Raw genomic sequence first — 113,244 nt, forward strand, 5'->3', positions numbered from 1 at the left:
CCGTTGAGCGACAGATTGACCGCTTCACCCGTGGCCGTGTCGGTCAGCCCGGAAGCGCCGGCCACCACGCCCAGTGCATAGGTCAACGTACCGGCACCGTCGGCGCCGTAGGCGGAGGTGAAGTTGGCGGCGAAGTTCTGCGTAGCGTTGGTGCCCAGTAGCGTCTCGTCCACCGTCAGGGTTGGCTCGGTGCCGGTGGTGCTGATGCTCGGTCCGTCGTCTTCGAAAATCATCTTGGAGCCGATCTCGGTCTTCGCAGTGGACGCCTGGACCAAGGTGAAACCACCGATGTCAAAGTCGGCGTGGTCGGTGCCCTTGGCATCGAGGGCCGCGCCGTTTTCGATGAGCACACGGTTGTGATCTGACGTGGTGGTGTATTCGATCTGGTAGCCGGCCTTGACGCCGGTGATGGTGGCAACGCCGGAAGCGAAGCTGATGACGATGCCCGCATCATTGGCCGAGCCGTCCGAGTTCTCGATGACGGCGCCGGTGCTGATGTTGGTGACCCGCACGTTGCTGATCGCAACCGGGGTGTCACCGGTATAGCCGTTGATGAAATTCACCCCGGATTCAGCCGCGGTGCTGAACGCGCTGATTTTTACCACGGCGGTCTTGCCGGCCTGCAACTGCACGACATCGAAGTTGGCCATCTTCGTATTGAAGACGTCGGTAAAGTCGATGTTGGATTCCAGGTCCGCTTCGGTCTGGTCCAGATTGGGAATGGTCACATCCTGCCTGGCACCGGTGACAAAGGTGAAACGGATGCCTTCCTGTTCCACGATCATCTGGTTATTGGTACCGAAGGTCGTGGGCCCACCGGCCTGGCTGGTGTTGATCGTATCGCCCGTGGTGATATTGGCGCCGCTGGATTGGTCGGCCGGGTCCTTGCCGGTGGCGATGATGGTGGGCTCGTTGATCCGCAGGACACCGTCGACCAGCGTCGTCGTCGGGTTCGCCGTGGTGAACATCAGGAAAAGGTTCTGGCCGGAGGGGGCGTTGGCCAGGCTGAACTCAAGGTCCTGGCTCGCGCCGATGAAGACTTTGTCCAGCAGGTTGACGGCATCGTCGGGGTTGGTATTGACGGGTTGCTGGAGCGGTTCGTAGAGCACGGTCCAGATCTTGCCGCCGGTGGCGGTTTCTTCAATGTAGGCGGCAAAGACGATTGCACCGGCTGGGCCGCCGGCCCGGCCGAGGACGATATTGTCGTTGGTGTCCGTGTAGAGCAGGATGCTGGTGCCATTGAGCGTATCCAGCCCGCTGTCCACCCCGTCGAGCGGCGCACCGGTGCTGCCGACGAAGCTGATATTGGTAATGCTTGCTCCAGGCGCGGCGTTGACCGTGAACGCATCGCTGCCGGTGTCGCCCACGGCGCCGGTATACCCGCTCAAGGCGGCTCCCGTCGCGGTCCCTGTGCCAAGCGCGGTCAGGCGGCTGGCGAAGGTCGTGGGGAGGGAGGCAACCAGAATGTCGTTATCATCCGCATCTGTTGCAGGGCTCGGCGTGGCGGTGCCGTTCTGCAAATTGGCGGTTTCATCCAGCGTTACGTCGACGCCGGTTGCCACGACCCCCAGATCGGTGCTGGCGGTTGCAGTGAATAGCGAGGCCGGATCGCTCAGCAGTGCTGAGTCTTGCTCGCGAATAGTCATGACTTTCTCCAGAGCATGCGGTCATCGAGGTCTGACCGTTGACCTTATGACCGCAACTATGGGCAAGCCCGGCGTTATTGCGTATCGGCTGATACTCCCAGGCGGGGTGGGAGTTTCGGCCTATGCCACCGGCAATGGGATTGAGCCTGCGTGGGCAGATTCGCGCAAAACCCCGACAGTTCCAGCAAGCCTGCGAACGCCCGGCAGTCGCCGTTGCGAGAAAGTGAAGCCGTCGATAACGACAGCGCCCACGGGCGCCGGGCCGGCGAATGTCTCGTCGGCCCGCTCACGCAGGAGAGCGATCATGACCGATATCCAACACAGCATTCCCCAGGAAGTCGAAGGCAAGGTGGCACTGGTCACCGGAGCCGCCAGTGGCATCGGCAAGGCCATCGCGTTGTTGCTGCACGCCCGCGGCGCCAAGGTGGTCGCGGAAGACATCAACCCCGCCGTCCATGAGCTGGCCCGTCCCGGGCTGGTGCCGCTGGAGGCCGACATCACCGAGGATGGCGCTGCCGAGCGCGCCGTCGGCATGGCCGTCGAGCAGTTCGGTTGGCTGGACATCCTGGTCAACAATGCCGGGATCATCATCAACAAGCGGGTAATCGACATGACGCGCCAGGACTGGGAGCGCATCCAGGCGGTCAACGCCACCGCGGCCTTCCTGCATTCACGCGAAGCGGTCAAGGCGATGACGCCCAACAAGTCGGGGGCCATCGTCAACATAGCGTCCTACGCGTCCTATTTTGCCTTCCCGACCATTGCCGCCTATACCGCCTCCAAGGGTGCCCTGGCACAACTGACGCGGACCCTGGCGCTGGAAGTCATCGAGGATGGTATTCGCGTCAATGCGGTCGGCGTTGGCGATGTGGTCACCAACATCCTTAATGACGTGGTCGAGGACGGCCCGGCGTTCCTTGCCCAGCATGGTGAAGCCGCGCCTATTGGCCGAGCCGCACAGCCGGAAGAAATTGCCGAGGTGGTTGCGTTCCTTGCGTCGGACCGTGCCAGCTTTATCGTCGGTTCGGTGGTCATGGCGGATGGTGGCATGACGGTCACTGCTGGCTGAGTCAAGAAAAACGGCGCTTATCCCATGAAAGGGTAAGCGCTAACGCCGATCAGTTAAGCCTCAACCCCGTGGGAGCAAGCTTTGCTCCCACAGGTTTTGTGTCATGTGATCCTTAACTGACTGGCATTAGCCCGGGTGCCTCATTTATCTGAATGAACCAACCCGGATACAAACACTTGGTAGCGGCTGGGAAAAAATCAGTTGCAGCGCCACAGCCCCTGTGGCGAGGGAGCTTGCTCCCGCTGGGGCGCGAAGCGGCCCTAAACCTGAATCCCGGTTATGCCAGATTCAATGGTGTCGCCAGCCTTGGGCCTGCTGCGCAGTCCAGCGGGAGCAAGCTCCCTCGCCACAAAAGCGGCCCTTGCTCCCACAGGTTTTGTGTCGTGTGATCCTTGACTGACTGGCATTAGCCCGGGTGCCTCATTTATCTGAATGAATCAACCCGGATACAAACACTTGGTAGCGGCTGGGAAAAATCAGTTGCAGCGCCACAGCTCCCTGTGGCGAGGGAGCTTGCTCCCGCTGGGGCGCGAAGCGGCCCTAAAACCTGAATCCCGGTTATGCCAGATTCAATGGTGTCGCCAGCCTTGGGCCTGCTGCGCAGTCCAGCGGGAGCGAGCTCCCTCGCCACAAAAGCGGCCCTGGCGCCTGATGCCGATCAGTTAAGCCTCAAACCCGTGTGATCCTTAACTGACTGGCATTAGGGTAAGCGCCGTTTTTTTTGCCTTTGTCTTGAGTGCTTGTTCAGAGTTGCACCCGACGAAGCCTGCCGTTTAACGGCACCACGCTTCCATCTGGTGTAGGCAGTGGTCGCCCGAGCAGCCCCATGCCTTCGCTGACCAGTACCGCGTCCGGTAACAGGCACAGGTTGGAAGGGGTGTCCAGGTCGCGGGCGAGCACCGTGACCTGGGCGGTTTGCAAGTCGCAGCTCAGCAGCCGCCCACTGAACCGGGTAAAGCCGCCATGCAGGGGTTCGCCGTTCCAGTCGGGAAGCAGCGGTTGTTGCAGGCGCTCGCAGAGTTCCAGCACCAGCAGTTGGCCGTTGGGGCGCAGCGCCAGCCCGGTGGGCAGTTGCAGGCCGCGAATCAGGATGTCGATCCTGGCGCTGTCCGGCCAGACCCGGATCACCTGGCCGGCCTTCTCGGCAAAGTCGATGCCCTTGCGGCTCGGGTCGCCGTGCAGTTCGCCCGAGAACAGGCTGATCAGCACGGCGTCTGTCGCCGGTTCGTACACCAGGGTCACGGGAACGGCTTCCTGGCCTTGATCCAGTTCGGGCAGTTGAGCCAACACGCGCTCTTGCTGGCCGGTGACGAACTCCACCAACTGATTGGTATCGGGCTTGACGGCCAGCCAACTGCGGCGGGTCGGGTAGTAGCACAGCGCATTCAGGTTGCCACGGCTATGGAACACCGGCTCGGGCGGTGTGAATTGCAGGTCCAGCAGTTTGGAACCGGCGACATAATCCGTCTGGCTGACCAGGCAGCGTCCGTCACCGCAGGCGATGTCCGACACCCCCATGATTTCATCACGCAGCATGCGCGCCTGCATGTTCATGGCGCGAAAGCCATGCGCCAATGTTTCGCGGGGCAGGTAGGTGCCGGGCCGCTGCGGATCCGGTCGCAGTCGACTGATACGGCCGCTGAAGAGTTGGTCGGGCAACCCCGAGCCTGCTTCGGTCAGCAGCAGGCTTCCATCGGCTTGCAGGCAGAAGCCGCGAGGGTTCAGCAGGTCCTCGGCGACCAGGGTGCTGGGACGCAGGTTTTCCCGGGGGTGCGCGGGGATCTGAAGGGGAACGGGCATAGGCTTTCTCCGTGAATGAGCAGGGGATACGGTCATTGCGGCGGCTGCCACGGTTCACCGGTGAGATAGGCCCGCAGCAACGCCCGTTGGCAGGGCGACATCGAGCGCACCACGGGCATGAACAGCGTGGTGCCTTTGTAGGCGTCCGAGGTGCGGGCGAGGATGGGGTTCTTGGCGCCCATGACGGCGTCGGGCTGATTCAGCGGGATATAGCGCGACATGGCGGGGAAGGCCAGGTAGTGAAAGCGCAGCACGTTGGGGTACATCAGCGGCCAGGTGATGGTGGTGCCCTGGGGAATGCCGAAGTCGGTCTGGGCGTATTTGCGAAAGTTGGTGAAGTAGGCACTGCTGTCGAGGCCATTGGCCGTGCAGGTCAGGGCGACGAAACCCGCTTGAGCGGCGCTGCCCGGCTTGAGGGTGACCGGGAAACTGACGGAAAGCTGGCCACTGTCGACGGTCAACGAATCAGGGAAGTCGAGGAAGTCCCAGTATTGCGGTTGATCATAGACCGCGGGGGCCGCCGCCTGCAGGCCAATTTCGGTGGTGCTGGGGACCGCTCCGCCCAGGTACCTGACCTGAAGGGTGATCGACAGGCCGTTGGGGTAGTCCTCCAGGTAGACGTTGCGTTGCTCGGCATAGATCCGATAGGTCGACTCGGTGGCCTGCAATGTGGTGCCGGCGACCTTGCCCGGTGCGTTGATCGCCAAGGCAGAGGTCCGTACTGCCTGTAGCTGGTCGGCGGTCAGGGGCAGGTCGACGATGCCGCCATACACGTAGTAATCGAATAAAAAGCGGCTGGTCGGCTCCAGGGTCGTCAGGGTGGTGGAGCCGGCGCTGATGGTCACGGTCCCGTAATTGGCGTTGGGGCCGATCGGGCTGGTGATATCGTCCCTGACGGCCCGGAAGGTTTCCTTCGGAATGACGTTCACCATGTCGATGCTCAGGTAACCGGTGTTGTCCAGGTCGGCATAGCCGGCATTGCCGGTACTCTGGTTGACTAGTTGCCGGCCCGGCTGGCAGTTCAGCGGCTCGTCGGCGAAGGCCGGGGCCAGTGTGCCGATGACCCGGCCGATGCTCGGGTTGGGCGTGTACCGGCCGGCGGCATAGTCGGCGTCCAGTTGTTCGGTGGTCATCGTGGGGCACATTTCGAACATGACGAAACGCAGGACGATGCCCGTCGCCCCCGGTGCCTGGATGATCGAGCGCAGGCCGCTGCTGTTCTGGTTCCAACTGACAATGCTGCTCAAGGGGAAGGTCAGTTGAAACGTGCCGCTGGCGTGGAAAGAGCCCGGCGCATCCATTTTCGCCGGCAGCAGCACACGTCCCGCCACGTCGAAACTGCTGCACACGGTGTCGCTGCGGATCAGCAATTGGATGTTGTCGTTGCCACCGATTTGCAGGCCGCCGACGAAGATTTGGGTGGTCGTCGAGGAGGTGGGGTCCAGGTCCACCATCATCGGTCCGGAAACGGGCCCCTGGCCGGTCACCGGGTCCACCGAACCGAGCAGGTAGACGGGCTGGCCCACCAGGTCGCCGGTGGTGTTGATGCTGCCGGGGATGCCCTGGGAGCTGATCAGGGCGTTCTGCATGTCGACGACATGCTGCCCATAGTGATTCCAGCCCCCGGCGGTGTAGTAGTTGCCGGTGGGGGCATTGATCATGTTGTTCAACTGGTCGTCGGTGTAGGACTCGGCGCTCGGTGCCAGGGTCGAAGTGGTCAGGTCGAAGAGCGGCCAGTCGTCGTTGCCACCGTAAGGAATGGTCGGGGAGTTGTTCGGCAGGCTGACGTCCGTGCGGATGCCGCCCCAGAAATTCAGCCGTGGTCCGTTCAGGATGCTCATGATTTATTCCTCGTCCTTGATGGTTTTGCCGACAGGCGAATTGGCGAATTTGAACAGGTAGGAGTAGTCGGATTTGTAGGGGCTCTTGACCGGAGTCGCCATGGAGTGGCAATTCATGCAGCTGCTGTTGGGCTGGATGTAGCTTTCCATGGTCACGTTGGCCGAAAGGGCGGGGGTCGGCTGGCCCAGTGGATTACTGGGGTTGTCCGGCATCAGCGGGCGCTGGGTGGTGATGAGTTGGTAGTACTTCAGCACGCTGCGTTGCAGGTCCGGGTCGCTGCGGTAACGGGCGTTGACCTCGTTGGTGATCTCGGCGATCGGGGTGTACCGGTTCAACGGGTTCGGGGTCTGGAAGGTGGTGCCAGGCTTGGGCACGCAGACCAGGTGCGCGCCCTGGGTCTGCCAGTCGCAGGGCGACTGGTTGAGCGTGGCTGCCGGGGCGCTGGGGTTGAAGTAGGAATAGGCCGTGCCGGAGGTCGGCTGGTCGACCCATACACCGTTCACCAGTGTTTTGGGCGGAACGTTGTCGATCTGCTCGAAGGTCGACCAGATCCACTGCGGATAGCCGTTCACCTTGGTGATGACGTGCAGCCCCACCAGGCCCAGGTAGGCCTCGGTGACGCCGGTGCGCTGGCCTTGGTCGTCGAACGTGGCCACGCGCGCAAGCATGGTCAGGTAGCGGCTGGCATTGTCATGGGGGGTGAGGATGCGCCAGCTCGATTTGACCTCGATGACCCCATAGGGAAAGTTGATGTTGTTGGCTTTGGAAACCACATCGGCGTTATAGAACTGGTTGGCGACGATGTAGTTGTAGGAGGTCTCGTTGGCCGAGATGTCGTAGTAGGTCGGGTTGCCGGCCTGGTCGATCAGCCAGCCGCCGACGGCCTGGTCGACGGCATTCACCTGGGAGCTGTTCTTCAGCGCGGCGATGTTGATAATGCCCAGGCTCTTGGCAAGCTGCGGGGTGTTCCAGGGGCCTGGATCGGCCCCCCGTGGCAGGAAGGTTTCTTCCACGGTCTTGTAGGTCTGCCAGACGGTGTAGCCAGGGTCTCCCGGTTGTTTGCTGCAGTCGGGATCACCGCGCTGCCCCGCCTGGGCGGGCCAGTTCACGGCGATGAACAGCTGCCAGCTGTATTGATCGAACAGGTCCTGGCTGGCGTTGGCCGCCGGCGCCGTGCTGGGGGGCTGGCAATTCAGGTTCGAGGCCTGCGTCCGTGGCATGGCTTGTTCCTGGGATTGTTCCAGGGCCAGGGCCGGAAGACTGGCCAGACCCAATAGTACCAGGTTGAAACGGAGTGAAGTGTTCATGGCGATCCTTCGTCATTGGTCAGGGTTTGCGCTGCATGAGCTTGTTCCACTGCGCCTTTTGCCCGTTGCTCTGTGAAGCCGGTGGTTCGAACAACTGGCAGGGCGGTGGATTCGCCGGGCACATCGCGGCGACTTGCGCCCAGGTCTGGGCAGGGTCCGGTTTGGCGATGCGGAAGTTGGTGTAGTTCTGGCTGACAATGGGGGCATTGGCGACACTGGCGTCACCGGAGAAAAAGAATGATTGGGGCTGCCGGTAGGGTGGTTGCCCCGACATCTTTTTGTAGAAGGCATAACCGAACAGGATCGGACCCTGCGGCGATTGAAGGTCCAGCGCGTAGGCTTGCACGCTGCCGTCCAGGTTCTTGCTGCGCTCGGCGCTGTAGGGCAGGTGCTGGATGAAGTCCTGGCGCGGCGGATGATTCATCGGCGAGAACATGCAGCAGGCCGGCATGTCCTTGGGGCGATCCTGCGGGTAGGTCAGGAAGTATGCCTTGTTGCCCAGGGACACGAAGGAGCAGGTGTAGTTGTTGTTCTTGATCGGGAAGATCGGTAGGCAGTACTTCTCATAGTGCTCCATCATCGCCCCGAAGCCGTCGCCATCGGCCGGGATATAGGCCGTGTCGTAATAGCTGGTCCCGCGAGAGACGGTGTAGTCCGCCGGGGTCAGGGTGGAAGGGGGATTGCTGTAGGGCGGCGGGTTCTTTTCGTAGTTGTGCATCACCCGGTACATGGTCCAATCGCTGATCCAGAACGCCGGGAAAAACGGATCGGAAGGGTCGCCCGGGGCACGTTTGGCGATGCAGTTGCCGTTCTGTTCGTTGCAGCCCTCGGTGTTGTGCACGCCCATGGTGAAGTAGACGGCGCCGCTGTCCTGTTGGGCAAAAAGCCCCGGACTGAACAACAGGATCAGTAACAACAGTCGGCTCAAAATGCAGGCTTTCATATCGACACTCCTGTGCAGTGCCGGGCGGCGGGCTCGCCACCCGGTGATCCTGGGTGAAATCGTCAAAGGCCGTTGTAGTCACTCATGCTGAGTTTCTTGGGCGGATAGTTGAACTTCACCAGGCGCTTGGCCCACAGCTCCAGGACGGCGCGGCGGCTTTGGGACATGTCCCGGGTGATGGGCATCGCAAGGGTGCTCTGGTCCTGGTAATCCTTGCTGATCAGCAAGATCAATTGGTCGATTGCGCCCTCCACGCGCGTCCGGGAATTGAGCGGCATGAACTTGTTCATGATGGGGTACAGGTAATAGAAGGTCTGCAGGATCCTTGGATAAATGAACTTGTCCCACAGCAGCTCTGGAGCGTTTGTTTTCTCGTAGATGGCGTTCCAGGTGTCGATGAAGTCCTGTTGCAACTGCATGTCCAGTGGCAGCACCCGTATCGGTGCGAGGAAGTCGACGTAGGCCTGGGTGATCGGGAAGCTGAACGGAATGGCCGGTTTTTTGCCGTTCTCCTGCACGAAGAAGCGCAAGGTAGGGAAGCCTGGCGCCACTGCCCGGCAGCTTATCTGGGCGATGCCTTGGGCGTTGGTGGTGATGACGGCGTAGGAGTAATTGACGCTGCTGGCCTTCTTGTCCTCCAGTGTACCGGTGCCATTGAGGCCTTTGTCGAAGACCAGGCAGGGGCGCAGGTCGACGGCGACCGGCGTACCGGTCGCTCTGAGGAAGTCTTGATACCCGATCGGGTTGCCCACGGGTTCGGGTACGTCCTGCAGGTCGGTCAGCCGGCGACCGCTGCCGGTGCTGCGATAGAGGGCGACCTTGGGGGCGTCGATGAACTGCGGCAGATTGGCTGTATTGTTGATACGGGCCGACGGGTTGTCGTAGAACAGCGTGAAATCGGCGGCATTACTGAAAGCCAGGTAGTAATTGCTGCTGGTCACCATGTAGGGGTTGCCGTACTCCGCGACATACAGCGTGGTGTTGGCGGCTGGCAGACCATTTTTCTGCACCATGATGCTCAGCGTCTTGCGGTCACCGACATCGATGAAACTGCCGCTCTCGATGACTTCGGCGGTCCACGGTTGCTGGCCGGCGGCGATCCTCGGAGGGGTGGCCGGGAGGCGCTGTTGCAGCAGCAGAGGACCGGACTGCAGCAGTGCCTTGGCTTCGGGGTTGAGCGTGAGATCGAGGATGCCTGAGCGTAGCTCGAAAGCCGATTGCTGGTATTTATCGAAGCCGAAGCCGATCCCCGCCATGAACCGTCCCTTCTGGCGCACGCCCAACAGGTAGTCTCCGGCGTTGAATTTCTCAGGGACCAGGATGTCGGCTGCGGGGTCCACGGGATAACACGGGAACGTGTTGCTCAGGTCCAGCGACAGGGTATTACCGTTGATCTGCGCCGAGATCACCCCCAATGGGACACTATGATTTCCAGCGGGACCCGGTTGAACGACCGAGACTGGCTGGGTGGGTACCAGGCGGACCCCGGCGGGAGCGGTGGGGTATTCGTTGGCGAGCCACAGACCCAGCACCGCCGAGGTGCGGCTGTAGGCGGGGTTGAAGAAAATCTGGTTGACGTTGTTCAAGCCTTCCCTGTACAGATCACGCACTTTCGCCATGATGTCCGGGTGGTTGGAACGGGTGTTGGGGCGCTGCGTGTAATCGTTGAATACACCGTTCTTGTCGTAGCAGGTCAGGTAGGTTGAAAATCGGAACATGAGGCCCTGAGCCCCTTGCTGCGTCATCTGCTGCTGGAGGTTGGCCAGAAGACGCGAGTTGCCAATCGCCCATTCCAGGTTCTCCTTGGGAAAGCAGGTCTGCCAGGTGGTGCTGACGTTCACCAGGCCACCCAGGGCTCCCCAATTGAAGTTCAGGAAACGGTCCATCATCCGATACTTGCGGTTGAGGGTCAGGCCGCAGGACGTATCCCCCAGCACCAGTTTGTCGAAATACAATGCCGTGAACGTGTTCTGCCATGGGCTGATATCCACGAAGCGCGCCGGGGTCGGGGCGGAACTGCCCAGAGGGCTGCCGAGTAAGTGGTATTGCGCGCCGATCAGCGAATCCTGAGCGATGTAGGTATTGGCCTGCAGCTCGCCACCGATGACGGTCGAGGTGGTTTTCCCGTAGTTCACCAGACCGCAACCGTTGTCACCGAACAGGTCCCATTCGGCGGGCATGTACGGGTCATGCTTCGGATTGATATTGCCTGGCACTTGTTGCACATAGGTCGGCATGCCGGCCATGTACTGCGTCGAGAGAGCCCATGGCATCAGCCTGTCGGGGGCATTGTGGGGGGTGATGCCGAAGTGCTTCACGAACGGCCAGTTGATGTCCATGTTGACCGCGTCGTACAGCGGGAACATGTCATTGTTGTTGGCCGTCGGCGGGTTCCAGAACATCTCGCCGTTGAGGTAGATGCGGGGGAAATTCAATATGCTCATGTCGTGCTCTCCTTAGCGTTGCCACTGGGCGTGTTTCAGCGACCAGACAAAATCCAGTTTTTTGTAGCCGACGAAGGCCTTTTCCGGCAGCGGCGTAGTCGGGTAGGTGAGACCGCCTGAGGTCGGGATGGCGAAACTGAACCAACCGTTGCTCTTCGAGTAGGCGGCGGTGCCGTGGCAGGCCAGGCAGGACGATGTGTCCTGGAATGCCGACTCCAACTGTGAGTTCGCCAGGACCTGGGTAATGGGCTGGTATTCCACGCCGATCAACTGGTACTTCGACAGCGTCGGGTTATTGGCCTGGAACTGGGCGTTGACCGGTATGGCACCCGCTGTCGGCCCGGTGCTGTTTGTCATCGGCGTAGGCGGGTAGTCCTTGTTCACGGTGTATTTGGGGTTGTTGAGGTTTTCGAAGGTGGTCCAGACCCAGTCGGGGTTCAGTTTGTTGACCACATGCAAACCGCTCAACGCCGCATAGCCGACCTTGTACCCGGTGCCCACGGCGTAGTAGGCCTGGGCCACGTAGTAGCCATCCTTTTCCAACTGCTTCTTGTAGTTCGCGTCCGTGCCGATCCATAGCCAGGCGGCTTTCAACTCCCAGGCCGTGGCCGGAAAGTTCAGGTTGCTCGTCAGGGCCTCTTGACCATCCACGTTGTAGACATTGGTTTTTACGATGTAGTCGTAGGTGTCCTGGCCCATCAGCAGTTGAAAGCGCACGACGTGACCTTGTTGTGTGGCAGGCACGGCGGCACCGCCCATGGCCAGGCTCAGGCCGTCGACCTGCTGTACGGCGTTGATGTTATGCAGGAGACGGTTCGGGTCCAGCCCCAGGGCTTTGGCTTGCCTGAGCACCTCGCCCGGTGGCTTCATGCGGCTGTCATACGAACCGGGGTTGGCGCCATTGGCCAGATAGACCTGATCGGAAGGCTTGAACAGCTCCCACTGACGGTTGTAACCCTTGGCGTCGGACTGGTTCAAACAGACGAACCAGTTCCAGGCCATGGTCTCGGGACTATTGTTGAACGCGGTCCGGGTCTGGTCGGCGTTGTATCCAAATTGCAGGAAGTTACCGCAATTGAAGTTGGTGGCGTTCTCGGCCTGGGCCAAACCGGCCAGGGCACTTAGAACAGTGATGGAAATGGCTCGCCGCATGGAAGCTCCTTGGCATTCGCCGTATCGGCATGAGGGTGCCCCCGGAAGTGTTCCAGGAGCAGTTGCTTCACCGCCGTGGCCGCAAGGTGCTGCGGCAACGACAGATCACAATTGGTGATGAGCAGCGGGCCGGTCTTCTCGCTCGTGGGCAGCCGTCCGTGGCTGCCGCGGACCAGGCGGGTGTCCAGCGGAATCAGGTCCATGTAGTAGCGAAAGCCGAGCTTTTTCTGGAGCAGGCGGCGCGCCACTTTCAATGTCGGGAAGCGAATGGCCGGGTCGATGAACAGCTCGAGCGGGTCATAGCCTGGCTTGCGATGGATGTCCACGGTGCGGGCAAAGTCGGGAGCCTTGCGCTCGTCGAACCAGTAGTAATAATCGAACCAGTAACCGGGCGCGGCCACGGCCACCAGTTCGCCGCTGCGGGGATGATCCAGTTGCCAGGCCTGTTGTTCGGTTTTATCCAGCACCTGCTCGATGCCGGCCTGGCGTTGCAACAGCGCTTTGACGCGGGGGATGTCGCGCGCCTGCTTCACGTAGATGTGCGCGACCTGATGATCGGCCACGGCAAACGCTGCACTGGCACCGGGATCGAGCAACTCCCAGGTCAGCGATTGGCGGACCTGCAACAAGCCCTCGGCACGTAACAACCGGTTGATGGAAACGGATTGGGTGACGGCTTCGATCCCGTATTCGGACAGCAGCATCACTGCCGCGCCTTGTGCTTGGGCAAAGTCCAGCAGACGCCCGACTTCACCGTCGATGGCCCTTACGTCGTCGGCAATCGACGGGTGATCGGGGCCCAGGCGTTGCAGGCTGTAGTCGAGGTGGGGCAGGTAGATCAATTGCAGGTCGGGGCGGTTGAGCTGGAATTCGGCGATGGCGCAGTCGACGATCCAGCGGCTCGACGCGATGCCGGCCGCCGGTCCCCAGAAACTCGGAAAGGGAAACTCGCCGATCTGCTGTTCGATACGCTCATGCAACGAGGCCGGCGCCGAATACAGGCCGAACAGCTTGCGACCATCGGCCGGGTAGTGGGGCCGAGGGGTAATGGCGGCGTCCACGTCGGCATACATGTTGTACCACCAGAACAACTGGCTGCAGCGAAACCCGGGGTACTGGCGCTTGAGTGTCTGCCAGACCTTTTCCCCCTGGATCAGAGCATTGGGTTGCAGCCAGAAACGCACTTCGGCCTGATCGCGAAGATACCAGCCGTTGCCGACGATGCCGTGTTCCGACGGTGGTTGTCCGGTGAGGATCGAGGCCTGCACGGTCGAGGTGACCGCCGGGAACACTGGCTGCAGCGTGGCCATCTTGGCCGTTTTCAACAGGGCATTGATGCAGGGCGTCGCGGCACCCAACAGCGCGGGCGTCAGGCCGACCACGTTGATCAGCAGCAGCGGCTGGCGCGCAGGATCAGAGCGCATGGGCGTGGGCCTCCAGTGCCTGAGGTTGCAGCAAGCGGCGCTGTTGCAATTGATCCTCGACCCAATGCAACTCCGCCGCGATGCCCTGGAGTTGGGCATGCTCGGTCGTGGGCCGCAATTGGCTGGGCAGGACGCCCCAGCTGTAGGTTTCCACTTCCAGTACGGGGCGAAAATCCCCATGGTCGGCCAAAAAGTCGAAAGTCTGCGACAGGGCAAGCTGGCTGCCGCTGAGTTCGGGCAGCAGCAACTGCTCGCTGAACAGCGGAATGTGAAAGTGAATCCTCAGTTCGGGATGAGAGGCGCGGTTCTGCTCACAATCGTCCAGGGCCGCGGGGAGGTCGGCCCAGGCCGATAGCCGATCGTGCCCATCGCGAGCCTTCACTTGATGCAGGTAGGTGGGCTCGGCAAAACCGCTCAATGTCTTGAGCACCTGTTCGCGCCGGTGCTCGTCCTCAGGCAGGCGACAAATCAGTGCATTGGATAACTGGATCTTGCCGATGGGGACCCGGGCCCGACGCAATCGGTCCAGTGATTGATAGCAGTCTTCGAACATCACGGCCTGGTGGCAAACGTCAAAGCACAGCGCCAGGTGTTCATGGTGCGGGTCCGTGGCTTGCCAGTGGCGGAAGAAGGTGATGGCCTGGTCGGTGTTTTCCAGCACGCAATCGGGCTCCATCTCCAGGCAGACCACGATCTTCTTGCCCGTCTCCCGTTGCAGCCGGGCCAGCCCGGCAGTGAGCTCGCGCAGTTGCTGCTCGGCACGTTGTTGTAGCGTCGGGCTCCAGTGGGCGGCATAGCCCAGGGGCAGGCTGGAGATCACTCCCTGGGCACAGTCCGCTGGCAGGGCCTGGGCGAGAAATCGAGCCAGGTCCAGGCTGTACGCCAGCCGCTGCGGATCGGCCCAGCTGGGCAGGTAGACGTCGGCTTTCACCGCGCCCTGGTGAAATTGGCCGTAGGGAAACCCATTGAGTGAGGTCAGGCGTAGTCCGCTGCGTTGCAGCAGGTCGAGGAAATCCGCACGGGTCGACGCTTGTTGGAGTTCGGCGGCGGCGAGGGCGCTGATCCACAATCCACTGTCCTGCGTATCGAGCCCGCGCAGTGTGCGTACGGTCTGGAAATGCCGTTCGACGCAAGCGCATAGCCCGCCCAGGTCATGGGTCGGGTGAACGTTGCTGCAATAGCCGATCTGCGTGGCCGTCCAACCCGTGCGGGCGCTCATTTGATCACCGGTTCCTGGCCCCGCAGGGCGGAGTTGTCCTGCCATTGCCGCCGCTGATCGATGGGCAGGGGCGTGCTGACCAGGGCTTTGTCCAACTGGCCGCTCTGGGCGAAAAAGTCCACCGGGTTGTGGAACAGCACTTGTTCGACCTGGGCTTCACTGAAGCCTGCGGCTAACATTGCCTGGCCGGTCTTGGGCACCTTGAGCGGGTCGCTGATGCCCCAGTCGGCGGCGCTGTTGACCACCATTTTCTCCGTGCCGTACTGCTGCAGCAGCGCGACCATGCGTTGTTCCGACATCTTGGTGTTGGGGTAGATGGAGTGGCCGCGCCAGCAGTCGCTGTCCAGCACCAGGGGCAGGGTCAGTTCGTTGAGGTGGTCAATGATCACCAGATGTTCGGCAATGCCGACCTCGCGAATGACGGCGAGCGTGCGTTTGGTGCCACCAATCTTGTCGCGGTGCGGCGTGTGCACCAGCACCGGCAGATTGAATTGCTTGGCCAGCTCCAATTGCGCGGCGAGGAAGCGATCTTCTTCCGGGGTAATGTCGTCGTAGCCGATTTCACCCACCGCCACCACGCCGTCTTTCACCAGGTAGCGCGGGAGAATCTCCAGCACCTCATTGGCCACCGACAGGTCATTGGCCTCCTTGGGATTCAGGCCAATGGTGCAGAAGTGATGGATACCAAACATGCTGGCGCGAAAACGCTCCCAGCCCAACAGTGTGTCGAAGTAGTCGATGAAGCTGCCGACGCTGGTCCTGGCCTGGCCCTGCCAGAAGGCCGGCTCGATTACCCCGGTGATGCCGGCGGCCGCCATGTTCTGGTAATCGTCGGTGGTGCGGCTGACCATGTGGATATGCGGGTCAAAGTACTTGGGCATGGTGAATCCTCGTCAAAAAAAGCGGGGGGCGGTGGGGCATCAGTTCGGCGAAACGCCGCCCAGGTGCTCGTGCCATTGCGTCGGCAAGCGTTGTTGCTGGCCCAGGCCGGCCAGGCGCTGACGTTGCGCCGGGCTCAGCAGGTCGAAGGCAATGACGTGGGGCAGCCCGGCGGACACCGTTCGTTCGGCGGCGAGTTGTTCGTCCAGCAGGTCGAGGGCCAACTGGTTGAGGGTGACGCTTTGTCGTTGCGCCAGGCCGACCAGGCGTCGTACGTCGAGGCCCATGCCCAGCGCTTTCAGCACCAATTGGTTGAAGGCTTGTTCGTTGTAGTGACGCGATGGGTAGGCGGTGTCCAGGGCGAGGGCGGCGAACACCTGGCTGTTGCTGGTGCGCCCGGCCTGGCGTGCAAGCTCCACGCACGCTCCGCGACTATCGAGCCAATCGAGGGCTTTCAAGGTGGCGACCTTTTCCTGGTCGTCGCCCCACAGGAACAATTGGTGCAGCAGGGGGACTTGCCCGGCGGCGGGCTGCTGTTCCAGCACCTGGGCCAGCAGCAACGCCCGCGCCAGCTGGACGTTGCTCCAGCCATCGCCACCGGGTTGCGCACGCTCCTTGAGGTTGCGCTTGCATTGGCTGCTCATGAGCGCCGCGGTGTTGGCGTCCGGGCTTAGGGCAAGCTGTTCCTCTGCCTGATGCCACCATCGCCGTTCGCTTTCATCCAGATGGCGGATGAAAGGCTGGCGTTGTTCGTTCAGGCAATCGTGGCGCATGTCGAGGGCCGCCGATGCCGCTGCAGTAACGTCCGTGTTCATGTTGGTTTGATCCAGCGCTGGAAATGGGGAAGCAGGAAAAACACCACGACACATAACAGGCTACCCAAGGGCTGGTTAGCCACGGCCAGCACCAGGGCATCGAACAGCGGCAGGGCTGCCAGGCCAGCGCCGATAAAGGCGCGGACCTGCCGTTGCCGAGGGTTGGCCAGGTTGTGCCAGTAATGCCAGCCCAACCAGCCAAGCCATAACAGCAGCACCGGCCAAAACCAGGCGCTGCCTGCATAGACTGCCAAGGCCAGTGGGCTCAGCATCAGCAGCAGGGGGAGGCGGCTGATCAATTGGTTGCGGTGTTCCTGGCGAGCCAAGTAGGTCAGGCCGCTGATGTAGACACCGAGCAAAATGGCGCAGAGCCAGATCGGCCCCGCCGGCATCGCCAGGCTGGCCGCCGCGGTGAGGTAGAGCGCCGAGCGGCAGGCCCCCATCAGCCAGACGCTGTGGGCGTATCTCTTGTGCAGCAGGTTGTAACCGAGAATGCAGCCCACCAACAGCGTCGCGCTGCCCAGCAGCCAGTGCGGCTGCTCGATGAACTGGCTCAGGCCCAGCAGCGAGGCGGCAGCCAGCACCAGCAACAACGCAGTGGCCAGCCGCACGTGCTGGCGGCTCACCAGGCCCAGGGTTATGGGACGGGGGTTGTGGTGTTGTTGGTCCCAGTCGGCGTCCAACAGGTCGTTCAACAGCATGCCGGCGAGGTACAGCAGCGACAGTGCCACCAGCAGCAGGATCCACACCAGGGAAGACGGCGGTGCCAGGGCCCCGGCGCTGCTGGCGAGCAGGGCGGCGGCCAAGGTGTTGGTCCACACCGTGGGCAGGTTGGAGACACGGCCGAGGGTCAGCCAGGTCTTGAGGTTCGGCGCCGTCTGGTTCATTGCGCACAGCGCTCGTTCAGGATCGGCGCAAGCTCGACCTGGGTGGACAGCCGCTGCAATGCCTGCTCCATTCGCGCGGTATCGATTTCATGCAAGTCCACCGACTCGCCGATCCGGCTCAACATGGGGATGGAGAGTTGCCCGCCCAGATGCTGGCGGAACTCCTCCAATCCCAGCAAGACCTGCGAGCGCCCCAGTGCATCTTTCAAGGTCAGTTCTGGCGGGTTCAGGCAGAAGCCAAGCTTGAGCAGCAGGTTCAGCACCCGTTCGGTGTCGCCGTCGCTCAACAATCCCAGGGCATTGGCATAAAGCCCATCCAGGGCCATGCCCACCGCGACGGCTTCACCATGGCGCAGTCGGTGCTGACTGAGATTTTCCAGTTTGTGAGCGGCCCAGTGTCCGTAGTCCAAGGGCCGTCCGTTACCGCGTTCGAAGGGGTCGCCGGCACCGGTGATGTGCGCCAGGTGCAATTCGGCGCAGCGGCGGATCGCATAGCGGCTGGCCCCATGTTCGAAGTGGGCGAGGGCGTCGGCCTGTTGCTCCATCCATTGGAAAAACGCCTGGTCCTTGATCAGCGCCACTTTGACCGCCTCGGCCAGGCCTGCGATCTGGTCGCGCCGGGTCAGGCTGGTCAGCAATTGAAAGTCGTTGATGACTGCGATGGCGGGATAGAAGGCACCCAGCAAGTTCTTCTGGCCGAAGGCGTTGATGCCGTTTTTTACACCGATGCCGGCGTCGTTCTGGGCGAGCACGGTGCTGGGGATGCGAATCAGGCGAATGCCACGGTGGAAGGTGGCGCAGGCGTAGCCCACCGCATCCAGCACCGCGCCGCCACCGAGGGCCAGCACATGGCAATGCCGGTCCAAGCCATGTTTCAGCATGTCGGTGTACAGCCGCTGCAACACCTGTGAATCCTTGCTCGACTCGCCGGCCGGGACCGCAATCGGCGGCGCCTGCAGGTGCAGGTCTGGAAAGTGGCTGGCGAAGTAGGCGTTGATCTGTTCCTGCAGGTGCGGGGCGCTGTGCAGCAGTTGTTCATCGGCGAATATCAACACCGTGACCGGGCCCCTGTGGCCGGCCATGAGCTGGCGGTGCAGGCAGGGATTGAGCGGATCGAATACATGGTCGGTGAACACCACCGGGTAGTCGTAGCTGACCTTGAAGCGCCCGTGCAACGGTTGCTCCGCGTCGTGCCGGCGAAGGCTCTTGAACAGGCTGTACCCGGCGATGAACAGCCCGGGCAATACCATGCTGGCGAGCAAGGTCACCAACAGCGCGTTCTGCTCGACGAGAAAGGTGCCAATGGCGCTGTAGGCCAGCGCGAGGCCAGCGTTGGCCAGGGTGGTGACCAGGATGAAAGCGCGCAGAGGGTAGCCTTGCATACCGGCGGCGACGACTGAAGTTTCCGCCAATACCGGGACCCCGCGCAGGCAGATCAACGACAGTGTGCCCAACCGGTACGCCAGTTGCCCCGGCTGGCGCTGATGCAGGCCCAGGCGGCCGGACAACAAACGCAAATAGCCGGCGCCCAGGGCATAGCCCAACCCGGCGCCCAGGCACAGCCCCACGAAAATCGCCAGGTAACCCCCCACGCTGCCGAGCATGGCCACGGCCAGCAGCGCAACCATGCTCGACGGCACCGGCAGCACCACGTCCAGTGCCAGCAGGGCGACCAGCAACAACGCGAGGTAGAGTTTCTGCGCGGGCGTCGAGGGTTGGTACAGGTCGAGATGGGTCAGGAAGTCCTGGATCTGTTGTTCGAACAGCAAGAAGCTGGCGATCACCAGGGCGGAAAAGCAAACCAGCGACAGCCAGAAATGTCCGGCTGCGCCTTTTTGCGAGAGCAAACGATACCCACGGCCATGCTTCATCAAGCATCCCTCTTGTTGTTATTGACTGATTCCGTGTCAGTAATTGAAAGCAACGCCAAGTGTGTGTTTTAGGCCAATAGACGCTCTCGCCCGAAGGGCTGTCAGGTGTGGTTGACGATGTGGTTGGAGACAGATTTGAATCTAGACGGCCCGGGTGTTTTTGCAAGGCTATCTGATGGCGATTTGATTTGGGGCGCCACTCGCGTTTCAGGTGACCCGAATTAGCTGCTTGCCCGGCCCGTTCAGGGCCTCGAATAGCCGCGCAACTGCGCCGGGCTGACGCCAAGGCGTTGCTTGAACAGCGTGGTCATGTGCGCCTGGGAGTTGAAACCGCAAGTGTGGGCGATATCGGTCAGTCGGGCGGTTGAGTCGCGCATCAGCGCCCGTGCCTTGGCCAGGCGCCGGTCGATCAGGTAGCTGTGCGGGCTTTTGCCGGTGGCATTCTTGAATGCCCGCATGAAATACCCTTCGGACAAGCCAAGCAGCCCGGCCATTTCCTTGACCCCCAGCGGACCGTCGAGACCGGCGTCGATGAACTCGTCGAGCAGGCGCATTCGCCCGCCGGTGATGGACCCTTGTACGGGGGCCGAAAACGTCTTGGGGTCCTTCACCCGTTCAGCCAATCCGAGTGTCCAGGCTTCCCAGTCATCCTCTGCGCAGGCACGCAGCAGTGCGCTGCGCATTCTCAGGGCGAGGGTGATGGCCTGCGGGTCCATACGGTTGTTGAACGCATGTTCCCCCGGCAACGCCATACCGTCGGTGCGCACGACCCGCAGGTATTCTCCGCCCCTGGGAGATTCGGAGAACACGTCGCATTCGGCGGGGACAAATGCCAGGCCGTTGGGGATCGCCTCGAAGGGCTGCACGCGGTCGCTGCCGATGGCGTGCAGGCCACGCTGGCTGTCGAAGGCAAAGCCGATCGCCGACTGGGTGGCGACATAGCGGGTGGCGTAGGCGCAGCCGGGCAGCAATTCGATCGCCCACGGCCCTGCTTCGATACGACGGACCGGTTCGGACTGGGGCGGCTGTTGGCGGTTTCGAGGGTTCATGAACAGCATAGTAGTGAAGAGAGGAGCAGAAAGTCAGGTCAGTTTTCTGAAAGCCCGCCGATGGAGCCCTGATTAGACTGGGCAAAAACCCGGAGGCCCATCATGCACACACTGACTCGCGACGATATCGAACAAGCTGCCCGCCACTTATACGAAGTCATGCCCGCCACCGCCCAGTACGCCTGGCCCTTGTTGGCTGAACGGCTGGGTTGCACGGTGTGGGTCAAGCACGAGAATCACACCCCGACGGGGGCCTTCAAGGTACGCGGCGGCCTGACCTTCGTGCGCTGGCTCAAGCGCGAGCACCCAGAGGCAAAAGGCATCGTCACGGCGACTCGCGGCAACCACGGCCAGAGCCTGGCGCTGGCGGCCAGCGCATTGGGTTTGAAAGCGTTGATCGTCGTGCCGCAAGGTAACTCGGTGGAGAAGAACAACGCCATGCGCGGTTTTGGCGGCGAGGTGATCGAGTATGGCCGCGATTTCGATGAGGCCCGTGAGGAGGCCGTACGCCTGGCCCAATCGCATGGCCTCTACCTGGTGCCGCCGTTCCATCCCGAGTTGGTCAAGGGCGTGGCGACCTATGGGCTTGAGCTGTTCAACGCGGTGCCGGACCTGGACACCGTCTATGTGCCGATAGGCTGCGGCTCGGGGATCTGCGCGGTCATCGCCGCCCGCGATGCCTTGGGCCTGAAGACCCAGGTGGTGGGCGTGGTGTCCACCGAGGCCCTCGCGGCGAAGTTGTCGTTTGAAGCGGGCAGGCTATGCGAGACCGCGTCGGCAAATACCTTTGCCGACGGCCTGGCCGTGCGCAGGCCCGTTCCCGAGGCCTTTGCCATCTATGGGGCCGGGGCGGCGAGAATCGTAGCGGTCAGCGATGCTGAAATTGCCGGGGCCATGCGGGCGTATTACACCGACACCCACAACCTCGCCGAAGGTGCCGGCGCGGCCGCCTTGGCAGCGCTGATGCAGGAGCGTGAAACGATGCGGGGGAAAAGGGTGGCGGTGATTCTCTCCGGTGGCAATATCGACCGGCCGGTGTATGCGAATCTGATTGGCTGAGGTCGGGCTTGCCGCCGTCATCGCGAGCAAGCTCCCACAGGAGGGCCGAGGTGTATCTCGAATCTTACAATCACCCCGGACAACTGTGAGCGAGCTTGCTCGCGATAGCCGCAGGTCAGGTTGCACCTGAGGTTGAATGTGCCGCCAATGACTACGCCGCTTCCGCAGCCATGGCTGCCCGGACGCTGGGGCGTGTTGCGATTCGCGCCATGAACGCCGCCAGTGCCGGCCAATCCCTGATCTGGATATTGAACAACGGCAGCCAGTTCAGGATGGTAAACAAATAGCTGTCGGCCAGGCCAAAGGTGCCCATCAGGTAATCCTGTCGTTCAAGGGTCTGGCTGAGGTAATCCAGGCGCCTGAACAGTTTTGCCCTGAAGATGGCCTTGGTCGACTCTGCAATATCGGCGTTGAACAGCGGCGCACATCCGCTGTGAAGCTCGGAGGTAATGAAGTTCAACCATTCCTGCAAGCGAACCCGCTCCCAAGTGCCATTGGCCGGCGCCAGCGTGTTTGCGGGGACCAGGTCGGCCAGGTACTGGACGATGGCGGGCCCCTCGGTCAGGACATTACCGTTATCCAGCACCAAGGCTGCCACGTAGCCCTTGGGGTTGATGCTCAGGAAATCGAGCCCATCGGCAGTTCGCTTGGTTTTGTTGTCGACCCGAATCAATTCAAATGGCAGGCCCAATTCCCGCAGCACGATGTGCGGGGACAATGAGCAGGTCATGGGGGCGAAGTACAGTTTCATGGTTTCCTCAAGGACGGGGGGCGTGCTGTCAGAATCCGCGAGGGCCGGAACATTTTCAAACGACATCTTCAGTGCTAGCGTATGACAAAATCTCATGAGCAAGCCAAACCCAATGGCCATCAAAATCCCTTCCCTCAATGGCCTTAAAGCATTCGAGTCGGCCGCTCGGCATATGAGCTTTACCAAGGCTGCGCAAGAGCTGAACGTCACGCAGACAGCCATCAGCCATCAAATTCGCCGGCTCGAAGAGGAACTGGGCGTGCGCCTGTTCTTGCGGCTCAAGGATGGCCTGGCCCTGACAGACGAAGGACATGCCTATTTCCCAGGCGTTCGCGCGGCGTTCCATGAGTTGCGCTATTGCACGCAGACGTTGCTGCAGAGCCGCAGCAACAGCATCTTGACGATCAGTACCCTGGTTTCATTTGCTTCCAAATGGTTGTTGCCGCGACTGGCGTCATTCCAGCAGGCGTTTCCCAACATTGACGTGCGCGTTACGGCATCTACCGAACGAGTGAATTTCCGTGAGGGCGGCGTCGATGCGGCCATTCGTTACGGTTCCGGGGACTGGAAGGGGTTGCGGGCGGACTGGCTGATGGCCGATGAGATCTTTCCGGTGTGCAGCCCCAGGCTGCTGCAAGGTCCGAAAGTCCTGGAGAATCCACGCGATCTGGCCCGGCACACCTTGTTGCAGGTCAGTGGGGTGACCCGCGACGACTGGAGTGCCTGGTTGAGCGCCGCTGGCCAGCCGAAAAAACTGGCCGAAGGCAGCCGGCTGACATTCGACCTTGCCATGATGGCCGTTCAGGCTGCGGTTGACGGTCTGGGGGTCTGCATTGGGCGTTCGACCTATGTCGAGGATGACCTGAAGGCCGGGCGATTGGTTGCACCCTTTGATCTGCGATTGAAATCTGACCTTGGCTTTTATTTCGTGAGCCCGCATGAAACAGCCGAAACCCCCAAAGTGCAGGCCTTTAGAACCTGGCTGATGGATTCGTTGGGTTTTGGCGCCGAAACATGATTACCGCGTACCGTTCAGCCTTCAGTCAGCGAGCCGATATGAATAGAAGGTCCGGTTACTTTCAGGGTTCACCGAGGGTACGTCATGTTTAATACAACACTAAAAAACGAACTGACGGCTAGGACGGCCGAATTGGCAACATACAAAGGATTGGTAGGCTCCCTGGAGCGGTCGATGGCTGTTATCGAGTTCAGCCCCGACGGCAAGGTCCTTCGGGCGAACGAAAATTTTCTTGGCACGATGGGCTACCGTGCTGATCAATTGGCCGGCCTGTCCCATCGGGATTTTTGCACCCCGGCGCTGGTGGGCAGCGCCGAGTACCGTGAATTCTGGAACCAGTTGCGCGCCGGTCAGTTTGTTTCCGGCACGTTTCAGCGCCGTAGTGCGCAAGGGCAGAACGTGTGGCTGGAAGCCAGCTATAACCCGATAGTGGACGAGCAGGGCCGCGTCGTGAAGGTGGTCAAGTACGCACTCGATGTCACCGCCAAGGTTGCCAGCGAGGCAGAAACACGTGGCCGGCTGGCGGCACTCGACCGGGCCATGGCCGTGATCGAGTTCGACCTGGGCGGCCACATCCTGACCGCCAACGACAACTTCATGAATGTCATGAATTACACGTTGGCAGAGCTCAAGGGCAAGCATCACCGGATGTTCTGCGAACCGAGCCTGGTTGGCAGTTCGGAGTACAGTGATTTCTGGCGCCGTCTCAACGCCGGCGAGTTTTTCAGCGGCCAATTCAAGCGCCTCGGCAAAAACGGCAAAGTCGTCTGGCTGGAAGCCAGCTACAACCCGGTCTATGACGCCGAAGGCAAGTTGTGCAAGATCGTGAAGTTCGCCAGTGACATCAGCGAGCGGGTGGAGAAATTCGAAGAGGATTCGCGTGGCGCTTCCCGTGCGTACCATATCTCCGCCGAGACCGAGCGAGTGGCCGAACAGGGTGCCCAGGTGATCCACCAGACTGCCAAGGAGATGCGCGAGATTGCCGATAACATTGGCTCTTCCGCGCGTCTGGTTGGGCAGTTGGGCGCGCGTTCGGAAGAGATCACTGCCATCGTCAACACCATTCGCGGCATTGCCGACCAGACCAACCTGCTGGCCCTCAACGCGGCCATCGAGGCGGCACGGGCCGGGGACCAGGGGAGGGGGTTCGCGGTCGTGGCCGACGAGGTCCGGCAACTGGCCGGGCGCACCAGTCGCTCCACCTCTGAAATTGCCGAAATGATCGGCATGATCCTCTCCGAAACCCGCGATGCCGTCGCCAGCATGAACGTGACCCATGAAGGCGCATTGCGCGGCGTAACCCTGGCAGATCGGGCCGGTTCGGTCATCGTGCAAATCAGGAACGGGACCACGGACGCACTTGAGGCCGTGAGCATGTTTGCGTCCAAGCTCGACGAGTCCGAGGTGATACCCAAGACGGCTATCGGCTGGGTGGGTTGAGGTGAGCTGAGGCCTCGCCCTTGCGATTCATGCGCTTGACCAATTCAAGCAATACCGCTCGCAGTTCCGGCGGTCGCACGGGCTTGGCCAGCACCGAGATACTCAGGCTTTGCAGCGATTGGCGTATCCGCTCGATCTCATGCCCGGTGATGACCAGCGCCGGAATTTGCCAGCCGCGCTGCTCGCGTAGCGCGGCAATGCATTCGGCGCCCGAGACTTTTGTGCCCAGGTCGAAGTCGGCGATGACGATGTCGCAATCGCTGGTCAACCCTTCGCCGTCGCTGTGGGCCTCGACCTCGCAGCCCCATTTTTCCAGCAGCGCCGAGGTCGCCATCAGTACGTTGGCGTCGTCTTCAACCAAGCACACCCGTAACCCGTCCAGGCGATTCTGGACGGGCACTACCTTGGGCGCCATGACACGTGGTGCTGCCGGCTCCAGGCCGCTGATCGCCACCCGGGTGCCTTGTCCGACCTTGGAGCGGATGTGTATATCGACGTCGAGCATCTGGCTGATGCGCTTGACGATGGACAGGCCAAGGCCAAGGCCCTCGACATCCTTGTCGCGCATATGGCGCACGCGGTAGAACTCCTTGAACACTTCGGGCAAATGTTCGGCGGCGATGCCGCGCCCCTTGTCGTAGATCACCACGGCCAGGCGCTTGCCCTGGCGCCGCACGCCGATCAGCACGGGTTGGCCGGGTGCGTATTTGAGCGCGTTGGACAGCAGGTTCTGGACCATCGTAGTCAGCAAGCCGGGATTGACGCTGACCCAGTAAGGACAATCGCGCAGACGCAGCTCGACGCCGGCCCAGCGGGCCGCTTCGGTGTTCTGCTTGACGACGTCCTGCAGCAATTGGCCCAGGTGTACGGTGTCGGCCTTCGGCATCAGTTGGCCGTGATCGAGGGTGTAGATATCGAGGATCGAGCGGAATAGCTGCGACACGGTGTGCAGCGAACGGTCGATGTTGTCCACCAGTCGCAACTCTTCCTGGCCCAACCGGGCATCGCGCAGGCAGGCCGTGAACAGGCCGATGGAGTGGATTGGCTGGCGCAGGTCATGACTGGCCTGGGCCAGGAATCGCGATTTCTCCTGATTGGCCAAAATGGCTTCTTCGGAGGCAATGCGTGTGCGCTTGAGCAAAATGTGCGCGTAGGCGGGCACCACAATGGTGGTGACGATCAACATCAGGAACATGTAGGGCTGCGTATGCCAGAACGGGGTCAGCCAGAAAACCAATACCAGGCTCGACAATGCGATAACGGTCGCCAACGCCAGGTAGCGCGAGCCGAAGCGCATGCCATTGCCCAGCGTGACCCAGAGTAATGCAGCGTACACCGGGAGCGTGCCCTCTCCACCGACGATCATGGCAAATGCGATGCCGGCATAGTCATGCAGCATTGTGAAAAGGCGCCGCCAGAAGAAGTGTCCGGGCCAGCGCTTGATGATCATGCGCAGGAACACCGAGACGACGATGAAGGTACAGATGTAGATAATGATGGGTACGTAGCTCGCGGCGTCTTCTGGATAGAGGCCGGCCAGGATGACGATATACAGCAGCGCGCAGGCGCTGACGGTCAGGCGTAATGTGGCCTGGTCGAGTTCACTGTTCTTTTCCACCGGTTTTCGAACCTCATGGGCTTCTGGTGCCTTGAGATAGCGTAGCGGCTGGCCCATCAATGCGACTCAGAATAGTTGCCCGGGCCGGGATACTTCAGGAGGGGACTACCACGCAGGGCGTCGGGAGAGCACGTGAACGAAGTCGTTCGTTATCTGCAAGGCTTGCGTCTTGAGCGCAGGTACTTGGAAGAAATGAGGTGAGGGTTGGGGACAGGCTTGATGCTGTCCCCAAAGGCAATGCCATTGCGTCAGTAGACCCTGTAGTACTTCACGACGTCATCGACGAAATAGATGGTCAATACCGAACCCTGGGTCTGGCTTTGGCCCGCTTTCGTGCCGGTCACACTGCTGAGGTCGTTGGCCACGGTTTGTGCCTTGGACAGTTGTGCCGAGGTGTCGTACATCTTCAGGCGCGTCTCGGGCGACACGTACTTGTGGGCCAGCTTCATGTACTTATCCAGGCCCTCATCACTCTTTTCATAGGTCCAGTTCGACTCGTTGCTGGTACTGGTCGAATTGAGCTCTTCATTCGTCGGCGCGCCGAACATTTGAGTGATCTGGCCTTTTGTCGTCTTGCCCGGAATGATCGTTTGCTTGAGGTAAGAGACGTCGTATTTTTGGGCACCCTGATTCAAGGCGCCCATCAAGTTACCCAAGTCGCCGGTGTTTGCACAACCGTTCAGTACGCCCGCCAGCATGCACAGCGTCATTCCATTTCTAAGTGTTTTTCCATATTTGAAGGACATGATGACTTACCTTGAGTTGATGTCAGGACCATTCCATTTCAACCGTGCAACGGTGAAGTTGACCCAGCATTGCGCCGCCTATCGATTTATTAAATCCATAGGCTTCGCATGTCATGACGTTTCAATAGGTACAGTGATACTGCACGGCGCATGGCATGTTGGCTTTCTTTATATTTGGCTGTTCGAACAGCCTTTTTATGGAGCGTCCACAGCTTAGGGGGAGCGTACTGGGCGAAGCTATAGTACAAGTGTGCTATGGCCCCGGAGATGGGCCGGCACGGAGGGTGATGCTCAATTAATATTCGCCGCCGTTATACATTCAATTGTCTTGTTTTCCCGGCCATCCACCATTGCTTGGGAAGTTGGAAAACTGCGCCGCAGCCGCCGCGCGCGTGGGCACACCCAGGGATTTGAGCAGGCTTGAGACATGGATGCGCACCGTGAACGGGGAGATACCCAGGTCCCGGGCTATCTCCTTGTTGGTCTTGCCGGCGGCGATCAAGCCAAGCACTTGCCGTTGGCGCGCGGTCAGTTGGGAAAGTGCATCGTCCAGGATCGCGTTTTCGGCTTGATACTTCACCACCACTTCGCCTTCGCGTATTGCCATGATGGCGTCGGCAATTGCGGCGGGGTCGATATTCTTGCCGATGAATCCGTCGGCACCCAGCGCTATCACCTGGGAAATAACATCGACATCATCCACCATTGAAACCACAATGATCGAGGTGCGTTTGAACTCACCGCGCAACTGGCCGATGACTTGCAACGATTTGATCCCGGGAAAGCGCAAGTCGAGTATCAGGGAGTCCACTTCCACTCCGGAGCGTGCCAGCGCCAATACTTCGTCCAGATTTCCAGCCTGTTCTATGGATGCTGTCGGTATGAGTCGTTCAATGGTTCTCAGCATACCTTCGCGAAACAAAGGGTGGTCATCTGCCACAATTACTCTGCACGTCATGCTTCAGATCCTTCTGATCTTCCAGTTCACGAATCGTAACCTAAACTGCCCCCTTGGGTTTCAAGTTTGAAACAACCTTTCATGTTGGAATAATCCAGTGACCATGACGGAAAAGAATAGCGAGCTTGATCAGGCTACCTTGAGATTGACGGTCGGGGCCTGTGCAGCGCTCTACATCATTGTGGTGGCCTTTCTGGCCAGCGACTTCGAAACCTATGTACCGATCCTGTGGTACATGACCTTTTTCTTCGGCACCGCTATCCCTCTGCGCATGGCGGTCAAGCGCTGGCCCGGGCACTTCTTCCTGCGTCGTCTTTTTGCCATGACACTGGATTATGCCAGTCTTGCCTTTGCCTTGATCGTGGGTGGGGAGGGTACGCTACCGGTGTACGCTGCATTGCTCTGGGTCACGTTGGGCAATGGCATGCGCTTCGGCTCGCGCTACCTGGCGCTGGCAACCGTTATCGCGTTGTCGACCCTGGTGGTGATTTTCCTGCTCACGCCGTTCTGGCGTGGTCAACCCTATCTGTTCCTGACGCTGATCGTCACCACCATCGTGGTGCCCGCCTACGCGCATATCCTGCTGACCCGAACCCGCATCGCTTCGGAAGAGGCGATTGCCGCGAACCAGGAGAAGTCCCGCTTCCTGGCCCAGGCCAGCCATGACTTGCGCCAACCGATTCACTCGATCGGCTTGTTCACCGCCTGCCTGCGCGATGCCCGGTTGGGCCAGGAAGAGTTGCGACTGGTGGACAACATCGACCGTTCGTTGCACATCGTCTCGCAACTGTTTCGCTCGATCCTCGATATCTACACCCTCGATAACGGGCAGCTTGAACCGCAGGCCGAACCCGTACACCTGGGCACACTGCTTCAAGATGTGGTCAAGCAGAACACCGAAGCGGCCCGCTGGGCCGGCGTCGAGTTGCGCCTGCGGCCTTGCCGGCATTGGGTCAATGTCAACGCCGGCCTGTTGGCGACCATGGTGCAGAACCTGGTCTCCAACACGCTCAAATATGCCTCCGGCCAACCGGTGTTGATCGGCGTGCGTCCGAAAGGCAGTGGCCTGGCCATCGTCATCTATGACAAGGGCCGGGGCATTGCCGCCGAACACCTGCCCGAGGTGTTCAAGGAGTTCTATCGGGTGCGTCACGTTCGTGACAAGGACGTCGAGGGGCTGGGCCTGGGGTTGTCCATCGTCAAGCGAATCAGCCACCTGATCAATCTGGACATCCAACTGGACTCCCGGCTCGGCAGGGGCACTCGCGCCATGATCCAGGGGCTGGAAACGGTCGCGCCAAGGGCGATGGTGGACAGGCCGGTGTCCACGCACAGCCGTTTGCAAGGCTTGCGGGTGTGCCTGGTAGAGGATGACGCCAACGTGCTGATGGCGACATCCGCGCTATTGGAGAGGTGGGGGTGCGAAGTGGAAACCCACAGTGACGGAGTGGGCGTGACCAGTGACTGCGACATCATCATTGCCGACTTCGACCTGGGCACGAAGGTCTCCGGTTCCGAATGCATCGCCGCGATTCGCGAACAACGGGGCTGGGAAGTCCCCGCCATGATCATGACCGGCCATGAAATCGAGAGAATCCGCCATGCGCTGCACCACATGAACATTTCGATCCTGGCCAAGCCCGTGCGACCGCCGGAGTTGCGGGCGACCTTGCTCGAGCTGACCAAGAACTTTTCCAGCATCAGGACGTGATCGCCGTCCGGGCCATTGCTCGTTCTTCCACCATTCCATTTTATGAAACGGTGGATTGCAGTTTGTGCGTATTCCTGCGCCGTCGCTTTGGGCAGAAGATGACTCCAGCCACTTGCACAGCCGTGCAAACGAAGGCGGAGAATCCCCAACCGTAGCGCACTGGCGCAGGCGTTCATGCTGCGAGCGCGAGGAGTAGCTGATGGACGTAGCCTTGCAAGCAAAAACCTCGCCCTGGCACGAAGGAGAGCTGGCCTTGCAGCGCTCCGTCGGGGCAGTCGACATGATGGCCAGTGTCGGTCAACGGCAACTGGCGCGTACCTGGATGCCGGACCAGCATCGGGAGTTCTACGCCCAACTGCCTTTCGTGGTGCTGGGGGCGGTGGATCGGCAAGGCGACGTCTGGGCGACCCTGCGCTCGGGACAACCGGGCTTCATGAGCTCACCCGATCCGCAGACCCTGCACATCCAACTCGAACCTGAGCCGAACGACCCGGCCCAGGAGGGCTTGGGCGAGGGCGATGCCATCGGGATGCTGGGGATCGAGTTGCACACCCGCAGACGCAACCGCATGAACGGTGTCGTACGTCGCCAGATCGACCCGGGGCTCGAGATTTCAGTGAGCCAGGCGTATGGCAACTGCCCTCGCTACATCAACTTGCGCCAGTACCACTTCGTCGATGCGCAGGCCGTTGCGCCGCGTCAACTGACCCTGTCCGACCCGCTGGTGCGGCGCCTGGTGACGGCGGCCGATTCGTTCTATATCGCCACCTACGTGGTACGCGATGGCGAGCGGCAGGTCGATGCTTCCCACCGTGGTGGCAAGCCAGGGTTTGTGCGCATGGATGAAGATGGATCGCTGACCATCCCGGACTTTTCCGGCAACCTGTTTTTCAACACGCTGGGCAACATCCTGCTCAATCCACGGGCAGGGCTGGTGTTCGTCGATTTTCGGACGGGCGATCTGCTGCAAATGAGTGGCTCGGCGCAAGTCCTGCTGGACGACCCCGAGATCAGCGCGTTCCAGGGCGCCGAGCGGCTGCTGCGCTTTATCCCGCAACGCATCGTGTATCGCCCAGCAGCCATTGCGCTGCGCTGGAAGGATCAGGACGAAGGCGACTCGCCCAATTCAATGATGACAGGCAGTTGGGAGCAGGCCGCCGAGCGCTTGCAGGCCGAGGCGCTGCGTAGCCGCTGGCGGGCGTTGCGTGTTGCGCGGGTGGTGGATGAAAGCCACAACATTCGCTCGTTCTACTTGCAGGCGAGCGATGGCTTGGGTTTGCCCCGGTTTGAAGCCGGGCAACATTTGCCGGTGAGGATCTTGTTGGAGGGGCAGAGCGCTCCATCGATCCGGACCTACAGCGTATCCAGTGCGCCGTCGGATGATTTCCTGCGTATCAGCGTCAAGCGCGATGGCTCGGTGTCGTCCCACCTGCATGATCAGGTGCAGGCGCTGCACGAGATTGAGGCGCGGGCGCCTCAGGGCCATTTCACCGTCCAGGCCACCGAGCGGCGTCCGTTGGTCTTGCTGGCAGCGGGGGTAGGTATCACGCCGTTGTTGTCGATGTTGCGCGAGGTGGTGTACCAGGGCCTACGCATCAGCCGCATGCGCCCGGTCTGGCTGGTGCAAAGCGCTCGTTCGGTGGCCGATCTGGCTTTCCGTGACGAGATCGACGAACTGGCCGCCCGTGCCGGCGACAAGCTACAGGTTCTGCGCCTGGTCAGCCAGCCACCCACTGATGGAGGGAGCGCTGAGGGCTATGACCTGGCCGGCAGGATCGATGTGGAACTGCTCAAGAAGCTGCTGCCGCTCAACGACTACGACTTCTATTTGTGCGGGCCGGGCAGCTTTACCCAGGCGTTGTACGACGGGCTGCGCAAACTGCGCATCCCTGACGATCGCATCCACGCGGAAACCTTCGGGCCCTCGACGCTTGTGCGAGATCTCGAAGTGAGCATGCCGGCGCCGGAGCAAGTGCCGGCCGCGAATGAAGCGGTGAAGGTCTTGTTCGCCAGTTCCGGCAAGGAGGCACGTTGGGAGCCAGGCAGTGGGACGCTGCTGGAGCTGGCCGAAGCGCGCGGCCTTAACCCGGAATTCAGTTGCCGCGGCGGTTCCTGCGGCACCTGCAAAACCCGCTTGAGCCGCGGCCAGGTGCATTACCTGAGCCAGCCGGCCGAACCGGTCGGCGAAGGTGAAGTGCTGATCTGTTGCGCCGTACCGGCCCAGGGGAGCGAGCCGTTGGTGCTGGAGGTCTAGTGGCCTGTGTGGCTGATTCGTGTACGCGAATTAACCGTACAGGCCACTAGGCTGACCGCCCGACTGTTTCACTGGATGAAATGCTGGATTGTAGAAGCTGGTTATTCCGCTGTCCGGGACAGGAGCAGAGGATAGCGCCATCGACGCGATCACCGCTTCGAGCCCAAAACAACATGGAGTACGTCATGTCTGAGAAAGCGATCAAACTTTATCGCCACCCGCTGTCGGGGCACGCCCATCGTGTCGAGCTGATGCTCTCGCTGCTTGGCTTGCCAACCGAGTTGATATTCGTGGACTTGATGAAAGGTGAGCACAAGACTCCGGAGTTTCTCGCCATCAACAGCTTTGGCCAGGTGCCGGTGATTGACGATAACGGCACCGTCCTGGCCGACTCGAACGCGATCCTGGTCTACCTTGCGACCAAGTATGGCAAGGGGCAATGGCTGCCCAGTGATTCGCTTGCCCAGGCGCGGGTGCAGCGCTGGCTGTCGGTGGCGGCGGGCCAGATCAACCAGGGGCCGGCCAACGCCCGGTTGATCACCGTGTTCGGCGCCGGCTATGACGCCGAAGACGCCATCAAGCGCTCCCATGCCCTGTTGAAGGTGATGGAGACGGAGTTGGGCCAAAGCCGGTTCCTGGCCGGTGAGCAACCAACCATCGCTGATGTGGCCGCGTACACTTACGTGTCCCATGCGCCGGAAGGCAACGTCGCGCTGACCGACTACCCGAATGTCCGGGCCTGGCTGGGCAGCATCGAAGCCTTGCCGAATTTCGTCGGCATGCAACGTACCGCCAAGGGCTTGCAGCAAGCCTGATTCAAACCGCGGGTGCTTGTCGGGGGGCATCTTCCGGCAAGTCCATTCAAGCCACGTGCCCTCAAGACTGGACCACCCATGGATCGCTTTCAGGAAATGCAGGTTTTCATGGCGGTGGCCGAGGAGGAAGGGTTCGCCGCTGCTGCCCGCCGACTGCGTATCTCCCCGCCAAGCGTGACGCGCGCCATTGCGGCGATGGAGGAGCGGATCGGCACCCAGCTGTTGTCGCGCACCACCCGCAAGGTGTACTTGACCGAAGCGGGGCAACGCTACCTGGAAGATTGCCGACGGATCCTGAGTGAGCTCGATGAAGCCGAGGAGGCTGCTGCCGGCAGTTATTCGATCCCCTGCGGGTATCTGACGGTCACCGCTCCGGTGCTGTTTGGCGAGCTGTACATCGCGCCTTTGCTGACGGATTACCTGGATCAATTTCCCTCGGTACACCTCAACGCCTTGTTGGTCGACCGCGTGGTGAACATCGCCGACGAAGGCATCGACGTGGCGATCCGCATCGGTCATTTGCAGGAAAACAATCAGCACGCCATCAAGGTTGGTGAAGTGCGCCAGGTGATTTGTGGCGCCCCGGCCTATTTCCAGCGACACGGACGGCCAACTCATCCTGGTGAGTTGAGCAAGGCCAACATCGTGATGTCTTCGGCCAGTCATTTGCTGAGCCACTGGCAGTTCATGGACGAGGCCAGTTCACTGAGCTTGCGCTTTGATCCACGCCTGGTGGTGACCGCGAATCAGGCGGCGATCAATATTGCCTGCCAGGGTTGGGGCGTCACCCGGGTCTTGTCCTATCAAGTAGCCCGGCAGGTCGCCGATGGGGAACTTGAGGTGGTGCTCAAGGCGTTCGAACCGCCAGCGTTGCCGATTCACGTGGTGTATCAGAAGAGCAATCGAGTGCCGGCCAAGGTGCGCACGTTCGTCGACTTTCTCGCTGATCGGTTGGGGGACGACGTCACGCTCAAGCCTGTCGTAAAAGGCCTCGCCTGATGGCTCGCCACCATGAAATGCTGATGTTCCATGGGCTGTCGCAGTGCCCCAGTCTCGCTTCGGCAGCCCAGCGCCTCAACGTTTCCGGACCGACCGTGATGCGTGCCATCGCTCGGTTGGAGGCGCGACTGGGTGTGCAGTTACTGTTGCGCAGCACGCGCGGGGTCGTGCTGACTGAGGCCGGGATCGGCTTCATGGCCGACTGTTCACGGATCCTCAGGGCGATTGACGAGGCCGAGGCATCGGCCAAGGGCTGGCATGTCCAGGCCCAAGGCAACCTGACGATCCTGTTGCCCTTGCTGTTCAGCCGCTATGTCATGGCCCCGGTGCTGGCCGGCTACATGGATCAGTACCCCGAGATCAGGATATTCGCCCACTACCACGATCGTTTTCCGAACATGCACGAGGAAGGGCTGGATGTGGCGGTGCTGGTGGGGCATTTGCCCAACTGCTCATTGATCGCACGACCGGTCGGCAGCGTTCGTTCACTCGTCTGCGCCAGTCCTGGCTACCTGGCGCTTCATGGTGAACCGGTTGTGCCGCAGGATCTGCACAATCATCGACTGATCGCCACGCAGGCCAACCAGGATTGGGTCCAGTGGCCTTTTCATCAGCCGGCCAGCGGCCTCAAGGCACGCACGCGGCTCAGCTGCGCCACGCTACAGACGGCCATCGATGCGGCGGCTCATGGGGCTGGGTTGATGCGCTGCTTGAACTATCCACTACACGACTATCTGAACAGCGGACGCTTGCGCCGGGTCTTGCAACCTTATGAGCCGCCATCGATACCGGTTCATGTGGTCTACCGCGAAAGAAGCAAGGCGCCGATGCGCGTGCGCAGCTTCGTGGATTACATCGTCGAGCGCCTGCGCGAGCACCCGGCCCTGCGAGCGGATGTTTCTTGAGTATCAGCTCGCGCTTGGGCTCAGGATCCCGCGGCGCACGCGTCCTGGCGCCTCGCCGAAGACTTCCTTGAATTTCTTGCTGAACGCGGCCTGGGATTGGTAGCCGACCTGTACGGCGATATCGCTTAGTCCCAAGTGTGAATGGCTGAGCAGGCTGAAGGCCAACTCCATGCGTACTTGCGTCAACAGCACCCACGGCGAGACGCCGGCCACCTTGACGAATGCGCGCATGAAATTGGCCCGGGACATGCTCGCGATGTCCGCCAGGCCTTGGATGGTCCATGCGTGCGCAGGGTCTGCCAACATGGCCTGCCAGGACCGGCCCAGACGTTTATCGCCGAGCAGGGCCAGCGAGCCGCTGTCCTGTCCCTGGCTGGCCAGATGCGCACGCAGAATCAGGGTGAACAGTGCCTGTGACAGGGCATCGAGCAGGAAGCGCGCGCCGACCTTATCCCCATCCGCTTCTGCGCGCATGACCTCCACCAGCGCCGGCAACGGCCCATTGGCTGGTAATGCGCCGCTGGGAATCACCAGGTATTCGGGCAAGACACCGAACAGCAACGAAGCCCGGTTGAAGTGAAAGCCCCCACAAAGCATGTCCAGCTCCGCGCTGGCGCCGCCAATGCGATGAATCGGCAAGGTGCCCCCGGTCACGATCCGGGGTGAGGTCGGCGTCACCGTTTTGCCAGGGCTGTGCATGACGTGAGGGGCACCGCGCGGCAACAGCAGGATGTCACCGGCGCGCATGGGCAAGCGCTGCCCATCGGCAAACTCGACGCGGCATTCGCCGGCCAGCACGATGTGATAGGGGGCTGTGCCCAGGGCTTGCTGCCCGTGATCCAGGGCCCAGTCGCCCTGGAACTGACAGCGCAGGTCCAGGCTGCCGCGCACGTTGGCCAGGCTGATGAGTTTATCGATCGCATTCATTTGAGCGTTTCGCCAAAAAACCTGAGCGCATTGAGCAAACCCGAGTGGCGCCAGGGTGAAAAACTGAGGGCGTCAAAACAGTACACCCAACCCACTCAGGAGTTAATGCCATGTTCAATAACTGGTCCGAATTGTTGCCCACCATTCAGAAAGCCTTTGGCGCGCTGGGCCGCAGCAACCCGAAAATGGTCAAGGCCTATATGGCGCTAGGGGAAGCCGCCAGCGAAAACAATGTACTCGATGCCAAGACTCGCGAACTGATCTCGATCGCCATCGCCGTCACCACTCGCTGCGACGGCTGCATCGCCGCCCACACGGACGCGGCGATCAAGGCCGGCGCGAGTCGCGAGGAGGTCGCAGCGGCCCTGGCAACTGCGATTTCGTTGAATGCGGGTGCGGCCTACATCTACTCGCTGCGGTCGCTTGAAGCGTATGACATGCTGAAAGCGCCGGTGTGATTTTCATCCGCTCCCACAGGGTTTTTGTGTGGTGTTCAGATGTTGTGAACACCCGAAGTCCCCTGTGGGAGCGGGCTTGCTCGCGAAGACGGTGTGTCAGTTTACGGTGATGTTGGATGTGCCGGCCTCATCGCGAGCAAGCTCGCTCACAGGATCAGGCTGACACTGCGCCGCCAGGCAATGAAACGTTGGATCGTCGTACCGATCGTCACAGGCCATGCATTACGTCTTGGCCGGCGAGTCGATCAGCCGACAAGTTCCCAGGAAATAAAACACACCACCGGCAACGATGAACAGGGCGAGCATGTAGAAGATGTAGTGAGGTGGCTGCGTTGCCAATACGACGCCACACAGCACCGGCCCGGAGGCGGCGCCGAGGTTGCCGAGATTCTGCGCAGCGTAGTACATGCCGCGCAGGTGGTCGGGCGCGATGTTGTCGATGAACATGTATTCGGTGGGGAAGACGATGATCTCTCCGACTGTGAACACCGCCATGGCGATCACCCAGAGCAGGAGGGTATCGGCCACGGCGAAGCCGGCCAAGCCGAGGATGAACAGACTCAGCCCCGCTGCCAGCCACAGGTTCAGATGCCGGTGGGAAATCTTTCGGCCAATGACGTATTGCAGGCTGATCACCATCAGCGCGTTGGTCGTCACAAGGGCGCTGATGATGCGGTAGGTGGACTGAGCTGTTGTAGTGACCACCAGGTACTGGGAGAGATAGGCCGTGAACTGGCCGAAGACCACCGCGCTGAGCAGGCCGCCGAGGGTGAAGCACACTAAGCGGTAATCGCGCAGCAGAAGCTTGCCCACGGCCAGGAAGGGAACGGGTTTAGCGCTTTCGCGAGCCAGCTCGCTCCTACAGTGGCTCGCATCGACGACCGCCAGGTCCCTGTCGCCCCAGACAAAATAAATCAGGCAGAACCCGGCACCCAGCATGCAGGACAATAGAAATGGCAAGCTGATGTCCAGATCGGCTATTCCCGCCCCGAGAAATGGCCCAACGGCATAGCCGATGTTGGTCAGGGTGTATTTGATCGAGAACGCTTCGCTGCGCTCGGCCACCGCGAGCAAGCTGCCGAATCCCGCCTTGACCGCGATATCGATCACGGCATAGGCCAGGTTGATCAGCACCAGGCAGCTGTAGAACAGCCAGAGATCGCGAGCCAGAAACGTTCCGAGAAACCCCGCCGTGAATAATCCGCTGAACCCCAGAATGAGTCGGTAGCTGGACACGTTGTCCACCAGGAATCCACCGTAGAGGCTCAACAGGGAACCGATGATCAATGTGCTGCCGATCACCAGGCCGATGTCGGCAACGTTCAATCCAAAGTTGCCCGACAGGTAGATGACCAGGTAGGGCAGTGTGATTGCCCGGGCCAGCGTCAGGATGAGTGACGCCCAGAGCAGCAGGTTGACTGACGCGGGGTAGTTTTTAAGGGTGGCGAGCATCCTTGCCTCATACGACCGGAGATGTTTATAGGGAGCAGCGTCGTCGCGCGGACGGATACGCGGCAGCCAAGCTTACTGAGGAAGCCAGTTCTGATTTATGATGCTTTTTCTTCAGTTGATTGAATTCAGTTCATGAATAAGGATGTCCATGTTTTCCTCGGAGCGATTGAAAGGGATCGATGTATTTGTCTGTGTCGCCGAGTCCGGCAGTTTCAAGGCTGCCGCTGAGCGGATGAGCCTGACCAGTTCTGCGATCAGCAAAAGCGTTGCTCGCCTGGAGAGCCGACTTGGGGTTCGACTGTTCGAACGTACGACTCGACGTGTTTCGCTGACGGATGCAGGACGCGCCTTTCTTCGCACCTGCACAGGCGTGCTCGCCGACCTGGAAGAGGCTGAGTGGTCGCTGCACGCTGAAAACACCGAGCCACGTGGCAGGGTTCGGATCGACCTACCGGGCGCCTTCGGCCGATCCCAGGTGCTGCCTATCGTCTTGCGATGCCTGCAGGACTTCCCGCAACTGGTGCCACACCTTTCCTTCTCCGACGGTTTTATCGATCCTGTGCAGGAAGGCGTGGACATCGTGATCCGTTTGGGAGGCGCGGACATTTGGCCGGCCACGTGGGGGCATCGCCACCTTGGCAGCGAATGGCATATTTTCTGTGCGTCCCCTGCGTATCTGGCCAGGCATGGCACGCCCCTGATCGACCTCGATCTGGAACATCACCAGTGCATCGCCTACGGTTGGCCGGATGGAAACGTCAGCCCCTGGAATTTTGCCGGGCGTCGGGGCGAAACGCTCAGGAAACAGGTCTCGCCAACGCTGGTGGTGGGCGATGGCGAGGGCCTGGTGATTGCGGTATTGGCGGGTTGCGGTATTGCCCAATTACCGTCCTGGTTGGTCCAGCGGCAACTGGATGAGGGGACGTTGGTTGAAGTGCTGCCGCAGTGGGCAACCGATGGAATGGCGATCAATCTTGCCTGGCAGAAAAACCGTGGGACGCTTCCCAAGGTCGCGGCTTTATTGGACGTGCTGACGGCCAGTTTGGCTCGGACGGCAGCAGGGCGGGGGCAACGACTCTAGAAGTTCTGCCTGTGGTGCCACGACTAAGTCGACACCGAATCATGGCAACAGACACAAAGCTTGTTGCCATCGAGATCTCGAAAGTAGGCGCCGTAATAGTCGGGGTGGTAGTGGGGTCTCAAGCCGGGTTCTCCCTCACACGTCCCACCCAGTGCCAGCGCTGTCGCGTAGCTGTTCCTCACGGCTTCCCGGTTGGGGGCAAGCAGAGCCACCATTTGTCCGTTGCCGGGTTCGTGCATCTTGCCGTCAAAGGGTTTTCCAATCACGAAAATCGGACGAGGTGAATGCTCGGCAATCCAGCCCGCCCAGCCTTTGTGGGCGTCGCTAAATTTCAATGTCAGGCCCAGCCCGGTCATGATTTTTGAATAGAACACGAAGGCGCGATCAAAATCGCCGATACCTAGAAACACGTGCGAGATCATAATGGCTACCGTTTTGCCTGTGGGCGTGAGGGTTGTTTGAAATTCCAGCCTACGCTGCCACAGGCATCATCCCGCTGCCAAGTCCGGGCGGTTAGTGCTTCGGCTCAGACGCCGGACGCCTGGCCTGCCGGGCTTCGGTGCCGACGACCAGCCAGATGCCAATCCCGGACACCGCCATCCCCGACACCATCTGCCATGAAAGCGGTTCGTCGAACATGACCCAGGCCCAGAGCATCGTAATGGGCGGGCTGAGGTACAGGACGCTGGCGACCCGGGTGGCGCTCGCGCGGCGCAGACACAGCCAGTAGAGCCCATAGCCGCCCATCGTCGACAGGCCCGCAGTCCACAAGACGCTCAGTGCAAAGCCGGTGCTGGGTATCGGGGCTAGGCTGCCATGGGCGGCTTCGACCAGGGCGAAGGCCAGGCCCGAAACGCAGCATTGCAGCCACAGGTTAGGCAACAGGCCCAGTGATTGCGCGCAGGGTAGGTATTTCTGCCACAGAGTCGCGACGGCGAGCGAGAGCATGCCAAGCAGCGGCAGGCCATAGGCCCACCAGGGCGCGTTGCCCCACGCCAGCGCGCCTTGGGTCACCAGCATGACGCCGAGCAGGCCGATAAGTAGGCCGGCCCAGACCTGCCAGGCCAGTCGTTGCTTGAGTACGCTCGCAGCCAACAGCGCCAGGCCCATCGGCAGCAGATCAGCGACTAGCGCGGCCAGGCCCGCCGGCACACCCAGCGCAATGCCTTGGGTGATACCGGCCAGGTAGCCCGCCATCGCCAGCAGGCCGATGCCGGCATTTTTCAACAGCACGACGGGCGAGGTTCGGCGCAGCGCTCTGGCGACGAAGGGCAACAGGACGAGTGTGACCACGACGCAACGCCAGAACACCACCAGCAATGCTGGCGCATAATCAATGGAAAAACGCGCGCCAACGAAGCCGGAGCTCCACGTCAGCAGCAACGCGGCTTCGAGCAGTGGCAATGGAATCAGCCAGTGCCAGTCGGGCTTGGGCAGTGAAGGGCAGCTCATCGATTTAGTCGGGTTCATGACCACAGGCTACGAAACCGACGTAATCTAATAAATCAAAATGTAATGCATCAGTACTTCACGAAGATTGAATCATGACGGCCATACTCGATATCGACTTGATCCGTACCTTTCATGCGGTGGCGCGAATCGGCAAATTCAGTGCGGCGGCAGAACAACTGCACAAAAGCCCGGCGGCGGTCAGCGTGCATATTCAGCGCCTGGAGGCGGTCGCTGGCGGGCGTTTGCTCAACCGGGACAATCAATCGGTATCCCTCACGGCGTTGGGCAAGCGTCTGCTCGTGGCGACGACGGAACTGCTGAGCACCCATGACCGGGTGCTGGCCGATCTGCACGGAGCCCGGCTGGCGGGACGCATTACGTTGGGGGTGCCGGATGAATACGCCGAGCATGTCATCCGCGACATCCTCCCGGCCTTCGCCGCCGCGTGGCCCAACGTGGTGCTGGAACTCAAGACCGCGCCAAGCTACGCGTTACGTGACCTGGTGCAGCGTGGCCAGCTCCAGGCAGCGGTCGTTGTGCAGCCGAAGGGTCAGGCCAGTGCTGGAGGGCAAGTGCTGGTTTCCACCACGCCGGTCTGGGTTGGTCCGGTCCACACGACGATGGCCCCGATGGCGCCACTGCCGTTGGCGGTGCATGCGGCGCAATGCCCTTATCGGCAAGCGATGATGGAGGCCCTCAGGCAAAGCGGCCGCAGGACCCGAGTCGTTCTGGAAAGCCCCTCCAACCAGGCCGTCAAGGCGTGTGTGGAGGCGGGGTTGGCGGTCAGCCTGATAGACCGTGCGCGCGTAACAGATGCCATGCAGATCCTCGAAGACCTTCCGGTCATCAAGGAGCACGAGGTGGTGTTCATGCGAGCCCAGGCGTCACACGGCGATGAGGCGGTGAACCTGCTTTCCCGTGCGATGCAACAGTATTTCCGGCTGTAGAAGCGGTCTAGGGACTGCTGCGCAGCCCAGCGGGAGCAAGCTCCCTCGCCACGGGGTTGCGCTCGTACTCAAAAATGAAGTCGAACGCTGCTTTTTGTGGCGAGGGAGCTTGCTCCCGCTGGGCTGCGCAGCAGCCCCAAGACAAGACCGAGCCTACTAAACGATCAAGCCGACAGCGGCGGCGTCCGCGGCGGGATCAGGCGTTTTGAACCGATCGATTCGAACGCCGAAGCCAGTCGCAATAACGTCGAATCGTCATAGGCGCGGCCAGCGAATGTCAGCCCGACGGGCATGCCGATATCCGCCATGATGCCCATCGGCACGGTGACCGTAGGCACGCCCAGATGGCGGATGGCAAGGTTGCCGTTGGCGACCCAGACCCCATTGCTCCAGGCGATATCGGCAGATGCCGGGTTGACGTCCGCATCCGCCGGCCCGACGTCGGCGACGGTCGGGAAGATCACCGCGTCCAGGCCCAGCCGCTCCATCCAGTCCTCCAGATCGATTCGACGTGTCTGTTCAAGCCCACGCAGGCCGTCGGGCAGGGTCGGGATCTGGTCCCACGGCGTGATACCCCGCTGGGCCATCTTCACGTACTCATCCATGCCGGCCGCCAGATCATCCTCCCGGTTGGGCAGGGTGCCCGGGTCGTGGGGGAAGATCTTCGGTCCGTCGACGTCGGCCAGGCGATTCAACTTCGGATCGCCGTTGGCCCGCAGGAAGTCATCGAATGCCCAGGCCGACAGGTCCCACAATTCATGGTGCAGGAACTCTTTGGAAACCAGGCCGCGGGTGAATACCGTAGGTGCGCCAGGACGATCGCCCTCGCAGTTGGACACCAGGGGGAAATCCACCTCGACCACTTCGGCGCCACAGGCCTCAAGCGCCTTGCGCGCTTGCTCCCAGAGCTCGATCACCGAGGCGCGGGTGATGATTCGCTGCCCCGTCGGGCCGCCGATGCCGGGGGCTTGGGCCGTGCCCGCCTCAGGGTCGGCGTTGATGTACATCCGAGGAACGCCGAACCGAACGCCTGCCAGCGCACTTGGGTTGCTGGCAAGGCTCGGATACGAGGCCGGACGAACTGAATCAACGCTCGGAATCGGTACCCAGGGTTGCAGGCGCCACAGGTCGCCACGGGTGTCCGGGTCCTCGGCGACCACCACGTCCAGCACTTCGAGCAGGTCGGCCATGGTCCTGGCGAAGGGCACGACGACGTCCATCGTCGGCGTCAACGGCCAGTTGCCACGCACCGAGATCACCCCGCGCGACGGCGTATACGCGCACAAGCCATTGTTCGACGCTGGACCGCGCCCGCTCGACCAGGTTTCTTCGGCAAGGCCGAACGCCGCGAAACTGGCGGCGGTTGCCGTGCCCGCACCGTTCGAAGAGCCGGAGGCAAACGGCGCGGTGAGGTAGTCGCCGTTGTACGGGCTCTCGGCACGGCCATACACCCCGCGCTGCATGCCGCCGTTGGCCATGGGCGGCATGTTGGTCTTGCCCAGGCAGATCGCCCCGGCGGCGCGAAGCCGTTCGATGGTGAACGCATCGCGATAAGCAACCAGGTCCTTGAACGCCGGGCTGCCGGAAGCGGCAGTGAGCCCCTTGACCAGGTAACTGTCCTTGGCCGTATAGGGAATGCCGTCAAGCGGCCCCAGGGTCTGGCCGCTGGCCCGACGGGCATCGCAGGCCTGGGCCTCTTTCAATGCATCGGGGTTGCGCACCACCACCGCGTTGAGGGCTGTGGGCGTGTCGGGGCCGTCGTAGGCATCAATCCTGGCGAGGTAGGCCTGGACAAGCGCCACCGCGGTCGTCTGGCCCGACTCCAGCGCAGCGCGCAATTGGCCAATGGAGGCTTCGGTGATTTCGATCATGCTGTTAGCGCCGCGGCAGAGGGATTGCGGGGTGTTCGGTTCCATTGAAGCTGCTCCTGAGACTTCAGGTCATCTCAAAGTGGATATTTATCGGACTTGCGCACTGTACTACGGAATAGCGATCAGGGGCAGTCGGGTTTTGACCGCACTGTCTCTCGAACGAGCGAAAATTTGCCACCTTCAGACTTCGTTAAGAAACGGCCTCGATACTTTCTCCCAATAGCCCGAGGGAGAACGTTGACCCATGCCCGATTTCGACTGGAACATCCGCCTGCCGCTGGCCTTCGGTGATGCCGGCCCGCCGGTTCGGCACTTGCACCGGGCCTTGCCGGGACAAGCCCGGCGAGCTGAGTTCGAGGCGTTCATCCAGCAGCGTTTTCGCCAGGTCCACGGTGCCGATATTCGTCACTTCATGCCGGAGCTGTTCGGGCTCGACGATGTCCATGGCACGCTCTGCGCAGCCGCTGGCGTGCGCCGGGCCGCCCAGGGGCCGCTGTTCCTCGAACATTATCTGGATAGCCTCATCGAGCCCTTGATCAGCGCCGCCGCCGATCGCGCGGTGGACCGCGCTGGCATCGTCGAGGTTGGCAACCTGGCCGCCAGCGACACGGGCAGCGCTCGGCTGAGCATCATAGCCATCACTTATCTGTTGGCCATGGGCGGCCTGGAGTGGGTTGCGTTCACTGGCAACATCGGCCTGGTCAACAGCTTCCATCGCCTGGGCCTCAAGCCTGTGACGCTGTGCCCGGCAGACCCGCAGCGCCTCGGCGAGGACCGTCATCTCTGGGGCCGCTACTACGAGAGCCAGCCGTGGGTTCACGTTGGAAACATCCGCGCCGGTTTCATTCATTTGCGCAATACCGGCGTGTTCAATCGCCTGGGACTGCCGACGGACCTCGGAGAAACCAGCCATGTCGCCTGAAATGGAACGCTTCAAGCGCACTCTGCGTGGTCATGCCGAGCGCAGGGGCCATGCCGTGGCACTGTGGGGCGACGGCTCGCAGCTCGACTACGCGACACTTTATTCCGAAGTGGTGTACCGCCAGCAACGCTTGCGCGATGAACACATCAGTGTTGTCGCCCTGGCTCTGGATAACGGCATCGAAGCGATGCTCTGGGACCTTGCCGCCCTGTTCGAAGGGCTGACCTGCGTCATCCTGCCCGGGTTTTTCAGCCAGGCTCAACGTCGGCACTGCCTGGAGCAGAGCCAGGCCGAGCGAGTGATTGCCGAGCCCGCATTCGAAGCGCAACTGCAAGCTGCCGGATACCAGCACAGTGGCGAGTTCTGGCGACGGCACTTCGACGGACCGAGCCGTCTGCCGGCAGGCACCGCCAAGCTGACGTTCACCTCTGGCACCACCGGCACGCCGAAGGGCGTCTGCCTGAGCGCCGACAGCCTGTTGCGGGTGGCCCGCGAACTGGAGCAGGCCAGCCAACCGGTCGAGGCCAGGCATCACCTGGCGTTACTGCCCCTGGCGATTTTGCTGGAAAACCTTGGCTGCTACGCGGCGTTGTATGCCGGCGCCATGCTGAGCCTGCCCAGCCAGAAAACCCTCGGCATCCAGGGCGCCAGTGGGGTCGACCCGACCCGGCTGCTGGGATGCCTGGCCGAGCGTCGGGCGCAGAGCCTGATCCTGGTTCCGCAGCTGCTGCTGATGTTGGTCATGGCTGCCGAACAAAAGATGTTCAACCCGCACATCGTGCGATTCGCCGCCGTTGGCGGGGCACGGGTGTCCCACGATTTGTTGCAGCGGGCCCAGCGTGTTGGCCTGCCGGTGTTTGAAGGCTATGGGCTGTCGGAATGCGCCTCGGTGGTCTGCCTCAATCGGCCACAGGCTCATCGCGCCGGCAGTGTCGGCCAGCCGCTGCCCCATGTGGAGATCCGCTTGGCCGATGATGGCGAAGTCCTGATCAAGGGTTCGATGCTGCTCGGTTACCTGGGTGAGCCACCGCATGCCAGCGAGTGGTGGCCCAGCGGCGACCTGGGTGAGTTCGACGAAGACGGTTTCCTTTACCTGCGCGGTCGCAAGAAGCATCAGTTCGTGACCAGTTTCGGTCGCAACGTGAACCCCGAATGGGTTGAAGCCGAACTCACCCAGGGCGGTGACATTGCCCAGGCCTTTGTCTATGGCGAAGCCATGCCGCACAACCATGCACTGCTCTGGCCCGCCCGGGCCGACTGCACGGATCAAACGCTGGAGCTGGCCGTGGCCAAGGCCAACGACACGCTGCCCGACTACGCGCGGGTCCATCGCTGGACGCGCCTGGACCAACCCTTCAGCGCTGCCAACGGCATGCTCACCGCCAATGGCCGGCCACGCCGGGAGGCCATCGTCGAGCATTACCGCGCGCAGCTCACTTCATCTGTCTTGTCCGAGGAATCCCCACATGAGTTTTTTTGACACGTTGCAAGAAGCCACCCAGCAAGAGCGCCAGGCGCTGTTCAATCTGCCGATCATCCGCGACGCCCTCGACGGCCAGGTCAGCCTCGCCAGTTACCGGGGTTTCCTGATCCAGGCGTATTACCACGTGCGCCACACCGTACCGCTGATGATGGCTTGCGGGGCGCGCCTGCCAGCGCATTTGGAATGGCTGCGCAAGGCCGTGTGCGAATACATCGACGAAGAGTACGGCCACGAGCAATGGGTGCTGGATGACATTGCCGTGTGCGGTGGCGATAAGGAAGCGGTGCGCAACGGTCAGCCGTCGTTGCCCATTGAGCTGATGGTCAGTTACCTCTACGACTTGATCGCCCGAGGCAACCCGGTGGGCCTGTTCGGCATGGTCAATGTGCTGGAAGGCACCAGTATCGCTCTGGCGACCCATGCCGCTGACAGCATCCGGCAGCGCCTGGAGTTGCCACCCACGGCGTTCAGCTACCTCAGCTCCCATGGTTCGCTCGACATCGAGCATATGCAGACCTATCGCGGCTTGATGAACCGGCTGGAGGATCCGGCGGACCAGGCTGCGGTAATCCGTGCTTCCAAGGTGGTGTACCGGTTGTACACCGACATGTTCCGCGGCCTGCCGCGTGACGGGGAGCATGAACATGCGCTTGTGTGATGCGCGTGTCGTGCTGACCGGCGCCAGTGGCGGAATCGGCCAGGCCATCGCCGCCGCCTTGTGCGCCAGTGGTGCGCGGGTGCTGGCCGTGGCCAGGCATCACGAAGCCTTGCAGCCGTTGCTGGAGCGTTATCCGCAGCACTTGAGCTGGGTCGAAGCCGACCTGACCTTCCTCGTCGACCGGCGCAAAGTACTGGTCGCCGCCGAGGCTCTGGGCGGTATCAACCTGCTGATCAATGCCGCCGGCGTGAACCACTTCGCCATGCTCGAACAACTCGACGACAGCGAGATCAACGCCATGCTGGCGCTGAACATCAGCGCGCCGATTTGCCTGACCAAACTGCTCTTGCCACTGCTCAAGCAGGCTGACAGTGCGATGGTGGTCAACGTTGGCTCGACCTATGGATCAATCGGCTACCCGGGCTATGCCAGCTACTGCGCCAGCAAGTTTGCCTTGCGCGGTTTTTCCGAAGCCTTGCGCCGGGAGTTGGCCGATACCCGTGTCGGGGTGCTCTACGTAGCGCCCCGGGCCACCCGTACCTCAATGAACAGCCCGGCGGTCGATGCGCTCAACCAAGCGCTCAAGGCCAACGTCGACGACCCGAAAACCGTGGCGGCGGCGGTGATCCACGCGATTATCGGCGACCGACGCGAGTTGTATCTGGGCTGGCCCGAACGCTTTTTCGTCGGCCTCAACAGCCTGCTGCCCAACCTGGTGGACCGTGGCCTGCGCAAGCAATTGCCACTGGTGCGCCGTCTCAGTCACAAACCCGAAAACGAGCATCTCAAGCCATGAAAAAAATCCTCGCTTGCCTGTTGATCGGCACCCTGAGCCAAAGCGTCTGGGCGTTGGAGGCGGCCGACCAGCAACGTCTCAGCGACATCCAGCAGAGTTGGGCCCATATTCAATATGAAGTGCCCGAAGGCCAACGTGCCGATGCGTTTGAAAAACTCGCCGTCCAGGCCTCGGCGTTCAAGCAGGAGCGCCAATCGGTGGCCGAAGCGTGGATCTGGTCTGGCATCGTCAACAGCAGTTGGGCCGGTGCCAAGGGGGGGATCGGTGCACTGGGCAAGGTCAAGGATGCCAAGGGCGACCTGGAAAAAGCCCTGACCCTGGACCCCAAGGCCCTGCAAGGCTCGGCCTATACCAGCCTCGGCGCACTCTACGACCGGGTGCCGGGCTGGCCCCTGGGTTTCGGCGACTCGGACAAGGCCGGGCAATTGCTCCAGCAGGCGTTGCAACTCAACCCGAACGGCATCGACAGCCTGTACTTTTGGGGCGATCACCTCTACCGTCAGAAGCGCTATAGCGAAGCCAAGGCAGCGTTGCAAAAAGCCTTGCAGGCAGCACCGCGGCCGGGTCGGGAAACGGCTGATGCCGGGCGTCGCAAGGAGATCGACGCCTTACTGGTGGATGTGAACAAGCAACTGAACTGACAGGAGCGGATGTGCGTTTATTACTGATCGAGGATGACGTGGCCCTGGGCGAGGGCATCCATCAGGCCCTGAGTCGCGAAGGTTATACCGTCGACTGGGTGCAGGACGGCAGCAGCGCCTTGCATTCGTTGCTCAGTGAAGCATTCGACCTGGCGGTGCTCGACCTGGGCCTGCCACGCATGGACGGCCTGCAAGTGTTGCGGCGCTTGCGTGACAGTGGCTCCAACCTGCCGGTACTGATCCTCACTGCCCGCGATGCCACCGAGGATCGTATCGCCGGGTTGGACGCAGGGGCCGACGATTATCTGGTCAAGCCCTTCGATCTGGCGGAACTCAAGGCCCGGCTACGGGCCTTGTTGCGTCGTAGCGCCGGCCGCGCCCAAGCGTTGATCGAACATGCCGGCATCAGCCTGAACCCAGGTACCCAGCAAGTCAGTTACCAAGGCAAGCCGGTGGCCCTGACGCCCAAGGAGTATCAGTTGCTCCATGAGCTGCTCTCGCCGCCGGGTCGCGTCATGACTCGCGATCATCTGATGCAACTGCTCTACGGCTGGAGCGAGGAGGCCGAGAGCAACACGCTGGAAGTGCACATCCATCACCTGCGCAAGAAATTCTCCACCGACCTGATCCGCACCATTCGCGGGGTCGGATACCTGGTGGAGGAGCGTCGATGAGTTCGATCCGGCGTCGCACCCTCACGTTGATTCTTGGCCTGCTGTTCCTTGGTTTGTTGATCATCACCGTATTCAACCTGCATGACAGCAACCACGAAATCGCCGAGGTCTACGATGCCCAGTTGGCGCAGAATGCCCGGCTATTGCAGGGCGTGATGCGCATGCCGATGGCGAGCAAGGAGCACGCCGAACTGTATCAGGCGTTCAATTCGGCGTTGGGGCAGGCAGCGCCCAAAGTCGACGGTCATCCCTATGAAAGCAAGATCGCTTTCCAGGTCTGGAACTCACAGGGTTCGGTGTTGGTGCATACGTCCAGCGCGCCGTCGTTCACCTCACCGCCGAGCGCGCCTGGCTTCAGTGAGGTCGTGGACCAGAAAAACCGTAAGTGGCGGGCGTTCGTCCTCGACGACGCGCAATACGGCTTGAAGATCTGGGTGGGCGAGCGTGACGACGTGCGTGCCGACCTGGTCGACCGCATTGTTCGTCACACCGTCGTCCCCAACCTGATCGGCAGCGTGGTGCTTGCGGCCGTGATCTGGCTGGCCATCGGCTGGGGGCTCAAACCCCTGGTCGATATGGCGGCGAAGTTGCGGGCCAGGCATCCCGGCTCACTGGAGCCCCTGCAAATGATGCCGCTCCCTACGGAGCTTGAGCCCATGCAGGCGGCCCTCAACCGCGTCTTGGCGCAGATCCAGGAGGTGATGGGCCGTGAGCGGCGTTTCATTGCCGACGCCGCCCATGAAATGCGTACGCCGTTGGCCGTGCTGCGGGTGCATGCACAGAACCTGATGGAGGCGGGGAGCGAGCAAAGCCGTCGCGAGTCCCTGGAACACCTGATCGCTGGCGTCGATCGCACCACGCGTTTGGTCAATCAGCTGCTCACCATGGCGCGACTCGAACCGCAGGCAGGTGTGCCGACGCCTGCGGTCATCGACCTGGCCGCCACGGTTCGTGCGAGCCTGGTTCAGCTGACGCCCTGGTTGTTGAGCAAGGGGCTCGAGCCGGTGCTGGATGTCAGCGATGACATCGGCCCGGTTCGAATCGACCCAGTGGCCATCGACATCGCCTTGAACAACCTGGTGACCAATGCGGCCAATTTTTCGCCGGCCAACGGCACGATCACCGTACGCCTGGCCAGGAAGGGCGATCACTACGAGCTGTCAGTCGAAGACCAGGGGCCGGGTATCGACGAGGCTGAGCGTGAGCGGCTCTTCGAGCGGTTCTACAGCCGCGGCAATGACCAAGGGGCGGGCTTGGGGCTGACGATCGTACGCACCATCGCGGATCGTCTGGGAGGGCACATACGCCTGGAGAATCGCACCGAGGGTGGGCTGTGCGCGACCTTGGAAATAGGGCGCTTCTAAGCGATTTTCCGCTGCCATGACAGGTGGCCGGTCCCGTGCGTTGCTTCAAGCAGGCGAATCGGCCATGGATTGCCGGGCGAGAAAGTCGACTATCTCGCCAACCGTGCTGCGTGCCGTGCGTGTAACGCCGATCAGGGTGGCGGAAGCCGACCCCGTCCACTCGCCGTAGCCGACCAGCCACAGCCTGGGCTCTTGTATCGAGCGGGTGCCCTCGACCTCCACACGGCCGTCGTTGTTGAGCACCCCCAGCGCATCCAGATGCTGTAGGGCGGGCCTGAATCCGGTGCACCAGATCACCACGTCCACGGCTGATTCGCGGCCGTCGGCCCAGATCACGCCGTTGCGGGTAAAGCGCTCGAAAGGCCTGACGGCCTGAAGGACGTTGCGTTCACGGGCCTCGACCACCGGCGGCACCATGACGATGTCACCCAACCCTCCCACGGGTTGGTCGATGACGCGACCTTCCTGCTGGGCCTTCCAGCGCTCGGTGGCGCGCTCGAACAACACGCGCCCATCGACCTCGTCAGGAAGGAACAGTGGTTCGATGGGGGTGACCCAAGTGGTCTCGGCGATTTTCGACACCTCGGCCAGAATCTGTGCCCCTGAATTGCCGCCGCCCACCACCAGGACTTTCTTGCCGGCGAACGGGGCCGCCTCGACATAGTCCGCCGAATGCAGTTGCTGGCCGGCGAACAAGGCCGCATCAAGATAGCGAGGGATGTAGGGGTTGCTCCAGGTGCCCGTTGCGCTGACCACGACCCGGGCATCCCAGTGCTTGTCCGTGGCATATACGCGCAAGCCCGTTTCGGTGGGTTCCACACGGGTGACCTGTACCGGTCGCACCACGGGGAATCCATAGCGCTGTTCATACTGCGTGAGGTAGTCGACCACATGGTCTCGCGACGGATAGCCATCCTGTGAGGGGGGCATCATCCAGCCGGGGATCGAACTCCAGGTCGCCGGGGAAAAGAGTCGCAGCGAGTTCCAGCCATGCCGCCAGGCACCACCGGGTCCCTCCTGGGCATCGAGGATGACGAACGACAGAGGCGTGCGCCGCAGGAAATAGGCCACCGCCAAGGCTGCTTGGCCCCCGCCGATGATGACTACGTCAAATGTCTCGGGCTGTGAGCAGGGCATGGCGGTGAATCCTTTGGTTGAGGGAGCCCGTTGCAAGGCTCCAAGAGGGGCTTGCAACGTCAATGGCCGCTCCAGGAGAAAGGCCGTTGTACGCTTCAGCAACGTTTGCAGGTCTTGATGCCCAATAACGAATAGAGCGGACAGAAGCGAAAGATACCCGTGGCCAGTGGCACCAGGCCAATCCAGCCCCAGGCGCCGATCGAGCCCGTCAGGGCCAGAATTATAAGGACAAGCCCCACGGCAATACGTGCGCCCCGGTCAATGGTTCCAATGTTGGCTTTCATGACAATCTCCCGATCAATTGATCGCGCCGGGTTTCCAGCACGGTGAACAGCAACATGCCCGCCAACATGGCCAGCATGAACACAATGGCCTGCCAGTGTCCGGTCAGCAGGATGGCCACGGCGGGGCCAGGACAGATGCCGGCAATGCCCCAGCCGATGCCGAACACCAGGCTGCCACCGATCAGGCGTGGGTCCAGTTCTCGCTTGACCGGCAACTGCATGGGGCTGCCCAGCAGCGAATGAGTCTGTTGGCGTGCCCAAGCCAGGGGGACGATGGCGGTGCCAATCGCTCCGATCATCACCAGCGCCAGGGACGGATCCCAGGTGCCGGCCAGGTCCAGGAAACCCAACACCTTTTTCGGGTTGGCCATGCCCGCCAGGAGCAGCCCGAAACCAAAGAGCAGGCCGGCGATGAATGCCGTCAGTTTGCGCATGTTCAAACCCCCATCACGTGACGCAGGATAAATACCGTGGCGAAACCGCTGAGCATGAAACACGCCGTGGCGACCATCGAACGCGGTGAAAGGCGCGACAGGCCACACACGCCATGGCCACTGGTGCAGCCCGAACCGTAACGAGTGCCGACACCCACCAACAGGCCCGCGACAGTGAGGCCGAACCAGCCGTTCTGGAACTCGATCGGCGGCAAGGTGGCAAACACGCCCCATACCAGCGGCGCGACGAGCAGGCCCAGGAGAAACAGGGCCTTTTCGCCCCCCCCTTCGCTGCCTCGCTGCAGCAGGCTGCCGATCAGCCCGCTGATGCCGGCGATCCGGCCGTTGGCGACCACGAACAGGCCGGCCGCCAGGCCAATCAGCATGCCGCCGGCCAGGGATGACCACGGCGTGAAGTTGAGCCAGTCGAGATTCATCAGCGTTCTCCGATGCACAATCGTTGATATTCCACTAGGCGATTCAACCCAGGGCTTTTACCAGCAGCGCGACCGCTACCAGCGTGGACACCAGGGCGAAGCCTCTTTGCAGATGGGGTTCCGGCAACCTCGCGGCGACCAGGCGCCCGCCGAGCATGCCGACGATGGCCCCCATGGAAAAGGGTAGCGCTATTGGCCATTGCAGGTGCCCCATCGCCGAACTCGCCAGCACCCCCGACATGGAGACCAAAGCGATGACGGTCAGCGATGTGGCGAGCACCGACTGCGTGGTCAAATTGGTGTACCGCTGGAGCGCCGGAACCATGACGAAACCACCGCCCACGCCGAGCAGTCCGGAAAGCACCCCGGCGACCATGCCCGACGCTGTGAGCGCCCATGCGCAAGGGCCGGTCCAGTTCAGCTTGCCGCGGTTTTCGTCCAGGACACAGGGGGGCGGTTTGCGCGCGGCGGATGCCTTTGCCCCGGCACGAGCGGGCAGTGATTTTTGCAAGGCCCGAAACGCCACGTACATCAGCAACAAGGCAAACAGGATCGTCAACGGACGGTTGGGCGTGCGCTGCGCCAGCCAAAGGCCCAGCGGCGAGCAGATGACCCCCGCACTGGCCGTCAACAGCGCCGCCTTGTAGCGTACGATGCCATTGCGCAGGCCCATCACGGCGCCCAGGGTGGCAGCCAGGCCCACCGCCAGCAAACCAATGGGCCCGGCTTCGGCCATGCTCAAGCCCACGCCAAAAACCAGGAACGGGACGGCGAGTATGCCGCCGCCGGCTCCGGTCAGCGCCAGGATCACGCCCACCGCAAAGCCCAGTACCAGGACTGCAATCATCTCGGTCTCCTGGAGCAGAGGTTCGATTTCATAGGTCCGCCAGTTCAGGTTTCGCCAGCCACTCACGGCCCTTGAGCATGGCTTTCCAATACAGCGGCGGAAGAATTCGCTCTTTAAGTAGCCAGGCGAGTCTCGAAGGCCGAGTGCCGTCGATCAGCCAGGACGGGAAGCTGGGGGCAAGCTTGCCGCCGTAGGTGAATTCAGCGAGCACGACCTTGCCTCGTTCCACGGTCAGCGGGCAAGAACCGTAGCCGTCGTAATGGGCGCTGCCCTTGGCCTTGCCCATGGCCGCCAGCACATTATGGGCGACCACGGGCGCCTGCTTGCGCGCCGCCGCTGCGGTTTTTGCGTTGCTGGTATTGGTGGCATCGCCCAGTGCGTGAATATTCGCCCAGGTTTTATGCCGCAAGCTGTCGGGATCGACATCGATCCAGCCCGCCCCATCAGCCAGAGGGCTTACGCGGATAAAATCCGGCGCGACCTGAGGGGGCACCACATGCAGCAGATCGAAGTCGTGCGTCACCCGGTGAGTACTACCATCGGCCTTGACGCAGCTGAAGGTCGCCGTTTGTGCCGGTCCATCGACAGAGGTCAGCGTACTGCCGAAATTCAGGTCGATCTCATAGGCGCGGACGTACTCCATCAAGGCCGGCACGTAGTCGGGAACACCGAACAGGACAGCCCCGGCGCTGCAGAAGTCGATCTCGATATCGCCGAGTACGCCTTGGCGTTTCCAGTGGTCGGCGCACAGGTACATCGCTTTTTGAGGGGCCCCGGCGCATTTGATCGGCATGGGGGGCTGCGTGAAAATGGCCCGGCCGCTGCGCAGTTGCTGCACCTGTTCCCAGGTGTAGGGGGCCAGGTGGTACAGATAGTTCGAGGTGACGCCGTTGCGCCCCAGTGTCTGCGGTAAGCCTTCAATGGCATGCCAGTCCAGTTTCAGGCCCGGGCATACGATCAACTGCTCGTAGCGGACCACGCGGCACCCATCGAGAATAATGGCGTCGTTTTCAGGTTCGAAGGCCGCGACAGCCGCTTTGATCCAATGCACGCCCCGGGGAATGGTCGCACCCATCGTATGGGCGGTTTGTTGTGCCTCGAACACGCCACCGCCGACGAGGGTCCAACCGGGCTGGTAATAATGCACATCCGCCGGATCGATGACGGCAATATCCAGGCCTGGCTCGCGGGCCAACAGGCTCGAGGCTGTGGCGATGCCCGCCGCGCCGCCGCCGACAATCACCACGGCATGTCGGGCCTCGGCCACGCCAACAGGCGTGCGTCCCTCATTGGCAATTCTACGAATGACGCCTTTCATGTCGAAGCCGGCTTTCCTGGCGGCTTCGACAATCTGTGGCAAGGGCTGCTGGCCGGCCTGGGACAGCGCCCACATCGTCGTCGAGCGCATGCCGGAGCGGCAGTACGCCAACACTGGCTTGGGCAAGGACTCGAACAATTTGCCGAAGGCAACGCCTTGCTCATCGGTCACCTTGCCGGACTCTGCGGCAAGGTAGTGCGCCTCGATGCCCATCGCTTGTGCCGCGCGCTGGATGTCGGCAAACAAAGGTTGATCGCTGCCTTCACCATCAGGGCGGTTGCAGATGATGGCGCGAAAGCCGCTGGTTTTGATCTCACTCATTTGGTCGGGTTGAATCTGCCCCGAGATCGAGAGGCCGGACGCAAGGTGGCGGATGTCCATGACTGTCTCCGTGATGACGGTTTTTCTTATAAGGGGGGCCGGTCTTCAGAGCCGATTGAGTGGGATTTTCAGGTAGCACGTGCCGTTCGATTCCGGCTCCGGGAAATGCCCGGCCCGCATGTTGACCTGGACCGATGGCAGGATGAGCATCGGCATGTCCAGCGAGGCATCGCGCTGGGTGCGCATTGCCACGAATGCTTCTTCGCTGACGCCGTTTCGGACATGGACATTGTCGGCGCGTTGCTCGGCGACGGTACTGGAAAACTGCACCTCGCGGCCACCGGGTTGGTAATCGTGACAGGTGTAGAGCAGGGTGTTGGCCGGCAGGCTCAAGACCTTGTTGATGGACCGGAACAACGTATGCGCGTTGCCACCGGGGAAGTCACACCGTGCGGTGCCGTAGTCGGGCATGAACAAGGTGTCGCCAACGAATGCAGCCGTTTCCTGGCCGTCGCTGATGACATACGTCATGCAGGCGGGGGTGTGGCCCGGCGTGTGAAGCGCATGGCATTGCAGCGTTCCAATAGTGAACGACTCGTCATTGACGAACAGGTGGTCGAACTGGCTGCCATCGCGGGGCATCTCCCCACCGGTGTTGAACAGCGTGCCAAAGACTTCTTGTACAGTCGCAATCTGGCTGCCGATCCCTATCGTGCCGCCGAGCTTTTCCTTCAGGTACGGGGCGGCGGTGAGGTGGTCGGCATGGACGTGGGTTTCAAGAATCCATTGGACCTTCGCCTCCAGCTCGATCACCCTGGCCATCAGCTTGTCGGCCGAAGTGGTTGTGGTACGGCCGGATTTGGGATCGAAATCTAGGACGCTGTCGATCAAGGCGCACTGGCGCGTCGTTTTGTCCAGCACCAGATAGCTGACAGTGTGGGTCTCCGGATCGAAAAATCCTTCGACGTACGGTTTTACGGTCATGAACGGTCTCCTTTGGGCTCTCATCGAACCGCTTGAAGAACAGACAGAGCAATAATGCTGCCAGGTGGATGCTGGGTCGTTTTAAAAGGCTAACCTAATGATTTTATTGATTTAACTTCATGAGTCCGCGAGGGTGCGGGCCGATGCCCAGACAATTTAACTGCCATTGGCAGTGTTTGTTGGCATAGTGGCAGTGCCACCTGTGCTGGATGAATTCACTGGAGCCGCGATGACACACCGCCTGCCGCCCACCCAAGACCCGCTTCCACGTGCAGACCAGGTGCAGTCCCTGGTCTCGTTTCTGGAGCATGAGCCCCAGCCGATGATCGTCCTCGATCCTGATTACAACATCCTGGCGGCGAACACGGCTTACCTGCGTCAGTTCGGCAGCGCCGACAAGCCGTTCATTGGCCATAAGTGTTATCGGGTTTCCCACCACTACGATGTGCCTTGTGACCAGGCCGGCGAGAACTGCCCGATGAAAAAGGCCAGGGAGATGCGCAGTCCGGATCGGGTCTTGCACATTCATCACACACCGCGCGGGCCGGAACACGTCGATGTGGAACTGCGCCCGATCCTCAATGAGCACGGCGTTATCACTGCTTATGTGGAGCGCCTTACCCAGGTGCGGAGCGCCTCGGCACGGCCCAGTAATGAGGGGCTGGTGGGCAGTTCACCGGCCTTTAATCAGGCGCTGTTGGAACTGCAGCGGGTAGCGCCCTCGATGTTACCGGTGCTGTTGCTGGGAGAGTCCGGCACAGGCAAGGAGCTGTTTGCCCGCGCCGTCCATGAAACCAGTGAGCGGGCCGCGGGGCCTTTTGTCGTGGTGGATTGCTCCGGCTTGACCGAAACGTTGTTCGAGAGCGAGCTGTTCGGCCACGAAAAGGGGGCATTTACCGGAGCGACCACGCGCAAGGTGGGCCTGGTGGAGACGGCCCAGGGCGGTACGCTGTTTCTCGATGAGATAGGCGACGTTCCCCTGGCCATGCAGGTGAAATTGTTGCGACTGATCGAGTCTGGAACCTATCGCCGTGTTGGCAGTGTAGAAACCCAGCACGCCGATTTCAGGCTGGTGGCCGCGACCCATAAGCCCTTGGAAAAGATGGTGGAGAGGGGCGAGTTCAGGCAGGACTTGTACTACCGCATCAGCGTTTTCCCTATCCATTTACCGCCCTTGCGGCATCGCCTTGAAGACATCGGCTTGCTGGTGGATTCATTCCTGCAACGTTCCGGGATCGGTAAGCGTCGGCTGACCATCGATCCCGAGGCGCTGATGCAATTGCAGCGGTTTGCCTGGCCGGGCAATATCCGCGAGCTACGCAATGTCCTGGAAAGAGCCGCACTGTTTGCCGACGACGGCGTCATTCACGCCTTGCATCTGCCCGCGCCCCCCTTGGCGTTGTCCGCCCCAGCCTTGACGCCTGCCCGCAATAGCAGGGACCTGGAACAGTTGGTGGCCACTTTCAAAGGCACCCGCAGCGAACTGGCCAGGCACCTGGGCGTGAGTGAGCGCACGTTATACAGGCGGTTGAAAGAACAAGGCCTGGCCTGAACGTCATCGAGCCTGGACTGCCAATGACTGCCAGCCCCTGGCAGTTTGGCAGGTTTTATTCTCGCCAAACCAGGTAGTGAGCTTCGGCTCTCTCAATAACTAATTGTTTTATAAAGATAAAAAATATATCCAGGCGTTGGCATGCGCCGTGCTAAAGCATGTCCCATGACTATTTCCGATAAACGATTGCGTCGCCATCTGCTCACAGCCGTGCTGATCAAACTGGTCGTGCTGACGGTGCTGTGGTGGCTGTTCATCAAGGATTCGCGCGTCAGCGTCGACTCGAACACCATCAGTGACAGGTTCGGCGTACCCACCTCGGCTCAAGGGGCAAGCAAGTGATCTCAGAACAACTGGTGGATCTGTCACGGCTGCAATTCGCAGCCACAGCGCTGTACCACTTTCTATTTGTACCGCTCACCGTGGGGATGGTGTGGCTGCTGGTCATCATGGAAAGCGTCTACGTGATGACAGGCAATGTCATCTGGAAAGACATGACTCGCTTCTGGGGCAAATTGTTCGGCATCAACTTCGCCTTGGGCGTGACCACCGGCATCACCTTGGAGTTTCAGTTCGGCACTAACTGGGCCTACTACTCGCACTACGTCGGGGACATCTTCGGGGCCCCGCTGGCCATCGAGGGTCTGATGGCGTTCTTCCTTGAGTCGACCATGATCGGCTTATTCTTCTTCGGTTGGGATCGCCTGAAGAAAGAACATCATTTGCTGGTCACGTTGTTGATGGCCATCGGTACCAACCTGTCGGCGCTATGGATTCTGATCGCCAATGGTTGGATGCAGAACCCGGTGGGCTCGCAATTCAGTTACATCACCATGCGCATGGAGATGGTGGATTTCTGGGCCGTGGTCTTCAACCCGGTGGCGCAGGCCAAGTTTGTCCACACGGTGTCTGCCGGTTATGTCACCGGCTCGATGTTTGTGTTGTCGATTTCCAGTTGGTACTTGCTCAAGGGGCGTGATGTCGAGTTCGCCAAGCGCAGCTTTCGGGTGGCGGCCGCCTTCGGCCTGGCCTCTGTGCTGAGCGTCATCGTACTGGGGGATGAGTCGGGTTATACGGTGGGCGAGGCGCAGCAAACCAAGCTGGCGGCCATGGAGGCCATGTGGGAAACCAAACCCGCACCGGCGGGCCTGACGCTGGTGGCCAGCATTAATGAAGCCGAGTCCAGGAATAACTGGGAGTTCGATGTGCCGTGGGTGATGGGCTTGATCGGCACGCGCTCGGTCAGCAAGCAGATCCCAGGGATTCATGACATCAAAGCGAAAAACCGCGCGCGCATTCTGCGGGGCATTACCGCCGTCAATGCGCTTGAAGCGCTGCGCGCCGATCGCACCGATAAGGCCGCGTTCGATACCTTCGAAGCGTACAAGGCCGATCTGGGCTTTGGCCTGCTGCTTAAAAAGTACGTCGAGGATGTCAACCAGGCCACGCCGGCCATCATCGACAAGGCTGTGAACGATACCGTACCGCGGGTGACCCCGATGTTCTGGGGGTTCCGGATCATGGTCGGCCTGGGCTTTGCCATGCTCGTGCTTTTCGGGCTGGCATTCTGGAGCACCTTGAAATCCAGCGGCGCACATCATCGCGGGCTGCTGCGCTGGGCGCTCTGGATGCTGCCTGCGCCATGGCTTGCCTGCGAATTGGGCTGGTTCGTCGCCGAGTACGGCCGCCAACCCTGGACCATCTACGGTGTGTTGCCGACCCACATGAGCGTTTCCACCCTCAGCGTCGATAACCTGTATGGCTCTTTGGCTGGGTTCGTCGTTTTCTACACGGTGCTGCTGGCGGTGGAAATGTTCCTGATGGTCAAGTTCGCCCGCCAGGGCCCCGGCAGCCTCGGTACAGGTCGTTATGTCCACGACGCCAAGTTGAAGGAGCTTCACCATGCTTGATTACTTCACGCTCAAGATCATCTGGTGGGCGCTGGTCGGCGTCCTGCTCATAGGTTTCGCCATCATGGACGGCCACGACATGGGCGTCGGCTCACTGCTGCCGTTTGTCGGTCGCAATGACATGGAACGTCGCATCGTGATCAACACCGTGGGCCCGCACTGGGATGGCAATCAGGTCTGGTTCATTACGGCCGGCGGCGCCTTGTTCGCCGCATGGCCGGTGGTCTATGCCACGGCGTTCAGCGGGTTCTATTGGGCGATGATCCTGGTGCTCTGGGCGTTGTTCTTCCGCCCGGTGGGTTTCGACTACCGCAGCAAGATCCATAACCCGGTGTGGCGCAGTACCTGGGATTGGGGGCTTTTCGTGGGTGGGGCCGTGCCGCCGCTGGTGTTCGGCATCGCGTTTGGCAACTTGTTGCAGGGCGTACCGTTTCACTTCAATCAATACCTGGTGTCAACCTATACCGGCAGCTTCTGGCAATTGCTCAACCCTTTCGCGCTGCTGACCGGCCTGGTCAGCAGCGCCATGATTACGCTGCAGGGGGGCACCTACCTGGCCCATCGCACGGAGGGCAGCATCCAGTCCCGGGCGATAAAAGGCGCGCTAGGCGCTGCGATCGTACTGGTGTGTTCGTTCATCGCAGCGGGTATCTGGTTGCAATGGATCGAGGGCTATCGCATCACGTCGCTCGTCGATACCGCCGGGTTGCCTGACATTCTCGGCAAGTCGGTCGTGAGGGAGGCGGGGGCCTGGATGGCCAACTATGGTCGCTATCCTTGGCTGTGGCTGCTGCCCGCGCTTGGACTGGCCGGCGCAGCCGGTGCGGCGCTGTTGCTGATGAGGCGCCGTACCCTTTGCGCGTTCGTTGCGTCATCGCTTGCGGTGGTCGGTGTCATCGGTACGGCAGGGGTATCGATGTTCCCCTTTGTCATGCCGTCGTCATCGATGCCAGCGGCCAGTCTGACCGTGTGGGACAGTGTTTCCAGTCACCTGAGCCTGGCCATCATGTTCTGGGCCACGTTGTTCTTCATGCCGTTGATCGTGATCTATACCGGTTGGGCGTATCGCGTCATGCGCGGCAAGGTCACGGCCACCCAGATCAACGCCAACGAACACTCGGCGTACTAGTGTCGACAGAGGAGTGAAGCAATATGTGGTATTTCGCCTGGATGCTGGGAGTCGGTTTCGCACTGCTGCTGGCGATACTCAATGCGATGTGGGGCGAGAACGAGACCGGTCGAGCCATGAGCGACCATGACGAGGCGCAGCCATGACGCTGAATGTCGCGGGTGTCCAGCCCACGTCACGGCTGCATCGGCTGAGCCTCGTCGTTGCGGTGACGATCATGTTGGCCTGCTCGCTCTACCCGCCACTGATGACGGCGCCGGACGGGAAAGCCGACCATGTCTTGGCAACGGCCTTGTTTATCGCCATGAGCGTGGCGTTTGTCAGGGGCGTGGGGTTCATTCCCCGCAGGCCTGTCTGGCGAAGGATGTTTTCAGGTTGGACCTGCCTGGTGGCTCTTGCGCTTGCCGGTGGGTTGAAGTTGTTGCACTGAAGCCTGATGAGAAGCCCGGCGATGGCTGGACGGTGATCAAGAAAACTCACCTGCCGACGCGGCAGGTGAGTAGGGCAGTCCTGGGGGCCGGCCTAGCGAGCTGGTGGGCTCATTTGCTGTTGTTGCATCATCTGCTCCATCATCATCTGTTGCATGCCCATGTACCTGTCCATCATGTACTGGTGCTGCTTCATCTGCTCAGGCGTCATCCGGGAATAGTGGCTGCCCATTTGTTTCCAGCCCATCATCGGGCCGTTCCCCTTCATGTGGCCGCCCATCATGCCTGCCCCGCAACACCCCATCATCCCATTCATCGTCTGCATGCTTTGCCGCATCGTGGCCTGGTGATCCTGCATGAGCTTCTGGCGTTGCGCCGGATCGCTGGTGTTCTGGATCTGGGTCATCTGTTCCTGCATTTTTTTCAGGTTTTCCTGGGCCGTCGCCATCTGCTGGTCGAATTGCTCAACGCTCATTGACGGCGGGGGCGCCTTGGCGGCGTCGGTGGCTTGCTGGGCAAAGCTCAGCGTGGGGAAAAGCACCGCGGTCAGGGCGAGGGCGGCGAGTCTGGATGCGTTCATGATTCAGTTCCTTGCAGGCTGGTGGCGCGGGGAGTGGGATCGTCACGGTTGACGATCGGACTCGGTTAAACGCAGTCGAAGCTGTTTTTCAATTTCGATGATGGCGAACAGCGCAATGCCCACCGCGATGATCAGCAGTCCATCCATGAAGGGCACCGCTTGGGTCGCGAACACGGTTTGCAGCGGCGGCGCGTAGGTGATGGCGAATTGAGCGACGGTCACTACCGCGACGGTCGCCCACACAACCTTCGTACCCCGAAGGCCCTTCCAGGTCAGTGACGTGCCGTAGAGATTGCGGATAAAGAACAGGTGGAAAATTTCCATCACGACCAAGGTGTTCACTGCCAGGGTGCGGGCCAGTTCGACGGAGTAGCCTCGGTCCAGGGCATAGGTAAAGATGCCGTAGACACCGCACAGGAACAGAATGGAAACGAGCACCATATGCCAGACCAATGCGCCGCTGATCAACGGCTCCTGTCGTGAGCGCGGTGGCCTGCGCATGGTGTTGTCTTCGGTTGGTTCGAACGCCAGCGCGATACCCAGCGTGATGGCGGTAATCAGGTTGATCCACAGGATCTGTATCGCTGTGACTGGCAATGTAAGGCCAAACAGCAGCGCGACAATCAGGGTCATTGTCTCGCCCGCGTTGGTGGGTAACGTCCAGCTCAGCACTTTCTTGATGTTGTCGTAGACCGTCCGGCCTTCACGCACAGCGGCCACGATGGAGGCGAAGTTATCGTCCGCCAGTACCAGGTCCGCGGCTTCCTTGGCTGCTTCACTGCCTTTGCAACCCATGGCGATGCCGGCATCTGCGCGTTTGAGCGCTGGCGCGTCGTTGACGCCGTCGCCGGTCATCGCCACGGTCATGCCGTTGAGTTGCAGCAACGTCACCAGCCGCAGCTTATGTTCGGGGCTGGTACGCGCGAAGATGTTCACTTGCTTGAGTGATTTCCTGAGGGTGGCATCGTTCATGGCGTCCAGGTCGCTGCCGGTCAGTACCTTGTCGGGGTTGTCCAGGCCGATCTGATCACCGATGGCGCAGGCGGTGCCGGCGTGATCCCCTGTGATCATCTTCACGACAATGCCGGCCGCCTGGCATTGCTTGATCGCCTGGATCGTTTCCGGGCGGGGCGGGTCGATCATCCCGACCAGGCCAAGCAAGGTCAGTGTCCCTTGCACATCGGCAAACTCCAGGATGGCGTGTTCGGGCGGGACGGATCTGACGGCGAGCGCCAACACGCGTTGGCCCTTGCGGGCGATGGCATTGGCCTGCGCGTGCCAATAGTCGGCATCGAGCGGGGCCGTTGCCCCCGTGTTGCTGCGCTGGTGCGTGCACATGGTCAGAATCTGCTCCGGCGCACCTTTGACATAAATGGCGGCTTGCCGGTCATGGTTGTGATGCAGCGTTGCCATGAAACGGTGTTTGGCGTCGAACGGAATGGCATCGGTGCGGGCCCAAGTGCCGCGTTCCTCTTCGCCGTTGATGCCGGCCTTGGCGCAAAACACCAGCAATGCACCCTCCATGGGGTCCCCTTCGACTTTCCAGGTGTCTTCGTGCTGCCTCAAGCGTGCGTCATTGCAAAGGCTCGTCGCGCGCCCCAGTTCGGCCAGCACCGGGTGGTGGGAGGTGTCGATCAATTGATCGGCAAGGTTCATGTTGCCCGAAGGCTGGTAGCCGACACCGTCGACGGTGAAGGTCAGGTCACGGGTGACGACGGATGCCACCATCATCTCGTTACGGGTGAGGGTGCCGGTCTTGTCCGTGCAGATGACCGATACCGAGCCCAGGGTTTCGATGGCCGGCAGGCGCCGAACGATGGCGTTGCGCTGGGCCATCGCCCGCACGCCCACCGCCAGGGTGATGGTGAGTACGGCGGGCAATCCCTCGGGTATGGCTGCGACCGACATGCCCACCACGACCATGAATATCTCGGTGAAGACGTAATGCCCGACAAAGTGGCCATAAGCGAGTAGCAGACCGGCGATCAGCAAAATCAATAGCGTCAGCCAGCGGGCGAAGGCATCCATTTGCTTTATCAGGGGCGTCGTCAGCGGCTCCACTGCTGACAGCAGGTTGCTGATGCGCCCGATTTCAGTCGATGTCGCGGTGGCGACAACGACCCCTGTCGCTTGTCCGCAGGTCACCAGGGTGCCACTGAAGGCCATGCAGGCACGATCACCCAGGGCCGCTTCGATGCGCACCGGTTCGGTATTTTTTTCGGCCGGTGCGGATTCTCCGGTCAGGATGGCTTCCTGGACCTGGAGCCGGTTGGCATGCAGCAGGCGCAGATCCGCCGGGACCTTGTCGCCGGCCTCCAGCAAGACGATATCGCCGGGCACCAGTTCCTCGCCTGCGATGCCCAGGCGTTCGCCGGCACGTATCACCGTTGCCCGGGGCGCGAGCATGTTGCGGATGGCGTCCATGGCCTGCTCGGCCTTGCCTTCCTGGACATAGCCAATGATCGCATTGGCCACCACGACAGCGAGAATGACCACCGTGTCCCACAGGTGTTGCAGCGCAGCGGTGATTGCAGCGCAACCCAGCAGCACATAAATCAGGATGTTATGAAATTGCAGCAGAAATCGCCGCCACGCTGGCCGTCGGGCTGACGCCGACAACCGGTTGAAACCCGTACGCTCAAGCCGGGCCTGGACTTCGGCGATGTCCAGCCCGGCTTGCTCATCGACATCAAGGTGTTTGAGCGCCTGTTCGGCGGGCAACGTGTACCAGGCCAGGCCCTGCGAGGGCGTTGTCGGGTGCGCCGCTGGTATGTTGCTCGGTCGGTTCATCAGCCGCGTTCCTGTGGATACGGAGCGGTTGTTCTACAGGCCATCGGCACAGGACTGCCTTCAGCCCATCTGCTGCGGCGCAATCACCCACAAGCTGCAGGGCATCTTGTACAGCAGGCCTTCGACGGTGCTGCCGATCAGCTTGTCCAGGCTGCCGTAGCGCACGCGCCCCATGACGATGACATCAATGTCATGGGACGCGGCGTAGCTCGCCAGCACCTTGGCCGGGTCACCCATGATCATGCGTCGCTGGTCCGCGGCGATGCCATTGCGTTCGGCCAGTGCATCGAAGGCGGCGCCCTGGGACTCGTAGAGCTGGCGGGCCAGGGTCGAGGAGAAGAACATCGAACCGTTGCCAAAACCGTATTCAGCGGCGGTAATGGACGAAAGGTCATAGGCGTAGATGACTTCCAGCGTCGCGTCGCAGCGGGTGGCCAGCTTGTTGGCTTCGCTCAGGATCCGATCATTGAGGCCTTCGTAGCGTCCGTCCTGATGGAACGGGTCAATGGCGGCCAGGATCTTGCGCGGGCGGGCGTGGGCGACCTTGTTGACGAAGTGCAGCGGGACCTCGCATTCGCGCAGCAGATGCACGTCCAGCGGCGTGAACATCAGTCGGGAAAACCACGACTCAGGGTCCACCGACTTGATCAGCGCAGCCATCGGCGCTTCCTTGAGGTGGACCAGGATTTCCTGCAAGGGGCGCTCGACCCACGTCACTTCTGTCGTGACTTCGATGCCGAGGTTGCGCAGGGGCCTGGCCTGTTCCTCCAGCCACTGCCGATGGCGCTCGATGTAGCCCAAGCGCATCTGCTCCAGCGCCTGCTCGTTGACCAGGCCCGCCGTGGCCAGGCCTTCGAGGTAGTCAAACGCGACAATATGCAGCGCCGCGCCTTCGGCCCTGGCCAGTGCGGCGGCCCGGTCGAACGCCGGGCTGTGTTCCATCAGTGGCGAGACGACCAGCATCAATCGTGATTGCGTAGACATGACAAACCTCCCGGGCAAGGACCTGTTGGCGCCGGGCGACGTTTCGCGCGGCGTGGTGTCTGTCATCGATCATGAGCGTCATGGAGGCCGGTAACTTGATTTGCATCAAACACGCTTCAAAGCGTTGCATCGGAGGCGGCAACGGCGCGGCAATCGCGCTATGTTTGAGCATGATCAGTCGCCCCAGGGCACGAGCGCAGCCGGCTCGGACCTCTGGATTGAGTGACAACCGCAGACAGTGCCAGAGAGCCGAACCATGACTGAAACCCTGGCCTTCGCCAATGCCGCCGCCGCGCTGGGAATCGGCCTGTTGGTGGGGCTTGAGCGCGAACGACGCAAAGGCGAGGGCGACCGGCGCGACTTCGCCGGCCTGCGTACCTTCGCCATCACGTCCGTGCTCGGCTACCTGGCGGTCCAGGCGGGCGGTCCCTTGTTGCTGGGGGGCATGACGCTCGCCCTGGGCGCATTGGTCACCGTGGCCTATTGGCGAAACCTCGACAAGGATCCGGGGATCACCAGCGAGGTGGCCTTGTTCGCAGTATTGGCACTGGGCGCGCTCTGTGCGAGCGCCCCAGGCCTGGCGACCTCGATTGGGGTGGTGATGGCCGGGCTGCTCGCCAGCCGCCAGGCGTTGCACCACTTTGCCCGCAACCAATTGACGGCCACCGAGATGCGCGATGGCCTGGTGCTGTTGATCGCCGCGCTGGTCGTGCTCCCGCTGGCACCGGATCGATTCCTCGGGCCTTATGACGCAATCAACCTGCGCAACCTGTGCACCCTCACCGTCATGCTGATGGCGGTGGGTGCGCTGGGGCATGTCGCGGTTCGAACCCTGGGGACCCGCTATGGCTACGCCCTCAGTGCGATTGCCTCGGGGTTTGCTTCTGCCACGGCGACTGTCGCGACCATGGGCGGTATCGCGGCCAAAGAGCCGATCAATCTCAAGATGGTGAGCGCTGCGGCGATGTTATCCAATCTGGCGACGGTGACTCAAATGGGCCTGATTCTCGCAGCCGTGGACCCCGCGCTGCTGCGTTGGATGTGGGGGCCGTTGGTGTGCGGGATGCTGATGGTATTGCTCTACGCCGGCGTGCTGATGTTTCCCCGGCCAAGGGCGCGGGCCGATGAAACCATCAAGCACAGCGGCGCCTTCAGCCTCAAACTGGCGATGACGATGGTCCTGGCGATGGCCGCTATCACTGTCCTCTCGTCGGCGATGCTCGATGTGTTTGGCCAGGCCGGGGTGACCGTCACCGCGATTTTCAGCGGGTTGCTCGACGCCCATGCTTCGACAGCCTCCATCGCTTCCCTGGCCAAGGGCGGGTTGTTGCCCTTCGACGGCGTCGCCGTACCGGTCCTGATGGCGCTGAGCAGCAACTCTCTGAGCAAATGCGTCGTCGCCTGGCTCAGTGGCGGGCGAAGGTTCGCCGGGTATGTGATTCCCGGCCAGGTGCTGGTCACGCTGGCGATGTGGGCAGGGCTGTTGCTCCCGAGTTTGTCAGCCTGAATGATGGCTGTTTGATGAAGATCAAGTCCTGTCTCGGGCAGGCGTCCATTCTGGAAACCTCAATCCTTTAAGTGGCTGTCGCCACGTGCCGAGGTGTTCCATGTCCCAGACTCAACGTTTATTGCTAGTGGCGCCTGACGCCATGATCCGTACGCCGGCGTTCGACCGCGCCACCGAGTTGGCCCTGGCGCTGGACCTGCCCCTGCATATCGTGGCGTTCGACTACCTGGAGTTGCTCTCGGTGGCCGGTCTGTTCGCCCCGGAACAGGTCAAGCAAGCGCGTGAGGGTTATCTGGAAACCCATCGGCATTGGCTGTGGCAACAGGCCGAACTGGCACGTCGGCACGGCGTCGAGGTGACCTGCGAGGTGGTGTGGAGCAAGGATGCGTTCCAAGCCTTGCAGCAATACGTCAAGGAGATGCCGATGGCGTTGATCATCAAGGACGCGCAGCCGGAACCGGCAATGAAGCGGGTGTTTTTCACGCCCCTGGACTGGCGCTTGCTGCGTGACTGTCCGGTGCCAGTGCATCTGGTCACGGACGCTCGTAACCCGCGGCCTCGGCGGGTCCTGGCGATTGTCGATGTGCTGCGCAGCGAGGAGCAGGACCTGGTGTTCAACGACCGGATCGTCGACGCCGCGGTCAAACTGGCGGAACAATGCAACGCCCAGGTCGAGTTGCTGCACGCCTTCGATTGGACGGCTGTCTACGCCTCGGATATGGGCATTGGTGCGCTGCCCCTGGCCACGGGGCTCTATGAAGCGTTGGGCCAGGCACAGCACGAGGTGTTCGAGTCCCTGGCCGAGCGGCACGGGGTCGCACCGCAGCAGTGCCACTTCATCGAAGGGGCGCCGCTGAACAGCATTTGCACGTTCGCCATCGATCACCAGATCGATGTCATCGTCATGGGCACCACGGCGCATCGTGGCCTGGACAAGCGCCTGGGCACCACCGCTGAGCTCCTGCTGCAACGGGCGCCCTGCAGCGTATTGGCGATCAAGCCGCAAGCGTGATTGGCGCAACGCGGCGCGAGGCCATGCCAAGGCCTCGCGCAGCGTCCGGGATCAAAGGTAGAGCCGGTGGATGACCTGCCGGGTGTCGTCGGGATCGCTGTGGGTTTCAAAACCCAGGCTATGGGCCAAGTCCCGCATCGGCGCATTGCTGGCCGCATCGACGGAGTACATCTGGCGATAGCCGTTTTTACGCGCGGTGTCGATCAGGTGCTCCATCAACAACGTCCCCAGTCCCAGGTGTTGCCAAGGGTCGGCGACCGTCACCGCACACTCGCATTCGTGTTCCTGGGTCGCGCAATAGCGGCTGACACCGATCTCGATCAACTCGCCGTTGTCATGGACCAGGGCGATGTAGGCCATGCGCGTCTTGCAGTCGACGTCCATCAAGTTATCGAGCAGCGCCGCGCCCGGCTCATTGATCTGCGCCAGGAAGCGCATGTGCCGGGACTCCGGTGACAGGCGCATGATGAAGTCGTATTCGCGCTGGCGATCCTGCTCCCTGAGCGGGCGGATCAAGACATGCCGGCCGTCCTTGAGTGCCTGGATCCAGTGTTTGCCACTGATGCTGGCATACAGGGCAGCGGCGCGTTCGTTGTGGTCTTTGACAGTGAGCATGGTGCGATCCTCCCTCGGATGTGCACGTGCGGTGCGATAAAAAGCTACGCATTCGGTACTGTTCTACGCCCGCCACGGCGATCGATTCTGATCTGGATCAGTGCCTGCGTATCCGCCCGTCGATTGCCCGGCCTTTGATTCAGATCAAACCGTCCGGGGCCTTGATGGGCGCACGCTGAAGATCGCTCCGGAAAAGGCCGGTGCAAGGTTCTGGATTTCGTGTGGGCAATCCGATGGAGGTGTGCGATGGGGCAATACCAGCGTCTGCTATTGATCGTCGAACCTGATCTGCACCCCTCTGCAGCGATGCGCAGGGCCTGTGCCCTGGCCCGGGCCAGCGGCGCCGCACTGCACTTGTGCGCGTTCGTCCAACCGCCGGCGCGCACCCACTTATGGGGTGAAAAAATCGATGAAGCGAGTGTGCAGCGCTATCTGCACCGCTACCGTCGCTGGATGGTGGAGGAGGCGGCGCTGCTCAAGGAGGAAGGCCTGGACGTGACGACTCACGTGGTATGGACGCTCCATCCGTTGCTGGACATCCTGCGCTATGTCGAGCAGTTCCAGCCTGACCTGCTGATCAAGGACGTTACCCTCGAACCTTTGCTCAAGCGCGTGTTCGCAACGCCGCTGGACTGTCATCTGTTGCGCGACTGTCCGGTGCCGGTGCATCTGGTCAACCAGGCGGTGCACGGCTTGCCGCGCCGGGTCGTGGCGGCGGTGGACCCTTCGGACCCCGAGGCCAATGCCTTGAACGAGCACATCGTCCAGACTGCTGCCGCGATGGCCCGGCAATGCGATGCCTCGCTTCATCTGTTGTTCGCCTGCGACCTGTCGCCGGCCTTCAACGGCGAAGCCTCGTTGCTGGCCGGGGCTTGGGATGACGACTTTGCCGACGCCCTGCGCGAATCGCTGCATGCGGCGTTTATCAGCCTGGCCGGGCGCTGTGGCGTACCGGCGGAGCGTCGGCACTTCGTCGTTGGCCTGCCAGTGCCGGTGATCCAGGAATTCATCGACGAATTCGAGGCCGACGTGGTGGTGATGGGCACTGTGCACCGCGCCGGTCTTGAGCGTTTGATTGGCAGCACGACAGAACGTGCCTTGTACTCGGTGCCGGGCAGTGTGCTGGCGGTCAAGGGATGAGTACGATGGCCCCGTTGAGCTGTCCGCTCCTCAGGTGTTCCAGCGCTTGGTTGGCTTGGACCAATGGGTAGCAGGTCACGTTGCAATGCACGGGTGTGCGCTGGATCTGTTCGAAAAACGCCAGGCCGTCCGCGCGGGTCAGATTGGCCACTGAGCGCACGCTGCGCTCCTGCCACAACAGGCGATAGGGGAAGGCAGGGATGTCGCTCATGTGAATGCCGGCGCACACCACGCAACCGCCTTTGGCGGTGGCTTGCAAGGCCAGTGGCACCAGTTCGCCGACGGGGGCGAAGATCAGGCTGGCGTCCAGCAGATGGGGCGGGAGCTGATCCGATGCCCCGGCCCAGGTCGCGCCCAGCGAACGGGCATAGGCCTGGCCGAGGTCGTCACCGGGCCGAGTGAAGGCATAGACTTGCTGGCCCCGGCCCACGGCGACCTGGATCGCCAGGTGCGCAGCGGCGCCGAAGCCATAAAGGCCCAAGTGAGGGGCGTTTTGCGCCATCTGCAAGGCCCGGAAACCGATCAGCCCTGCACACAGCAGAGGCGCGGCTTCGGCGGCCTCAAGCGTATCGGGGAGGGGGAAGCAGAATCGCGCATCGGCGACGGTGTAGTCGGCATAGCCGCCGTCCAACTGGCAGCCAGTGAACAGTGCCTGGTCGCAGAGGTTCTCCCGGCCCGAGCGGCAGAACTCACACACCCCACACGTCCACCCCAGCCAGGGTACGCCCACCCGTCGGCCGATCCAGTCCGGGGCCACCTGCGCGCCGACGGCGGTGACCTCACCGACGATCTCGTGGCCCGGCACCCGAGGCAATCGAGCCTGGGGCAATTCACCGTCGAACAGATGCAAGTCGGTGCGGCACACACCGCAGGCTTGCACCTTGATCAGCAGTTGCCCGGCGGCCGGCGTCGGTTGAGGGCGTTCTTCCAGTTGCAAGGGCTGGCCAATCGTGTGCAAGACCATGGCGCGCATGAGCATTCTCCTGTGTGAGCGGGCGCTGGCCATGCCAGTGAGCGGCGCCAGGGCATCAAGCAATCACCTTGTATGACCTTAGCGTCCCTGGTTCTGATGTAAATCAAGTCACCCTTATTCCCGCGTTCCAGAATCAGGCATGGCAACCCTGTGTTTTTGCGGAGGACGTGATGAGCGATTTTCTCAGCCCCGACCAACTGGAAGGTATTGACGCCTACTGGCGTGCGTCCAATTACCTGGCCGTAGGACAGATCTACCTCAAGGACAACCCGTTGTTGCGCAAACCACTGCAACAGGAGCACGTCAAACCTCGCTTGCTGGGCCACTGGGGCACGACGCCTGGGCTGAATCTGATTTACGTGCACCTCAATCACCTGATCAAGACCCGTGACCTGAACATGATCCTGATCACCGGGCCCGGTCATGGCGGCCCGGCCATCGTCGCCCAGAGCTACCTGGAGGGTAGCTTCACCCAGTGTTATCCCTCGGTGGAGCAGAACGAAAACGGAATGTTGCGCCTGTTCCGGCAGTTTTCCTGGCCTTATGGCTTATCCAGCCATGTCTCGGCGCAGATTCCCGGCTCCATCCATGAAGGTGGGGAGTTGGGTTATTCCCTGGCCCATGCCTATGGCGCGGCGTTCGACAACCCTGACCTGATCGTGGCCTGCGTCATCGGCGACGGTGAGGCGGAAACCGGGACGTTGGCGGCGAGCTGGCATTCCAATAAATTCCTCAACCCCAGGCGTGACGGCGCCGTACTGCCCATTCTTCATCTCAACGGTTTCAAGATCGCCAACCCCACGCTGCTTTCGCGCATCAGTGAAGACGAGCTGTCGGCCCTGATGTATGGCTACGGCTACGATCCTTATTTTGTCGAAGGCGACGACCCGCAAGCGGTGCACCAACAGCTGGCCAGGACCCTGGACGGCATGTTGCTCAAGATTCGCGAAATCCAGCGCATGGCCCGCGCGGATTCGTCGGGACGTACCCTGGAACGCCAGCTCTGGCCGATGCTGGTGCTGCGCACGCCCAAGGGTTGGACCGGTCCGAAATTCGTCGATGGCCAGCAGGTCGAAGGCACCTGGCGCGCCCACCAGGTGCCGCTGAGCCACTTCGAGCTGCCCGTGCATTTGACGCAACTGGAACAATGGCTCCAGAGCTACCGTCCGCAGGAGTTGTTCGACGACAACGGTGCGTTGCTGCCGGACGTTGCCGCGTTGGCGCCGACGGGACATCGGCGCCTGGGCGCCAATCCTCATGCCAATGGCGGCGTGCTGCTCAAACCCTTGGAACTGCCCAGGTTCACCGATTACGCCATGCAATTCAACGCGCCCGGCAGCGTGCAGGCAGAGGCCACCCGGGTGTTGGGTGGTTTTGTGCGCGATGTGATGAAGCACAACCTGGGGGCAGTCAATTTCCGCCTGTTCGGCCCCGACGAAACCGCCTCCAATCGCCTTGATGCGGTGTACGAGGTCAGTGGCAAAGCCTGGATGGCGGCCCTGGAGACGGGCGATACGAACCTGGCGTGCGACGGCCGGGTGATGGAAATCCTCAGCGAGCAAGTGTGTGAAGGCTGGCTGGAGGGGTATCTGCTGACGGGTCGGCATGGGCTGTTTTCCTGCTATGAGGCGTTCATCCACATCGTCGATTCGATGTTCAATCAGCACGCCAAATGGCTCAAGACCGCTGCCCAGATCCCGTGGCGCGCCTCGATTGCTTCGCTCAATTACCTGCTCACGTCCCATGTCTGGCGACAGGACCACAATGGCTTTTCCCATCAGGACCCGGGCTTCATCGACCTGGTGGCGAACAAGAGCGCCGACGTGGTGCGCATCTACCTGCCAGCGGACGCCAATTGCCTGTTGTCCGTGGCCGATCACTGCCTCAAGAGCCGCGATTACATCAATGTGATCGTGGCCGGCAAACAGCCGGAATGGCAGTGGCTGGACATCGATTCGGCCGTTCGGCACTGCTCGGTCGGGATCGGTCGCTGGGCCTTTGCCTGCAACAACGACGAAGACCCGGACGTGGTGATGGCGTGTGCCGGTGACGTGCCAACGTTGGAAACCCTGGCCGCTGTCACGCTGCTGCGTGAATACGTGCCAGACCTGCGGGTGCGGGTGGTGAATGTCGTCGACCTGCTGGCCCTGCAACCGCCGCAACAGCATGCCCACGGGTTGCCGGACGCCGAGTTCGATGGGTTGTTTACCGTGGACAAGCCAGTGATTTTCGCCTTCCACGGCTATCCGTCGCTGATTCATCGACTGATCTACAAGCGTCACAACCACGATAACTTCCATGTCCGCGGTTTCATGGAGGAGGGCGCCACCACTACGCCGTTCGACATGGCGGTCATCAACCACCTGGATCGCTACCAACTGGCGCTCGATGTCATCCAGCGCGTGCCACGGTTGCAGCCGCTGGTGGACAGCGCTCGGGATCGCTACTGGGCAACCATGGAAAAGCATCAGCTGTACCTCATCGAGCATGGGCAGGACATGCCCGAAGTCTTGAATTGGCGCTGGACGCCGACGCCGCAATGACGGCCAACATGCCTCATGGCATCGACGCTGCGCCGTGGCGTTCGAGCCCGACTTTGGAGACCCATCATGAGCCAGTACCAACGCCTGTTGCTGATCCTCAACCCGGCACAACGCCATTCACCCGCCCTGCATCACGCCGCGGCCCTGGCGGCGGCCAGTGGCGCGCACTTGCATGTCACCGCCTTGATTCCCTCGCTGGACATTCTTTCGCTGCTTGAAGAGGGGCCTCGTGAGGAAGCGCGGCAGAACTATCTCCAGGACCATCGTCATTGGTTGGAAGATGAGGCGGACAAGTTGCGCCGCCGTGGCCTGCGGGTCACCACTGAGGTGGAATGGGCCCAGAAGATGGGCAAGCAGATCCTGCAACACGTTACGCAGATCCAGCCGGACTTGCTGATCAAGCAGGTACAACACGAGCCCATGCTCAAGCGGGCATTTTTCACCCCGCTGGACTGGCAACTGCTGCGCAACTGTCCTGTTCCGATGTACCTGGTGGGGGCCACCGGTCATGCGCTGCCGCGCACAGTGGTCGCGGCGGTGGACCCTTCCAGTGCGTTTGCCCAGAACAGCGGGCTGAATGACCGGATCATCCGCCAGGCCATGGGGCTGGCCTTGCAGTGCGACGCCGAGCTGCATCTGGTTCACGCCTATGAGGTGTCGTCAGTCTATCTGGGGGATGCGGGCGGTGGCGGCCTGTCGCTGTCGCAGCTCAGCAAGGAACTGCGCAGGAGCCTGGAAAAAACCTTCCTGGAACTGGCGAACCTGTTTGGTGTGCCGGCCGAGCGCAGGCATTTCCTACTGGGGCATCCGGTCTCGGCCCTGAGTGAATTTGCCCTGGAGCATGAAGTGGACGTGATCGTCATGGGGCGATTCCAGCACGACGATCTGTATGGGCTACTGGGCAGCACGACCGAGCACATCCTGTACCAGGTGTCGTGCAGTGTTCTGGCGGTGTGATGAATCGGACTTGACCGCTGGGTTGTTGACAAAGATCAACGGCAACGAGGTCAAACAATGTGACCAATAGGCTTACGATCGATTGTCCAGGAGCACCGCCATGCGCATGACATTTCTCGGGGCCGCCGGTACGGTCACCGGTAGCAAGTACCTGCTGGAACACGACGATCAGCGCATCCTGATCGATTGCGGTCTGTTCCAGGGCTACAAGCAGTTGCGCCTGCACAACTGGGACCCCTTCGAGCTGCCGATGCGTGACCTGGATGCGATCGTACTGACCCACGCCCACCTGGACCACAGCGGCTACCTGCCGGTGCTGGTGCGTAATGGCTATCGCGGCCCCGTCTATGCAACGCCGGCGACCTGCGAGCTGGTGAAGATCCTGCTGCGCGACAGCGCTCGCTTGCAGGAAGAAGAAGCCGAATACGCTAACCGCAAGGGGTTTTCCAAACACGCGCCGGCCTTCCCGCTGTACACCCGTGAACACGCTGAACGAGCGCTGAAACTGCTGCGCCCGATTGCATTCGAACACCCGGTGGAGATCGCCCGGGGGATCACCATCTTGCTGCGTCGCGCCGGGCACATCCTTGGTGCCGCGACGGTACAGGTCCAGGCTGGTGGGGTGACGCTGGTGTGTTCTGGGGACTTGGGGCGACCCGAGGATCCGGTGATGTTCGCGCCGAAAGTCATTGAGCAGGCGGATGTCCTGCTGGTGGAGTCGACCTACGGCGACCGTCGACACCCACACGAGTCGCCGGAAGATCAATTGGCTGAGGTGATCACTCGCACCGCGCTGCGCCGTGGCATCACGTTGGTGCCCTCGTTCACGGTTGGCCGTGCCCAGTTGCTGATGTACCACCTGTATCGCCTGAAACAACGCCGGGCGATCCCCGATATCCCGATCTACCTCAACAGCCCCATGGCCATCGACGTCACCCGGTTGTACCAGCGCTTTGGTGACGAGCATCGTCTCTCCAGGGAAGAGTGCGAAGGCATGTGCCACATCGCCCATCCGGTGCGCTCGGTCAAGGACTCCATGGCCCTGGACCTGCAACGCACCCCGGCGGTAATCATCGCCGCCAGTGGCATGGCCACCGGCGGGCGCGTGCTGCACCACCTCAAGAGCCTGGCGCCCAACCCCATCAACACCTTGCTGATGCCCGGTTTCCAGGCAGGCGGTACGCGAGGTGCGAGGATTGTGGCGGGTGAGCCTGCGGTGCGCATCCATGGCAAGGACGTGCCGATCAATGCCGAAGTGGTGCCCATGCAAACGCTCTCGGCCCATGCCGATGCCGACGAAATCATGCAATGGCTGCGCGGCTTCAAGACACCCCCCCGGCACACCTATGTGGTGCATGGCGAACCCAATGCGTCCGACGTCTTGCGCCATCGCATTAGCGACGAACTGGGGTGGTCGGTGTCGGTGCCGGAGTACCGCGATAGCGTCGAACTCTGAGCCACCGCCTTCGCGAGCAAGGGGATTTTCTGTACCCGCCGGATTTGTGCGCGCCACGCTCCAGAGTGGGAGCTAGCCTGCTCGCGAAGGGGCCGGCCGCTTCAACGACGCATTCGGCCTGAAATAAGCACAGGCATGAAAAAGCCCCTCGTCGTTGGCCGGCGAGGGGCAGGGTTCAAAGCGATCAATCGGCCTTGATCGGCACGACCTTTTCCGCTTTCAGTGCTTCCGGTTTTTTTGGCAGTGTCAGCGTCAGCACGCCTTTGCTGAACTGGGCTTCGATCTTGTCGCTGTCGACGCCTTTTGGCAGGTTGAACACCCGTTCGAAGGAGCCGTAATGGCGCTCGGACAGGTGATAACCTTTTTTCTTTTCTTCCTTGGTTTCTTTTTTCTCCCCCTTGATGATCAGGTTGCCGTTGGCCAGGCGGATTTCGATGTCTTTCTGATCCATGCCGGGCAACTCGGCGGTGATTTCAAAGCTCTTTTCCTTCTCGGTGATGTCAACGGCCGGCAGGCTGCTCATGGAAAACTCGCGACGCCAGAAGGGTTCGACATCGAACAACCCGCGACTGAAGGGCGAAATCCCCGTGCCCCGGTTGAAGTCATCGAACAGGCGATCTACCTGCTGGCGGAGCTTTTCAAATGGATGCCTGAGGTCAGTCTTGGCGGGATGCGGAGCGTTGTCTTCGGTTTTGACCGGCATCTTTTTCACTGAATTGGACATTTGATTTTCCTCTTGGGTGATGTTCGGGCGGGTACCTGAACAGATGACCAGATACCGTTGCCGAACAGGTCAATGCATGCTTGCGAACTTACAAGGACAGTTGGCCGGACCAGAGCATCCAGCCGGCGAAGATCGCCGCCGCCCAGATCACCAGCAGCAGGCCCCAGCCAAAACCAGTGAGGGCCTGGCCCGTCCTGGCCCGTTGAGCGCTCAGGTAGATCAGCGAGCCGGGGGCATAGAGCAGGGCACTGAGCAGCATGTACCGGGGGCCGGCGGCGTAGAGCAGCCAGACGCAATAGCCCGTCGCGACCACAGCGATGGCCATGTCGCGCAGTTGCAGGCCGCGATGGCCGGCGTAGGTCTGGCCTTGCCAGGTCATTTTCAGTGCATACAGGCCACTGAACAGGTAGGGCAGCAGGATCATCGAGGTGGCGAGTGAAATCAGCGCCAGGTAGCTGGCGCTCGAATACAGGGTCAGCAATAGGAACAATTGGATGCAGCCGTTGGTGATCCATAGCGCGTTGGCCGGTGCGCCGTGTTGGTTTTCCGTGGCCAGCAGGCGCGGCATGACCTTTTCCTTGGCCGGGGTGAACACCGATTCGGCTGCCAACAGCGTCCAGGCCAGCAGCGCGCCGCCCACCGACACAATCAGGCCAATACTGATCAGCACCGCGCCCCAAGGCCCGGCCACCGCTTCCAGTACACCGGCCATGGAAGGGTTCTTCAGCGCGGCCAGTTCGGGCTGTCTGAGGATGCCCAAGGACAATAGGGAAACGGCGATCAGCAGCATCAATGTCAGGATGAAGCCAATCACCGTGGCGCGGCCGACGTCGGCCCGTTCGGCGGCCCGGGCGGAGAATACGTTGGCGCCTTCAATACCGATGAACACCCAGACCGTCACCAACATGGTGCTCTTGACCTGGTCCAGCGTACTGCCCAGCGCCGGCGTGCCCCAGAAATCCACCATGAAGGTGTCCTTGGAGAACGCGGCAATGACCAGTCCGATGAACAACAGCAACGGCACCACCTTGGCGATCGTCGTCAGGGCGTTGGCCTTGGCGGCGGTGCGCATCCCGCGCAGGATCATCCAGTGCAATGCCCACAGCACCACGGACGCGCCAACGATCGCGGCTTTGTTATTGCCTTCGCCAAACACGGGGAAAAAGTAGCTGAGCGCAGCGAACAGAATCACCAGGTAGCTGACATTGCCGATCCAGGCGCTGATCCAATAGCCCCACGCCGAATTGAAACCGAGGAATTCGCCACCCAGGGCACGGGCGTAGGCAAACACACCGTTGTCCAGTTCCGGTTGGCGGTTGGAGAGAGTCTGGTAGACCAGGGCCAGCGAGAGCATGCCCACGCCGGTGATGAGCCAGCCGATCAGGATCGCTCCGGCACCGGCGCTGGCTGCCATGTTCTGGGGCAGGCTGAAGATGCCGCTGCCGATCATCGAACCGACGACGAGAGCGATCAGCAAACTCAGCGACAGGCGTCTGGGCTCGACCTTTCGCAAACTGCCGGCCAAAGGGTGAGGTGTGACGGTCGGGATGACCGGTTCTGTACCTTGCAGGTGCGTTGCCATGATCAAAGCCTCCATGAGACGGGAGGTTCGGTAACCTTCGTCGATGCAAAGGTTCGAACGCTGAGTCTTAATCTCGGCTTGAAGGCGTGGAGGGGTATTGACGTAGATCAGATGTCATGCAGAGCAGGCATCACAGTTCCGCATGACGATGACAACCGGCGACTTTTTGCTTGAGGCCGGGCAAGTCCAGAATCGTGACGTTGCGCCCATGCATGTCCACCAGTTCCTCCTGGCGCAGGTGGGCGATGCCCCGGCAGATGGTTTCCAGGCGCAGGCCCAGGTAGGAGCCGATGGCTTCGCGGCTCATGCGCAGCACGAATTCCCTGGAGGAATAACCTCGCATGTTAAGCCGCTGGGACAGGTTCAATAGAAACGCCGCCAGGCGTTCGTCGGCGTTCATGTTGCCGAGCATCAACAGCATGCCGTGGTCGCGCACGATTTCCTGGCTCAGGAGTTTATTCAGGTTGTGCTGCAACGACGGTAAGTCGTGGGCCAGTTTTTCCAGGAGGTTGAAGGGGAGCGGGCAGACTTCGCTGTCTTCCAGGGCAATGGCATTACAGGCGTAGCGATCGGTGCTGATGGCGTCCAGGCCAAGCATTTCGCCTTGCATCTGGAAACCGGTGACCTGTTCGCGACCGTCTACCGAAAGGACGCTGGTCTTGAAGAAACCCAATCTCACCGCATACAACGAGCGCAGCGGGTCGCCGGTGCGATACAGCGCCGCGCCTTTCTTGACCTTCACTCGCTGGGCGATCAGGGTGTCGAGGCGCTCGACTTCACCGCCCGTCAGGCCAATGGGCAGGCACAGCTCAAGCACGCTGCAGTTCGAGCAAGCGGTCTTGAGGGCATGCACCCGCAGAAGTCGCGGTTCGGACTCGGCCATGAGGAAATTTCCTATAGTTGGAGCAAGCATAGAACAACAACTCAGCCATGCCTGTTTTTTGTCGCCTAAAGCCATACCGGCTATCGATAGACGCAGAACGGGTACAAAGGATGGGGGGACAAACCTTCACTATGGGACTTGCAGATGACGCTATTGTGTCGTGGGTGGGCGTACAGGGGGGCGTTGGATTCGTTCACGCCGTGACAGATCGATCAACGGCCAGGCGCTGTCAAACCAGTCGCAAAGGCAGCGCAGCGCGTTTGAGCGGCAGGAGCGGGGCAAACTCTTCAGGTGTCAGGGTTTCCTTTTCCACCAGCAGATGGGCCCCGGCGTCGAGGTCTTCCCGATGGCTTTCCAGCAGTGTCCTGGCGCGTTGATAGGCTTCAGCGAGCAAGGCGCGGATACCCAGGTCGACTTCCCTGGCGGTTTGTTCCGAGTAGTCCTTGTCACCCATTTCCGTGCGCCCGCCCAGGTAACTGGCACTTTTGCGTTCCAGCACCGCCAGGCCAAGCTCTGTGCTCATGCCAAAGCGGGTGATCAACTGTCGGGCGATGTCCGTGGCGTGGGCCAGGTCATCGGCGGCCCCGGTCGAGACTTGGCCGTAGGCAAGGCATTCGGCGGCACGTCCCGCCATCAGCACGACCATGCGGTCCTTGAGCATCTGGCAACTGACGAGAAAATGATCTTCCGTCGGTCGTTGCAGGGTATAGCCCAGCGAGCCAATGGCGCGCGGCACGATCGATACCTTATGGACCGGGTCCATGTCCGGGAGGTTGCTGGCCGCCAACGCATGCCCCATTTCGTGGTAGGCCACCACTTGGCGTTCATCGGGATGTAACAGGCTGCTCTTGCGTTCGATCCCGGCAACGATGCGCTCCACGGCCGCGGTGAAATCGTCGAGGCTGACCGTTTCGGCACCGCGTCGAGTGGCGATGATGGCGGCCTCGTTGACCAGGTTGGCCAGGTCTGCGCCAGTAAAACCCGTGGTGATGTCGGCGATACGCTCGCTATCGAGGTCCGGGCCAGTGACGATCTTCTGCAGGTGAACCTTGAGGATCGCCTGCCGGCCTTTACGGTCGGGGCGATCGATCAGGATCTGTCGATCGATCCGGCCGGCTCGCAACAGCGCCGGGTCCAATACCTCGGGGCGGTTGGTCGCCGCCAGCAGCACGACCCCTTCACGCGGGTCGAACCCATCCAGTTCTGCCAACAGCTGGTTGAGGGTCTGCTCTTTTTCGTCATTGCCGCCCAGGACGCCGACGCCGCGCATTTTGCCCAGCGCATCGAGCTCGTCGATAAAAATGATGCAGGGCGCGGCCTGTCGGGCCTGTTCGAACAAGTCATGCACGCGAGCGGCGCCGACACCAACGAACATCTCGACGAATTCTGACCCTGATATCGAGAAGAAGGGCACGCCGGCCTCTCCAGCGATGGCTTTGGCAACCAGGGTCTTGCCGGTGCCTGGCGGACCGACCAGCAATGTACCTTTGGGAATGTGCGCCCCCAAGCGTGCGTATTTCGCCTTGTCCTTGAGGAAAGAAACAATCTCCACCAGCTCGACCTTGGCTTCGTCGATGCCGGCAACGTCGGCAAAGGTCACGCCGGTATCGCGTTCGACGAACACCTTGGCGCGGGACTTGCCGATGTTCATCAAACCACCCATGCCCTGTTTTTCCGCCAGCCCACGAAACAGGAAATGCCAGATCACCATGATCAGCACGAAGGGCAGCAACCAGCCCAGCAGGCCACTCAGGAAGGTGTTTTCGTTGATGCCGGTGAACCCGACCCCCGAGTGGGCGAGATCTGCCGCCAGTGCCGGTTCCACCCTCACGGTCGCGAACTGGGTGTGGCCGTCGATGGGTTCCTGCAACTGGCCGCGGATCTGGTCCTTCTCTACCCGTAGATCGCTGACCTGCCGATTGTTCAGCAATTGCAGAAACTGGCTATAGGGGATGACCTGCACCGCAGGGCGTTCGAAAAACACGAACTGCACCAGGCTGAACACGGCCAGCGCAATGAAGAAGTAGGACAGGTTCCATTGGTGGTTTTTTTTCATGGCCTCGACTCGATAAAAGGCCTCGGATGAACAGGCCGCGCATAAATGGTCGGGGAGATCGCCGGCTCCCTGGTTTGCTTTTTCTACGCCTGAGGGCTGCAAAGACATTGAGCTAAATCAACTCGGTTCAAGTGAGTCACGGTGTGGGCGTCGGACGAGCCAAGCAGTTGACAAGGATCAGAGTGGGCAGGGGGTGTTGCCAGATACTCGAGCCAGTTGCTAGCCGTTTTTCCTGCTGTGCTTAACCGAGGAAATAACCATGGCCTTGAATAGATACTTACCTGTCGTATTAATGAGCATTTTTCTGGCAACCACTGCCGGGTGCTGTAACAAGCTCGCCCAAGAAGTGGATGCCCGACTGGAATCGGCGGAAAATAACGCTGCAACGGCAAGGCTCAGGGCGGATGAGGCCTACAGGAAGGCTGAGCAGGCCGAGACAATGTCTGAGCAGGCCCAACGTACCGCCGAGGAGGCGAGCATCCGAGCCACTCGGATGACCGACGATAAGGCCTCGCGCAAGTAATCAGCGGATATATGGGGCATGGGCAACAGGCGGGCGCTGCGCGTGTTCGTCCACCTTCGGTTTCCTGACGCGCGAGGGTCAGAACGGCCCCAGCTTGAGCGGGTACTGGATGACGATATACAGCCGGTCGATGTCATCGCCGCCCTGGCTGCTGTTGGCCCGATGGGTGACATGGGACAGTTGCAACGACAGGTCCTTGGCCGGGCCTGACTGCACGATGTAGTGCAGGTCCAGGTCGCGCTCCCAATGGCGTCCGCCAGCGCCTTGTTGCGGACTGTAAGTGCCGGTGTCGCTATCGAACGGGTTGTAGGCACCGTCTTGGGGGGCATGGCTGCCGTCGATCCCGCGTCCAGTCACATAGCGGGCCATGAAGCTCAGGCCGGGGATGCCCAAGGTGCCCAGGTCGAGGTCGTAGCGCGCTTGCCACGAGCGCTCGCCGGGGCCGTTGAAGTCGGCATATTTGATTGAGTTGGCCAGGTAGATGGAGTCGCCGCCGACGAAATCGAAGGGCGTGTCGCCGTTGATTTTCTGATAGGCCAGGGTGAACGCCTGGGCATTGAACCGGTACTTGCCGCTCAGGCTATAGGCTGTGGTGTCGATGGCCCCGGCAATGGCCTTGCCATCGTCGCGGGTGTGATACAGGTTGCCGTCGAGGAACAGTTCGCCAACGGTGGCATGCAGGTTGGCATAGTACTGGCGCCAGGTATCGCTCAGTTCGGAGGCGTAGAGCGCGCCGCCCAGGGCTTGGCCGGTGAGCAGGTCGGCGCCGATGAAGTCGATGACGCCGTGGCGCGTCGTCGCCCCATACCCGGAAAAATCACCCTTGCTGGTCGAGGCGTCCTGATTCTTGAACGCACTGAAGTGGCCTGCCTGCAGGGCTACCCCTTCGAACTCGCGGCTGGAGAGTAGCAGGCCGCTGGCGTATTCGGGTTGCAGGCGCTTGTCTGCGGTATCGAATACCGGGCTCTGCACCGTCATTTCGCCGACCGCCAGTGTGGTGCGTGAGGCGTTGAATTTCAGCGCACCGCCGGCACTGGAGTAGTGGTCCTCGCTTCGCCCGTTCTCATCCAGCGGCAATAATCCCGTTCCGGAGTGCCCCTTGCCGCCGTCCAGTTTCAACCCCAGGAACCCGTGGGCATCGATACCTACGCCGATTGTGCCGGGGGTGAAACCGGACTCGAACGAGGCGATGAAGCCCTGGGCCCATTCCTGTTTGTAGCTTTTGCCTGCCGGGGTAGGGGCGCGATAGTCATTGTTGAGATAGAAGTTACGGCTGAGGACTTGCAGCGTCGCCCCGTCGAGAAAGCCAGGCGTGCTTTGCGCGAGTTCCGCTGCCATCGCCGGTGCGGTGCCGCTTGTGAGCAGGGCAAGCAGCCAGAGCGGCTTCAGGGCGGCGGTTGAGTGGTGTGGTGCAGGCAACATGCTTCATTTCCATGTGAAATTGGGCGGGCGAAGGGGCGGTACTACGCGCAGTCAGGTGGGAAGCGTCCGGCGCGGCGCAGGGTTACCGAGCAGCTTGGCGCTTGAGAAACCAGGTCTGGGCAGAGGGCTTCATTCTTGGGCGTGGGGCGCGAGCGTGCGAGTTAAACGTTGTTAATTGCGGGCCGCTGCATCATTGGCTTTACCATTCATCAACGGGCCACCCTGGCATTTCTTGACAGCCATCGCGCCTGGGTAAATACTCGCCACTCATATTCATATATATGACTAGATAACAAGGTGAATAAGGTCAATGAACGCTCTCTCCAGTGATGCCCGCCTGCCGCTTTATCAACGTTTACGCGACCAATTGGCTGAGCAGATCGCCAATAACCGCTGGCGCCCGGGGGAGGCGATTCCTACTGAGGCGGCACTTTCAGCCGAATACCAGTTGTCTACCGGTACGGTGCGCAAGGCCATCGATGCGCTGGTCAGCGAGGGCGTCCTGGAGCGCCAGCAAGGGCGCGGCACCTTCATTCGCCGGCCGCAATTTCAATCGTCGCTGTTCCGTTTTTTCCGCTTTCAAAGCGCTTCAGGCGAACGCCGGGTTCCCGAGAGCCGGATCCTGTCCGTGGAGCCGGTGGCCGCGCCTTCGGCGGTGGCCCAGGCGCTGGGGCTACCGGCCGACGCTCCGGTGATTCGTATCGTGCGAGTGCGTCTGCTGGAAGTGGAGCCGGTGCTCGCCGAAGAAATATGGCTGCCCCGTAGCCGCTTCCAAACCTTGCTCGAAATCGACCTGAGTCAAAAGGGCCCGTTGCTTTACCCCATTTATGAAGAGGTTTGCGGCCAGGTTGTCGCCTATGCCGAAGAAACCCTCACCGCCGAATCGGTGAATGAGGTGTACGCGCGATTGCTGCAAGTGCCGGTCAACAGCCCGGTGGTGGTGATCGAGCGTCTGGCGCGGGATTACGCCGGCAATCCCCTGGAGTGGCGACGCTCTCGCGGGCATGCCGAGCACTTCCGCTACAGCGTGGAAATTCGCTGACCCGACCCGGCTAGCGGCGAGTCGGTCGCCGCTGTCCCTACCGTTTTGTTTGTCATGACTGGCCCTGTAGCGGCGCGGTTCGCTCTCGGCTGCCTTTCGTTCCACCCATAAGGATAACAATCATGTTCAGTTGGTATCGCCAAGTCACCGCGCGGGAGCGCAAAACGTTTTGGGCCTGTTTCGGCGGATGGTCGCTCGACGCCTTGGAAGTACAGATGTTCGGCCTGGCGATCCCGGCGTTGATCGCCGCGTTCGCCTTGAGCAAGGGCGATGCCGGGCTGGTCAGCGGCGTGACCTTGGTCACTTCGGCCATTGGCGGTTGGGTCGGCGGGACGTTGTCGGACCGTTACGGTCGGGTGCGCACGCTGCAGTGGATGATCTTGTGGTTTTCGTTCTTCACCTTCCTGTCGGCGTTCGTCACAGGCTTCCACCAGCTGTTGATCGTCAAGGCGCTGCAGGGCTTCGGGATTGGCGGGGAATGGGCCGCCGGCGCAGTATTGATGGCCGAGACCATCAACCCCAAGTATCGCGGCAAGGTCATGGGCACGGTACAAAGCGCCTGGGCGGTGGGTTGGGGGCTGGCGGTCGGCGTCTTCACGCTGATCTACTCCCTCGTGCCCCAAGACATGGCCTGGCGGGTGATGTTCGTCGTGGGCCTGCTGCCGTCGTTCCTGATCATCTGGGTGCGGCGCAACGTTGAAGAGCCCGACAGTTTCCAGCGCCTGAAAAAAGACAACGTCATCCCGCAAAGTTTCTTCAAATCCCTGGCCGGTATCTTTCGCCCCGAGTTGATCCGCGTGACCTTGTTTGGCGGGTTGCTGGGGCTCGGGGCGCACGGTGGTTACCACGCCGTGATGACCTGGTTGCCGACCTTCCTCAAAACCGAGCGCAACCTGTCGGTGCTCAACTCCGGCGGCTATCTGGCGGTGATCATCTTCGCCTTCTGGTGCGGCTGCGTAGTCAGTGGCCTGTTGATCGATCGCATTGGACGTCGGAAGAACATCGTGCTGTTCGCGCTGTGCTGCGTGGTCACCGTGCAGTGTTATGTGTTCCTGCCGTTGACCAACACCCAGATGCTGTTCCTGGGGTTCCCGCTCGGCTTCTTCGCGGCCGGTATTCCGGCGAGCCTCGGAGCGTTTTTCAACGAGTTGTATCCGGCGGATGTGCGCGGTGCCGGTGTGGGGTTCTGCTACAACTTCGGCCGGGTGCTCTCGTCGGTGTTCCCGTTCCTGGTCGGCCACATGAGCGACTCCATGTCCTTGGGCTCGGCCATTGGCATCGACGCCGGGATTGCCTACGGCGTGGCGGTGATCGCGGCGCTGTGCCTGCCGGAAACCCGCGGCCGCAGCCTGGAAGCCGCTGTGGCATCGGCGCCTGTGGTGGAGAGTGACGGCCAGGGCGCCCGAGCCTGATTTTCCTTATTGTCGATAGATGAAACCCATGGTTGATATCCGTACTACGCCGATCGCCGGCATTGACTGCCACGCCCACGTATTCAGCCGCGGGCTGGAACTGGCGGCTGTCCGGCGCTACACACCTGACTATGACGCTACGCTCGCTCAATACCTGGGCCACTTGCACGCCCATGGCTTGAGTCATGGGGTGTTGGTGCAGCCGAGCTTTCTTGGCACCGATAACCGCTACCTGTTGGCTGCATTGCGGCAAGCACCGCAGCAGTTGCGCGGGGTCGTGGTGGTGGAGCGAGACGTCAGCCGGGCCGAGCTGGACGACATGGCCCGGCTGGGGGTGGCCGGTGTGCGCTTGAACCTGATGGGCAAGGCGTTGCCTGATTTTCGTGACGTTGCCTGGAACGGTTTTTTGCGTCATCTCGCGGAACTGGATTGGCATATCGAACTGCATGCCAACCTGGTGGACTTGCCGGGGTTGATCGGTCAACTGTTGCCGTTTGGTGTCCGATTGGTGGTCGATCATTTCGGTCGCCCGGATGCGCGTCAGGGGTTGGATCAACCTGGCTTTGCCCAATTGATGGAGTTGGGGCAGGGTGGGCAGGTGTGGATGAAGGTGTCCGGTATCTATCGATTGGGTGCAACGGCCCCGCGAAACCTTGAATTCGCCCGCGCTTCGTTGGCGGTGCTGGAACGCAGTTTTGGCCCCGAACGCCTGGTGTGGGGCAGCGATTGGCCGCACACTCAGCATGAAGCGCATGTCGGCTTCGAGACGGTCATGGCGCAGTTGCGCGCATTGGAATGTTCGGCGTCGCTGATGCATGCGTTAATGGTCCAGGCACCCCAGGCGCTCTTCAAGTTTTGAGGCGCGAGGTTGTGAGATTGAGTTTTCCTGAACTCGCCCGGTGAATAGGGATCTAGACATCCATTGATGCCCTGTGAAAGGTTTCAGCCAGGCGGTTTGAGGATGACTGATGTCGAACATTGAAGAGCTACCCAGGGAAACGCGTACACCAAGCGAGTACGAAAGCTTGATCGCGATGGGGACGAGCGCACTTGATGCCATTCCTGGTGCGGTGTACCTCTGTGATCGCAAGGGGTGGCTCGTCAGGTACAACGGTGAGGCGGCCGAGCTATGGGGAAGGGCGCCGGCACTTGGGGAGAACGGTGACCGTTTCTGCGGTGCCCATCGACTGTTCCTGACCGACGGTAGACCGCTGGCATTCGAACACTGCCCGACAGCTTTGGCGCTCACTACCGGCATTGCCTCGCGCAATCAGGAAGTGCTCATCGAGCGCCCGGATGGCTCGCGGTTCGTGGCGCTGATGAACATTCGCGCGCTCAAGGATTGCCGAGGCGTCATTCAAGGGGTGATCAACTGCTTCCAGGACGTTTCGGCGCACCACGCCATGGCCGAGGAGCTTCGGCGCAAGAGCGCCGACCTGGAAGACTTTTTCGAAAACAGCGCGGTGGGCCTGCATATCGTCAGCAGCGAAGGCATTATCCTGCGCGCCAACAAGGCAGAGCTGGCGCTGTTGGGCTATTCGGCCGACGAGTACATCGGCCGCCACATCACCGAGTTTCATGTCGACGAACCGGTTATCGGCGACATCCTCACCAAGCTGGGCAGCGGCGACTGCCTGCAAAGCTACCCGGCGCGACTGAGGGCAAAGGACGGCTCGATCAAGCATGTCATGATCACTTCCAATGGCCGGTTCGAAGACGGGAAACTCTTCAATACGCGCTGCTTCACCATAGATCGGAGCGGTGTCCATGCCGCCGAGGCGGCGCGCCAGGACAGCGATGACCGACTTTCGGCGACCTATGAAGCGGCGACCATCGGTATTGCCGAGGCCGACGTCGACGGTCGCTTGCTCCGCGTCAACGACGCCCTGTGCAACATGCTGGGCCGCTCGCGGGAACAGCTCCTGTCGATGACATTCCTGGACTATACCCACCCGGATTGCATCCCGCAGGACGCCGGATTGTACGCCCGCCAAGTGGCCGGTGAACTTGATAACTACGTGCTTCGCAAGCGCGCCGTGAAGCCCGATGGCGAGGTCGTTTACCTCGACATCCACAGTTCCTCGGTGAGAGACGCCAACGGTGCGTTTCGTTATGGCGTGCGAGTGCTGCAGGACGTCACGCTGGCGCGGCGGATGGAAAACCAGCTCCGCGAAAGCGAACGGCACATGCGCAATCTTCTCGAGGCGTTGCCTGCTGCGGTGTACACCACTGACGCCGACGGTCGTATCACCTTCTACAATCGCGCCGCCGTGGAACTGTCGGGACGAACACCGCAGTTGGGCGACATGTGGTGTGTGACCTGGAAGCTGTTCAATACGGACGGAACCGCGCTGCCTCACGATCAATGCCCGATGGCAGTGGCCCTGAAGGAAAACCGGCCGATACGCGGCGTCGAGGCCATTGCAGAACGGCCGGACGGTAGCCGCGTTCCGTTCACGCCTTATCCCACGCCTTTGCATGATGCCGATGGAAACCTGGTGGGCGCCATCAACATGCTGGTCGACATCTCCGAGCGAAAGCAGGCGGAAAATCGGCAGAAGACGCTGATCGATGAGCTCAATCACCGGGTCAAGAACACCCTGGCCACGGTGCAATCGCTGGCAGCCCAGACGGCACGCAACGCAGAGGATGCGAAAGACGGCTACAGGCGTTTCGAGGCAAGGCTCTTGGCCTTGTCACGGGCACACGATCTCTTGACGAAACGGCATTGGGGGCAGACGCCGCTCGACACCCTGGCCCACGAAGTGCTGATGCCGGTGTTTGGGCATGAGCCTGGCCGCATCGTGATCGAAGGCCCTTCTGCAGACGTCGGCACTCGCGTGGCGCTCAACCTTACGATGACCCTCAATGAATTGGCGATCAACGCGCTGAAATATGGTGCGATGTCGGTCGAGAGCGGGACGCTTGCCGTCACCTGGCACCTGCAAGCCCGGGCGGGCGGAACATTGCTGACCTTCGACTGGCGCGAACAAGGAGGACCACCCGTGTCACCGCCGGAACGGGAAGGGCTGGGTTCTCGCTTGATGCAGCGTTGCATCGAGCGCGACTTGGCCGGCAAGTTCGACCTTACCTACGCTCCGCAAGGCGTTTGCTGCCGCTTTTCGTTCCTGATTGGGGTAACCGGGGCATGACCCCATTTGTAGGCGTCAGGGTGCTGGTCGTCGAGGACGAAGGCGCGGTTGCCCTGTTGATCGAGGACATGCTGGAGGAGTTCGGATGCGAAGTGGTGGCCTCGGTCGCCCGGCTCGCGGCAGCACGTGACATGGCCGGCTCGGTGCAGGTCGATCTGGCGATCCTCGACGTCAACCTGGCTGGCGAGCGCGTTTTTCCGGTGGCCGAAATCCTTCGCGGTCGCCATATTCCCTTCCTGTTCAGCACCGGATACGGCGCCAGCGGACTGCCAGCCGAATACGCCGGCTACCCGGTCTTGCACAAGCCGTTTTCGCAAACTGAGCTGCAGCAAAAAATTGCCGTTACGCTGGCGGGGGCTCGTGAAAGCGGCTTGGCTGCCAGCACCGATGGCGACTGAGCCGCGGCCATCGCGAGCAAGCTCGCACACAGGGGGCTGGGCCAGACACGACTTTTGCGCACCGCTCGAAAAAACTGTGCGAGCGCGCCCAGCCCTTGGCTTCCAGGCAGGCCTCTACGAGACGTTGCCTCAGGACTGTGCTAAATCTCTTACCGGCAACCAACCTTCCCAAACTCCAAGGAGTGATCATGAGTCTCCACGGTCATTACGATCCGCAGAACATCTTTGCGCTGATCCTTCGCGGCGATGCGCCGTGCTACAAGATTTACGAAGATGCCGATGTGCTGGCCTTCCTGGATATCTTTCCTCAATCGCGCGGCCATGTCCTGGTCATCCCCAAAGCCTCCCAGGCGCGAAATATCCTCGAGGTCGAGCCCGCCGTCCTGGGCGCGATGATGTCTGCCGTGCAGCGCCTGACGCGGATCATCGTGGACGAATTGCAGCCGGACGGGGTTCAGGTCGCGCAGTTCAATGGTGCTGTGGCCGGGCAAACGGTCTATCACATTCACATGCACATCATTCCTCGTTGGGACGGTGAGGCGCCCGGTGTGCATGGCAGGGGCAAGGCCGATCCGCAGGAGCTTGAAGCACTCCAGGCGCGTCTGGTCGAGCGGATTCGCTCGCAAGCCTGACGCTGGGCAAGCACTCAAAAGGGGTATCGGCGCATCAGTTCCCGTGCCCCTGGCTGTTGCGGATCAACTCATATGCCCGGCGCACTAATGGGTTGACGGTATTCGGCCGAATCCACAGGTAATAAGTCACGTCCGGCAGCCGCGGTAAACCATCGTTTTCGCCCAACACCCGCATGTCCGGACCGAGCATTTCCATGCTCCGGGGCGTGACACCCAAGCCTGCGCGGGTCGCGGCCTTGATGCCGATCAGGTTCGAGGCCAGGTAGGCTTGGCGCCAGGGGATATTGGCGCGTTCGAGCGCCTCGAGGGCATAGCGGCGGTAGATGCTGGGCTCGTCCACCAGGATCAGCGGCAACGGCTCGCCGGGGTTGTGAAGGTACTGGGCCGAGCAGATCCACCACACTGGCGAGGTGCGCAAGGCGAAGCCTTCAAGGCTCGGGTCCTGGCGGGTGGAAATGATCATGTCGACCTTGCCGCGATGCAGGTCGTCCATCAGGAACGGGCTGCGCCCGACATCGATTTCCAGGCGCAAGCGCGGGGCCGAGCGGGCGATGTGGCTGAGGATCGGCGGCAGGATGGTGTCGGCGATGTCGTGGGGCGAACCGATGCGCAGCACACCGCTGAGGCTGCTCTCACGCAAGGAGCTGAGGACGTCGTCATTGAGCGATAGCATCTGTCGCGCATGCCGCAACAGTTGCTGGCCGGCTTCCGTGAGCTGTTTTTGCCGCCCGCGCTTTTCGAACAGACTCACCCCTACCTGCTGCTCCAGGCGTTGCATGTGCTGGGTTACCGACGATTGCGTGCGGGACAGCTGGGCGCCTGCTTCGGCAAAGCTGTGGTGATCGACCACGGCGATGAAGGTGCGCAGCAATTCGAGATCGAGGGTCGACATGGGGGATGGCTTCATATCAAGAGTGCAAACCTAAACATTACAGATTTTTATAGATTGTGGGGAGGTTTACGGCTCATGGTTTGCTTAAGGCCAGTAAAACTGCGCTTATGCGTTTTTTTTCTGAAAGAAAAACCCTGAGAGTTATAACGATATTAGATATTTGAATTTCCTTTGCCCCTAAGCGCTACCTAGGATGCCCACTCATCAGGCCGGGGGACGCCGGCCATCCATGAGGGGAAATCCATGTTGCTCGAGCGCTCACCCGTAAAACGATTGCTGCCTGTCATGCTGGGCGCCTTGATCTCATTGTCGGCCGCCAATATCGCCCGGGCCGATGCCACCCTGGACAAAATCGAGCAACGCCACGAACTGGTGGTCGGCGTGCTGCTGTCCGGTGGCCCGTTCGGTGGCATCGACCCCGTCAACCAAAAACCGCGCGGGTTTAACGTCGACCTCGCCCAGGAGTTGGGCCGGCAACTCGGCGCCGAGGTGCAACTGGTGCCGGTATTGCCCGCCAACCGCGTACAGTTCCTGCAGCAGGGCAAAGTCGATGTGCTGATTGCCAATATGGAGTGGACCGCCGAGCGCGGTGAAATCCTCGGGTTCGTGCCCACGCCGTTCTACCGCGTCGGAGGCACCGCAGCGGTGCTCAAGGACAGCATGATCAGTCATTGGGAAGACCTGAAGAATCAACCGGTGTGCACTTCCCAGGGCAGCAGCTACATCAAGCCGCTCACCGAGTTGGGCGTCCAGATCAAGGCCTTCAAGAGCTCCTCGGAATCACTCCTGGCACTGCGTGGCAATAACTGCGTTGCGGCGGTGCACGACGCCACACTGATCAATCCACTGATTGCCGACAACGCCGAATGGCAGGGCTACCGCGCGCTGAGCCCGGAGCTTAACCCGGCCCCCTCGGTGATCTGGACGCGCAAGGGCGAAAGCGATACCCAAGCCAGGCTCGACCCGATCATCAAGCAATTGCACCGCAGCGGCTGGCTGATCGATGCCCAGACCCGTAACCGTATCACCCCGGCATCGCCGGCCCTGGTGGAGTTGCAGAAACAGTTCCAGGCCAGCGGCGCCTGAGGGGCATCACGCCTGCCTTTTCTCCCAACGACCGACGCTCAAGGTAATCGCCCATGACTTCATTTTTCGCCCGTCGAACCCTGATCAGCCTGTGCCTGGCGTGGTCCGTCGGCTGCGTTGCCAGCCTGGCCCAGGCCGACGCCACGCTGGACCGGATCGAGCAACGCCACGCCATCAGCGTCGGGGTGATGCTCAGTGGTGCGCCGTTCGGCACCATCGACCCCAAGACCGGCGAGCACCAGGGCTACAACGTCGAGTTGGCCCAGGGCATCGGCAAGGCGCTGGGCGTGGAGACCGAGACGGTGTCGGTGCTGGCGCCGAACCGTGTGCAATTTTTGCAACAGGGCAAAGTCGACATCCTGATCGCCAACATGCAGTTCACTGAGGAGCGTGGCGAGATTCTCGATTACGTGCCGACGCCTTATGAAGAGGTCGGTGGCGCGGCGTTGATTCGCAAGGGCTCAGGCATCAGCCAGTGGGCCGACCTCAAAGGCAAACCCGTGTGCGTGTCCCAGGGCAGCAACTTCATCAAGCCCCTGCAGGAAACCTACGGCGCGCAGATCAAGGCATTTCGCAGCCAGTCCGAGTCGCTGTTGTCGTTGCGCGGCAATGGCTGCGTGGCGGCGGTACATGTAAGCCCGACCCTGCATGCGCTGTTGAGCGAAGCCGAATGGGCAGGCTATGAAATCCCGCTGCCGGGGGATCTGATCCCGTCGAATTCGGTGATCTGGCTGCGCAAGGGCGAGCACGATACCCAGGCCAAACTCGATGCCATCGTGCGCGAGTGGCACCGCAGCGGCTGGTTGATCGAACTGGGCGAGCGCACCGGTATGGCACCGTCCCAGGCCCTGCGGGATCTGCATGCCAAGTACAGCAATACCGCCCCCTTGGCCGCGCAACCATGAGCCAGTCGTTGTTTGTGGCATTGCAGGCGCTGGTGGGCGCCAGGCATGTGCAGGACGGTGAAGAGGCCGCGCCGTACTTGACCGATAAGCAGGGCCGTTACGTTGGCCAGGTGATTGCCGCCGTACACCCGGCCAGCACCGAAGAGGTCGCAGCGGTAGTCCGGGCTTGCGCTGCGGCCGATACGCCCGTGGTGGTGCAGGGCGGCAACACTGGACTGATGGGCGGCGCCACCCCGGACGCCAGCGGCCGCGCCGTGTTGCTGTTGCTCGATCGAATGAATCGGGTACGCGCCGTGGACACCGACAACGACACCCTGACCGTCGAGGCGGGTTGCATCCTGCAAACCGTCCAGGACGTTGCCCGCGAAGCCGGTCGCCTGTTTCCCTTGAGCCTTGGCGCCGAAGGCAGTTGCACCCTCGGCGGCAACCTGGGCACCAACGCCGGCGGTACCGCGGTGCTGCGCTACGGCAACACCCGCGAACTGACCCTGGGCCTGGAAGTCGTGACTGCCCAAGGTGAAATCTGGAACGGCCTGCGTGGCTTGCGCAAGGACAACACCGGCTACGACTTGCGGGACCTGTTCATCGGCAGCGAAGGCACCCTCGGCATTATCACCGCTGCGACGCTGAAGCTGTTCCCACTGCCCAAGGCCCGGGCCACCGCGCTATTGGCGTTCGACTCGTTGGAGCAGGCAGTGGCCTTGCTGTCCCACGCCCGCGCCGGCTTTGGTGCCAGCCTGACGGCGTTCGAGTTGCTCAGTGCCGAGTGCCTTGCGCTATTGCGCGAGCAGTTTCCCGACGGGCCGCGACCTTTCTCTGGCACTCGCTGGCCTTGGTTCGCGCTGTTGGAACTGTCCGATAACCACAGCGAAAGCCGTGCACGGGAAGTCTTCGAACAGGTGTTGGGTGAGGCCTTCGAGCAGCAGCTGCTGGCCGATGCGCTGATCGCTGAAAACCTCGTCCAGAGCCAGGCGTTCTGGCAATTGCGCGAAAACATGAGCGATGCACAAAAGCGCGCCGGTCGTAACATGAAACATGACATCTCGGTGCCGATTTCCCAGGTCGTGGCGTTCGTTGCCCATACCGATGCGCTGCTGCAACAGCATTTTCCCGGCGTGCGGCACTACACCTTCGGGCACCTGGGCGACGGCAACCTGCACTACAACGTTGCCCATCCGCTGGACTCCACGGTTGATGCGCACATGGCCCATTACCCGGCGCTCAGCCAGCTAGTCCACGACAGCGCCCATGCCCACGGTGGCTCGATCAGTGCTGAACACGGTATCGGCCAGCGCAAGGTGAATGTACTGGGTCGCTACAAAAGTGCGGTGGAACTGGATCTGATGCATCGGATCAAGCAGGCGCTGGATCCGCGCAACCTGCTCAACCCGGGCAAGGTCCTGGAGGAAACGCGGCCATGACCCTTTACCTGTCCAAGCGCGTGCAGCGTGTCTCGCTGTCAGCCAATGCCGCTGCCAAGTCCCGGGCCACGGCCCTGCGCGAGGCCGGTCGCGATATCCTCGACCTGACCACCGGTGAGCCGGATTTCGATACGCCGACGCACATCAAGCAGGCCGCCTATGCGGCCATTGCCGCCGGCGCCACCAAGTACACGCCGACGCCAGGCGTGAAGGCCTTGCGTGTGGCCGTGCAACGCAAGCTGTGCACGGAAAACCAGTTGGACTATCCGCTGGAGTCCATCGTGATTGCCAACGGTGCGAAACAGATCATCTTCAATGCCTTCGCCGCCACCCTCGATGACGGCGACGAAGTGTTGGTGCCGACTCCGTACTGGCCGTCCTTCCCGGACAGCGTGCGCTTCAACGGTGGTGAGCCGGTGTTCATCGAGTGCGGGTTGGAGCAGGGCTGCAAGCTCACGCCGCAACAGCTTGAGCAACACATCGGCGAGCGCACGCGCTGGCTGATCCTCAACAGCCCCGGCAACCCCAGCGGCGCGGTGTACAGCGAGGCAGAACTGCAAGGCTTGGCCCAGGTGCTGCGCCGGCATGCCCACGTGCTGATTCTGCTGGACGAACTCTACGAGCATATTCGTTTCGACGGGCGTGCGGCCCAGAACCTGCTCAACGTCGCGCCGGATTTGCAAGCACGCTGCCTGCTGGTGGGCGGGGTGTCGAAAACCTATGCCATGACTGGCTGGCGCATCGGTTTCGGTGCCGGGCCGCAAGCGCTGAGCGATGCCATGACCGTGGTGCAATCGCAATCCACCTCCGGGGCGTCCTCGGTCGGCCAGGCGGCGGCCTTGGCGGCGTTCGAGGGCGGGCTGGAGTTCTTGCCGGAACAGGTCGCGGCCTATCGTCAGCGCCGTGATGGGCTGGTGAGCACCTTGCGCACTGTCGAGGGCCTTGAAGTCCTCGAGCCTCACGGTGGTTTTTTCGTCTTTGTGCGCTGTGCTGGGTTGCTGGGGCGCTATCGCCCGGACGGCCTGCGCCTGGAGCACGATGCCGATGTCGTGGCGTACCTGCTGGACGCGGGCGTCGCCGGCGTTGCGGGCAGTGCCTATGGCTTGTCGCCGTGGTTTCGCCTGTCCATCGCCACGGCGACCGAAACCGTCGCCGAAGCAGGCCGCCGTATTGCCTTCGCCTGCGGGCAATTGAGGGGCGAGCCATGAGCCATTGGCTGGAACAATTCGTCCACTGGAGCGCCGGGCTTGGCCTCAATTACAATTTTTTGCTCGATGCCTATCAGCGCGGCACGTTGGAGCAGGGCGCGTTGACCACGGTGCTGTTGTGCCTGCTGACCATTGTCGGCAGCCTGCTGGCGGGCGTCGGCCTGGCGGCGCTGTTGACCTCGGGCAAGCCCTGGCTCGCCAGGCCTGCGCGGGTGTTTGTCGAAGTCACCCGCAACACACCGACCCTGGTGCAGCTGTATTGCGCCTTCCTGGTGCTGAACATGTTGCTGACCGAGGCCGTCGGTGCGGCCAACCCACTGACACCCTTCGCCTGGGTGGTGATCGTGATCTCGCTGCACAAGGGTGCGTTCCACGCCGAGGCGTTGCGGGCCGGCATTGAAGCGGTGCCCGCGGTGACACTGGAGGCGGCCAGTTCGCTGGCCTTCAACAACCGCCAATTGTTATGGAACGTGCAACTGCCCCTGGCCCTGCGTTTTGCCTTGCCGTCGCTGATCAACAACCTGATCGACCTGGTGAAAATGACCGCTGTGGCCTCGGCCATCGCCGTGGGCGACATCACCTACGCGGCCATCATGATCTGGACCCAGAGCGATAACGTGCTGGAGCTGATGATCCTGATCCTGGGTTTTTTCGGCCTGTTGAGTTTCACCGTCAATTGCGTGGGCCGCTACCTCGAAGCGCGCCTGAGGATGCCCGGCTATGGCCATTGATTCGTCCGTTATCGCGCCGCTGACTTGGCCGCGTAGACATTTCGGCAAAGTGCTGCTGGGGGTGGGGGCGCTGTCCTGGCTGATGTATTTCGCCCCGCACAGCCCGGTGTTCAAGGCGTTACTGCAATGGTCGCCGGCCCTGGCCGCAGGGTTCGGCCAGAACATTCTCATCAGCCTGCTGGCCATTGGGCTGGGTTCTGCGGCGGGGTTGTTGGTCGGTGCCATGGTCCTGTCGCCCCTGCGCTTGCTGCGCTGGCCGGCGCGGATCTGGGTGCAGGTCTTCCGCAATGCACCCTGGCTGGTGCTGATCTACTTCACCACGTATGTGTTCCCGTTCGAGATTCGTATCGGCAGTGCCTATGTCGCGTTCCCCGACTGGGTCAAGGTCACCCTCGGCCTGGCTTTGCCGGCCAGCGCCAATGTCGCGGAAATCTTCCGTGGCGCCATCGCCTCGATCCCCTGCACCCAATGGGAAGCAGCGCGCTCCCTGGCGTTCACCCGTGGGCAGATTTTCCGCTCGATCATCCTGCCGCAGTGCTTCAAGCGCATGTTGCCGCCGTGGATGAACCTCTACGCGGTGATCACCATGGGCACCGCACTGGCTTCCCTGGTAGGCGTGCACGACGTGATCGACACCGCGCAGATCGCCAGCAACACGGTGAACCTGACCGGCTTCACGGTGGTGATCTACCTGAGCCTGCTGGTGCTGTTCTTTGTTTATTGCTACCCGATTTCCCGCCTTACCCAATACCTGGAGCGACGTTATGCCTTCTACTGAAACCGTCGCCGAACCCCTGGTCAGCCTGCGCGACCTGCACCTGTCGTTCGGCAGCAACCCGGTGCTCAAGGGCATTGACCTGGACGTGCGCCGTGGTGAAGCCGTGTCGATCATCGGCCCGTCCGGCTCGGGCAAGTCGACGATCCTGCGCTGCATCACCGGTCTGTTGCAGCCCCAGCGGGGCAGTATCCGCGTCGGTGCCACCGAGGTTCATGCGCTGGCTCAGGAAGCCCAGCGTATCGAACTGCGCAAGCGCGTCGGGTTTGTGTTCCAGCAGTACAACCTGTTCCCGCACCTGTCGGTGCTGGAGAACCTGGTAATTGCACCGCGCAAGGTCCTGGGCCGCAATCGGCCAGATGCCGAGAAAGACGCCCGTGCTTTGCTCGCCAAGGTGCGCATGGAGCACAAGGCTGACGCCTACCCGGGGCAGCTCTCGGGCGGCCAGCAACAACGGGTAGCGATTGCCCGCGCCCTGGCGATGCGTCCGGAGCTGATTCTGTTCGATGAAGTGACCTCGGCCCTGGATCCGGAAACCGTTGGCGAGGTGCTGACGGTGATTCGCGAGCTGACCGAAGAGGGCATGACCTGCGTACTCGTCACCCATGAAATGCGCTTCGCCGAGGAGATCAGCGATGTCGTCTATTTCACCGAAAACGGCGTGATCGTCGAGCACGGTAGCGCCGCGCGGATTTTCCAGCACCCCACCAGCGAGCGCACCCGGGAGTTTCTGCGCCATGCCTTGGGTGACCCGGGGCGGCGGCCGCCCATCGCCGATGATCCTTACCTGTTGACCAACCTGAGTCGCTACAGCCTGTCCGTCTGACTTTTTGTAAAAAATGGAGCCCGCCTCATGAGTATTTTCAACCACCCAGATGTCATCGAAGACTTTCTGCAGAAAGTGCGCGTCATCCACCAGCGCGGTGTCGACCGCGCCGCGCTGACGGAGATCGTCGCCCTGCTGGAAGGCCTGGCCGAGCGCCGCGACCTGTTCAACTTCGACGCCTTCCCCGCACCAGTGCCGGGGCAGGGCAGCACTGCGTTTCGCTATCGCCTCAATGACGACGGCGACTCCCCGACGCTGTATTTGAACTCGCTGTTGCCGGGTAAAAGCACGCTGCCTCACAACCACGAAACCTGGGCGATCATCAGCGCCGTCGAAGGCCAGGAAATCAACTTCGTCTACACCCGCGACGATGAAGGTCGCGAACCTGGCTACACCACGTTGCACCTGGAAAAAGAAGTGGTGGTGCAGCCCGGTACGTCCATCGCGTTCCTGGGTGACGACCTGCATGGCATTCGGGTCGCAGGCGAACAACCGACCCTGCATTTCCACCTCTATGGCTTGCCACTGGAATCGCTCAACGGCCGTTACGGCGTCGAGGAAGACGGGCGCATCCTCAATTACAACGCCTCGCAAATGGCACCGTCGATCAAGGCCTACGCCCACTGACGCCACCTCGCGTTCCAGTCATTCCATTTTTCCAGCGGGACTCTCATGAGCCAGACCCTAACTCCCCAGCAACTGCAGCAGTGGCTGTTCGACGGGCAGGAAATCGCCCTGTTTGATGTGCGCGAGCACGGCCAGTATGGCGAAGCCCATCTGTTTTTCGGGGTGAACCTGCCCTATAGCCGTTTGGAGTTGGAAGCGCGGCGGCTGGCGCCGAACCTCCGAGTGCGGTTGGTGCTCCATGACCAGGATGGCGCAGGCCTGGCGGCACGTGCGGCGCAACGCCTGCAAGCGTTGGGCTACGCCAATGTGCACATCCTGGAGGGCGGCGCCGATGGTTGGCAGGCCGCCGGCTATCAGCTGTTTGCCGGTGTGCACGTGCCGTCCAAGGCCTTTGGCGAGCAGGTAGAGGCAGTCCGGCACACGCCTCACGTCAGCGCCCGCCAACTGGCGCAATGGCAGGCCCGGGGTGAACCGCTGGTGATACTCGACGGCCGGCCGTTGGAGGAGTATCGCAAGATGACCATTCCCGGTTCGATCTGTTGCCCCAATGGCGAACTGGGCTACCGTGTGCACGACCTGGTGCCGGACGAGCACACACCCATCGTGGTCAATTGCGCCGGCCGGACCCGCAGCATCATCGGCGCCCAGACGCTGATCGACCTGGGGTTGAAAAACCCGATCTATGCCTTGGAAAACGGTACGCAAGGCTGGCACCTGGAGGATCTGCAACTGGAGCACGGCAGCGAGCGTCGCTATGCCGATCAGGTGTCGAGCACCACGCTGCCGGGGCAGCGTTTGGCGGCGACACGACTGGCCGAACGGGCCGGTGTGCCTACCGTCGAGGCTACCCAGGTCGAGCAGTGGGCGGCGGACGCTGGGCGCAGTCTGTTCCTCTGCGACGTGCGCACCGCCGAGGAGTTTGCGGCCGGCACGCTGCCGGGAGCGCAACACACGCCGGGCGGGCAATTGATTCAATCCACCGACCTGTATGTTGGCGTGCGTCAGGCGCGGGTGGTGTTGTTTGACAACGACGGCGTTCGCGCACCGGTCATCGCCAGTTGGTTGCGGCAGTTGGGGCATGAGGCTTTTGTATTGTCGGGTGGGTTGAGCAGTGGCTTGGCATTACCGGTTCCAGCAACCGTCGCATCCGAAGAACTGCCGCTGATCAGCGTGCTGGCCTTGGCCGATGCCCTGAAGGATGACGCGGTGGCATTGATCGACCTGCGTTCGAGCAGGGCGTTTCGCAAGGGGCATATCGCCGGGGCGCGCTGGTCGATCCGGCCGTTATTGGCTCGTGCGCTGGCGGGGGAGCAGCGGCCGCTGGTGTTGGTGGCCGATGATCCCCGACTCGCCGCCCTCGCGGCCCTGGAGTTGCCTCACGCTGAGGTCCGTTTGCTGGACGGCGGTCCAGATGCCTGGCGCTCGGCGGGCCTGGCGCTGCAAGAAGGCGCCGACACATTGCCGGATGCACAGTGCATCGATTTCCTGTTCTTCACTCACGACCGCCACGCTGGCAACAAGGACGCGGCGCGCCAGTACCTGGCGTGGGAAATCGGTCTGCTGGCGCAAATGAGCGAGGAGGAGGTCGCCAGCCTCAAGCCATTGCAGGAGCAGCCTCAAAGCACTGTCGCTGGGCGGCTGAGGACTCGTCTGGTCCACGGCGCGCGCACTGAAAAGGGCACCGGTGCCAGGGCCGTTAACGTACCCGTCAGCCGCCTGAGCACGGTGCTGTTCGACAACCTGGCACAGATGCGTGACGCCCGCTCCCGGCGCGACAGCGAGCGAGTCCTGAGTTATGGCGCCCGGGGCAATCCGACGGCCTTCGCCCTGGAAGACCTCGTCACTGAGCTGGAAGGTGGTTATCGCACTCGGCTGTTTGGCACCGGGTTGGCTGCCGTGGCGCAAACCTTCCTGGCCTACCTGCGGCCTGGTGATCATGTGCTGATCACCGATGCGGTGTATGCCCCGGTACGGCGTGTGGTCAGGGACTTCCTCGAAGCCTTTGGCATACAAGTCGGCTATTTCGCCCCCGACGGCAGCGACCTGCCCGGACGGCTGCAAGCCAACACCAAAATGGTCTACACCGAAGTGCCCGGTTCATTGCTGTACGAACTCTGCGACTTGCCGGCTATCGCCGCACTCTGCAAGCCACGGGCCATCCTGCTGGCAGTGGACAATACCTGGGGTTCGGGCGTGCTGTACCGGCCGCTGACATTGGGCGCCGACATCTCGATCATGGCCCTGACCAAATACCTGAGCGGCCACAGCGACGTGGTCATGGGCAGCGTGTGCACGCGTCAGAAGGCGTGGCCGGCACTGGCGGCCATGAGCGACACCTTCGGCAACACCGTCAGCCCCGACGATGCCTACCTGGTCCTGCGTGGCGCCCGCACCCTCATGCCGCGCCTGGACACGCATGAGCGCCAGGCCCTGGAAGTCGCCCATTGGCTGCAGGCGCAGCCGCAGGTGAAACGGGTCTTCCATCCGGCACTGCCCGAGCATCCCCGTCATGCGCTGTGGCAGCGGGATTTCAAGGGTAGCAATGGGTTGCTTTCCTTTGAACTACGTGAAAATGACGACGCCTATCTGCAGCGATTCATCGACGCATTGCAGGTGTTCGGCTTGGGTGCATCCTGGGGTGGGTTCGAGAGTTTGGTGACCGTCGCTGATACCAAGGACCGGCAAAGTGCCGAGGATCGGGCGTTGAATCCGGTGGTGCGCTTGCATGTGGGGTTGGAGGATGTGGATATGTTGGTTGAGGACCTGCGGCGGGGGTTCGCAAAGGCCGCTGCCAGCGCACCAATGACTTGAAGCGCCGTATGGTCAGGCTGGGGCGCCTTGCGAGCAGGCGCCCCCGCAAACCCCCGTCTTAGCGGTGCGCCGGACACGTCGCGGGACTGCTATGAGCAAGAGCGTCATCCGCTGCTAAACTGAAAAATTGCCAGACAACCGGGGTTGCAAGTTATGTAAGTTTTCATAATGCGACACCGCAATCTTCAGCTTGTTTTTATCAAAAAAGAATTTTCTCTTTTCGATGTTTTCAGCCTTGTATTCCTGGCCGCTAAGCGCTTTCTTGAGTAGCCCGGATACTTGGAAGCCAGGCGGGTCGTTCGGTTTAATGTACTGGCCATACTGGTCAGGAAGTGGGACGCTGCCCATGGCCTTTCTGATCAGGTTTATTTTATTGCGGCAGTCTGCTTCGTCTTCCAGGATTAAAGAAACCGAATCCATTCGCTGAAGATATTTTGTATGCACCCGTACGGTGTTTTCATAGGCTTGCGATAGGCGTATTGCTGCCTCATCTGGAGTGACTTTAAAAGAGGCAAGCCATGATGAAAAACAGTCGATTGGGTTGCGAAGAATAGTGATCAGCAGGATTTTTTCAAGGTTGAGATTGTTCGCCAAAAGTTCTACTGGATCATAGGTTGCTTCCGAGGCAAGGTATGGACCAAAGGCCTCTTTGAGCACCAGCCGTTTGCCAGCAAAATCCCGGAGTGAGAGGGTGGGATCGATTTTCATGTGCTCGCATCTTAAGATGTGCTTTAACGGTTGGAAAATTCCTATGTAATGAGAGGACGCCAGTGCGTTGAAGATGAATGTAGTGCCGCTTCTGCAGGGGCCAAGAATCAGCACGCAATCATACATTCAATATCTCCTTCTCGATTTGTCGCGTTAAGCCCTCTAGATCAGAATAACTCCAGTGGATACAAGCAGTACTTACCTTCTCGAGCAGCGACGCAAGCGGGAAATTTTGGGGGGCGCTAAAGCCTAACCATTTGGGGCGCTGAGGATCTATTGGAGAAAGCATCTGGCTTGCGACAATTTCCGCCGGTGATGAATCGTTTTGGATACGGGTTGGAAGAATTATTTTCTTCAGGTACACAGGTTTTTTTTGTATGCGCGATGGATCTACGTAGTCGGTAACACGGACAACTTCTTTTTTTGTGCTGCCTGGGATGACTAAACGGATCTCTTCAAACCACCCTAGAGCTTTGAATCCTTCCCCGCTTGGAATGATGGGTAACCTGTCATTGGTCAGGTAGCCAACGTCGGGTATCTGGAGAGATTGAAGCAAACTTGTTGTTTTTCCTTGACCTTTTTCCCCTACGAAGCAGAATCCGTAATCGCCGAAGGAGACGGCAGAGGCGTGGAGTATTGCGCCACCCTGGCGTTCTAACTCTGTAACAATAAGCTGTTTCAGTAAGCGTTGAAAATCTTTGGTGAATGAGCTGTTGTTGCGATACAAGACTTCAATGGTGTTCTTGTCTATTGAGAATAGTGTTCCGGAGTTGGGGTTGTAGATTGTGCGGGAAGTATCGGAGCTGTGCTTCACAAAGCCAGTACCAAAATCGCTTATGGCATTGTCGGTAAGGGGGTTGAAAAAAACAGTTTCTGACCAGTCAGAAAGGTCTGCTTTAAAGTCGGAGGTATTTTGGCGCAGATTGATTTTATAGTCGAAGGTGTCGCGGGGAGACTCGCCAATGGATAAGAATGGAAAAAGGTTCGCTTCATAGAGGTCTAAAAAGGCTAGTTTTTCTGTGGGCGAATGAAAGGTTACCAGGAAAATAAACTCATCGTAGTAATTCAGGTATAACATGATTTACGCCACCTTGTAGTTGGATAGTTGGTCGAGATGCATATCTATGAATTGCATGAGGCAGGTGTCGGTGCAACGCAGATTTTTCCCCAGCAGTGGCACGCCAATGAAATAGGTGGAGCCACTCGGGGTTACAACGCAAACCTCAGCGTGAATCACGCTATGGATGTTTTCGTTTAAATTGGATAAGGTTTGCATAATCGCCAATGCGCATGAATAGGAAGAGCTATTGACGACAGTATGGTATCTCTGGATTTTCCACCATTTATGGATGTCATTCTCCAAGAATGTGGAATGCAATTTTTCAAAGTCGCCACTGCTTACGTAGTCGTCCTGCTGGCTGCGAGCCTCAGAGTAAACCTTTGTAGACTTGAAACCATCAAACAGAAGCTGTTGGCTGTTATTGAAATAACACTGCTCATTCAGGTTGTGTGCCCCCATCACAAAGTCGACATGCGGGCACTGGAACTTCAGGCGATTGAAGTCATTTTGAACACCAACACCTACGATGAAGGCGTCAAGCCTCTGTCCTAGATAGGTGCCTAATAATGTCGTTGGATTGGTGACCAAAATTACGTTCTTGTGATTCAAGAAATCCAAGTAAGGGTCAATGACTTCCTTGTTGAGCTGGTAGAGGTCGCTTTTTCCGCTTCCTCTACTGGTTCGTTTCCCTGCTATCAGAACAATAGTGTCAGCCTTCTGAATGGCTTGTGGAGATCTACAGATTTCAAAATCGACCAGATTATCCTGGAAGCTAGCTCGGAGCTTGCATTCTTGCTCGTAGCTTTCAGCGTAAAATACGATCGAGAGTTCGTTGGCTGTTCTCAGGAAAGAAACCAGCGTTTGGCCTACTTTGCCCGTGCCACCGATGATGCAAACTCGCTTGACTGGGTATCCTTCCCTGAGTAACTTCATGTTTATCCTTTGTCACAGGCTGTAGATATGTGGATTTTTAAAACTTTTGCATTGGAAAATTTCTACAGCGATGGCTGTAGTTGTTTTGCCTGGAAATAGTGTACGTTGGCACCTAGAAATAAGAAGCTCAATAGATAGCAGAGTGAGTAAGTGGTTAACAAGGTGGAGCCAGACATGCTTGAGTCGGCATACCTGAAAATGTAACCCACATACCCTATGTAAACGACGGCGTTCATGACTATTTGGGTGATGATAGTATTGCCCAGTGCTCGAATGTGAGCCGATACGAGCATCATCAGGCTTGTGCAGCAAAACATGAAAATCAGGCTAGGGTTCAACCAGGGGTCTGCCGTATACATGTGAGCAGTAACGCCAAAAAGCTGACCGATTTCAATGCCCCATGTCACAAGGATGGCGATAGGTATAAGCATGCTAAGCGCGAGGTAGCGAAAGATCATCGACGAAAGACCTGGTTGGCCATTTCTAGATACGTAGATGCTGTGAATCTGAGTAAATGCTGAAACCGGGATTATTAGTAGGGTTGTTATGCTTACTGCAATTGAAAAAATAGACACCAGGTCTTTGTCAATTAAAAATAGTTTTTTATTGGCCATGAAAAATGCGAATCGCTGGGATGCAAGGCCAAGTCCGTTGGGGCTGCCAATTATAAAAAGGTGCCGAAGTACCGAGTAATTGAAGCTGAGTTGCCAAAGCTTGAGAGTGCTGCTTTTATAGATGTAGTAGGCCAGTTCCAGGCATTCACAGCCAAGCATGAGGTATGCAATAGTGAGCGAATAATTTTCTTTGTCGCTCAGCACAAACGCCGCGCCTGAAAAAAACATGAACGGGAAGAAGTTTATGAATCGGGCGATGCTGCTGCTGTTGCCTTTTACGTGAGCCTCAAAATATGCGTTAAAGAAGCTTGTAAGGATGTATATCGATATATAAATAAGGTACACATGGCAAAACGTCAGTGCCTTATAGTTTTTGGAAAGGCTGTCTATTTCACGATCGGATGTGATTGTGATCAGGTAACAAGCGGCTGCTACCAGGAATGAACAGGCAATGACCATAAGAAAGGATGACATGAAGATATTCTCACGTGTGCGTCCTCCCTCCAATGCCAGGTTTCCCACCGCCCTGAACATGAAGGTGACAACCGTCGCGGGAAATATAAATGCTGATGTGATGTAGCTGAAAAAGGCGAACTCATCGAAGTTTTTGTTTGCAACCAGAATTCCGGCAAATGCCATGCTGACAAAGGGGAAAAAACGATTTGCAGAAAACTTGAGTATGCTGGAATAGTAAAAGTTGGCGTAACTTTGGCGCGTCGCAGCTGCTTTCATTTGGCGAAAACCCATTTTCAAATGATCTGATACCCATAAGCCGTAGGCAGGTAATTATATTGCTCTATGGCTCTTAGGTATTTCAAATGAGTGCGAGCTGATTGCCTTGGCTGCGGCTAGTGCATCTAAATACTCAAGACAAACATTGTCGGTTATTTTCAGGTGCTCTTTTGCACGATCAATAATCATGTCCACTGATTGTGCGTTGTCTATTAATGCCCAAAAAAGCGCGGCCGAACTGGGGAGCTCCAGGATCGCTTTAGACTCGATCGTGAGGTACCATTTTGACATATGAAACATGACGCGGGCGTCCGGATTTTTGAGAATCAGCGGTTCATCACTCAGTTGATCAGTATCAACCAGCCTGGATTCAACAAAAAAAATCTCTTCCGGTACGATGTCGGCAATGATTTTGTAATCGGTGATCATTTGGTGAAATTTTTTGACAGAGATCAAGTATTTTTTACTTTCAACTGTCGATGAAACTGGAATGGAAGAGGCGAGTTCAAGAAATCTACGGAAGCCAAGATGGTGCTCTCCCAGGTATCGAGCTGCGTAGCGTACATGCCATTTTTCCAAGACTGATGTCGATCCGCGTATTGCCAGAAGGACACTGAGACTGTGCCTGAGTGCTTTATGTGCACTGAAGAGTGCTGAGCGCAGGTCATTAACCAACTTGAACCCCTGCGATACCTTGAGTTCACGCTCAGCGTTAAGCAAAGACAAGTCAGCGAGCCGAGTCCTGAATGTAGTAACATCAAATTCTTTTTTTATGCTGTCGAACACTGATTCCCCGCTAAGGGCAATGCCGGAATACACTCGATGGCAAATTAACATTTCATAGGCGCCGACGGACGCGAGATTTTCACCCTTTGAAATGAATTCCATTATTGAGTGTATTTTTGCGAGCGAAATCTTCGTTAGTTCTACAGGGCGCTTGAGTTCCGAAATCAAGACTTCTTCTTCTGTACAGTTGTCAAATACTGCATAGATGTCGTAATCGGAATTGGGTGTAGAGATTCCCTCCGTGATGGACCCTGACAAAAAACTGAAAATGGGTTGTGCCGTTGAGTGGAAATAACCTTTGACTAAGTTTTTTAAGGTGTCGAGCTCTTCAGTAGAAAGGTCTGCTGATGTTTGTTGCATGACATACCTCCATGTATGACTCAGTCCATCATCCGAAAACTATCGATGATTTTTAATGCGTGTAAGGCTGTAGACTCTAACAGGAATCGTGCACTTCCATGTGCGCTGGCTATCCTTGCGTTACTATTGACTACGCCGTGGCTTATTAAGCCACGCCGCCACCGCCACCGCCGCCACCACTTTTGGTAAAGGCAGCAGATGCACTGATGGCTTTCTGCTCTTGTGCACTAAGTACACGAATTGTCGTCGTCATAGTCTAATTCCTTCTAGTAAAGTTTTGTTCGAAGCAAAATCACTTCGAGCCCAAAACCTAGTCGTGGAAGAAATATTTGTCAAACGTCAATGTGGAAAAAAGTTAAAACTTTTTTTTGGCTGAAGTGAATTGGCGCGCTGGTCGATAATTATGATATGTGCCTGAGTGGCATTATCTAGCCATCATTTTTAATTGTATTTGATTTGTAACCGGCAGGTCCGCATGATTGTTATGTCTGGGCTCTCATGTGCCTTGATTTTTAAAGAATCAGGATCATTGCAATAAGGTATTTAAGGTCGTCAGAAAAAAACGTTGAGACACGTGATACAAATCCATGTCTTCAATTCAGAATTTGGGTATTCGGCAGCGCATCCAACCTCAATGCCCACTTGACCCAGCGCTTTTTCACCTAGCGCTGGAGGGGGCACAGTCACTGCGATTGGTTGAGAAAAGGTAAGTCGGGTTGTCCCCCGGGCCATCCACGCTCATACCTGATCCATCACCTCAGTCACCCACTGATCCTCACCCAGAAACCCGCCACTCTGATGCTGCCATAGCCGCGCATAGATGCCGTTTTTGGCGAGCAATTCAGCGTGCGTGCCCTGTTCAATGATGCGTCCATCGTCCATGACAATCAGTCGATCCATCGCCGCAATTGTGGACAGCCGATGGGCGATGGCGATGACGGTTTTGCCCTGCATCATTTCATCGAGGCTTTCCTGGATGGCCACTTCTACTTCCGAGTCCAGCGCGCTGGTCGCCTCGTCGAGGAGCAGGATCGGAGCGTTCTTGAGCATCACTCGGGCAATCGCGATGCGCTGGCGCTGGCCGCCCGACAGCTTGATGCCGCGCTCGCCCACCAAGGTGTCGTAGCCGGTGTGGCCCTGGCGGTCGCTCAGTTGGCTGATGAACTCGTCGGCCTGGGCATTGGCCGCGGCACGGCGGATTTGTGCGTCGCTTGCATCGGGTCGGCCATAGGCGATGTTGTCGCCAATGGAGCGGTGCAGCAGGGACGTATCCTGGGTGACCATGCCGATGGCGCTACGCAGGCTGTCCTGCGTCACATGCGCAATGTCTTGCCCGTCAATGCGAATCTGCCCGCTGTCGACGTCATAGAAACGCAGCAGCAAGTTGATGAGCGTGGATTTGCCCGCGCCGGAGCGACCTACCAGGCCGATTTTCTCGCCCGGGCGAATGTTCAGGCTCAAGCCATCGAGCACCTGGCGTTCACCGTTGTAGTTGAAGCTCACATTGTCGAAGGTGACCGCTCCGCCGGAGGTCACCAACACCCCGGCGTCCGGCGCATCCTGCACCTTGGGGCCGCGGGTCAGGGTGGCCATGCCGTCCTGCACGGTGCCGATGCTCTCGAACAGCGAGGTCATTTGCCACATGATCCAGTGCGACATGCCGTTGATACGCAACGCCATGGCAGTGATCGCCGCCACGGCACCGGCGCCGACTTCGCCCTGGTGCCACAGCCAAAGGGCATAACCGCCTGCGCCCATGATCAACCCCACCACCAGCGCCTGGTTGACGATTTCGAACTGGCTGACCAGGCGCATCTGGCGAAAGCCGGTCTGTTTGAAATCCTCCATGGCCGCGCGCGCGAAGTGCGCTTCACGATTGGAGTGGGAAAACAGCTTCACGGTCGTGATGTTGGTGTAGGCGTCCGAGATGCGCCCGGTCATCGAGGAGCGCGCATGGGCCTGTTCCTGTCCGACTTTCCCCAGGCGGGGCACGAAGTAGAGCATGGCCAGCCCGAACAGCACGATCCAGGCAAGGAAAGGCAGCATCAGTTTCAGGGCAAAGCCGCCGGCCAGTGCGATGATCGCGATGAAATACACGCCGATTCCGGGTGCGATCTCGATCAGGGTGAACAGCACGTCACGCACGGCCAGCGCTGTCTGCATCACCTTGGTGGTGACCCGACCGGAGAACTCATCGGAAAAAAACGACAGGCTTTGCCGCAGCATCAGACGATGAAAGTCCCAACGCAGGCGCAACGGCAGATTGATCGCCAATACCTGGTGCTGCACCATGGTACGCAACGCTACCAGTCCGATGCTGGCGAGCATGACGATGCCCATGCCCCACAGCACGCGACCTTCCTGCGCCGCCGCCTCACCACCGGCTTGCCAGGTCGAGAGCAGGTCTACGACCTGACCGAGGAAAGAAAACAACCAGGCTTCGTAGATCGACACTCCGGCGCTGAGCAGCGCAAAGGCAAGGATGTAGCCGCGGGCTCCCCGTGTGCACGCCCAAAGAAACCGAGCCAGGCCTTCGGGTGGCGGCGGTACCTCGTCGGGCGGGAAGGGGTCGAGTCTTTGTTCAAACACGCGAAGCATGGAGGGTCTCCGAAACGATCGATTAGGGAGATTCTGCCACTTAAAGGCTGCTTTGAGGGTTATGTGGCGCTGTGGTCGAATTGACCGCTCTCAGGGATTGGCTCTCATCCGGCGCCGGATCGCCGTGGGTAGAGGCATTCGAGGGCATCACTGCGCACTCAATTCCCACAACACATCCAGCACATGTTGCGTAGACCGCTCGATGTCCAGACTGCGGTGGGCGATACCCAGTTGACGCCACAATAAGGGCTTCAATGGCCGCATGACGATCCTGTTATCAAGCAATGGCGTGGCCGCCTCATGGGGCAACAACGTCGCACCATATCCTGCCGCCACCAGGCTTTTGATCGCGTCGTTGTAGTTCAGTTGGATACGCGGCGCAGGCTGTTGCCCATCACTGGCGAACCACTCCGCCGTCAAGCGCGAAAGACGCGTGCTGGCGTCATTCAAAATCAACGGCTGGGCGGACAACCAAGTGGGGGTCACAACCTCCGGGGACTCCCAGCGAGCCGGCAGGAACGCCATGACCGGGTCCCGTCGCCACGGCTCGATCCGCAAGCCCTTCACCGGGGACTGCGGCAGCGCAACCAAACCAACCTCCAGGGAGCCCTCGGCCAGTTTCTGCAAGGTTTCCTGGGAGGTCAGCACCGCGACTTGTACATCGATAGCGGGGTGGCGTTGGCTCAACGACTCCAAAGCATGGGGCAGCAACTGCGCGATGGCCCCGGTGGAAGCGCCTAGCCGCACACGCCCGGCCAACCCTTGCACCTGACGTTCGACGTCCTCAAGCGCCTGCTCTGCGTCTGCCAACAGGCGCCGCGCGCGTTCTACCAGCGTGTTCCCTATCGCTGAAGGCTGAACGCGCCCGCGCGTGCGCGTGCGCGACAACAGCTTGCCGCCCACGCGCGCCTCCAGGTCGGCGATATGCAGACTGACGGTGGGTGGTGCAAGGTGCAGCGCACGGGCGGCCTCGGCAAACGATCCCAGGTCGGCAATCGCCACCAACGTGCGCAGACGGTCCAGGCTGATTTCGCGCATGAAGATTTCCTTATTCAGAAAAACTGAATTTCATCGTTTGTAAATTCAACTTTTCCTATCTTAGAGCCTCGCTGAAGATTGGGCTCCTGATTTCCAATGTTCGAGAGCACTCCATGGCAAGTCCCCTTGTATTCATCGATGGCGACCAAGGCACCACCGGGCTGCAAATCCATCAACGTCTGCGCGAACGCAACGATCTGCGGCTTTTCACACTCAGCCCCGAACATCGCAAGGATCCGCAACGTCGCGCCGAAGCCATCAATCACTGCGACATCGCGGTTCTCTGCTTGCCCGACCAAGCCGCACGCGACGCCGTAGCGACCATCGAAAACCCCGCCGTTCGGGTGATCGACGCGAGTTCGGCGCACCGCACCCAGCCAGACTGGACCTATGGTTTCGCAGAGATGAATCCGCAACAGGCCCAACGCATCGCCGCTGCGCGACGGGTCAGCAATCCCGGTTGCTATCCAACGGGGGCGATCGGGTTGCTACGCCCATTGCTGGAGGCCGGATTGCTGCCCAGGGATTACCCGCTGAACATTCATGCCGTATCGGGTTATTCCGGAAAAGGACGTGCCGGCGTGCAAGAGCATGAGGGAGTAGGCGCAGCACAGGCGTCGGCGTTTCAGGTCTATGGGCTGGGGCTGGCACACAAGCATATTCCGGAGATTCAGCAGCAAAGCGGACTGACGCAGCGCCCGATGTTCGTACCGGCCTATGGCGCTTTCAGGCAGGGGATCGTGTTGACCATACCCTTGCACACCCGATTGCTGGCGCCAGGCGTGAGCGCGGTGCAGTTGCATGGGTGTTTGATGCAGCACTACGCCGATGCGCGCCATGTACAGGTGATGTCGATGCAAGAAGCGAAAGCGTTGACGTCCCTTGATCCTCAAGCGCTTAACGGAACTGATGATTTGCGATTGTCGGTGTTTGATAACGATGAGGCCGGGCAGGTTTTGCTGGCTGCGGTGTTTGACAATCTTGGGAAGGGCGCCGCTGGCGCGGCGGTGCAGAATCTGAACTTGATGCTTGCAGGCGCATGACCGAACAAATCAGCCCCGGTGTCCTGGCTTCAATGGGTAGCGGGAACATTCTGTTTGGGCATGAAGAATCGAGCAAATAGCTCAGATTGCGACTTGATATTCAATTTTGCATAAATGTTGCGGCGGTGAACTTTTATGGTCTCCGCCGAGAGGGACAGCTTTCCGGCTATTTCCTTATTGGAGAAGCCGCTGAGTAATAAACGGAGTACGTCACTCTCGCGTGCGGTTATTTGGGTGCCAAGCTGATTGACCGTTTCCGGCCACAGAGGTGGCTCGGCCAGGGTTTTCTCTACGTCAATTTCAAAACCCATGCGCTGATGCATCAATGCTGTCACCCACGGTTTTATGATGTCCAGCATGGTTATTTGTTCTTGGCTAAAGCGGACTTTGCTGCCGATGGAAATGCATAACGTTCTGTCGGCGTCGAGTTGGACATTGAACTGTGCCTCATCCATGGAGATGTACTGTGCAAAGTACTGATGGTAATACTCGGTTTCAAGAAAATATTCCGGTGCTATATCCAGTAGGTGGAAGAAACCACTCTGTGGATTTTCCCGATTGGCTATATAGAACGGATCCAGCAAGTAAAGACCCTTCACATAACGATGAATGAATGCGTCGACTTCTTCCGCGTCTGCTATCTCGGGAAGGCTAACAACCTGCACGTGTTGATTGCTGAAAATCAATACAACCCAATTATCGATTTGTACATATTCATTCAAGGTGCGAACAAGTGAACTCCAGAAATCTGGACGATTCAGCTGCATGATCAGCTTTCCAATCGATCGATGCCAAGCCAGGCTGCGGAGGTCAAACGGCATTTTCTACCCCTTTAGGGTTAGGGATTCGCAGGTCAAAGGTAAGTATTCGTAGGTATTTACTATTCGGTAACACCCGGTATATTCGCTGCCAGGGTTAACGATGGCCATGAGGGCGTATCGTCTTGACAAGGATGTTGCATGAGAAAGTCACATTTGCGAACCATTTTTTCCGCCTCGCTTCTCTGTGCAGGGATAAGCACATCAGTAGCGGCCGTAGAGCCCGGGATGTATCTGTATAACTGGTTCGGGTTGCTTGCGCCGGAGACGCCAAAGGAGTTTGAACAGGAAACTGGCACGCGCGTGCATATGGATGCGTTCGACAGCGCTGAAATCATGCAGAGCAAGGTCATGGCCGGGCGCACCGGGTATGACGTGGTTGTGGCGACCTCCAATGTGTTGCCCAGCCTGATCCAGGCGGGAGTCCTTCAGCCATTGGATCGTAGTCAACTGAGTAACTTCTCACACATCGATCCTGATCTCTTGTCCCAGCTCGCGGTCAATGACCCTGGTAACCGCTACGCCGTACCTTATCTATGGGGCACTACCGGCATTGGTTATGACGTTGACAAAGTCAGGGGCGCGTTGGGTGATAATGCCCCGGTGAATAGCTGGGACCTGATCTTCAAAGAGGAAAACATTAGCAAGCTACAGTCGTGTGGTGTGGCAATGCTTGACTCTCCAAGTGAGATCATTTCGATTGCGTTGAATTACCTTGGACTCCCTAGCAACAGTAAGAACCCGGATGATTACCAGAAAGCGCAAGCCTTGCTGTTGAGAATTCGTCCTTACGTCCTCTATTTCGACTCCTCCAAAATCGACGCTGACCTGGCCGATGGCAATATTTGTGCAGTTGTGGGATGGGCTAACGGTGCCCTTGCTGCGCAGGCCATCAACGAGAAGGCCAACACGGGGCGCAAGATCGCCTACAGCCTTCCTCGCGAAGGAGCGCTGTCCTGGTCAGAGAATCTGGTTTTGCTGAAAGATGCTCCCCATCCCAAGGAAGGCATGGCGTTCATTAATTATATGATGCGACCAGAAGTTATCGCCAAGACCTCAAACCACACGCTATACCCTAACGCCAATAAGGATGCCGCGGAGTTCGTCGAGCAGAAGCTGCGAGACAATCCTTGGATTTATCCAGACAAAAAAACTATCGCGACACTTATTCCACTTGAGCCACTGCCGTTGAAATTGGAGCGGATCCGCACGCGGATCTGGACCAAAGTGAAGAGTGGTGTCTGATCTGACTTGATTTGTATGTCTGGAAAGTAAGACGCAAACGCCGATATACAGGAACGCTGGGCGGGTGGGTTAGTACCTGTTAATCCATCAGCCCAGTATTGTTCGGGGTCTTCCGGTCCATTGCGCCGCCTTATGTAAGAAGAGAACAGCGGATGTTCAGCCCAGCCAATCAAACGCACTTCAGTTTGACCATCGAAGGTTTTGAGCACGATTTTCAAGTGCTCGCATTCACTGGAAAAGAGGCGATCAGCAGGCCGTACCTCTTCAATGTGGAGTTTGTTAGCGAGCGGTCTGACCTTGATCTCAAGAGCCTCTTCGACGTAGAGGCTTTTCTGACCTTCGACTCGAAGGGCAACGGCATTCATGGACGGGTCTACCACATCGCTCACAGCAGTAACGGTGAGTGTTTGACGCGCTACAGGCTGGCCCTCGTACCGCACCTGGCCTACTTGCGCCATCGCATCAACCAGAGGATCTATCAACAGTTCTCGGTGCCGAAAATCGTCGCCTTGATACTGGAAGAGCACGGCATTCTGGGCGACGCCTATCGGTTTCATCTGGGGGCGACCTACCCCGAGCGTGACTACTGTACCCAGTACGACGAAACGGATTTGCACTTCATTCAGCGCTTGTGCGAAGAAGAGGGCATCCACTTTCACTTCCAACACAGTACTCAAGGCCACGTGCTGGTCTTTGGCGATGATCAGTCGGTTTTTCCCAGTATTGGCCAACCCACTGCTTATCGGCATGAGAGCGATAGGGTGGCCGACGAACCCTTGATCAAGCGCATCAACCTGCGTCTGGGACAGCTCACCAGTCGTATCTCGCACCGCAACTATGATTTCGAGCAACCGCTGGACATTGAAAAAGATGACAGTCCGCAGCGTTATACCGGTCATGAGCACGGCAAGCAGATACGTCTTCGGACTATGGAGCGCCGCCATGCGGCCTATCGACAAGCTGAAGGGCAAAGTGACCAGACTCGGTTAGTCAGCGGCCATGTGCTGGAAATCTCAGGCCATCCGCGCCAAGAGTGGAACACCCTATGGCTACTGACCCAGGTCATCCACGAAGGCCGGCAACCACAGGTATTGGGTGAGAACGTCGCCCGTGGCAACACTGCGGACGAAGATGACTTTCATCAGGGTTACCGCAACCGCTTTGTCGTTCTTCCGTGGAATGTTTCCTATCGTCCGCCGTTGGCCCACAAGAAACCTCAGGTGCCAAGCATGCAGACCGCTGTAGTTGTCGCTTCAGAAGGCAAGGGGATCCAGAATGATCGGTGCTTCGGACGGATCAAGGTCAAGTTCCCCTGGGACCGTGAAGATAGATTTGACGACAAGAGTCATTGCTGGCTGAAGGGCGCCGCCGACTGGCGTTGTGAGATTGGGCCGCCGCGGATGGGCATGGAAGTCGTGGTCACATTTCTTGAGAACGATCCTGATCAGCCGGTGGTTGGCGGTTGCCTGTGTTGTCGTTGAGTGTGCTGCTTTTTATGTCTTAGGCATGGGTTGCT

98 protein-coding genes and 2 pseudogenes are annotated in these 113,244 nt (G+C 60.4%); 51 read left to right on the forward strand and 49 right to left on the reverse strand.

Translation table 11 applies throughout. The features are described from left to right. The coding region (locus tag BLT00_RS03120) for a DUF5801 repeats-in-toxin domain-containing protein (RefSeq protein ID WP_256572745.1) at positions 1-1,646 on the reverse strand (1,646 nt) is incomplete at its 3' end. 304 nt (positions 1,647-1,950) lie between these two features. Between BLT00_RS03120 and BLT00_RS03130 the strand changes: the two genes are divergently transcribed. Next, positions 1,951-2,715, forward strand: coding sequence for an SDR family NAD(P)-dependent oxidoreductase (locus tag BLT00_RS03130; protein WP_092141888.1), 765 nt, complete (start codon positions 1,951-1,953; stop codon positions 2,713-2,715). A gap of 744 nt (positions 2,716-3,459) precedes the next feature. Here BLT00_RS03130 and BLT00_RS03135 read toward each other — a convergent pair. The 13 genes from BLT00_RS03135 to BLT00_RS03195 all read right to left on the reverse strand — a co-directional run bounded on the left by BLT00_RS03135 (position 3,460) and on the right by BLT00_RS03195 (position 20,356). Next, complete coding sequence (locus tag BLT00_RS03135) at positions 3,460-4,515, reverse strand: hypothetical protein (protein ID WP_092141885.1); 1,056 nt, start codon at positions 4,513-4,515, stop codon at positions 3,460-3,462. Between the two features lie 32 nt (positions 4,516-4,547). After that, the gene (locus BLT00_RS03140; RefSeq protein WP_092141882.1) at positions 4,548-6,356 is read right to left on the reverse strand and encodes a hypothetical protein; all 1,809 of its coding nucleotides are present in this window, start codon (positions 6,354-6,356) and stop codon (positions 4,548-4,550) included. Positions 6,357-6,359: 3 nt separating this feature from the next. After that, entirely contained in the window at positions 6,360-7,664 is a 1,305-nt protein-coding gene (locus tag BLT00_RS03145) for a hypothetical protein (RefSeq protein WP_092141879.1), read from the reverse strand. Positions 7,665-7,683: 19 nt separating this feature from the next. Beyond that, complete coding sequence (locus tag BLT00_RS03150; RefSeq protein WP_092141876.1) at positions 7,684-8,607, reverse strand: hypothetical protein; 924 nt, start codon at positions 8,605-8,607, stop codon at positions 7,684-7,686. Between the two features lie 62 nt (positions 8,608-8,669). Continuing rightward, complete coding sequence (locus tag BLT00_RS03155) at positions 8,670-11,051, reverse strand: hypothetical protein (RefSeq protein WP_092141873.1); 2,382 nt, start codon at positions 11,049-11,051, stop codon at positions 8,670-8,672. 12 nt (positions 11,052-11,063) lie between these two features. Next, positions 11,064-12,203 carry a hypothetical protein gene (locus tag BLT00_RS03160; protein WP_092141870.1) on the reverse strand — a complete coding sequence of 380 codons (1,140 nt, stop codon included), beginning with the start codon at positions 12,201-12,203 and terminating at the stop codon, positions 11,064-11,066. Continuing rightward, complete coding sequence (locus BLT00_RS03165) at positions 12,173-13,627, reverse strand: alkaline phosphatase family protein (protein ID WP_092141867.1); 1,455 nt, start codon at positions 13,625-13,627, stop codon at positions 12,173-12,175. The genes BLT00_RS03160 and BLT00_RS03165 overlap by 31 nt, the downstream gene beginning before the upstream one ends. Continuing rightward, on the reverse strand, positions 13,617-14,846 hold the full coding sequence (gene eboE / locus BLT00_RS03170; protein WP_092141865.1) for a metabolite traffic protein EboE: 1,230 nt from the start codon (positions 14,844-14,846) through the stop codon (positions 13,617-13,619). The genes BLT00_RS03165 and eboE overlap by 11 nt, the downstream gene beginning before the upstream one ends. Beyond that, positions 14,843-15,727, reverse strand: coding sequence for a TatD family hydrolase (locus BLT00_RS03175; RefSeq protein ID WP_058545409.1), 885 nt, complete (start codon positions 15,725-15,727; stop codon positions 14,843-14,845). Before BLT00_RS03175 ends, eboE begins: the two co-directional genes overlap by 4 nt. Positions 15,728-15,766: 39 nt before the next feature. Then, the gene (locus BLT00_RS03180; RefSeq protein ID WP_092141862.1) at positions 15,767-16,540 is read right to left on the reverse strand and encodes an EboA domain-containing protein; all 774 of its coding nucleotides are present in this window, start codon (positions 16,538-16,540) and stop codon (positions 15,767-15,769) included. Further along, complete coding sequence (locus tag BLT00_RS03185) at positions 16,537-17,427, reverse strand: UbiA family prenyltransferase (protein WP_092141859.1); 891 nt, start codon at positions 17,425-17,427, stop codon at positions 16,537-16,539. The genes BLT00_RS03180 and BLT00_RS03185 overlap by 4 nt, the downstream gene beginning before the upstream one ends. Further along, positions 17,424-19,298 (reverse strand): 3-dehydroquinate synthase, encoded by a 1,875-nt coding sequence (locus BLT00_RS03190; RefSeq protein ID WP_092141856.1) that lies wholly within the window; start codon positions 19,296-19,298, stop codon positions 17,424-17,426. Before BLT00_RS03190 ends, BLT00_RS03185 begins: the two co-directional genes overlap by 4 nt. Before the next feature lie 242 nt (positions 19,299-19,540). Further along, the gene (locus tag BLT00_RS03195; protein ID WP_092141853.1) at positions 19,541-20,356 is read right to left on the reverse strand and encodes a helix-turn-helix transcriptional regulator; all 816 of its coding nucleotides are present in this window, start codon (positions 20,354-20,356) and stop codon (positions 19,541-19,543) included. Positions 20,357-20,449: 93 nt separating this feature from the next. On the opposite strand from BLT00_RS03195, the gene BLT00_RS03200 reads away from it, so the two are divergent. Beyond that, entirely contained in the window at positions 20,450-21,406 is a 957-nt protein-coding gene (locus tag BLT00_RS03200; RefSeq protein WP_092141850.1) for a threonine dehydratase, read from the forward strand. 151 nt (positions 21,407-21,557) lie between these two features. Here BLT00_RS03200 and gstA read toward each other — a convergent pair whose 3' ends face one another. Continuing rightward, a complete protein-coding gene (gstA, locus tag BLT00_RS03205; protein ID WP_092141847.1) occupies positions 21,558-22,157 on the reverse strand; it encodes a glutathione transferase GstA in 600 nt (199 codons plus the stop codon). Positions 22,158-22,269: 112 nt separating this feature from the next. On the opposite strand from gstA, the gene BLT00_RS03210 reads away from it, so the two are divergent. The 3 genes and pseudogenes from BLT00_RS03210 to BLT00_RS32435 all read left to right on the forward strand — a co-directional run. Next, positions 22,270-23,175 (forward strand): transcriptional regulator GcvA, encoded by a 906-nt coding sequence (locus BLT00_RS03210; RefSeq protein ID WP_092141844.1) that lies wholly within the window; start codon positions 22,270-22,272, stop codon positions 23,173-23,175. A gap of 174 nt (positions 23,176-23,349) precedes the next feature. Then, a pseudogene (locus BLT00_RS32430) lies at positions 23,350-24,027 on the forward strand (PAS domain-containing protein); the annotation flags it as partial. A 114-nt stretch (positions 24,028-24,141) separates the two neighbouring features. Further along, positions 24,142-24,615, forward strand: a pseudogene (locus BLT00_RS32435) (methyl-accepting chemotaxis protein); the annotation flags it as partial. Here BLT00_RS32435 and BLT00_RS03220 read toward each other — a convergent pair. From BLT00_RS03220 to BLT00_RS03230, 3 genes are all read right to left on the reverse strand, one after another. Beyond that, positions 24,596-26,290 (reverse strand): ATP-binding response regulator, encoded by a 1,695-nt coding sequence (locus BLT00_RS03220; RefSeq protein ID WP_218190036.1) that lies wholly within the window; start codon positions 26,288-26,290, stop codon positions 24,596-24,598. The pseudogene BLT00_RS32435 and the gene BLT00_RS03220 sit on opposite strands and share 20 nt — an antisense overlap. A gap of 191 nt (positions 26,291-26,481) precedes the next feature. After that, positions 26,482-26,979 (reverse strand): hypothetical protein, encoded by a 498-nt coding sequence (locus BLT00_RS03225; protein ID WP_092141838.1) that lies wholly within the window; start codon positions 26,977-26,979, stop codon positions 26,482-26,484. Between the two features lie 319 nt (positions 26,980-27,298). Beyond that, a complete protein-coding gene (locus tag BLT00_RS03230; RefSeq protein WP_092141835.1) occupies positions 27,299-27,937 on the reverse strand; it encodes a response regulator in 639 nt (212 codons plus the stop codon). A 103-nt stretch (positions 27,938-28,040) separates the two neighbouring features. Between BLT00_RS03230 and BLT00_RS03235 the strand changes: the two genes are divergently transcribed. The 5 genes from BLT00_RS03235 to BLT00_RS03255 all read left to right on the forward strand — a co-directional run bounded on the left by BLT00_RS03235 (position 28,041) and on the right by BLT00_RS03255 (position 34,621). After that, complete coding sequence (locus BLT00_RS03235) at positions 28,041-29,648, forward strand: ATP-binding response regulator (protein WP_092142714.1); 1,608 nt, start codon at positions 28,041-28,043, stop codon at positions 29,646-29,648. Positions 29,649-29,847: 199 nt separating this feature from the next. Beyond that, positions 29,848-31,902 carry a 2Fe-2S iron-sulfur cluster-binding protein gene (locus tag BLT00_RS03240; RefSeq protein WP_092141832.1) on the forward strand — a complete coding sequence of 685 codons (2,055 nt, stop codon included), beginning with the start codon at positions 29,848-29,850 and terminating at the stop codon, positions 31,900-31,902. A gap of 185 nt (positions 31,903-32,087) precedes the next feature. Beyond that, positions 32,088-32,717, forward strand: coding sequence for a glutathione S-transferase family protein (locus BLT00_RS03245; RefSeq protein ID WP_063321590.1), 630 nt, complete (start codon positions 32,088-32,090; stop codon positions 32,715-32,717). A 78-nt stretch (positions 32,718-32,795) separates the two neighbouring features. Next, positions 32,796-33,716 (forward strand): LysR family transcriptional regulator, encoded by a 921-nt coding sequence (locus BLT00_RS03250; protein ID WP_063321589.1) that lies wholly within the window; start codon positions 32,796-32,798, stop codon positions 33,714-33,716. Then, entirely contained in the window at positions 33,716-34,621 is a 906-nt protein-coding gene (locus BLT00_RS03255) for a LysR family transcriptional regulator (RefSeq protein WP_092141829.1), read from the forward strand. Before BLT00_RS03250 ends, BLT00_RS03255 begins: the two co-directional genes overlap by 1 nt. A gap of 3 nt (positions 34,622-34,624) precedes the next feature. Here BLT00_RS03255 and BLT00_RS03260 read toward each other — a convergent pair whose 3' ends face one another. Next, positions 34,625-35,548: an AraC family transcriptional regulator gene (locus BLT00_RS03260; protein ID WP_092141826.1), complete on the reverse strand. Its 924-nt coding sequence runs from the start codon at positions 35,546-35,548 to the stop codon at positions 34,625-34,627. 110 nt (positions 35,549-35,658) lie between these two features. Here BLT00_RS03260 and BLT00_RS03265 point away from each other — a divergent pair, with 110 nt between their 5' ends. Next, the gene (locus BLT00_RS03265) at positions 35,659-36,006 is read left to right on the forward strand and encodes a carboxymuconolactone decarboxylase family protein (RefSeq protein ID WP_003201101.1); all 348 of its coding nucleotides are present in this window, start codon (positions 35,659-35,661) and stop codon (positions 36,004-36,006) included. A 222-nt stretch (positions 36,007-36,228) separates the two neighbouring features. Here BLT00_RS03265 and BLT00_RS03270 read toward each other — a convergent pair whose 3' ends face one another. Further along, on the reverse strand, positions 36,229-37,458 hold the full coding sequence (locus BLT00_RS03270; protein ID WP_092141823.1) for an MFS transporter: 1,230 nt from the start codon (positions 37,456-37,458) through the stop codon (positions 36,229-36,231). A gap of 148 nt (positions 37,459-37,606) precedes the next feature. Here BLT00_RS03270 and BLT00_RS03275 point away from each other — a divergent pair, with 148 nt between their 5' ends. After that, entirely contained in the window at positions 37,607-38,539 is a 933-nt protein-coding gene (locus BLT00_RS03275) for a LysR family transcriptional regulator (protein ID WP_092142711.1), read from the forward strand. Positions 38,540-38,562: 23 nt separating this feature from the next. Here the strand turns inward: BLT00_RS03275 and BLT00_RS03280 are convergent, their stop codons facing one another. Both BLT00_RS03280 and BLT00_RS03285 read right to left on the reverse strand, forming a co-directional pair. Beyond that, positions 38,563-38,961 carry a VOC family protein gene (locus tag BLT00_RS03280; protein WP_092141820.1) on the reverse strand — a complete coding sequence of 133 codons (399 nt, stop codon included), beginning with the start codon at positions 38,959-38,961 and terminating at the stop codon, positions 38,563-38,565. Between the two features lie 91 nt (positions 38,962-39,052). Then, positions 39,053-40,009, reverse strand: a complete 957-nt coding sequence (locus tag BLT00_RS03285) for a DMT family transporter (RefSeq protein ID WP_092141817.1) — start codon at positions 40,007-40,009, stop codon at positions 39,053-39,055. Positions 40,010-40,083: 74 nt separating this feature from the next. Here BLT00_RS03285 and BLT00_RS03290 point away from each other — a divergent pair, with 74 nt between their 5' ends. After that, positions 40,084-40,938, forward strand: coding sequence for a LysR family transcriptional regulator (locus BLT00_RS03290; protein ID WP_092141814.1), 855 nt, complete (start codon positions 40,084-40,086; stop codon positions 40,936-40,938). A 164-nt stretch (positions 40,939-41,102) separates the two neighbouring features. Here the strand turns inward: BLT00_RS03290 and BLT00_RS03295 are convergent, their stop codons facing one another. Next, the gene (locus tag BLT00_RS03295; RefSeq protein WP_092142709.1) at positions 41,103-42,809 is read right to left on the reverse strand and encodes an amidase; all 1,707 of its coding nucleotides are present in this window, start codon (positions 42,807-42,809) and stop codon (positions 41,103-41,105) included. A 244-nt stretch (positions 42,810-43,053) separates the two neighbouring features. Here BLT00_RS03295 and BLT00_RS03300 point away from each other — a divergent pair, with 244 nt between their 5' ends. The 7 genes from BLT00_RS03300 to BLT00_RS03330 are packed head-to-tail and all read left to right on the forward strand — an operon-like array spanning position 43,054 to position 49,347. Further along, a complete protein-coding gene (locus tag BLT00_RS03300; RefSeq protein WP_092141811.1) occupies positions 43,054-43,731 on the forward strand; it encodes a thermostable hemolysin in 678 nt (225 codons plus the stop codon). Further along, a complete protein-coding gene (locus tag BLT00_RS03305) occupies positions 43,721-45,211 on the forward strand; it encodes an AMP-binding protein (RefSeq protein ID WP_092141808.1) in 1,491 nt (496 codons plus the stop codon). The genes BLT00_RS03300 and BLT00_RS03305 overlap by 11 nt, the downstream gene beginning before the upstream one ends. Continuing rightward, positions 45,198-45,872 carry an iron-containing redox enzyme family protein gene (locus tag BLT00_RS03310; protein ID WP_092141805.1) on the forward strand — a complete coding sequence of 225 codons (675 nt, stop codon included), beginning with the start codon at positions 45,198-45,200 and terminating at the stop codon, positions 45,870-45,872. The genes BLT00_RS03305 and BLT00_RS03310 overlap by 14 nt, the downstream gene beginning before the upstream one ends. Next, positions 45,859-46,668 carry an SDR family oxidoreductase gene (locus tag BLT00_RS03315; protein WP_092141802.1) on the forward strand — a complete coding sequence of 270 codons (810 nt, stop codon included), beginning with the start codon at positions 45,859-45,861 and terminating at the stop codon, positions 46,666-46,668. Before BLT00_RS03310 ends, BLT00_RS03315 begins: the two co-directional genes overlap by 14 nt. Continuing rightward, the gene (locus BLT00_RS03320) at positions 46,665-47,309 is read left to right on the forward strand and encodes a tetratricopeptide repeat protein (protein ID WP_092141799.1); all 645 of its coding nucleotides are present in this window, start codon (positions 46,665-46,667) and stop codon (positions 47,307-47,309) included. Before BLT00_RS03315 ends, BLT00_RS03320 begins: the two co-directional genes overlap by 4 nt. A gap of 11 nt (positions 47,310-47,320) precedes the next feature. Further along, entirely contained in the window at positions 47,321-47,983 is a 663-nt protein-coding gene (locus BLT00_RS03325) for a response regulator (protein WP_092141796.1), read from the forward strand. Continuing rightward, positions 47,980-49,347, forward strand: a complete 1,368-nt coding sequence (locus BLT00_RS03330; protein WP_092141793.1) for a sensor histidine kinase — start codon at positions 47,980-47,982, stop codon at positions 49,345-49,347. Before BLT00_RS03325 ends, BLT00_RS03330 begins: the two co-directional genes overlap by 4 nt. Before the next feature lie 45 nt (positions 49,348-49,392). On the opposite strand, the gene BLT00_RS03335 is transcribed toward BLT00_RS03330, so the two are convergent. From BLT00_RS03335 to BLT00_RS03365, 7 genes are all read right to left on the reverse strand, one after another. Further along, the gene (locus BLT00_RS03335; RefSeq protein WP_092141790.1) at positions 49,393-50,484 is read right to left on the reverse strand and encodes an ArsO family NAD(P)H-dependent flavin-containing monooxygenase; all 1,092 of its coding nucleotides are present in this window, start codon (positions 50,482-50,484) and stop codon (positions 49,393-49,395) included. A gap of 95 nt (positions 50,485-50,579) precedes the next feature. Further along, positions 50,580-50,768 (reverse strand): YgaP family membrane protein, encoded by a 189-nt coding sequence (locus tag BLT00_RS03340; protein ID WP_092141787.1) that lies wholly within the window; start codon positions 50,766-50,768, stop codon positions 50,580-50,582. Continuing rightward, entirely contained in the window at positions 50,765-51,202 is a 438-nt protein-coding gene (locus BLT00_RS03345) for a DUF6691 family protein (protein ID WP_092141781.1), read from the reverse strand. Before BLT00_RS03345 ends, BLT00_RS03340 begins: the two co-directional genes overlap by 4 nt. A 2-nt stretch (positions 51,203-51,204) precedes the next feature. Beyond that, entirely contained in the window at positions 51,205-51,639 is a 435-nt protein-coding gene (locus tag BLT00_RS03350) for a YeeE/YedE family protein (RefSeq protein ID WP_092141778.1), read from the reverse strand. A gap of 43 nt (positions 51,640-51,682) precedes the next feature. Then, the gene (locus tag BLT00_RS03355) at positions 51,683-52,486 is read right to left on the reverse strand and encodes a sulfite exporter TauE/SafE family protein (protein WP_092141775.1); all 804 of its coding nucleotides are present in this window, start codon (positions 52,484-52,486) and stop codon (positions 51,683-51,685) included. Positions 52,487-52,514: 28 nt separating this feature from the next. Next, entirely contained in the window at positions 52,515-54,185 is a 1,671-nt protein-coding gene (locus BLT00_RS03360; protein WP_092141772.1) for a bifunctional protein tyrosine phosphatase family protein/NAD(P)/FAD-dependent oxidoreductase, read from the reverse strand. Positions 54,186-54,230: 45 nt separating this feature from the next. After that, positions 54,231-55,109, reverse strand: a complete 879-nt coding sequence (locus BLT00_RS03365) for an MBL fold metallo-hydrolase (RefSeq protein ID WP_092141769.1) — start codon at positions 55,107-55,109, stop codon at positions 54,231-54,233. Positions 55,110-55,338: 229 nt separating this feature from the next. Here BLT00_RS03365 and BLT00_RS03370 point away from each other — a divergent pair, with 229 nt between their 5' ends. The 6 genes from BLT00_RS03370 (at position 55,339) to BLT00_RS03390 (ending at position 60,130) form a co-directional block, all read left to right on the forward strand. Beyond that, entirely contained in the window at positions 55,339-56,661 is a 1,323-nt protein-coding gene (locus BLT00_RS03370) for a sigma-54 interaction domain-containing protein (RefSeq protein WP_092141766.1), read from the forward strand. A gap of 165 nt (positions 56,662-56,826) precedes the next feature. Further along, on the forward strand, positions 56,827-57,003 hold the full coding sequence (cydP, locus tag BLT00_RS31765) for a cytochrome oxidase putative small subunit CydP (protein WP_014338536.1): 177 nt from the start codon (positions 56,827-56,829) through the stop codon (positions 57,001-57,003). Then, positions 57,000-58,571 carry a cytochrome ubiquinol oxidase subunit I gene (locus tag BLT00_RS03375; protein WP_092141763.1) on the forward strand — a complete coding sequence of 524 codons (1,572 nt, stop codon included), beginning with the start codon at positions 57,000-57,002 and terminating at the stop codon, positions 58,569-58,571. The genes cydP and BLT00_RS03375 overlap by 4 nt, the downstream gene beginning before the upstream one ends. Further along, positions 58,564-59,700 (forward strand): cytochrome d ubiquinol oxidase subunit II, encoded by a 1,137-nt coding sequence (gene cydB, locus BLT00_RS03380; protein WP_092141760.1) that lies wholly within the window; start codon positions 58,564-58,566, stop codon positions 59,698-59,700. Before BLT00_RS03375 ends, cydB begins: the two co-directional genes overlap by 8 nt. A 23-nt stretch (positions 59,701-59,723) precedes the next feature. Then, positions 59,724-59,846, forward strand: coding sequence for a cytochrome bd-I oxidase subunit CydX (gene cydX / locus BLT00_RS03385; protein ID WP_092141757.1), 123 nt, complete (start codon positions 59,724-59,726; stop codon positions 59,844-59,846). Then, the gene (locus tag BLT00_RS03390) at positions 59,843-60,130 is read left to right on the forward strand and encodes a cyd operon YbgE family protein (RefSeq protein WP_092141754.1); all 288 of its coding nucleotides are present in this window, start codon (positions 59,843-59,845) and stop codon (positions 60,128-60,130) included. The genes cydX and BLT00_RS03390 overlap by 4 nt, the downstream gene beginning before the upstream one ends. Before the next feature lie 92 nt (positions 60,131-60,222). Here BLT00_RS03390 and BLT00_RS03395 read toward each other — a convergent pair whose 3' ends face one another. Genes BLT00_RS03395 through BLT00_RS03405 form a run of 3 tightly spaced genes read right to left on the reverse strand, consistent with a single transcriptional unit; the run spans position 60,223 to position 64,482 of the window. Continuing rightward, positions 60,223-60,708 (reverse strand): hypothetical protein, encoded by a 486-nt coding sequence (locus BLT00_RS03395; RefSeq protein ID WP_092141751.1) that lies wholly within the window; start codon positions 60,706-60,708, stop codon positions 60,223-60,225. Between the two features lie 42 nt (positions 60,709-60,750). After that, positions 60,751-63,498 carry a cation-transporting P-type ATPase gene (locus tag BLT00_RS03400; protein ID WP_092141748.1) on the reverse strand — a complete coding sequence of 916 codons (2,748 nt, stop codon included), beginning with the start codon at positions 63,496-63,498 and terminating at the stop codon, positions 60,751-60,753. A 60-nt stretch (positions 63,499-63,558) separates the two neighbouring features. Further along, entirely contained in the window at positions 63,559-64,482 is a 924-nt protein-coding gene (locus BLT00_RS03405) for a universal stress protein (protein ID WP_092141745.1), read from the reverse strand. A 256-nt stretch (positions 64,483-64,738) separates the two neighbouring features. Here BLT00_RS03405 and BLT00_RS03410 point away from each other — a divergent pair, with 256 nt between their 5' ends. Both BLT00_RS03410 and BLT00_RS03415 read left to right on the forward strand, forming a co-directional pair. Then, on the forward strand, positions 64,739-65,989 hold the full coding sequence (locus tag BLT00_RS03410; protein WP_092141742.1) for an MgtC/SapB family protein: 1,251 nt from the start codon (positions 64,739-64,741) through the stop codon (positions 65,987-65,989). A gap of 100 nt (positions 65,990-66,089) precedes the next feature. Continuing rightward, positions 66,090-67,001, forward strand: coding sequence for a universal stress protein (locus BLT00_RS03415; RefSeq protein WP_092141739.1), 912 nt, complete (start codon positions 66,090-66,092; stop codon positions 66,999-67,001). Between the two features lie 51 nt (positions 67,002-67,052). Here the strand turns inward: BLT00_RS03415 and BLT00_RS03420 are convergent, their stop codons facing one another. After that, positions 67,053-67,616 (reverse strand): GNAT family N-acetyltransferase, encoded by a 564-nt coding sequence (locus BLT00_RS03420; RefSeq protein WP_072347403.1) that lies wholly within the window; start codon positions 67,614-67,616, stop codon positions 67,053-67,055. 246 nt (positions 67,617-67,862) lie between these two features. Here BLT00_RS03420 and BLT00_RS03425 point away from each other — a divergent pair, with 246 nt between their 5' ends. Beyond that, positions 67,863-68,756 (forward strand): universal stress protein, encoded by an 894-nt coding sequence (locus BLT00_RS03425; protein WP_092141736.1) that lies wholly within the window; start codon positions 67,863-67,865, stop codon positions 68,754-68,756. Here the strand turns inward: BLT00_RS03425 and BLT00_RS03430 are convergent. Then, the gene (locus tag BLT00_RS03430; protein WP_092141734.1) at positions 68,746-69,729 is read right to left on the reverse strand and encodes a zinc-dependent alcohol dehydrogenase family protein; all 984 of its coding nucleotides are present in this window, start codon (positions 69,727-69,729) and stop codon (positions 68,746-68,748) included. The genes BLT00_RS03425 and BLT00_RS03430 overlap by 11 nt on opposite strands. A gap of 170 nt (positions 69,730-69,899) precedes the next feature. Here BLT00_RS03430 and BLT00_RS03435 point away from each other — a divergent pair, with 170 nt between their 5' ends. From BLT00_RS03435 to BLT00_RS03445, 3 genes are all read left to right on the forward strand, one after another. Further along, on the forward strand, positions 69,900-72,272 hold the full coding sequence (locus tag BLT00_RS03435) for a phosphoketolase family protein (RefSeq protein ID WP_092141731.1): 2,373 nt from the start codon (positions 69,900-69,902) through the stop codon (positions 72,270-72,272). Between the two features lie 66 nt (positions 72,273-72,338). Next, positions 72,339-73,229, forward strand: a complete 891-nt coding sequence (locus tag BLT00_RS03440; RefSeq protein ID WP_092141728.1) for a universal stress protein — start codon at positions 72,339-72,341, stop codon at positions 73,227-73,229. A 100-nt stretch (positions 73,230-73,329) separates the two neighbouring features. Beyond that, positions 73,330-74,685, forward strand: coding sequence for an MBL fold metallo-hydrolase RNA specificity domain-containing protein (locus tag BLT00_RS03445; protein ID WP_092141725.1), 1,356 nt, complete (start codon positions 73,330-73,332; stop codon positions 74,683-74,685). A 184-nt stretch (positions 74,686-74,869) separates the two neighbouring features. On the opposite strand, the gene BLT00_RS03450 is transcribed toward BLT00_RS03445, so the two are convergent. The 4 genes from BLT00_RS03450 to ftsH all read right to left on the reverse strand — a co-directional run bounded on the left by BLT00_RS03450 (position 74,870) and on the right by ftsH (position 79,930). Further along, complete coding sequence (locus tag BLT00_RS03450; protein ID WP_092141722.1) at positions 74,870-75,409, reverse strand: Hsp20/alpha crystallin family protein; 540 nt, start codon at positions 75,407-75,409, stop codon at positions 74,870-74,872. An 88-nt stretch (positions 75,410-75,497) separates the two neighbouring features. Next, positions 75,498-76,991 (reverse strand): arginine-ornithine antiporter, encoded by a 1,494-nt coding sequence (gene arcD, locus BLT00_RS03455; protein ID WP_092141719.1) that lies wholly within the window; start codon positions 76,989-76,991, stop codon positions 75,498-75,500. Positions 76,992-77,121: 130 nt separating this feature from the next. Next, positions 77,122-77,874 (reverse strand): fumarate/nitrate reduction transcriptional regulator Fnr, encoded by a 753-nt coding sequence (gene fnr, locus BLT00_RS03460; protein WP_092141716.1) that lies wholly within the window; start codon positions 77,872-77,874, stop codon positions 77,122-77,124. 229 nt (positions 77,875-78,103) lie between these two features. Beyond that, positions 78,104-79,930, reverse strand: coding sequence for an ATP-dependent zinc metalloprotease FtsH (gene ftsH, locus BLT00_RS03465; protein WP_092141713.1), 1,827 nt, complete (start codon positions 79,928-79,930; stop codon positions 78,104-78,106). Between the two features lie 259 nt (positions 79,931-80,189). Here ftsH and BLT00_RS03470 point away from each other — a divergent pair, with 259 nt between their 5' ends. Beyond that, positions 80,190-80,453 (forward strand): Lpp/OprI family alanine-zipper lipoprotein, encoded by a 264-nt coding sequence (locus BLT00_RS03470; RefSeq protein ID WP_092141710.1) that lies wholly within the window; start codon positions 80,190-80,192, stop codon positions 80,451-80,453. 78 nt (positions 80,454-80,531) lie between these two features. Here BLT00_RS03470 and BLT00_RS03475 read toward each other — a convergent pair whose 3' ends face one another. After that, positions 80,532-81,875 carry an OprD family porin gene (locus tag BLT00_RS03475; RefSeq protein WP_092141707.1) on the reverse strand — a complete coding sequence of 448 codons (1,344 nt, stop codon included), beginning with the start codon at positions 81,873-81,875 and terminating at the stop codon, positions 80,532-80,534. A 310-nt stretch (positions 81,876-82,185) separates the two neighbouring features. Here BLT00_RS03475 and BLT00_RS03480 point away from each other — a divergent pair, with 310 nt between their 5' ends. The 6 genes from BLT00_RS03480 (at position 82,186) to BLT00_RS03505 (ending at position 88,511) form a co-directional block, all read left to right on the forward strand. Then, a complete protein-coding gene (locus tag BLT00_RS03480) occupies positions 82,186-82,917 on the forward strand; it encodes a GntR family transcriptional regulator (protein ID WP_092141704.1) in 732 nt (243 codons plus the stop codon). 122 nt (positions 82,918-83,039) lie between these two features. After that, positions 83,040-84,329 (forward strand): MFS transporter, encoded by a 1,290-nt coding sequence (locus tag BLT00_RS03485; protein ID WP_092141701.1) that lies wholly within the window; start codon positions 83,040-83,042, stop codon positions 84,327-84,329. A gap of 28 nt (positions 84,330-84,357) precedes the next feature. Beyond that, the gene (locus BLT00_RS03490) at positions 84,358-85,188 is read left to right on the forward strand and encodes an amidohydrolase family protein (RefSeq protein WP_092141698.1); all 831 of its coding nucleotides are present in this window, start codon (positions 84,358-84,360) and stop codon (positions 85,186-85,188) included. Positions 85,189-85,297: 109 nt separating this feature from the next. After that, positions 85,298-87,481, forward strand: a complete 2,184-nt coding sequence (locus BLT00_RS03495) for a PAS domain-containing sensor histidine kinase (protein ID WP_092141695.1) — start codon at positions 85,298-85,300, stop codon at positions 87,479-87,481. Then, a complete protein-coding gene (locus BLT00_RS03500; RefSeq protein ID WP_092141693.1) occupies positions 87,478-87,879 on the forward strand; it encodes a response regulator in 402 nt (133 codons plus the stop codon). The genes BLT00_RS03495 and BLT00_RS03500 overlap by 4 nt, the downstream gene beginning before the upstream one ends. Before the next feature lie 188 nt (positions 87,880-88,067). After that, a complete protein-coding gene (locus BLT00_RS03505; RefSeq protein ID WP_092141690.1) occupies positions 88,068-88,511 on the forward strand; it encodes an HIT family protein in 444 nt (147 codons plus the stop codon). A gap of 34 nt (positions 88,512-88,545) precedes the next feature. Here the strand turns inward: BLT00_RS03505 and BLT00_RS03510 are convergent, their stop codons facing one another. After that, positions 88,546-89,403, reverse strand: coding sequence for a LysR substrate-binding domain-containing protein (locus tag BLT00_RS03510; RefSeq protein ID WP_371856930.1), 858 nt, complete (start codon positions 89,401-89,403; stop codon positions 88,546-88,548). 243 nt (positions 89,404-89,646) lie between these two features. Here BLT00_RS03510 and BLT00_RS03515 point away from each other — a divergent pair, with 243 nt between their 5' ends. Genes BLT00_RS03515 through metC form a run of 9 tightly spaced genes read left to right on the forward strand, consistent with a single transcriptional unit; the run spans position 89,647 to position 99,793 of the window. Continuing rightward, positions 89,647-90,489, forward strand: coding sequence for a transporter substrate-binding domain-containing protein (locus tag BLT00_RS03515; RefSeq protein ID WP_092141683.1), 843 nt, complete (start codon positions 89,647-89,649; stop codon positions 90,487-90,489). 53 nt (positions 90,490-90,542) lie between these two features. Then, positions 90,543-91,394: a transporter substrate-binding domain-containing protein gene (locus tag BLT00_RS03520; RefSeq protein WP_092141680.1), complete on the forward strand. Its 852-nt coding sequence runs from the start codon at positions 90,543-90,545 to the stop codon at positions 91,392-91,394. Next, entirely contained in the window at positions 91,391-92,815 is a 1,425-nt protein-coding gene (locus BLT00_RS03525; protein ID WP_063321540.1) for an FAD-binding oxidoreductase, read from the forward strand. Before BLT00_RS03520 ends, BLT00_RS03525 begins: the two co-directional genes overlap by 4 nt. Next, the gene (locus tag BLT00_RS03530) at positions 92,812-94,023 is read left to right on the forward strand and encodes an aminotransferase class I/II-fold pyridoxal phosphate-dependent enzyme (RefSeq protein WP_092141677.1); all 1,212 of its coding nucleotides are present in this window, start codon (positions 92,812-92,814) and stop codon (positions 94,021-94,023) included. The genes BLT00_RS03525 and BLT00_RS03530 overlap by 4 nt, the downstream gene beginning before the upstream one ends. Further along, entirely contained in the window at positions 94,020-94,754 is a 735-nt protein-coding gene (locus BLT00_RS03535; RefSeq protein ID WP_092141674.1) for an amino acid ABC transporter permease, read from the forward strand. Before BLT00_RS03530 ends, BLT00_RS03535 begins: the two co-directional genes overlap by 4 nt. Continuing rightward, a complete protein-coding gene (locus BLT00_RS03540; RefSeq protein ID WP_092141671.1) occupies positions 94,744-95,532 on the forward strand; it encodes an amino acid ABC transporter permease in 789 nt (262 codons plus the stop codon). Before BLT00_RS03535 ends, BLT00_RS03540 begins: the two co-directional genes overlap by 11 nt. Further along, positions 95,519-96,355, forward strand: coding sequence for an amino acid ABC transporter ATP-binding protein (locus BLT00_RS03545; RefSeq protein ID WP_092141668.1), 837 nt, complete (start codon positions 95,519-95,521; stop codon positions 96,353-96,355). The genes BLT00_RS03540 and BLT00_RS03545 overlap by 14 nt, the downstream gene beginning before the upstream one ends. Before the next feature lie 27 nt (positions 96,356-96,382). Continuing rightward, positions 96,383-96,982, forward strand: a complete 600-nt coding sequence (locus BLT00_RS03550; protein ID WP_092141665.1) for a cysteine dioxygenase family protein — start codon at positions 96,383-96,385, stop codon at positions 96,980-96,982. A 45-nt stretch (positions 96,983-97,027) separates the two neighbouring features. Continuing rightward, a complete protein-coding gene (gene metC, locus BLT00_RS03555; protein ID WP_092141662.1) occupies positions 97,028-99,793 on the forward strand; it encodes a cystathionine beta-lyase in 2,766 nt (921 codons plus the stop codon). A 114-nt stretch (positions 99,794-99,907) separates the two neighbouring features. Here the strand turns inward: metC and BLT00_RS03560 are convergent, their stop codons facing one another. From BLT00_RS03560 to BLT00_RS03590, 7 genes are all read right to left on the reverse strand, one after another. After that, a complete protein-coding gene (locus tag BLT00_RS03560) occupies positions 99,908-100,501 on the reverse strand; it encodes a hypothetical protein (protein WP_139199601.1) in 594 nt (197 codons plus the stop codon). Between the two features lie 118 nt (positions 100,502-100,619). After that, complete coding sequence (locus tag BLT00_RS03565; protein ID WP_092141656.1) at positions 100,620-101,579, reverse strand: hypothetical protein; 960 nt, start codon at positions 101,577-101,579, stop codon at positions 100,620-100,622. Positions 101,580-101,582: 3 nt separating this feature from the next. Continuing rightward, complete coding sequence (locus BLT00_RS03570; RefSeq protein WP_092141653.1) at positions 101,583-102,494, reverse strand: Rossmann-fold NAD(P)-binding domain-containing protein; 912 nt, start codon at positions 102,492-102,494, stop codon at positions 101,583-101,585. A 62-nt stretch (positions 102,495-102,556) separates the two neighbouring features. Continuing rightward, positions 102,557-103,855 (reverse strand): hypothetical protein, encoded by a 1,299-nt coding sequence (locus BLT00_RS03575; RefSeq protein ID WP_092152509.1) that lies wholly within the window; start codon positions 103,853-103,855, stop codon positions 102,557-102,559. A 39-nt stretch (positions 103,856-103,894) separates the two neighbouring features. Beyond that, positions 103,895-104,986 (reverse strand): hypothetical protein, encoded by a 1,092-nt coding sequence (locus BLT00_RS03580; RefSeq protein WP_092141646.1) that lies wholly within the window; start codon positions 104,984-104,986, stop codon positions 103,895-103,897. A gap of 738 nt (positions 104,987-105,724) precedes the next feature. Beyond that, positions 105,725-107,584 carry an ABC transporter ATP-binding protein gene (locus BLT00_RS03585; RefSeq protein ID WP_092141643.1) on the reverse strand — a complete coding sequence of 620 codons (1,860 nt, stop codon included), beginning with the start codon at positions 107,582-107,584 and terminating at the stop codon, positions 105,725-105,727. Positions 107,585-107,731: 147 nt separating this feature from the next. After that, positions 107,732-108,622 (reverse strand): LysR family transcriptional regulator, encoded by an 891-nt coding sequence (locus BLT00_RS03590; RefSeq protein WP_092141640.1) that lies wholly within the window; start codon positions 108,620-108,622, stop codon positions 107,732-107,734. 113 nt (positions 108,623-108,735) lie between these two features. On the opposite strand from BLT00_RS03590, the gene argC reads away from it, so the two are divergent. After that, positions 108,736-109,665, forward strand: coding sequence for an N-acetyl-gamma-glutamyl-phosphate reductase (argC, locus tag BLT00_RS03595; RefSeq protein WP_092141637.1), 930 nt, complete (start codon positions 108,736-108,738; stop codon positions 109,663-109,665). A 29-nt stretch (positions 109,666-109,694) separates the two neighbouring features. Here argC and BLT00_RS03600 read toward each other — a convergent pair whose 3' ends face one another. Beyond that, the gene (locus tag BLT00_RS03600) at positions 109,695-110,486 is read right to left on the reverse strand and encodes a helix-turn-helix transcriptional regulator (protein WP_092141634.1); all 792 of its coding nucleotides are present in this window, start codon (positions 110,484-110,486) and stop codon (positions 109,695-109,697) included. A gap of 138 nt (positions 110,487-110,624) precedes the next feature. On the opposite strand from BLT00_RS03600, the gene BLT00_RS03605 reads away from it, so the two are divergent. Both BLT00_RS03605 and tssI read left to right on the forward strand, forming a co-directional pair. Then, positions 110,625-111,728, forward strand: a complete 1,104-nt coding sequence (locus BLT00_RS03605; RefSeq protein WP_092141632.1) for a polyamine ABC transporter substrate-binding protein — start codon at positions 110,625-110,627, stop codon at positions 111,726-111,728. Positions 111,729-111,880: 152 nt separating this feature from the next. Next, positions 111,881-113,209 carry a type VI secretion system tip protein TssI/VgrG gene (gene tssI / locus BLT00_RS03610; protein WP_092141629.1) on the forward strand — a complete coding sequence of 443 codons (1,329 nt, stop codon included), beginning with the start codon at positions 111,881-111,883 and terminating at the stop codon, positions 113,207-113,209. Positions 113,210-113,244: the final 35 nt, after the last annotated feature.

Source organism: Pseudomonas sp. NFACC51 (genome assembly GCF_900103575.1).
GTDB classification, from domain to species: Bacteria; Pseudomonadota; Gammaproteobacteria; order Pseudomonadales; family Pseudomonadaceae; genus Aquipseudomonas; species Aquipseudomonas fluorescens_Q.

What these genes read in the sequence shown, in the direction of transcription:
- BLT00_RS03470 (WP_092141710.1), top strand. Translation starts at nt 80,190, where the DNA reads ATGGCCTTGAATAGATACTTACCTGTCGTATTAATGAGCATTTTTCTG.
- BLT00_RS03410 (WP_092141742.1), top strand. Translation starts at nt 64,739, where the DNA reads ATGACTGAAACCCTGGCCTTCGCCAATGCCGCCGCCGCGCTGGGAATC.
- BLT00_RS03435 (WP_092141731.1), top strand. Translation starts at nt 69,900, where the DNA reads ATGAGCGATTTTCTCAGCCCCGACCAACTGGAAGGTATTGACGCCTAC.
- BLT00_RS03160 (WP_092141870.1), bottom strand. Translation starts at nt 12,203, where the DNA reads ATGCGGCGAGCCATTTCCATCACTGTTCTAAGTGCCCTGGCCGGTTTG.
- BLT00_RS03180 (WP_092141862.1), bottom strand. Translation starts at nt 16,540, where the DNA reads ATGAACACGGACGTTACTGCAGCGGCATCGGCGGCCCTCGACATGCGC.
- BLT00_RS03425 (WP_092141736.1), top strand. Translation starts at nt 67,863, where the DNA reads ATGGGGCAATACCAGCGTCTGCTATTGATCGTCGAACCTGATCTGCAC.
- BLT00_RS03440 (WP_092141728.1), top strand. Translation starts at nt 72,339, where the DNA reads ATGAGCCAGTACCAACGCCTGTTGCTGATCCTCAACCCGGCACAACGC.
- BLT00_RS03230 (WP_092141835.1), bottom strand. Translation starts at nt 27,937, where the DNA reads ATGACGTGCAGAGTAATTGTGGCAGATGACCACCCTTTGTTTCGCGAA.
- BLT00_RS03185 (WP_092141859.1), bottom strand. Translation starts at nt 17,427, where the DNA reads ATGAACCAGACGGCGCCGAACCTCAAGACCTGGCTGACCCTCGGCCGT.
- BLT00_RS03510 (WP_371856930.1), bottom strand. Translation starts at nt 89,403, where the DNA reads ATGTCGACCCTCGATCTCGAATTGCTGCGCACCTTCATCGCCGTGGTC.
- eboE (WP_092141865.1), bottom strand. Translation starts at nt 14,846, where the DNA reads ATGAGCGCCCGCACGGGTTGGACGGCCACGCAGATCGGCTATTGCAGC.
- BLT00_RS03225 (WP_092141838.1), bottom strand. Translation starts at nt 26,979, where the DNA reads ATGTCCTTCAAATATGGAAAAACACTTAGAAATGGAATGACGCTGTGC.
- BLT00_RS03235 (WP_092142714.1), top strand. Translation starts at nt 28,041, where the DNA reads ATGACGGAAAAGAATAGCGAGCTTGATCAGGCTACCTTGAGATTGACG.
- BLT00_RS03320 (WP_092141799.1), top strand. Translation starts at nt 46,665, where the DNA reads ATGAAAAAAATCCTCGCTTGCCTGTTGATCGGCACCCTGAGCCAAAGC.
- BLT00_RS03450 (WP_092141722.1), bottom strand. Translation starts at nt 75,409, where the DNA reads ATGTCCAATTCAGTGAAAAAGATGCCGGTCAAAACCGAAGACAACGCT.
- BLT00_RS03370 (WP_092141766.1), top strand. Translation starts at nt 55,339, where the DNA reads ATGACACACCGCCTGCCGCCCACCCAAGACCCGCTTCCACGTGCAGAC.
- BLT00_RS03220 (WP_218190036.1), bottom strand. Translation starts at nt 26,290, where the DNA reads ATGGGCCAGCCGCTACGCTATCTCAAGGCACCAGAAGCCCATGAGGTT.
- BLT00_RS03305 (WP_092141808.1), top strand. Translation starts at nt 43,721, where the DNA reads ATGTCGCCTGAAATGGAACGCTTCAAGCGCACTCTGCGTGGTCATGCC.
- BLT00_RS03295 (WP_092142709.1), bottom strand. Translation starts at nt 42,809, where the DNA reads ATGATCGAAATCACCGAAGCCTCCATTGGCCAATTGCGCGCTGCGCTG.
- BLT00_RS03165 (WP_092141867.1), bottom strand. Translation starts at nt 13,627, where the DNA reads ATGCGCTCTGATCCTGCGCGCCAGCCGCTGCTGCTGATCAACGTGGTC.
- BLT00_RS03605 (WP_092141632.1), top strand. Translation starts at nt 110,625, where the DNA reads ATGAGAAAGTCACATTTGCGAACCATTTTTTCCGCCTCGCTTCTCTGT.
- BLT00_RS03330 (WP_092141793.1), top strand. Translation starts at nt 47,980, where the DNA reads ATGAGTTCGATCCGGCGTCGCACCCTCACGTTGATTCTTGGCCTGCTG.
- BLT00_RS03475 (WP_092141707.1), bottom strand. Translation starts at nt 81,875, where the DNA reads ATGTTGCCTGCACCACACCACTCAACCGCCGCCCTGAAGCCGCTCTGG.
- BLT00_RS03480 (WP_092141704.1), top strand. Translation starts at nt 82,186, where the DNA reads ATGAACGCTCTCTCCAGTGATGCCCGCCTGCCGCTTTATCAACGTTTA.
- BLT00_RS03400 (WP_092141748.1), bottom strand. Translation starts at nt 63,498, where the DNA reads ATGAACCGACCGAGCAACATACCAGCGGCGCACCCGACAACGCCCTCG.
- BLT00_RS03195 (WP_092141853.1), bottom strand. Translation starts at nt 20,356, where the DNA reads ATGCTGTTCATGAACCCTCGAAACCGCCAACAGCCGCCCCAGTCCGAA.
- BLT00_RS03350 (WP_092141778.1), bottom strand. Translation starts at nt 51,639, where the DNA reads ATGAATCTCGACTGGCTCAACTTCACGCCGTGGTCATCCCTGGCCGGC.
- BLT00_RS03585 (WP_092141643.1), bottom strand. Translation starts at nt 107,584, where the DNA reads ATGCTTCGCGTGTTTGAACAAAGACTCGACCCCTTCCCGCCCGACGAG.
- BLT00_RS03560 (WP_139199601.1), bottom strand. Translation starts at nt 100,501, where the DNA reads ATGAAAATCGATCCCACCCTCTCACTCCGGGATTTTGCTGGCAAACGG.
- BLT00_RS03530 (WP_092141677.1), top strand. Translation starts at nt 92,812, where the DNA reads ATGACCCTTTACCTGTCCAAGCGCGTGCAGCGTGTCTCGCTGTCAGCC.
- arcD (WP_092141719.1), bottom strand. Translation starts at nt 76,991, where the DNA reads ATGGCAACGCACCTGCAAGGTACAGAACCGGTCATCCCGACCGTCACA.
- BLT00_RS03420 (WP_072347403.1), bottom strand. Translation starts at nt 67,616, where the DNA reads ATGCTCACTGTCAAAGACCACAACGAACGCGCCGCTGCCCTGTATGCC.
- BLT00_RS03345 (WP_092141781.1), bottom strand. Translation starts at nt 51,202, where the DNA reads ATGCGCAAACTGACGGCATTCATCGCCGGCCTGCTCTTTGGTTTCGGG.
- BLT00_RS03140 (WP_092141882.1), bottom strand. Translation starts at nt 6,356, where the DNA reads ATGAGCATCCTGAACGGACCACGGCTGAATTTCTGGGGCGGCATCCGC.
- fnr (WP_092141716.1), bottom strand. Translation starts at nt 77,874, where the DNA reads ATGGCCGAGTCCGAACCGCGACTTCTGCGGGTGCATGCCCTCAAGACC.
- BLT00_RS03495 (WP_092141695.1), top strand. Translation starts at nt 85,298, where the DNA reads ATGTCGAACATTGAAGAGCTACCCAGGGAAACGCGTACACCAAGCGAG.
- BLT00_RS03550 (WP_092141665.1), top strand. Translation starts at nt 96,383, where the DNA reads ATGAGTATTTTCAACCACCCAGATGTCATCGAAGACTTTCTGCAGAAA.
- BLT00_RS03360 (WP_092141772.1), bottom strand. Translation starts at nt 54,185, where the DNA reads ATGGACATCCGCCACCTTGCGTCCGGCCTCTCGATCTCGGGGCAGATT.
- BLT00_RS03525 (WP_063321540.1), top strand. Translation starts at nt 91,391, where the DNA reads ATGAGCCAGTCGTTGTTTGTGGCATTGCAGGCGCTGGTGGGCGCCAGG.
- BLT00_RS03570 (WP_092141653.1), bottom strand. Translation starts at nt 102,494, where the DNA reads ATGAAGTTACTCAGGGAAGGATACCCAGTCAAGCGAGTTTGCATCATC.
- BLT00_RS03285 (WP_092141817.1), bottom strand. Translation starts at nt 40,009, where the DNA reads ATGAACCCGACTAAATCGATGAGCTGCCCTTCACTGCCCAAGCCCGAC.
- BLT00_RS03340 (WP_092141787.1), bottom strand. Translation starts at nt 50,768, where the DNA reads ATGAAAGCCAACATTGGAACCATTGACCGGGGCGCACGTATTGCCGTG.
- BLT00_RS03175 (WP_058545409.1), bottom strand. Translation starts at nt 15,727, where the DNA reads ATGCCCAAGTACTTTGACCCGCATATCCACATGGTCAGCCGCACCACC.
- BLT00_RS03535 (WP_092141674.1), top strand. Translation starts at nt 94,020, where the DNA reads ATGAGCCATTGGCTGGAACAATTCGTCCACTGGAGCGCCGGGCTTGGC.
- BLT00_RS03445 (WP_092141725.1), top strand. Translation starts at nt 73,330, where the DNA reads ATGCGCATGACATTTCTCGGGGCCGCCGGTACGGTCACCGGTAGCAAG.
- BLT00_RS03405 (WP_092141745.1), bottom strand. Translation starts at nt 64,482, where the DNA reads ATGTCTACGCAATCACGATTGATGCTGGTCGTCTCGCCACTGATGGAA.
- BLT00_RS03210 (WP_092141844.1), top strand. Translation starts at nt 22,270, where the DNA reads ATGGCCATCAAAATCCCTTCCCTCAATGGCCTTAAAGCATTCGAGTCG.
- cydB (WP_092141760.1), top strand. Translation starts at nt 58,564, where the DNA reads ATGCTTGATTACTTCACGCTCAAGATCATCTGGTGGGCGCTGGTCGGC.
- BLT00_RS03155 (WP_092141873.1), bottom strand. Translation starts at nt 11,051, where the DNA reads ATGAGCATATTGAATTTCCCCCGCATCTACCTCAACGGCGAGATGTTC.
- BLT00_RS03275 (WP_092142711.1), top strand. Translation starts at nt 37,607, where the DNA reads ATGTTTTCCTCGGAGCGATTGAAAGGGATCGATGTATTTGTCTGTGTC.
- BLT00_RS03150 (WP_092141876.1), bottom strand. Translation starts at nt 8,607, where the DNA reads ATGAAAGCCTGCATTTTGAGCCGACTGTTGTTACTGATCCTGTTGTTC.
- BLT00_RS03260 (WP_092141826.1), bottom strand. Translation starts at nt 35,548, where the DNA reads ATGAATGCGATCGATAAACTCATCAGCCTGGCCAACGTGCGCGGCAGC.
- BLT00_RS03545 (WP_092141668.1), top strand. Translation starts at nt 95,519, where the DNA reads ATGCCTTCTACTGAAACCGTCGCCGAACCCCTGGTCAGCCTGCGCGAC.
- BLT00_RS03310 (WP_092141805.1), top strand. Translation starts at nt 45,198, where the DNA reads ATGAGTTTTTTTGACACGTTGCAAGAAGCCACCCAGCAAGAGCGCCAG.
- BLT00_RS03145 (WP_092141879.1), bottom strand. Translation starts at nt 7,664, where the DNA reads ATGAACACTTCACTCCGTTTCAACCTGGTACTATTGGGTCTGGCCAGT.
- gstA (WP_092141847.1), bottom strand. Translation starts at nt 22,157, where the DNA reads ATGAAACTGTACTTCGCCCCCATGACCTGCTCATTGTCCCCGCACATC.
- BLT00_RS03575 (WP_092152509.1), bottom strand. Translation starts at nt 103,855, where the DNA reads ATGGGTTTTCGCCAAATGAAAGCAGCTGCGACGCGCCAAAGTTACGCC.
- BLT00_RS03335 (WP_092141790.1), bottom strand. Translation starts at nt 50,484, where the DNA reads ATGCCCTGCTCACAGCCCGAGACATTTGACGTAGTCATCATCGGCGGG.
- BLT00_RS03580 (WP_092141646.1), bottom strand. Translation starts at nt 104,986, where the DNA reads ATGCAACAAACATCAGCAGACCTTTCTACTGAAGAGCTCGACACCTTA.
- BLT00_RS03415 (WP_092141739.1), top strand. Translation starts at nt 66,090, where the DNA reads ATGTCCCAGACTCAACGTTTATTGCTAGTGGCGCCTGACGCCATGATC.
- BLT00_RS03265 (WP_003201101.1), top strand. Translation starts at nt 35,659, where the DNA reads ATGTTCAATAACTGGTCCGAATTGTTGCCCACCATTCAGAAAGCCTTT.
- BLT00_RS03355 (WP_092141775.1), bottom strand. Translation starts at nt 52,486, where the DNA reads ATGATTGCAGTCCTGGTACTGGGCTTTGCGGTGGGCGTGATCCTGGCG.
- BLT00_RS03315 (WP_092141802.1), top strand. Translation starts at nt 45,859, where the DNA reads ATGCGCTTGTGTGATGCGCGTGTCGTGCTGACCGGCGCCAGTGGCGGA.
- BLT00_RS03290 (WP_092141814.1), top strand. Translation starts at nt 40,084, where the DNA reads ATGACGGCCATACTCGATATCGACTTGATCCGTACCTTTCATGCGGTG.
- argC (WP_092141637.1), top strand. Translation starts at nt 108,736, where the DNA reads ATGGCAAGTCCCCTTGTATTCATCGATGGCGACCAAGGCACCACCGGG.
- BLT00_RS03240 (WP_092141832.1), top strand. Translation starts at nt 29,848, where the DNA reads ATGGACGTAGCCTTGCAAGCAAAAACCTCGCCCTGGCACGAAGGAGAG.
- BLT00_RS03505 (WP_092141690.1), top strand. Translation starts at nt 88,068, where the DNA reads ATGAGTCTCCACGGTCATTACGATCCGCAGAACATCTTTGCGCTGATC.
- BLT00_RS03250 (WP_063321589.1), top strand. Translation starts at nt 32,796, where the DNA reads ATGGATCGCTTTCAGGAAATGCAGGTTTTCATGGCGGTGGCCGAGGAG.
- BLT00_RS03485 (WP_092141701.1), top strand. Translation starts at nt 83,040, where the DNA reads ATGTTCAGTTGGTATCGCCAAGTCACCGCGCGGGAGCGCAAAACGTTT.
- BLT00_RS03270 (WP_092141823.1), bottom strand. Translation starts at nt 37,458, where the DNA reads ATGCTCGCCACCCTTAAAAACTACCCCGCGTCAGTCAACCTGCTGCTC.
- metC (WP_092141662.1), top strand. Translation starts at nt 97,028, where the DNA reads ATGAGCCAGACCCTAACTCCCCAGCAACTGCAGCAGTGGCTGTTCGAC.
- BLT00_RS03390 (WP_092141754.1), top strand. Translation starts at nt 59,843, where the DNA reads ATGACGCTGAATGTCGCGGGTGTCCAGCCCACGTCACGGCTGCATCGG.
- BLT00_RS03590 (WP_092141640.1), bottom strand. Translation starts at nt 108,622, where the DNA reads ATGCGCGAAATCAGCCTGGACCGTCTGCGCACGTTGGTGGCGATTGCC.
- BLT00_RS03565 (WP_092141656.1), bottom strand. Translation starts at nt 101,579, where the DNA reads ATGTTATACCTGAATTACTACGATGAGTTTATTTTCCTGGTAACCTTT.
- tssI (WP_092141629.1), top strand. Translation starts at nt 111,881, where the DNA reads ATGTTCAGCCCAGCCAATCAAACGCACTTCAGTTTGACCATCGAAGGT.
- BLT00_RS03130 (WP_092141888.1), top strand. Translation starts at nt 1,951, where the DNA reads ATGACCGATATCCAACACAGCATTCCCCAGGAAGTCGAAGGCAAGGTG.
- ftsH (WP_092141713.1), bottom strand. Translation starts at nt 79,930, where the DNA reads ATGAAAAAAAACCACCAATGGAACCTGTCCTACTTCTTCATTGCGCTG.
- BLT00_RS03245 (WP_063321590.1), top strand. Translation starts at nt 32,088, where the DNA reads ATGTCTGAGAAAGCGATCAAACTTTATCGCCACCCGCTGTCGGGGCAC.
- BLT00_RS03255 (WP_092141829.1), top strand. Translation starts at nt 33,716, where the DNA reads ATGGCTCGCCACCATGAAATGCTGATGTTCCATGGGCTGTCGCAGTGC.
- cydX (WP_092141757.1), top strand. Translation starts at nt 59,724, where the DNA reads ATGTGGTATTTCGCCTGGATGCTGGGAGTCGGTTTCGCACTGCTGCTG.
- BLT00_RS03490 (WP_092141698.1), top strand. Translation starts at nt 84,358, where the DNA reads ATGGTTGATATCCGTACTACGCCGATCGCCGGCATTGACTGCCACGCC.
- BLT00_RS03520 (WP_092141680.1), top strand. Translation starts at nt 90,543, where the DNA reads ATGACTTCATTTTTCGCCCGTCGAACCCTGATCAGCCTGTGCCTGGCG.
- BLT00_RS03300 (WP_092141811.1), top strand. Translation starts at nt 43,054, where the DNA reads ATGCCCGATTTCGACTGGAACATCCGCCTGCCGCTGGCCTTCGGTGAT.
- BLT00_RS03500 (WP_092141693.1), top strand. Translation starts at nt 87,478, where the DNA reads ATGACCCCATTTGTAGGCGTCAGGGTGCTGGTCGTCGAGGACGAAGGC.
- BLT00_RS03600 (WP_092141634.1), bottom strand. Translation starts at nt 110,486, where the DNA reads ATGCCGTTTGACCTCCGCAGCCTGGCTTGGCATCGATCGATTGGAAAG.
- BLT00_RS03365 (WP_092141769.1), bottom strand. Translation starts at nt 55,109, where the DNA reads ATGACCGTAAAACCGTACGTCGAAGGATTTTTCGATCCGGAGACCCAC.
- BLT00_RS03135 (WP_092141885.1), bottom strand. Translation starts at nt 4,515, where the DNA reads ATGCCCGTTCCCCTTCAGATCCCCGCGCACCCCCGGGAAAACCTGCGT.
- BLT00_RS03540 (WP_092141671.1), top strand. Translation starts at nt 94,744, where the DNA reads ATGGCCATTGATTCGTCCGTTATCGCGCCGCTGACTTGGCCGCGTAGA.
- BLT00_RS03430 (WP_092141734.1), bottom strand. Translation starts at nt 69,729, where the DNA reads ATGCGCGCCATGGTCTTGCACACGATTGGCCAGCCCTTGCAACTGGAA.
- BLT00_RS03280 (WP_092141820.1), bottom strand. Translation starts at nt 38,961, where the DNA reads ATGATCTCGCACGTGTTTCTAGGTATCGGCGATTTTGATCGCGCCTTC.
- cydP (WP_014338536.1), top strand. Translation starts at nt 56,827, where the DNA reads ATGACTATTTCCGATAAACGATTGCGTCGCCATCTGCTCACAGCCGTG.
- BLT00_RS03515 (WP_092141683.1), top strand. Translation starts at nt 89,647, where the DNA reads ATGTTGCTCGAGCGCTCACCCGTAAAACGATTGCTGCCTGTCATGCTG.
- BLT00_RS03395 (WP_092141751.1), bottom strand. Translation starts at nt 60,708, where the DNA reads ATGAACGCATCCAGACTCGCCGCCCTCGCCCTGACCGCGGTGCTTTTC.
- BLT00_RS03200 (WP_092141850.1), top strand. Translation starts at nt 20,450, where the DNA reads ATGCACACACTGACTCGCGACGATATCGAACAAGCTGCCCGCCACTTA.
- BLT00_RS03190 (WP_092141856.1), bottom strand. Translation starts at nt 19,298, where the DNA reads ATGAAGCATGGCCGTGGGTATCGTTTGCTCTCGCAAAAAGGCGCAGCC.